We start from the raw sequence: 115343 nt of genomic DNA, 5'->3' as shown, positions 1-115343 counted from the left end.
AAGAAGGTCCAAAGCCAAGAAAAGACTTTGCAAAGTGGGATGAAGTAAGAGGGAAGGTTGATTATTTCTTTGATGAATTATTTAATAAAGAAACATCAGAAAATGTTGAACTTCCAAAGACTTTAAGCTTAGAAAATGCAAAAGAAGTAATAAAAGTATATAAAGATAAATTTAACTTTAATGCAGGAAGTCAAGAAAATTGGTTTGAAGATTTAAAGGTTATTGGAGCAGAGCTTGGATATTGTGCTAATAGAAAAGAATATAAAGCAAATCCAGATGCCTTTAAGGGAATGATTTCTGATGTGGCTGGAGCTGTAAGAGCTGCTCTATCTCATAGAAGTAATACTCCTGATCTTTATACTATTATGCAAATATTAGGTGAAGACAAAGTAAGAGCTAGATTTGAAGCATTTATAAATCTATAATACAAAAACTAGGGCAGTGTATTAAAATAAATTTTGATACCTACAATGAGAAAAGGAGAATTCTTAATGAATTCTCCTTTTTGCATATTATTGAGATGTAATTTATTTATTATATTTATATCAATTAGAATATGAATTGATGCTGCAGAAATCTATTTAATAAGCAATTCAAAAGTGATATAACCTATAGGTGTAATATTAAGTAGCAATACCATGAAACTATATAAGCAATTATTAAAATCAAGGAATTAACTAGTTTGCTTTAAGTAATATAAGAAGGAATATTACTTAATAATATAGAAAAATTAAAAATAATTATTGAAATTGATATATATTATTATGTAAAATTATAGTAACAAAATTAAAAGGAGATGAACTTATGGATAATTATAATGTAGTACTTGAATGTTTTGAAAAAAATGATGAAGCAATGAATGCGACTGCAGTTGCAGAGAAAACAGGAATAGACAAAAAAGAAGTTTCAAAAGTTATGGATAAACTTAAAAAGGAAGAAAAAATTTATTCTCCAAAAAGATGTTACTGGCAAATAAAGAGAGACTAATAAAAAGCTGAGGAAACTCAGCTTTTTTGTATACAACAATCTATTTTTGTAATACTATAATTATAGTGGTTTAACAAAATTAACCATTAATTATCTGAAAGGATGTGATGTTTTATGATGAGTTTAGTAAGAAGTAATAAAAATTATATTGTTGTTAATGGGAAGGTGACTACAGTATAGCAATAAATTAAATATCCTTCCCAATAAGTTATATTTCGGGAGGAAAAATGAATAATAAAAACTTACTAGAATTAGGATTAAATGAAGGATACATTAAGGAAGCAAGTATTTATAATGAAAACTTGTATATAGGAAGAATTTCAGTACAATACAAAGATATTTATAAAGTCTTTACAGAAGAAGGAGAAGTATTTGCAAGGGTATCTGGTAAATTATCATATTCTTCAAATAGTATCTTAGATTATCCTGTAGTAGGAGATTGGGTATTATTAGATAGATCAGATAATAAAAATGGAGATGCTATAATTCATAAAGCTTTATCTAGAAAAAGTTATTTTTCAAGAAAGATTGCTGGAAGTAGGTTTGATACTCAAGTTGTTGCAGCAAATATTGATTATATATTTATTTGCATGGCCTTAAATAATGATTTTAATATCAACAGGCTTGAAAGATATATAGCTGTAGCATGGGATAGTATGGCAATACCAGTTATAATATTGACTAAGTCAGATTTATGCGAAGATATAGATGAAAGACTTAGAGAAGTTGAGGAAGTCGCTGTAGGTATAGAAATATTAGTAACTTCAAGTTTAAATGGAAATGGATATGAAAAAGTTAAAGAATATATTAAAAAAGGAATAACAATAGCTTTTATAGGTTCATCAGGAGTAGGAAAATCTACTTTAATTAATAATCTTCTAGAGAAAGATTTATTAAAAACTAATTCAGTAGATGAAAATGATAAAGGAAGACATACAACTACTCATAGAGAATTATTTTTATTAAAGGATGGAGGAGTAATAATAGATACTCCTGGAATGAGAGAGCTTGGATTAATGTCTGCCGACGTAGATAAATCCTTTAGTAACATTGAAGAGCTAGAAAGGCAATGCAAATTCTCAGATTGCACTCATAGAAATGAACCTAAGTGTGCAGTAAGAGAAGCAATTGCAAATGGAGCTCTAGATCCAGATAGATTAGAGCGATATAGAAAGCTTAAAAGAGAAGAAGAATACAATTTATCAAAGTCTAAGCAACAAGAGAAGCAAAGAATAAAAAATATGATGAAGGGTAAGAGATAAAATGAGTATATATTTAAAAGATATTGATGAAGATAATTTATTACAATGCACACTCTTAACCACTAATAAAGATGGGAAAAATTATGTTTTTGAAGAATTTGTTGCTTCCAATGCTTTTTCTATTGCACAGTCTAAAATACAAAAAGGTTGGACTGTAAAAGCAATATATAATGAAGATTTAATGATTGGGTTCACCATGTATGGATATTGTTATGAGTATGATTTTTATGAAATATGCAGGTTTATGATAGATCATAAATATCAGGGCAAGGGATATGGAAAAATTTCATTAGGTAAAATAATTGATGAAATGAAGAAGCTTAAGGATTGCAAAGATATATATATTTCCTTTGATTCAAAGAATAATATTGCTCAAAATCTTTATGAAAGTCTTGGGTTTAAAGACACAGGAAGAATTATAGAAGATGAATTATTATTTAAATTAACAATATAAGAAAATAAATAAAAAGAGTTGCGTAAGCAACTCTTTTTTACAATAATTATTATAAAATTTAATTGAACCTTTAAAGTGACATATACGTCTAATTAAGTGAAGGGAAATTAACATAGCTATGTAAGATGGGGAAGGAGAAATGGAATGGGGATATCTAATATCATTCCTATAGGAGTATTTAATAAATTTAAAGATGAAAAGCTTAAGAAAAATAATGTTAGATTGGCTATAGAGGGAGAGAAAGAGGCGTTTAATAGTCTAATTAAAGAAAACTTAAACTCTTTATATATTGTAGCTAGAGGGATTTTAAATAGTGAATATGATATAGAAGATGCTATTCAAAGCACTATATTAAAAGCTTATGAGAAAATTTTATATTTAAAAAATGAAGAATTTTTTAAAACGTGGATAACAAGAATTTTAATAAATGAATGTAACAACATAATAAGAAAAAATAAAAAGATTACTTATATTGAAGATTCACAAATCAATAATGAAATTTATGAGGATAAATATAAAAATTTAGATTTAATTAAAGCAATAAATTCATTAAATTCTGATTTAAAGATAACTATGTGGCTATTTTATTTCAATGATATGTCCATAGAGGAAATAAGTAATACTTTAAAAATACCTAAGGGAACTGTAAAGTCGAGATTAAATAGAGGGAGAGAAAAGATTTATAATATTATGAGTGAGGGTGATAATCATGAATAAGTATGATAAAGATAAATTTAATAAAGATAAATTTAATAAAGTTATTAAAGATAAAATAAGGGGCATTAAAATAGATATGCCAGATACACTTAAAAGTAATATATTAAAAACTTTAGAAAATTTACCAGATAGAAAAGCAAAAAGAAAAAGTAAATTTAGAAAAGTATCTGGATTAGTATCTGGAGTTATAATTTGTATGTTAGCCTTTAATGTATTTATGCCTGCATATGCAGAAAGTTTACCACTTATAGGACCAACTTTTAAAAGTATAAATGATGCTATAGGTGTCGGTGATAAATATGTAAAAGGATCTAAGGATATAAATATAACAAAAAAGTACGAAGATACTACAATGACGATTAAGAATATTTACTATGATGGAGTTGAACTTGCCATAGCATATGAGCTAAAGTCAGAAAAGGGATTTGATGATAAACCTATAATATTCCCTATTATGAAAAGTGGATTTAAAGATATAAATTATAAAAATGAAGAAAATGACGGTGAGTTCATAGATGAAAATACTTATGTTGGACTAGCATCTTATGCACTTACAGAAAATGAATTATCAGATAAGGCAAAAATAGAATTTATAGTTAATGATTTATATGGAAATTGGGCTGGATATTATCCTGAAAAGTTCAAATTTAAGTTTTCTATAGATTCTAGGGATATGGGAAAAGAAACATATGAAGTAAATAAAGAAATAAAACATGATGATAGTATATTTAAGATTAAGGAGCTAATTACATCAAAACTAAATACTATTATTTATTTAGATACAGATATACAGCTTGTAAAAGATGATGAAAATAATTCGAAGAATTTTTGGGAAAAGTATACATTGAAGTTCTTGATACAGGATAATAAGGGATTTCCTTTAGGCATGATAGGGGGATCAGGTAGTGGAAGAAATGTAAATGATGAAAGAGTTAAAGGAAATTATTATTGGAGGTATGAAGGTATTCCAGAAGAAACAAAATCAATAACTATTATACCTGTTATAAATGAAAGTAATTATAATAGAGAATTAATGGTAGAGAAAATTAATAAAAATAATGAAACACTAATAAAATTAGAAACAGGGGAAGAATATATTATAAAAAATATTGATTTCAAAGATGATAAAACTGTATTAGATGTAAAAGTTAAAAAATATCTATACAGATTAGATAATATAGAGATTTCAATTTGGGATGAAGACAAAGTAGAAAAATATAAAAACTCTAATAATGGTCAAGAAGAAAATTGGTATAAGGATACAAGAGATATAGAAATTCTAGAAACTAAATTTAATGGGATAGATGATGGTTACAACTTCACCCTAACATTGCCAGCATTGGATAAGAATAAAGAGTATTTTATCACTAAGATGAGGAGTGGAGATAAAATATTAGAAAATGAAAAAATAACTATTAATTTAGATGAATAATTTCTAATAATATATAAATATCATTAAGCTAGAAATACTGTATTACTATAACTTTGTAATACAGTATTTTTATTAAATTTTTTAGTAAGACTATGTAAAGTTATATATTTCGAAATTTTAAAGGAAAATAACTAAAAAGCCTTGAAGTAAACCAATAGCAGCACCTAATACTAGTCCTAAAATTTCAATATGTTTCAATTCCTTTTTTGCAACTTTAATTATTATATCTTCAAGTTGCACTAAATCTAATTCATTAATCTTTTCTTCAACAATTTTTTGAATATCTACCTTTTCTTTTGCATTTAATAATAAGTCATCACTAATTTCATTAATTGCAATTGGAACTTCCTTATTTAAAATTTCATCAATATAAGGAGAAGCCATCATTCTAAAAGGCATAGGAATAATATTTAATTTCTCGTTTATTATATTTTTTATTTTATCTGTTATGTAGGAATTAAAATCTTCCCCATCAGAACTTTTAAGAGCTTGGTTTAATATATCATCCATTGAGAGCAATTCATTAGAAATTATTTCGCCTATATTAGCAGCAATTTCATTTTTTCTTTTAGGAATTAGTCCTAAGATTTCAATATTTAAAATTGGAATTTTAACTGGGGTAATAGGTCTAAATAAAAGCTTAATAGCCAAAATGTTAGTTATCCAACCAATTAATCCCCCAACTATAGTTAACATCGAAATAGTAAATAAAGTATTCATTTAAGTAAGCCTCCTAATTATGTAAAACTTATAATCAATAATGCTAAATTATATATAAATAACTTAGCATTAAATAAAATAATAAAACCTATAGATAATTTTATAGGCAATATATAAATTTTTCAAGGAAAATTTGACTGATTAGTATAAAAAATTGAGATTTAAATTATAAATTAAAAAAGGTTGCTTTTGAGCAACCTTTTTACAAAAATATATTAATTTAGTTTCAATTAAGTATCATCTTATTTTAAAATTCATTAATTATAGTTTAAATGAGCTTTTTAATGATACGATTCTATTGAATACTAATTTATCATCAGTAGTGTACTTAGGGTCTACATTAAAGAAACCATTTCTTACTAATTGGAATTTATCTTGTGCTTTAGCTATTGTAGCAGTAGTAGCTTCTATGAAGCCTTCTAATACTTCTAATGAATTAGGATTTATTTGTTCTAAGAAGTGCTTACCCTCATTTTCAGGAGCATCATCTAGTATTAATGGCTCATAAAGTCTAAATTCAGCAGGCTTAGCACTGTTAGCGTCTACCCAATGAATAGTTCCTTTAACCTTTCTACCAGTAAATCCTGAACCACTCTTAGTTTCTGGATCATAAGTACAATGTAATTCTATAACATTGCCATTTTCATCTTTTATAACATCATTACATTTTATAAAGTAAGCACCGATTAATCTAACTTCATTACCAGGGAATAATCTAAAATATTTTTTTACAGGTACTTCCATAAAATCATCTTGCTCTATATATATTTCTCTTGAGAATGGAACTTCCCTAGTACCAGCTTCTTCATTTTTAGCGTTGTTTGGAATTGGTAACATTTCTGTTTGACCTTCTTGGTAGTTTGTTATAACAACCTTTAAAGGTCTCATAATAGCCATAGCAGCATTAGCTTTTAGTTGAAGATCTTCTCTTATGAAGTATTCAAGCATTTGTGAATCTACAACTGAGTTTGCTTTTGAAACACCAATAGCGCTACAGAAGTTTTTTATAGCTTCAGGAGTATATCCTTTTCTTCTTAATCCTGATACTGTAGGCATTCTTGGGTCATCCCAACCATCAACAATCTTTTCATCTACTAATTGCTTAAGTTTTCTTTTACTCATAACAGTATTAGTAATGTTAAGTCTTGCAAATTCTATTTGTCTTGGGGTGCTTTCCATTTCACATTCTCTTACGAACCAATCATAAAGTGGTCTATGATCTTCAAATTCTAATGTACAAATAGAATGAGTTATTCCTTCAATTGCATCTTCAAGTGGATGAGCGAAATCATACATAGGATATATACACCATTCATCACCAGTATTGTGATGAGTAGCATGTGCTATTCTATATATAATAGGATCTCTCATATTTATATTAGGAGAAGCCATATCTATTTTAGCTCTTAATACCTTTTCTCCATCTTTAAATTCACCTTTTTTCATTCTTTCTAATAAATCAAGGCTTTCTTCAGTAGTTCTGTTTCTATAAGGGCTTGCTTTACCTGGCTGAGTTAATGTACCTCTGTGTTCTCTTATTTCTTCAGGTGTTAAATCACATACATAAGCTAATCCTTTTTTTATTAAAAGTTTTGCTTTATCGTACATAATATCAAAGTAGTTAGAAGCAAAGTAAATATTATCCCAGTTTCCACCAAGCCATTTAACATCCTCTTTAATTGAATCTACATACTCAGTATCTTCCTTAGTTGGATTAGTGTCATCAAATCTTAAGTTAAACTTTCCATTAAATTCTTTTGCAAGACCTGAGTTTAAAACTATTGATTTAGCATGACCTATATGTAAATAGCCATTTGGTTCAGGTGGAAAACGAGTGATAATCTCATCATGTTTCTTGCTTTCTAAATCTTCAATTATTATGTTTCTTATAAAATTAGATGAATTAATTTCATTTGACATATGCATACCTCTCCTGTACAAATTTATCTTTTTATTAGGTTTATATAATTAGTTATATACTATTTTTTACTTTTAAATCAGTTATTATATTTATTAGTGATTATTAATAAAATTATGTATATATCTATATAATAACACTTTAGTTTTACTTTTAATTTTAAACCAAGGAAGAAAAAAAATAAAGATATAAGTATGGTAAAATAAAGTTTTTTATGAGTATTTAACCAAAGGTTATGATATTTTTAGTTTATTTTCCTTATATTGTAATAAAAGTAAATATAGTGAAAGTGTTAATTTTAGTATATAATTATATTTATAAGAAATAAAGCTATTATTTAAGGGGGAAAAGAATGAAGGGAAAATTTAAAAGCTTTTTTGCTGCCGTAGGATATTTACTTTTGGCTTTTGTTATTCAGATAGCTGTTTTTGTAATTGGGGGAATAGTCATAGGAATATATTATGTTGTAAAAAGTCTGACACAAGATGGAGCAGAATTAGTAAGTAATTTAGATAATATGGATGTGATGATTAATCAAATAATAGGATTAACAAGTACCATGCTATTAATTTCTTCTATAGTAACTGTATTAGTATTTATGCTAATTTATAAAATAAGAAAGAAAAAGTTAAAAGAAGAAATTCTTTTAAGAAAAACAAATAGCACAAATATAATTATTGCAGCTGGATTAGGACTATCTGTATGGCTTTTTAATTCAGGAGTATTAACTTTAATTCAAAATAATGGACTTTTACCATCATATTTTGCAAAGATGGAGGAAATGCTTTCACCTTTAAGTGATGGAAGTGTATTTATAGCAATATTAACTGTAGGAATAGTTGCTCCATTTGCTGAAGAATTTTTATTTAGGGGAGTAGTATATAAAACATTAAGTAAAAATATATCTTTAAAATGGACAATAGTAATACAAGGAATATTATTTGGAATTTATCATGGAAATCTTATTCAAGGTATTTATGCAGCGTTTTTAGGTATTATATTTGGATTTGTGACCTATAAAACTAAATCATTGATACCAGCTATAATAATGCATATGGTAAATAATACAATTGCAGTAATATTGCCAGCATTTATATCTGAGTATCTTATGTCAACTGGTACTAATATAGGTTTTATTGTAGTTGGAAGTATAGGTATGATAATATCACTTTTCTTTATTACAAAGAAAAATATTATTAATGATAATAAAATAGAAAGCTTTGATAACTACGGTAATTTAAGTTAATTTTTGAAAGCTAGTATGAATTTGAGAAAATTTATACTAGCTTTTTAACTTGAAAAAAAGCAGTCAATGATATAAAATGATACTAAACAATAATAAATGATAACATATAGTTATTTGAAATTATGAGAGGGTGAGCGATTTGTTTATGGAAGAAAGACTAGAGGATATATTAGAATTGTTAAAGAAAGATGGAAAAGTTAAAGTTAAGGATTTAAGCGAAAAGTTTAATGTATCAGAAGGAATGATTCGTAAAGATTTATGTAAATTAGAGAGGTATGGTAATATTAAAAGAACATATGGTGGAGCGATTTTAGAAAGAAGAATAATTCATAATGACAATACAACTTCAAGAATTATAAGTAATATTAAAGAAAAAGAAAAAATTGCAAAGCTGGTTATAGATGAGATAGAGGAAAATGATGTAGTATTTATGGATATTTCTAGTACAAATTATACTGTTGCAACTATGATGTATTCATTTAAAAAGAATATAACATTAATAACAAATATGAATAGAATTGCTATGGCTTTTGATTCAATACCAAATGTAGAAGTGATACAATTAGGTGGTATTTATAATAAGAAAACAGGGGGAACTATAGGAACTTTTACTGTAGATGAGATCAAAAAATTTAAAATAGATAAAGCATTTATTGGAGTTGGAGGAATCAATATAGATGATAATTTTGTAAGTAACTTTAATTTAGTTGAAGTAAGTACAAAAGAAGCACTTATAAAAGCAAGTAAAAATAGATATTTAGTTACAATAAATGAGAAGTTTTATAATGATGGATCATATAAATTTTCTACACTAGATGAAATTGATTATATAATTACAGATAAGAAACCAGATGATAATATAATAGAAAGTTTAGATAAGTATAATGTAAAAATAATATTTTAAATAATAATTGGGAGTGATAAAGCATATGATAAAATTTATAGCATCAGATATGGATGGAACATTATTAAATGAAAAAAACGAAATAAACAAAGAATTTTTTGATATTTTTAATAAGCTTATTGAAAAAGATATAATATTTGCAGCCGCAAGTGGAAGACAATATTATAATTTACTAAAAAGATTTGAAAATATAAAAGATAAAATGATGTTTATAGCTGAAAATGGAACCTTTGTTGTATATAAAGGGGAAGAAATATTAGTTAATTCACTAGAGAAGAAAGTTGCAATCGATCTTATAGAAATAGGTAGAAAGATAAAAAATTCATATGTTATAGTTTGTGGTAAAAAGTCAGCTTATATAGAAAATGCTGATGAAAGGTTTGTAAAGGAAACAAAAAAATATTATGAAAGATATGAAATAGTTGATGATTTAACTAAGGTAGAGGATGATATACTTAAAGTAACTATATGTGATTTTTCAGGCTCTGAATTCAATAGTAATAATTACTATAATGAATATAGAGACAAGCTACAAGTTACAGTATCAGGTGAAATTTGGCTTGATATAACTGCTAAAGGTGTTAATAAAGGTGTAGCTATAAATAAAATACAAGATATGTTAGGGATAAGTCATAAAGAAACTATGGTATTTGGTGACTACCTAAATGATTTAGAAATGATGGGAAGTGCTTATTATAGTTATGCTATGGAAAATGCACATGATGATTTGAAAAAAGTGTCTAGATTTATTGCAAAAAGCAATAATGATAATGGAGTAGTAGAAGCTATTAAAGAAGTTGTTGGAATATAAGGGAAGGATATTTACACTGTGAGAATAAATAAATTACTTAGTAATTATGGTTATTGTTCTAGAAAAGAAGTAAATAGATTAATTGAAGATAATAGAATAAAAGTGAATGGAAATATATGCGAAAAAGGTCAATGGGTTGAAGAAAGTGATGATATATTTTTAGATGATAATAAAGTAAAGCCTAAGGAGAAGATATATATAGTTTTAAATAAGCCACCAGGAATAATATGTACAGCATCAAAGGAAATAGATAATAATATAATAAGTTATTTAAATTATAGCGAGTATGTATTCCCAGTTGGTAGGCTAGATAAGGATTCACAAGGATTAATTTTAATGACAAATGATGGTGAAACGGCAAATAAAATATTATCTTCAGATAGCTATCACGAAAAGGAATATGTTGTAACCTTAGATAAAGATTTTGATGATAATTTTATTGAAAAGATGTCATTAGGGGTAGAAATATTAGGTGGAGTGACAAGACCTTGTAAAGTAAAAAGAATAGATGGTAATGTATTTAGGATAATTTTAACTCAGGGATTAAATAGACAAATTCGAAGAATGAGTAAAGCTTTAGGATATAATGTTATTAAATTAGAAAGAATAAGAATTATTAATATAGGAATACAAGGTCTAGCGTTAGGAGAATGGAGAATTATAAATAAGGAGGAAATTAACGAATTAATTGAGCAAATTTAATTAAATGTATAATTAATTTACATAAAATAAAAAAATATTTCCGAAATAGGACTTTAGTCCTATTTTTTTATGACTATTTTTGAAGAATATAGGACTTTAAAATTGTAGAAAAAAGTATGAAAATATAAGTATAGGGTATTTTGTTATAATTTAGGTAAATTTAGGGGCTTTTAATTTAGATTAAAGGAGGCTTAGTATGAGTTGTATTGAAATAGATGAAGTTCTATCAACTACAGTGTTGTATGAAGGTTTTTTTAATTATAATGAATTCTTTAAAATTTCCAAGGAAAAAATACATAAGCTTTTATCTATAGCTAGTAAGTATAATGAAGATTATTGCAGTGATTCGGACTTAGAGAAGAATGAAGTATATTTAAAAAATGTAAAAAATTGCTTTTCCAGAGAGTTTAGATATAAATTCAATGACTATATTTCAATTAATAAAATTAAATACTCATCATTTAATAGAGAAGTTAGTTATTATGAAATTTATGAAATAGTAGATGAAGAAAATGATATTGATAAATTAATATTATTTGGGTCATATACAGGGAATAATAAAAATTTTATTGAAATATTTTTAAATGGGGCTCTAGTAAAGAACATAAAAATAAAGCTTGTAAGCAAAAAGAATATTTGGCCTAATTCTTCAGAAATAATATTTGAGAAAATAAGTAACAATTGAATTGCAAAGATATTAATGGTAAATCCGTAGATCAGTATGCTTAATCTATGGATTTTTTGCATGTATAAAAATAAGCTTTATTGACTTTTAGATAAAAATTAATATATTATAACAAAAAGAAAGAAGTAAGGGGGAAGGGGCATGAATCATAAAGAAATAGTAGATAATGTTATAAAACATATAAAAGAAATAGATTATAAAGCTAAGGAAAAAGCGAGGATTAGGGTCGATTCTTTAGCAAAGCCCTTAGGAAGTTTAGGAAAGCTTGAAGATATTTCAATTAAGCTATCTGGAATAACAGGAAAAGTAAAAAATAAAATAGAAAAAAAATGCATAGTAATATTTTCATCTGATAATGGTGTAGTTGAGGAGGGAGTTGCTTCAGCTCCACAATATGTTACATTAGCACAAACTATTAATTTTTCAAAAGGGCTAACAGGGGTAGCTGTTCTTGCAAAGGAAAATAATACTGATTTATTAGTAGTTGATATTGGGGTTAACTGTGAAGGTGAAATTCCAGGAGCTATTAATAGAAAAATTCGTAAAGGAACTAATAATATAGCAAAAGAAGCAGCAATGACTTATGATGAGTGTATTGAGTGTATTTATATAGGGATTGATATGGCTAGAGAAGCTAAAGAAAAGAGATATCATATACTTGGCGTTGGGGAAATGGGAATTGGAAACACAACAACTAGTAGTTCTGTTTTAGCTTCATTAATAGGATGCGAAATTGATGAGGTTGTAGGAAAAGGTGGTGGCTTAACAGATGAAGCCTTTGAGAAGAAAAAATTGGTTGTTAAAAGAGCTATAGAAATAAATAGTCCTAATACTGATGATCCTATTGATATAGTATCTAAAGTAGGGGGATTTGATTTAGCGGCAATGGTAGGATTATTTTTAGGAGGAGCATATTATAAAGTTCCTGTTGTAATAGATGGATTTATATCAGCAGTTGCAGCTTTGGTTGCAATTAAATTAAATATACTTGTTAAAGAGTATCTTATACCATCCCATTGCTCAAAAGAAATAGGTTATAATATTGCAATGAAACATATGGATTTAGAGCCTATGCTGAATCTAGATATGAGATTAGGGGAGGGAAGCGGGTGCCCAATAGCCTTTTCTATAGTTCAGTATGCTTGTGCTATGATGAACAACATGGCAACTTTTAGTGAGGCAGAAATAGATCCATGTTATTTAGAAAAAGTTAAAGAAGAAAGAAATTATATTGTAGATAGGAGAATTTAAATGAAATTAGGACTTATTCATATATATTGTGGAAATGGAAAAGGAAAAACTACAGCAGCTATGGGACTAGGAATAAGAGCCGCTGGTAGGGGGTATAAGGTTTTACTTACTCAATTTTTAAAGGATAATGATACAGGTGAGTTAATATCTATAGAAAAATTAGGTGAGAATTTTCATATATTATTTGGAGAACCTATGAAGAGATTTTTTAAATATTTAAGTGAAGAAGATAAGAATTTTGTAATTAAGGAACATAGAGAAAGATTTGAAAAGGTTAGTAAAAAGGCTGTAGAAGAGGGCTATGATTTATTAATTATGGATGAAATAATGGCATCATTAACTTATGGAATATTAGAACTTGATAAAGTAGTTGAATTCTTAAAAAATAAACCAGAGAATTTAGAAGTTGTTTTAACAGGAAGAAATCCAGATAAGGCTTTAATTGAACTAGCTGATTATGTTTCAGAAATTAATCCTATAAAGCATCCATTTGTAGATAAAAAAATTCCTGCAAGAGTTGGAATTGAAAAATGATTGTTTTAATAGTAGGTGGTGCTAAAAGTGGTAAATCAATGCTAGGACAACATATAGTTAAGAAAATAGAAAGTATGAATGGCAAGCTATATTATGTTGCAACTATGAAACCCTTTGATAAGGAAGATTTAAAGAGAATAGAAAATCATTTGCTTGAAAGAAAAGACTGGGGATTTGAAACTATAGAGCAAGATAAAAATATAGAAAATATATTAAAATATATAGAAAAAGAGGATACTCTATTAATAGATAGTTTAACATCACTAGTAACAAATGAAATGTTTATAGATAATAATTTTGTATTAGAAGTTCAAGAAAAAATTTTAAATGAAGTAAAATTGATTTCAAACAAGACATCTAACGTTGTTATAGTAACAGATTATTTATTTAGTGATAGCATAGTATATGATAAATATACAGAAGCCTTTAGAAGGGAACTTGGAAAGTTAAATAGAGAAATAGCAGAAATATCTGATGTTGTTATCGAGTGTTCATTTAATAATAAAATAGTACATAAGGGAAAGGATTATATAGGAAATTTATTATGAAAAAGTATATAAATGCTTTTATAATGGCAATAAGTATGTTTACCATAATACCTGTACCATATAAAAATTGGGATGATGAAGGGGTAAAGCATATGATGAAGCTTTATCCATTAGTAGGGTTTTTAGTTGGTTTAATATGGTTTAGTATCTATAAAATAAGTAGTCTTTTAGGACTATCAACTATATTAATTAGTTCATTTACAATGATAGCACCTTTTATAATAACTGGAATGTTACATTTAGATGGATATATGGATGTATGTGATGCTCTTTTATCAAGAAGGGATCAAAAAGAGAAAATAAGAATATTAAAAGACCCAAACACAGGTGCCTTTGCAGTAATTTCTTTAGGAATACTTTTTATAATTAATTTTGCATCAATATATACTTTAGTTGAAAAAGGAGTAAATGTTATTGCTTTAATTATTATACCTATAATTTCAAGAAGTCTTATGGGACTTATGCTTTTGAAAAAGGAATCTATGAAGGAAAGTTCTCTTGGATCATATTTTAAAAGGGGAACAGGAAATATAGATATAGTGATAATATACATTTTGTTAATTATATCAAGTATAGCATTAACACTTCTTATAGGTATTAATGGAGTTATAGTTTCAATAAGTATGATAATTTCTGCTATAGTTTCAGTAAATAAAAGCACAAAGGAATTAGGTGGAATGTCTGGAGATAGTGCTGGTTATGGATTAGTTATATCAGAAGCAGTAGGTATATTGATTTTAGCAATTTTAGGTATCTGAAAATAAATAACAAGTCAAAGATGGGAAGTATATTTTGAGTTAGACAAGGAAACAGGTTCCGTAGATAGTAGCACTATCTAAGGGTTCTGTTGACGCAGTATAACACAAAATCGACGAGCATTCTGACTTATTTATTTTCAGATGCCTTATAGTGGGGAGGTGTTAAGTTTGGTACTTATATTTGGTGGAGCTTATAGCGGTAAACTTCATTGGGTTAAAGATAATTTTAATATAAAAGAAGCAGAAGTATATTATTGTGGAAGCTCAAATAATAGTAAAGAAATAGATTTTTCAAAGAAAGTCATAAATAACTTTCATAAATTTACTTATGAAATGACTTTAGATGATAAAGATCCACTTGAGTATATTATAGATAATGAAAAACTTTTTGATGATAAGATAATAATATGTGATGACATATCAGAAGGTATAGTTCCACTTAAAAAGGAAGAAAGATTATGGAGAGAAAATACAGGTAAGTGCCTTCAATATCTAAGTAAAAAATCTAATAAGGTATATAGAATGTTTTGTGGAATACCAATGGTGATTAAGGATGAATAATATAGAGGTTTACTTAATAAGGCATGGAAAAACTTTTTGTAATGAAAAAAAATTATATTGTGGAAAAACTGATATACGCTTAAGTGATAATGGAATAAAGGAGATCAAAGGATTAAAGTCAGATATTTCATACCCAATTTGTGATAAATACTTTACAAGCGGAGCAAAGAGAGCAAATGAAACTTTTGAAATATTGTATCCTGGTGAAAGCTTTAATGAGTTAAGAGGTTTTTTTGAATATGATTTTGGTGACTTTGAAATGAAATCCTATGAGGATCTAAAAAATAATAAAAATTATATAAAATGGATTACAGATGAAATAGGAAATGTAAGTTGTCCAAATGGAGAAAGTAAAATTAATTATAGAAATAGAATAAAGAAAGAGTTTAAAGATTTTATAAATATGATTATAAGTAATGGATATAAATCAGTTTTAGTAGTTTCTCATGGAGGAACAATAGGAACTATTTTAGAGCTATTTTTTGATAATAGTAAGAATTTTTATAGTTGGCAACCTGATTGCGGTAAAGGTTATAAGCTTAATATAGAAGTAGAAAATAATAAATTTACTATAAATGAAGTTTTAAAATTAAAAGAGGGAATAACATGATTGAATTAACAATAGGATATATATTAGATTTAATAATAGGAGATCCTCAAAATCCAATTCATCCAGTAAGATTAATAGGAAGTCTTTGTAAGAATATTGAAAAGTTATTTAGAAAGCTATTTAAAAGTTCTCTAAAAGTTGCAGGTGGGTTAACTTGGATTTTTTCTGTAGCTATAGTATTTTTTATAAACTATATAATTGTAATTTCCAGTTTTAATATTAATAGAGTTTTTGGAATAATTATAAGTGGAATAATAATTTATTTTTCTATTTCAACTAAAGCTTTAAAAGTAGAAGGGTTAAAGGTAGTATCCTATATTTTAAAAGATGATATAGAGGGAGCTAGAAAACAATTATCATATATAGTTGGGAGAGATACAAAAAGCTTAGATGAAAAAGCAATTTTAAGAGCAGTTGTAGAAACAGTTGCAGAGAATATGTCAGATGGAGTTGTAGCACCTATATTTTACGCTGGACTTTTTGGAGCTCCAGGTGCAATGGTATATAAAGCTATTAATACTATGGATTCAATGTTTGGCTATAAAAATGATAAATATAAAGATTTCGGTTTTTTTCCTGCAAAGTTAGATGATGTATTTAATTATATACCAGCTAGATTAACAGGATTACTTATAGTTTTTGTATCATTATTACTTAACCTTAATTATAAAGAAAGCTTTAAAATTTATTTAAGAGATAGAAATAATCATAGTAGTCCAAATAGTGCTCATCCAGAAGCAGCAGTAGCAGGAGCTTTAGGACTTAGGCTTGGTGGATCAAATTATTATTTTGGTAAACTAGTAAAAAAGCCAACTATAGGGGATGAGTTAAAGGATATAGAAGTTAGGGATGTTTATAAAACTAATAATATTTTATACTTAGTATCATTTTTTAGTTATTTATTAGCACTTAGCTTAACAGTAATAGGGAGGCTTTTGTAATGAGTAAAGTAGTTCATGGTGGAAATATAGAGGAGCTATCAAGAAAGTATAAATTAGATAAAGATAAACTTATAGATTTTTCAGCTAATATAAATCCAATCGGAATAAACACTAATATTAAGCTAGAAATGATAAAAGCGTTAGAAGAAGTTGAAAGATATCCTGATATAACTTATTATGATTTAAAATTATCAATAAGCGAGTTTGAAAAAATAAATATTGAAGACTTAGTATTAGGTAATGGTGCAGCAGAGGTAATATTTAATTTAGTAAGAGCACTAAAACCTAAAAAGGTACTTATTCCAGCACCAACCTTTGGAGAATACGAAGAAGCTATTTTAAGTATTAATGGGGATATAGAATATTATATTTTAGAGGAACATAATAATTGGAATATAAGTGAAGATATATTAAATTACATAAAAGAAGATATAGATATGATATTTATATGTAATCCTAATAATCCAACAGGGGTCTTAACTAATAAAGATTTAATAAGAAATATTGCAAAAAAAGCACTAGAAACTAATACAACAGTAGTAGTAGATGAATCTTTTTTAAATTTTATTGAAGCTAGTGATAACTATACTGCTTTAGATTTAATAGAGGAATATAAAAATATATTTGTAATAAAGTCAATGACTAAAATTTTTGCAATACCAGGGATTAGAATTGGATATGGAATATCTAAAAATGAAGAGGTATTAGAAAAAATAGTTGAGGTATCAGTACCTTGGAATGTTAATGTAGTGGCAGAAAAAGCGGCTATAATAGCTTTAAAGGAAGAGGAATACATAAAGGAAAGCATAAATTATATAGAAAAAGAAAAAAACTATTTATTTAGTGAACTAATTAAAATAAATAAGATAAAAGTTTTTAAACCATCAGTTAATTTTATAATGTTTAAGACTTTAGAGAATATAGATTTAAAGAAAATTATGCTGAAGGAAAATTTAGTAATAAGAAGTTGTGGTAATTATAGAGGTTTAAGTGATAACTATTATAGAATTGCTGTTAGAACAAGAAAAGAAAATGAAAAGCTTATTTGTACCTTAAAAAGTCTATTAAAATAATATTTTTAATTGACATATTATTTTATTAATAATATAATCAATTTGAAATTTAGGCTATATTTAGATATATTAGGTGCTTTTTAAAGCTTAATAGGGAATCAGGTATTATTCCTGAGCTACCCCAGTAACCGTGAAATGGACGAAATCTATTAATGCCACTGCAAAAAGCGGGAAGGTTAGAAAGTAGGATGAAGTAAAGCCGGGAGACCTGCCTTTTATATACGAACTGTTATCTTCTGAGGGTGAGATAATAGGAATACTATTATAGTTTTAAATTATATTTAATAGATTATACAAGCTATTTTTCTATTAGTTTATAATTTAGAATTAATGAATATGTATTTTAGGCATACTCTTAGTATGTCTTTTTATTTTGTGGAAAAAATAAACTAATTAGAGCTATTTTTTCTATGAAGTGCAAGCCCTAATAACAAAAATTAGGAGGAATAATAATGAAAAGAAGAAGTAAAATTCTTTCAGTAGTTTTAGTTATGCTGTTTTCTTTAGCTTTATTTGCAGGCTGTACAAAAACTACAAAAACTATGACAGACAGAGAAGGTAATGAATTTACGTTACCAAAGGAAGTTAATAAAATAGTATCAACTGCACCATCAAATACAGAGGTATTAACAGCATTAGGATTATCAGATAAATTAGTTGCAGTAGATAAATATTCAAAAGGTATAGAAGGTGTAAAGGATGATTTAACTAAGATAGACTTTAGAAATCCAGACGCCGAAACTATAATATCATTACAACCAGATATAATTATTGCATCAGGTCATAATAAAACCGGTGACAATGATCCTTTTGCTTTAGTTAAAGAAGCAGGAATACCAGTAGTATATATTCCAAGTAGTTCCAGTATTGATGGAATATATAAAGATATAGAGTTTATAGCACAAGTAACTAAGTCTGAAAAAAAGGGAAAAGAAATTGTTGAAAACATGAAAAAGGAAGTTGATGCTATAAAAGCTATTGGAGATAAAATAACTGACAAGAAGAAGGTTTATTTTGAAATAGGTTCAGGATCAAAATTAAGTAGCTTTGGTCAAGATACTTTCTTAAATGAAATGATCCAAATAGTTGGAGCTGAAAATATATTTGGAAATGAAAAATCATGGATATCACCTACTCCAGAATCAATAGTTGCAGCAAATCCAGATGTTATATTAACAAATATGCCAGATATGAATGGAATAAAAGCAGTCGATGATATAAAGAGTCGTGATGGATGGGATAGTATAACTGCTATAAAAGAAGGTCAAGTTTATGCAATAGATCAGAATTCATCAGCAAGACCGTCTCAAAATGTAATTAAAGCTTTAAAGGAAATGGCTAAGGCTATTTATCCAAATGAATACAAATAAAAAGAATAAAACATTGATGATACTATCAATACCTGTAGTATTTTTAATAATATGTATTGGAACTTCCATTGGAAGTTCCAATATTAGCATTATGGATATTATATCAATAATATCTCATAAAATTTTCAACACTCAATTATTACAGGGTATTGAGGCAAAGGATGTATCTATAATATGGAATATCAGATTACCGAGGGTTTTACTAGCATTTTGTGTTGGAGGATCCCTTGCAGCAAGTGGAGCTGTAGTGCAATCTGTGTTGAAAAATCCATTAGCTTCACCTTATACATTAGGAGTATCATCAGGAGCTTCACTTGGAGTAGGACTTTTAGTAGTTTCAGGAATAGCTATCCCCTTCCTAGGAAACTTCTCATTACCTTTAGTTGGATTTATATGTAGTTTATCAACTATGGGAATAGTACTAACCTTTGCAAGTAAGGTAGATAAAGAGTTATCTAATAATACAATTATTTTAACAGGTATGGTATTTTCTTTATTTTTTAATGCTCTATTAACAACATTAACAGCTTTATTTACAAACAAGATTGAAGCTATAACTATGTGGCAAATGGGCTCTTTTTCAATGAGAGGATGGAGCTATGTAAAGGCTGGGCTGCCTTTTTTTATAATAGGGATAATTGGCGTTATGTTTTATGCTAAGGAAATGGATGTATTAACTTTTGGAGAAGAGCAAGCAAAGTCAATAGGAGTAGAAGCAGAAAAAGTAAAGAAATATCTTTTCATATTCGTAGCAATATTAACAGGTGCAGCAGTTGCCATAAGTGGTACAATAGGCTTTGTTGACTTAATAGCGCCTCATATAGTGAGAAAGATCTTTGGTTCAAAGCATTCTTATGTGATACCTATGTCAGTTGTATTTGGAGGAGTATTTATGGTAATAACTGATTTAATTTCAAGAATTATTATAGTTCCTTCAGAGCTCCCAGTTGGAGCAGTAACAGCTATGATAGGCGCACCATTTTTTGCTTATTTATACTTTAAAAAATCAAAGTAGGTGACTTAGTATGTTAGAAATAAAGAATGTTAGTTGTGGATACAATGGGATTGATGTAATAAAGAAAGTTAGCTTCAATATAAATAGAGGAGAAAATATATGCATAGTTGGGCCAAATGGATGTGGAAAAAGTACTTTATTAAAAGCTATTTCAAACTTAATTTTATTTAATGGGAATATATCATTAGATGGAAAAGATATAAAAACCTTAAAAAGAAAGGATTTAGCAACTAAAGTTGCTTTAATGACACAAGCTTCTAATATACAGTTTCCTTATACTGTATTTGAAACAGTAGCACTAGGAAGATATGCCCATATAAATAGTATTTTTTCTAGATTAAATAAAAGGGATGAGGATATAGTAAATAATTGTATAGAACAGGTTGGATTATTAAATATAAAGGATAAATTAATAAGTGAGTTATCAGGTGGTCAGCTTCAAAGGGTTTTTTTAGCAAGAGCTTTTGCACAAGATCCAGAAGTTATACTTTTAGATGAGCCTACTAATCATTTAGATTTAAGGTGCCAAATAGAAATATTAGATTATTTAAAAAAATGGGCTAGGGAAAATAATAAGATTGTTGTAGCTGTTTTACATGATTTAAACTTAGTTCAGAACTTTGGGGATAGAGCTATTATGCTGAAAGATGGAACTCTTAAAGGTGAAGGAAACCCAAAAGAAGTTTTAAATAGCAATGATTTAAAAGAAGTTTATGGAATAGATATAAAGCACTTCATGTTAAGAACTTTAGAAAAATGGAACTAGAAGGGGGAGATTTAAATGAAAAAGAAGTTTGTGATGTCTTATAGTTGTGGAAAGGATAGTACTTTATCTTTATATAGAATGATAAAAGAAGGGCATGAACCAGTAGCTTTATTAATAACAGTTGATAAGAAGGTTTTAAGATCATGGTTTCATGGAGTACCAAAGGACTTATTAAATCAAGTATCAAAATCTTTAAACATTCCTCTTTTATTAGTAGAGTGTCAAGGAGAAAAATATGCAGATGCTTTTAAAAATGCTTTGATTAAAGCGAAAAATGAATTAGGAGCAGAAGGTTGCGTATTTGGAGATATAGATTTAGAAGCGCATAGAACTTGGTGTACTGATAGGTGTAATGAAGTAGAAATAGATGCTATATTCCCACTTTGGCTTGAAGGTAGAGAAAAACTAACTTATGAATTTATAGATACTGGGTTTAAAACAGTTATAAAAAATGTTAGATTAGATGCTTTATCTACTGAGTTCTTAGGAAAAGAACTTACTCATAAAGTTGTTCAAGACATAATTAAAACTGGATCAGATGCTTGTGGAGAAAATGGGGAATATCATACCTTTGTATTTGATGGTCCACTATTTAAGTTTCCTATAAGATTTAAGGAAAATGGAATAATTACAAACGAAACCCATGGATTTTTAGACATAGTGGGTGTTATTAATGAGTAATAATATAATGTTACTTGGAACAGCTTCATCTGTAGGGAAAAGCACTATAGCTACAGCTTTTTGTAGGTACTTTAAAAATAAAGGTTTAAATGTAGCACCTTTTAAAGCCTTAAATATTTCATTAAATTCCTATGTAACAGAAGAAGGATTAGAAATGGGAAGGGCACAAGTTGTTCAAGCTGAAGCCTGTGAAATTAAACCAAGGGCTTGGATGAACCCTGTACTTTTAAAACCTAGTGGAAATATGAAAACTCAAGTAATTGTTAACGGAAAAGTAAAGTGTAATATTGATTCTTACAAGTATAAGGATTTAAATAAAGAGTTGAAGGAAATAGTTAAAGAGACATTTTATAAAGTTTCTAAAGAGTACGACTTAATAGTTCTTGAGGGTTCAGGAAGCTGTGCAGAAATAAATTTAAAAGATAAAGATATAGCAAATATGTCTATGGCTGAGGCAAGTGATTCACCTGTAATATTAGTATCTGATATAGATAGGGGAGGGGTATTTGCTTCAGTATTAGGAACAATAATGCTTTTAGATGAAGATGAAAGAAAAAGAGTTAAAGGTGTTATAATAAATAAGTTTAGAGGTAATACAGAATTTTTTAAGCCTGCAATGAAGCAGTTAGAAGATATAATAAAAATACCAGTACTTGGAGCTATGCCTTACTTTGATTTAGATATAGAAGATGAAGATAGTGTAACTGAAAGATTAAGTAATAATAAAGAAGGAAAGTTAGATGTAGCAGTTATAAGACTTCCTTACATGTCTAACTTTACTGATTTTAATGCTATAGGTAGATTAAAAGATGTTTCTATAAGATATGTAAAAGAAGTTAAAGATATAGGAAACCCCCACCTTTTAATAATCCCAGGAAGTAAAAATACAATAGAAGATTTAAGAGCTATAAAGAAAAATGGATTGTTTGAGAAAATTGTAAATTTAAAAGAAAAAGGAACTATAATATTTGGGGTTTGTGGAGGATATCAAATTCTTGGTAACACTATAGAAGACGGTCTAGGAGTGGAAGGAGATATTACTTCAGAAGGTGGATTTGGATTTTTAGATATAGATACTAATTTTAATAAAGAAAAAACAACCAAACAATCAAATGGGAAAATAATTTCTAATATAATTCCTGCTTTGCAAAATATAGATGTTTTTGGATATGAAATTCATAATGGAGTTAGTAATATAGAGAGAAATTCAGTTCCATTTATCGAACTAAACAATAATGAAATAGCAGGAGTTTCTAATGAAACAGGAACAGTTTTTGGAACTTATATTCATGGAATATTTGATGAAGGAGAATTCTTAAATTCATTTATTAAATACTTAATAAAACTTAAAGAATTAGAAAATATAGAAGAAGAAACTTTAAATTATAAGGAATATAAGTTGAAACAATATGATGAACTTACTAAAATACTTGAAGAAAATATAAATATGAAAAAAGTAGAAGAAATAATTATAAATAATTTAAAAAGAAAAGCTTAAGAATCTTATAAATTCCTTAAGCTTTTCTTTTTAAGAGTACAATATAATTAAAATGTTGTAAAATAAATATTAAGTTATATATCTATGATTAATAAAATGTTTTTTTATGAGATAAGATAAAATTATGGGGGAGGTATTAAGAGTGAAGGAAAGGTATAGAATGTTTATAGAGAAATATAATTTAAGTGATTTAAAAGGATTGGATTTAATGTGGTTTGCATTATTTCCACTATTAAATATAAATTATGTTATAGCTAGCTCAATTGCTGAAAATGGTAAAAATCTTAGTATAGCTTTAGATAAAAAAATACCATTTTTATCGATATTTATCTTTCCATATATATATTGGTATATATATGTTTTTGTAGGATTGACATTCATTTTATTAAAAAATCGCAGAAACTATATGAGAGCTCTTTTAGCCATATCTATAGGTATGTGTGTATGCTATTTGATTTATTACTTATTTCCAGTTGAGATAGTAAGACCAACTATTATAAGTAATAGTTTACCAAATAAACTTGTCAGTATAATTTATGAGAATGATAGGCCATTTAATTGTTTTCCTTCAATACATGTATTAAATACCTATATCATTATGAGATATACAAGCAAAAAGGATAATAAATCATGGTTTTATTATACACAAACTATAGGAATATTAATAATTCTTTCTACTTTATTTATAAAACAACATTTTATCTTAGACGGAATAGCAGGTATAGTTTTAGGTGAAGTTGTTATATTAGCCTTTAGAAAAATAGAAGACAAGCATTTAGATAATATATTATTATTGCCATATAAATTTATAGAGAAAATTAAAAAGAAAAACGACATACCTATAAATTAAAATATGTGGTAACAGTTTTATTTTAGATTAATAATATATAATTAGATTAATATGAGATGAGAATTTATAAAAGTAGATTCTCATTTTTAAATATCTAGGAAAGTATAACAGTTTAAAGTTTTGAAAATGTGATTATATAATGCTTTTAGTAATTCAATGTGGAAAAGTAGGTTTATTTTATACTTTCCTTACCTTCAGTTTGTACGTGGACATATGTAAGTTTGCGTTAACTTGGAGCGGAGCGACGGAATAAGTAAACTTACATATGTCCACTTTTTTATTATAAAGTTATAAAAATTATTTATAAAATTATAAAAAACTATTTACAACTAATAATAATTATTATATAATAAAAGCATCAAATAAAGTTTATATAAAATTAAATATATAAATAATGTGGAATTTAGGAGGAGTTTAAATTATGAAGAAATTTGTTTGTACAGTATGTGGATACGTTCATGAAGGGGATATGGCACCAGCACAATGTCCAGTATGTAAGGTTGGAGCAGATAAGTTCGTAGAACAATCAGGAGACTTAGCATGGGCAGATGAGCACAGAGTTGGAGTAGCAAAAGATGTAGATCCAAGAGTAATGGAAGGATTACAAGCTAACTTTGTAGGAGAATGTACAGAAGTAGGAATGTACTTAGCAATGTCAAGACAAGCTGATAGAGAAGGATTCCCAGAAGTAGCAGAAGCATATAAGAGAATAGCATTTGAAGAAGCAGAACATGCAGCTAAATTTGCAGAATTAATTGGAGAAGTAGTAGTAGCAGATACAAAGGCTAACTTACAAGCAAGAGTAAATGCAGAACACGGAGCTTGCCAAGGAAAGAAAGATTTAGCAACATTAGCTAAACAATTAAACTTAGATGCAGTTCATGATACAGTTCATGAAATGTGTAAAGATGAAGCTAGACATGGTCAAGCATTCAAGGGATTATTAGACAGATATTTCGGACAAAACTAATATATAAATAACAAAAAGGTTTAGTACAAGATGTACTAAACCTTTTCTATTTTATTTGCATCTTCAATATTTTTATCTAGAATCATATTATAGGATAAGCCAAATAAAATTAATAAACCACCAATTAGTTTGCCTATAGAAACTGTACTATAAGAAAAGTAATCTATTAGAATTCCTATAGAAAGTTGACCAATGAATACTAATAGAGATAAAGAAAAGGATGATACCTTGGGAGTTGTATAGTTAGATAATAAAACTACTAATATTCCAATAGCACCGCCTAAGTATGCATAGAATGGAACTGATGAAAAAGATGAAGTTCCAATATTTATATAATCTCTAGTTAGTATGAAAAATAAGAATGATGTAATTAAACCAGTTAAATAATTTATGAAAGTGCCCTGAAATGTTCCTATTTCCTCTGCTATTCTAGAGTTAAATATTCTTGATATAACTACTGAAACTCCAGCAAGAATTGCTAATAAAATATAAAAATAAAACATAAATCCTCCTTTTATAAAACAGCCATAATGACTATTCCAAGTATAATAATAGAAACTCCAAATATCTTTTTTCTTTGAAATTCTATTTTTTGCATTTTCATTAGTCCAAAATTATCTATAACAAGTGATGAAACAGTCTGCCCAAGCAAACCTAGTGAAATAGTTAAAGATGCTCCTAAAGCACTAAAGCTTATAGTATTAAATAAAACTGTAAATACTCCTATAACTCCAGCACTATATAAAATAATTGGAATGTTTTTAGATAATTCAATTTTATATTTTTTAAAAAGTAAGACTAAAGTTAATATGATAAACCCAACAATATGAATAATTAGAGTGGAGGTGTAATTACCAATATAACTTGATAAAATACCATTAAAGCTAATCATTATAGTTATTAGTACTCCAGTAAATAAAGATAGAAAATTATACATACTATTTTCCCCCTAAGCTTTTTAGATTAATTTATCATAAATGAATTAATTTTTATTAGGACATATGTCATAATTAAGATATAATATATAATTAATTTGATCATTTAAGGAGTTTATATGAATAAAGTAAAAGATTTAAGCTTATTAGATAAATATATATGTACTCATAATATAGGTAATTTGTTTAATGATTATATAAAAGAAAACTCAGAGATTCTTCTCTTTGATAAAAGAGAGTTAATATTCAAAGAGGGGGAGGAGATTACTCATCTAATGTTCTTTGTTGAAGGAAAAGCTAAAGTTTATATGACCCTTAAGAGTGGGAAATTACTTCTACTAGACTTTTATAAAGAACTAGATACATTAGGAGATTTAGAATTAATAACAAATGATATATCTAGTTGTAATGTTGAAGCTCTGGATCCTTGTGTTTGTATAGGAATACCAATAAGGTTTCTAAGAAATAATTATAATAAAGATATAAATCTGTTGAACTTTTTATGTAATTCTTTAGGGAAAAAATTAAAGAAATCATCTAAAAACTCAACTATTAATTTGCTTTATCCTTTAGAAAATAGAGTAGCAAGTTATATTATTTCTATAGGGATTAATAAAGAAAGTAAAGCTTTTAGGTTTGATGAAACACTAACTATAATTTCAGAACTTTTAGGTACAAGCTATAGGCACTTATCAAGAACATTAAATAAATTATGTGATAAAAAAATAATTTGCAAAAAAGAAGATTTTTATATTATTTTAAATTATGATAAGCTTGAAGCTCTATCAGCTGATGTTTATAGATGATTATTTACATAGATTTTACAAAAATTATATATAAGAAATTTACATATGATATAATTAAAATATTCAATTGCAAGAGGAGAGATAAGCATATGAAAATAAAGAAAATATCTGTACTTTTAGCAGCTTTAGCTTTAACAGCAGGGCTAGTAGGATGTACTGCACCTAGTACAAATCTACCTGAAGGAGATGTTAAAATAGTAAATCAACAAACTCAAGGAGTAGTACAATTACTATTAGAGTCTACTGATTATGGGAAAGATAAAAGTACTGTAGCATCAATGTTATTACCAAAAGATTCGCAATATGATATAGATTTCTATATTGAAAGATATGAAAATGGACAATTAATAGAAACAAAGGAGCTTATTAAATATACTACAGATACTATAGATAAAAATTCACTAGTTAATATAATAATGAATACAGCTAAGGCTAATGATGGCGAAGCAGATAGATCTATATACTCAATTGCAGAAGTAGATAAGGAAAAGACAACAGATGAAAAAAATCCAGAGTATAAAATGACTAAAATCTATGAGAAAAGTATAGATTTTGACTCAAAATCAGAATTAACTAAAATAGGTAAAAACTTAGGTGAGGAAGTTACATTAGTTGGGTTAGTTAAATTTAAGGAAGATGACTCGGAAAAATCAAGTATAAATTTAGATTCATATAAAGATGAAGTAGGAAAATATCATTCAGCAGACATAATTAAAGTTAAGGTTACTAAGAAATAATAAGCATTAGAATTAGGTATTAATATATATAATCTTATAAATTTAAAAATATAGTTTGATAGAATTTCTATAAATCTGTATAATAGTTATGAATTATAATAAATGGAGTGAATTACATGAGATTAAGGAAAAAAACATGGGCTAGACCAGAATTAGAAAGTTGTGATTTTTTTGTAATAAATCCAAGTGAGTATAAAGGAAAGTGGAATGGCTTATTTAGCAATGATAATCCTATATATTTAGAACTAGGATGTGGTAAAGGTACTTTTATAGCTGTACATGGATCAGAAAATGAAGATATAAACTATATGGCTATTGATATTAAAGATGAAGTACTAGTGTTAGCGAAAAGAAATATAGAAGAGGCATATAAAGATAAAAATATAGAAATAAATAATTTAAAGTTAATGGCACAAGAAATAGCTTTAATTAGTGATATGCTGATTGCAGAAGATACAATAGATAGAATATACATAAATTTTTGTAATCCATGGCCAAAGGAAAGACATAAAAAAAGACGACTTACGCATACTAGACAACTAGAAAATTACAAGAAGTTTTTAGTTGAAGATGGAGAAATTTATTTTAAAACAGACGATGATGAATTGTTTGATGAATCTATAGAATACTTTAAAGAGGCTGGATTTAATATTGAATATATTACTTACGATTTACATAAAAGTGATTTTATAGGAAATGTTCAAACAGAACATGAAAGAATGTTTAGCAATCAAGGAATAAAAATTAAATTCTTAATAGCAAGAAAAGGATAAATTAAAGAAGAAAGAGTTAAGTGAAAGAAAATATTATTGGATATTTTATAATTAACATTTGGTTATTTATTAACACTTAACTCTTTTATTTATTTTAAATTTTTAATCTAGTAATTAAATCTACTGTATTTAAAAATATATCCACTTCTTTTACTGAATTATATAATCCGAAGCTAGCTCTTACCATACCTGGCATTTTACAATTTGGATCAACTAAATGCCTAGTTGCTTCTAAATCACTTAATTTTAATAGTCTTTTTACATAAGGATGTGCACAAAAGGCACCTTGCCTTACTGCAATAGCTCTAAGGTTTGCTAAGAGTTTTGCAACTTCAGCATTATACATTCCTTCTATATTAAAGATTACTATACCTAATCTATCTGATATATATTGACTATCTCCATAAGTTACAACTCCTTTTATAGAGTTTAATCCATTTAAGGTTCTTTTTAATAACAATCTTTCATTATCTTCAATATCCTCAAATCTAATGTTTTCCAATTCTTTCATTGCTTGAACCAATGCAATGGCGCCAAAAAAATTAGGACTCCCAGCTTCATTCTTTTCTGGAGTAGATAATAAGATTTCTGAGTCATCTAATACAGAGTCAACAGTTCCACCACCTTTTAAGTCTGTATCTAGTCTTTCAAAAGTTTCCTTAAGTCCAACTATTGCACCACTTCCAAATGGTGCATACATTTTATGGGCAGAGAATACTAAAAAATCTATTGACTCATCTTTAGAATTTCCGGAGATATTAATCTTTTTATGAGCTACTATTTGTGCAGCATCAACTATCAATTTAGCATTATAACTATGAACAAGTTTTGAAATATAGGATAAGTCATTAACATATCCTGTTACATTTGAAGCAGCAGTGATTGTCACATATTTTACTAATCCATTATATTTTTCTAGTAAGTATTGTAACTCATCTAGTTTTAATCTACCATCATTATCGACTTCTATATATTTTAAATTACATTTTCCTCTCCATGGGAGGTCATTAGAGTGATGCTCCATTCTTGTAGTTATAATTACATCATTTCTATTTTCTATTAATATATTTGAGAGTCTATTAATCCCTTCGGTAGTATTGTTTACGAATATTACAGTGTACTTATCTTTTGGAGCATTTAAAAATTCTAGTATATAATCTCTACACTGACAATATTGTTTTGTTGAATACTCTGATTTCTGTCCAAGACCTCTACCTATAGAACCATATAATGTACATGCTTCAGTTATTTTATTTATAACACTTTTAAAAACAGGAGTTGTAGCAGCATTATCAAAATTTATTGGTATTATTTTATTTTTATCTAATATAGGAACTTTTTCATCAAGACCTATAAATAAATCTCTTAAAGAATTATTTGTTGAATTACACATAGCATTACCTCCCATATATTCTATTCATTTGACTGAGGTATGGTGATATTAAAGTAAAAAACTAGATGGTTATAATCTTATATTAGGTAACATATATAAATATAAAACATATACTTATAATGAAATATTTTTTGGAGGAAATATATGTATTATAATAATTTAAACAGACAGCAAGATGATGATGATTTAAAATTTATGCCTTTAAATATAAAAGAACCTTTTTTAGATAAGGATTCTAATTGGTTTCCTATAGTAAATATGACTTCACCAAATATAGGTGGCATGACAAATAATTTTATGTTAGGATTTGCAACTCCTATGGCTAATGGAAACATTGACGACAATCTTTTAAAAACTATTGAGTATACACCAAATATTAAATATAGCTACACAGATGAAGATGGACTTAATACTTATTATACAAATAATACTTCAAATAACATGAATGGAAGAAATAATAATCTCAACAATACTTTAAATAATATGTCAGAAAGTAGTTATAATCAAAATGACTTACAAGGTAGTATTGATGGATATATGTCCAACACTATGTTATCAAGAAATTCATTTAATAGTATGAGCAATGTTACACCACAAAATACTCCTGGAAATAATAATTATAATAATCAAAGTAATTTTAATTTAAATTATCCATCAGAAACAGAGTCAGGAGAATTATATTCATATAATAAGGATATTAGTTGTAATAAAAATTTAAAGAATATGCCTCCAAGTGGAATGGGAACAAGTCCAGGAAGTCCAGGAATGGCTCCAAGTGGAATGGGAACAAGCACAGGAGGCGCAGGAATGGCTCCAAGTGGAATGGGAACAAGCACAGGAGGCACAGGAATGGCTCCAAGTGGAATGGGAACAAGTCCAGGAAGCACAGGAATGCCTCCAAGTGGAATGGGAACAAGCACAGGAGGCACAGGAATGGCTCCAAGTGGAATGGGAACAAGTCCAGGAAGCACAGGAATGCCTCCAAGTGGAATGGGAACAAGTCCAGGAAGCACAGGAATGCCTCCGAGAGGAATAGGAATAAGTCTAGGAAGCATAGGAATGACTCCAGGAGGAATGGTAACAGGTAAAGGAATCTCAAGTGGTACTATTAGTGGAATAAGTATGGGTTATGGCGATATGTATAATTTATCAGGTGATATGATTAATAGTAATCAAAATATAGATTATACTTATAATTCAAGTAAATATATGAAAAGTTATACAAATGTAAATGAAGAAAATAAACAAAATACTAGTGACAGGGATAATATAATAGAGCCACCTCATATGGAAGTATTAAGGCAATTAAATTTAGGGGATGACCATGATAGTATTTCTAGAGATGTTAAGGAAAAAGAAGTAAATAAAATATTCAAGAAAATAGAAGGAGAGCATGGTTTTATACTAGGAACATTAAAAATATATAGAATTCCTTATTCAATTAGTAGTTTATTAGTTAAAAAAATAATTAAATTGACTTTAGAAAATTGTAGGAAAGATGGAGGTGAATAAATTTGTTGTTTCGTCAGAACTTACCTAATTTACAAAGTAAAGTAAGGTTCTTACATGCAATTCCTTCTGGACCAGCTGTAGACTTGTATTTAAGTGGAATCCTATTAGGGAAAAAATTATCTTTTTCAGATATATCATGTTATGAAAATATAGCACCTGGAAATTATAAAGTTCAAATATATATATCAGGCACTTATGATATGCCGCTATTTACAAGTGATATAGATATTTTACCTGATACTAGTTTAACAATTAATATAACAACTTTAGGGGGAAATATTAATATATTTGTCTTAAATGATGCAAATATGCCTGCAAGTTTAACAAATTGCTTTTTAAGGTTTATTCATTTATCACCTAATTCACCATTGTTAACATTATCTTTGCCTAATGACATAGCCCTTTTTGAAAATGTAGAATATCTAGAAACTACTGGTTATTACACTCTATCTCCAGCTATATATGATTTTAAATTAAGTTTTGCCGCTATATATGGTCTTGCTAAATATATAAGTCAAAAAACACTTAGAAATGGAAAGTTTTATACAATTTATATAATAGGATTATTAAATAACGAACCACCTATTGGATATCTTATGGTTGAAGATGGGGCAGACTAAAAAAATGACTGTATCTTATTAGATACAGTCATTTTTTAATGAACATAAATATGACTTAGTGGGATTATACATATTCCTAAAAATATTGAAAAAATATATATTTTGTTATACCCATATTGCCTTGAGGATGGGATAAGTTCTGCAAAAGAAATATAAAGCATTATACCTGAAACCATAGCAAATATTATAGCTAGTATTATCTCATTTATATATGGTCTTAAAAATAAAAAAGCTAATAAAGCACCTATTGGCTCTGCAAGCCCTGAAAAAAGAGTATATTTAAATGCTTTATATTTGCTTTTAGTAGAGTAGTATATTGGCATAGCAACAGATATTCCTTCAGGAATATTGTGAAGAGCTATAGCTAAAGCTATTGATATTCCAAGAGTAGTATTTTCATATCCAGAAACAAATGTTGCAATACCTTCTGGAAAGTTATGTATCATTAAAGCTATCATTGAAACAAAGCCCACTCTATATAATTTTCCAGAGGGTGCTGAAGGAGAAGGCCTTGGTTCATCAGGAATGAACTTATCTATTAACATTGCTATAAATGCACCAGATAATAAGAAAATTATCGAAAAAATAACTCCGTTAAGTTTGCCATTAGATTTACTAAGGGTTTCTTCAGCAGACATAAATAAATCTGTAAAAGAAACAGTGATCATTACTCCAGCAGAAAATGCTAAAGCAAATGTAATAAGTTTTTTGCTTTCACCTTTAGAGAAAAATACAATAAAAGCTCCAATAACTGTTGACATTCCAGCCATTAGTGAAAGTAATAGTGGAATAAAAGAGTGATAATCAAACATAAAGTACCTCTCATAAAAATTAATAGTTTAAAATATATTAATAAATATATTAGACTAGAAAATAGACTATGCAATATATACAAAATTTTATAATATATAATAGAAGAAATATTTTAATTTAGGAGAAAGAAGATGAGGAACTATAGAATAGAAGAAAAAATTGAAATGATTCCTGTTATGTATAAGATTTTAATTGGAAATTTAAAAAGCAGAAAAAATAATTTTAAGAATTTAAAGTATGGGGAAAATATAAAACAATATTATAGAATTTATAACGGAGATAGGGATAAGCCTATAATATTTTTTATACATGGAGGAGGATGGTGGCATGGAAGCCCTAAAACCTCTAGCTGTATAGGGAAATTTTTTAATGATTTAGGTTATACAGTAATTCTGCCAGCCTATAGACTAGTTCCATTATATAAATACCCAATACAAATAAATGATATATTTAAATCTATAAAATGTTATTTATCTAGTGAAGAAAGTTTAGAAAGTAGAAAATTTATAGTTGTAGGATTTTCAGCAGGTGGAGAGCTTGCAACAAATCTAGTTTTTAATTCTAAAAAACAATTAGAGTTTGGAATAGATAAGAGTATTTTTAAAGGTATGATTACATTAGCTGGTGTTCTTGATTTTGAAAAGTGTATTTCAAAACATTCTATAAGATTAATCGAAAATTATGCTGGAAAAGAAATTGATTTTAGTGAAAGTAATCCAATAAATTTATTAAATGAGAATATTGATATACCAGTTTTATGTTTGCATGGAGATAAAGACCCATTAATAGATATAGATAATTCCATTAGTTTTATTAATAAAATAAATAGTTTAAATGGAAATGGAAAGCTAAAAATATTAAAAGGAAAGCATCACTCTGATATTATATCATTAGTAATTAATAAGGGAGAAAAAGAATCTAAAGTAATTTTAGATTTTATAGAAGATGTATGGAGAAAATAAAAGAAAGAAATTATCTATTAGATAATTTAAAAGTTATATTAATATTTTTTGTAGTCTTTGGTCATGTGATAGAGTATTACATAAAAGACAATGATATATTGATGAGTGTATATATTTTTATATATATCTTTCATATGCCACTTTTCATTTTTATATCAGGATATTTTTCTAAGAATTTTTATAGAATGAAGAGAAAGTCAATTAGAAATTTACTAATACCTTATATAATATTTAATATGATTTGGTATTTAGCTGTGTATATAGGCACAAAAAAGGCTATGTTTTCTGTTTTATATCCAGGATGGACTCTTTGGTATTTATTAAGTCTATTTTTTTGGAGAATAACTTTAAAATATATAATTAAATTTAAACATATTTTACTAGTTAGTTTTATAATAGGAATTTTAGTAGGATTAATACCAAGTGTAGGAAGTGTTTTATCTTTTTCTAGAACAATAGTATTTTTACCATTTTTCTTAATGGGATACTATACAAAAGAAGAGCATTTAGAAAAGATTAAAACATTTAATAAGGGATTTTCTATTGTTGGAATATCAATATTTTTAGTACTTGCAGTTTATATTGTAAAGAGTAATTTAATAGATTATAAGTTTTTATATAATTCTTATTCTTATAGTGCTCTTGAAATATCTTTATTTAAGGGAACTTTATTTAGAATATTTTTTTATATGTCTGCTATAATATTTAGTATATGTGTAATAAATTTAGTACCCAAAAAAGAAAAGTTCTATTCAAATATAGGAAAAGCAACTATGAATATATATGTTTTTCATATATATTTGGTTATGATAGTGTACTTCTTTATTCCTAAGTGGAATATGGGAATTACAAAAAATATATTAATTATAATAAGTCCATTTATTATAATATACATTTTATCTCGAAAGAGAGTAAATAAAGTATATGATGGAATATTTTATCCTGTAAATATAAGTATAGATACAGGAAAAAAATCAATTAAAAAATATAAAGATATAAATAAAAAAACTCATTAAATTGTTTAATGAGTTTTTTATTTTATAAGTTTGTAAATTAATAAAATAAAAAATATTTACAAATGAAATTAAAGATACTATACTAGTGTATATACACTAGTATTAAGGGGGATTTTATATGGACAGCAGAGAAAAAATTAGGAAAATGGTCTTTGCAGCAGTTCTAACTGCAATTGCAATTATAATTCCAACACAATTTGGATTTTTAAAAATAACAATAGGTCCATTTACAGCTACAATTGCATCACATGTACCTATGTTTTTAGCAATGCTAATATCACCATCAGTAGCAATATTTGTAGGATTAGGATCGGCATTAGGTTTTTTTATAACAACTCCATTAGTGGTTGCAGCAAGGGCATCTATGCATATAATAGTAGGTTTTGTAGGTGCGTTAATAGTAAATAAGGATAAAAATTTCAAAAAGTCTATTGCTATAACAGCGCCTATTCATGGGATATTAGAAGGGCTTATAGTTATACCATTTGGTTTTTCATTCTACCAATTTATAGTTGTAGTAATAATAGGAACTATAATTCATCACTTCGTAGATGGTGCTATATCATATGCTTTAGTTAAATCTTTAGCTAAAGCAAGAAGAAAAGATTTATACGAGGTATTTTCAAGTGAAGCTGCATAATATATTTAATATAATCAGTAATAATAAAAAGTCTGTTTATAAAAGTTAAACAGACTTTTTATTATGAAAAACTATATGAAGTTTTTATATGCTATTAGTTTTATTTTAAAATAATTAAGAAACATATATTTTTATTTTAGATAAAGTGATATAATTTTTAATTAATGGGAAATAATTGGAATAGTATTATATAGTTTGGAGGAATTAGCATGGAGAGTACATCACTTATTCTAGAAGGTGGGGGAATGAGAGGCGTTTATACTGCAGGTGTTCTAGACTTACTATTAGATAAAGAGATAGATATAAAATACTGTATAGGCGTATCAGCAGGAGCATGTAATTGTGTTTCATACATATCTAAGCAGCATAAAAGAAATTATAGAGTAAATATAAATTATGTAAATGATAAGAGATATTTAAGCTTTAATAATCTAATTAAGACTGGATCAGCTTTTGGGATGGATATGCTTTTTGATATTATACCAAATCAATTAGAACCTTTTGATTATGAAAAATTTAAGAGTTCAGGAGTAAAATTTTTAGTAGGAGCAACAAATTGTGAAACTGGTAAACCTGAATTTTATAATATCAAGGATTTTAGTGATGGATATGATGCATTAAAAGCTTCTATTTCATTACCATTAGTAGCAAAGATAATTGAGTTTGATAATAAAAAATTATTAGATGGTGGAATAGCAGCACCAATACCAATACAAAAAGCCATAGATGATGGAATAGAAAAACATGTAGTTATTTTAACGCAACATAAAGGATATACCAAGAGTAAGACAAAGATGATGTCTATAATTAAGAGAAAATATAAAAAACATCCAGCTCTTATTGATGTTATGGAAAATAGATATAGAATATATAATGATACATTAGAAAAGTTAGATAAATTAGAACAGGAAGGGAAATGTTTCGTTATAAGACCAAGTAGTCCTCTAGATGTTAGTAGATTTGAAAGAAATAAAGATAAATTAGAAGCTATTTATAATAAAGGATATGAAGATGCAGAGAAATTATCAGAAGAGTTAATAAAGTTTCTTAAAAAATAACAATTAAAGAAAAGTATAAAATTATTATTTAAAAAGGAAAGTAATTATATAATTACTTTCCTTTTATATTTATTTATATATAAAATTAATGAAATTACCTTACTATGATATAATTATTCTATATTATGTAAAATATTTTGAGGTGATGTAATGAAGATTTTTCATATGGGAGATTGGCATATAGGAAAGCTTGTTAATGGATTTTATATGACAGAAGACCAAAAATTTATAATAGAACAAATTTATAAAGCAATTGAAGATAAAAAACCTGATGTTGTTGTGATTGCAGGTGATTTATATGATAGATCAGTTCCACCAGTTCATGCAGTTGAATTATTAAATAATACTATGAAAAGAATAGTTAAAGATTTAAATACTAAGGTAATAGCGTTAGCAGGAAATCATGATAGTAATGAAAGAGTTGAATTTGCAAGTTCATTATTAAGTGATAGTGGACTATACATAGTGGGAAATCTAAAAAGAAAAATAGATAAAATAGTTTTAGAAGATAAATATGGAAAAATTAATTTTTATTCAATACCATATGCAGATGTACCAGTTGTTAGAGACTTATTTGAAGATGAAAATATAAAAACACATGATATGGCAATGAAAAAAATAGTTTCTGAGATATTAAATGATTTTAATGAAGAGGAAAGAAATATTGCAATAGCTCATGGATATGTAACTCAAATGAAGGAGGATAATTTTGAGGTTTTAGAAGAAAGCGATTCAGAAAAGCCTCTTTCTATAGGGGGGACCGAGTATATTAACTCAAAGCATTTTGAGAAGTTTAATTATACAGCTCTTGGACATCTGCACGGACCTCAGAAGGTAGGAAGTGATAAGATAAGGTATTCAGGATCTCTTATGAAATATTCATTTTCAGAAGTGAATCAAAAAAAGGGAATAACTATTGTAGATATAAATGAAAATGGAGATGTAGATATAGAAATTTACGATTTAAAGCCTAGAAGAGATTTTAGGGTTAAGACTGGTACATTAGGTGAAATTATTAAAGGGTTTGATAATTCATCTGAAAATTATGAGGATTATATTAAAGTTATACTAAAAGATAAGGGTGAGCTTTTAGATCCTATGGCAAAGCTTAGAAGCATATATCCTAATGTCATGGAGCTTACTAGAGAGGAAAGAGTTTCAAGAAATAGTAGTAGAAGTGTGGCAATTAATATAAAAGAAAAATCTAAAACAACTTTATTTAAGAATTTTTATGAAGATATAATGGATGAAATTTGTAGTGAAGATGAGATAAATATCATTGAAAAGATAATAGAAGTAGCAGAAAAGGGGGAAGAATAAGGTGAAGATAAGAAAGCTTATAATAACAGGTTTTGGACCATATGCTGAAAAGCAGGAATTAGATTTTGAAGCAAATCTTGATGGAAAGAATATGTTTGTTATAACAGGAAATACTGGAGCTGGAAAAACTACAATTTTTGATGCTATAAATTTCGCTTTGTATGGAGAAGCAAGTGGTAGTGAAAGAGATGGTAAAAATTTAAGAAGTGACTTTGCTGATAAATCAACTCCAACAGAAGTAGAACTATGGTTTTCACTTAGAAATAAAGATTATTATATAAAGAGATCACCACAATATTTTAGAGCTAAGCAAAGAGGTGATGGCTTTACAGAAAGTAAGCCTTCTGCTGAAATAAAAGTTGGAGATAAGACAGTATCAGGACCAAAAGAAGTTACTAGGTTAGTTGAAGAAATATTAGGAATTACATGTGAGCAATTTAAACAATTAGTTATGATTCCACAAGGTGAATTTAAAAAGTTATTAAATTCAGATAGTGATAAAAAAGAAGAAATTTTTAGAAAGATTTTTGGAACTAAGATTTTTTCAGATATACAACAAAATATAAAAATAGAAGCTAATAATCTTAAAAAGTCTATAGAACAAATACAAAGAGATAGAGAAAATAGAATCAAGGCATTTTCATGCAAAGAAGATGATGAAGATTTAAGAAGAAATATAAATGCTAAGGATTTGAATATAGAATTAATACTTTCAAAATTTAAAGATACCATAGATAAAGATGAAGTAGAGGAAAATCTAATAAAGGAAAAGTTGAAAGATATTAATATAGAAATTAATAATATTTCAAAAGAGATAGTTTTAGCTAATGATATAAATAAAAAGATAGGTAATTTAGAAAATTACAAATATGATTTGGATAAATTAAATTTATTAAAGCATGAATATGAAGCTAAAAGTATAAAATTAGAAAGTGGTAAAAAAGCTGTAACAGCTTTAGGATTTGAAGAAAAATATAAAGAAAAGAAAATATCATTACTTAAAGTAGAAGAGAGCTTAAGAAAAAGTGTAGAGAATTTAAGTAGATATAAAAAAGATTTTGATGATGCAGAAAGAAAATTTAAAATAGAAAATGAAAAAGAAGATTTGAAAAATGATTTAAGAAAAAAGCTTGATGAGATTGAGAAATTAAAGGAAAAGGCTTCAAACTATCAAATTAATAAAGAAAAGTTTGATGAGTTAAAGAGACAATCTCAATATATTATTGAAAGAATTAAACAAATCGATTTAGAGAGAAATAAGAATAATGATTTAATAAAATTATTGTTAGAAGAGCTAGAAAATATAAATAAGTTAAAAGAAGAAAAGAATACTTTGGATATAGAAGAAATAAATTATATATCTAAACAAGAAAAGCTTAATAAGCTTTTAAGCGCTTTGGAAAAATGTAAATTAGAAAGTCAAAGACATGTAAAAGGAACAGCATTTTATGAAAGTGCAGATAAAGAATTTAATGAAAAGAAAAACAATTATGAGCAGCTAGAAGAAGCTTTTAGAAGAAATCAAGCAGGGATACTAGCTAAAGATTTAATGGAGGGTGAAAGTTGTCCTGTTTGTGGTTCTACTCATCATCCAAAGCTTGCAGTTATTGAAGTTGATAGTATAAATGAATCAGCAGTAAAAGAAGCAAAAATAATAGCAGATAAATTCTATGAAAAAAGAGAATCTTATTATAGAGAACTTACTAAGATACAAGCAGAAATAAATTCACTTAAAGAGGAAACGATAAGGCCTATATTTATAGAAATATTTAGTGAAGAAGATTTTAAAGATGATATTGAAAGGTCTATAGAAAATGTTAATACTGAACTAAAAAATAATTATAGTTATTTAGATAAAATAATTAATAGAAAAAAAGAAATTGAAAAAGTAGAGTCATTAGGATCAACTAAACTAAAGCAAAAGCAAGAAATAGAAAAATATACTGAGGAGTTAAGAGTTGAGCTAGAAAATAAAAATAAAGAGCTATTAGCAAAAGAGGGAGAATTAAAATCTCAAGAAGCTAATTTACAAAATATAGTTAATGAGTTTAAAGGAACTATAAGAAGCGTTAAAGATTTAGAAGAAGAACAATGCAAAGTAAATAATAATCTTGAAAAGCTAAAAGAGGATTATGTAAAGGCAGAGAAAGACTTTAATAATATAAAAACTATTTATGATAAAGAAAATGGTAATAAGAGCTCTTTAGAAGTAATGACTGAAAATGTAAAGGTAGAACTAGATGAAGCTTTGAAATTCTTTAAAGAAAAAGTTTTACAGTTAGGATTTAAAGATTATAATGACTATTCTTCAAGTAGAATGACAGAGATAGAAATTGATGTATTAGAAAAGGATATAAATAAGTTTAATATGACATTGTCTAATGCTGAAAAAGTTTATAGCTTGTCTTTAGAAGAATGTAAGAATTTAAAGAAAATTGATATAAGAAGCATAGAAGAAGTTTTAGAAATTAAAAATGGAGAAAAGATTAGTCTAGAAAAGGCTGAAAAAGAAATTTATTTAAGAATAAGTCAAAACAAAAAGATCATTGGAGAATGTATTAACTATAATAAACTGATAGAAGAAGATGAGGATAAATACAAGACCGTAGGTAAGTTATCTAAAATAATAAATGGAGATAATCCGAGAAAGATAAGTTTTGAAAGATATGTTTTGGCAGCATATTTTGAAGATATAATTGAAGCTGCTAATATTAGATTTTCACAAATGACATGTAATAGATTTGAACTTTTAAGAAAAGAAGAGTTAGGAGATAAGAGAAAAGGTCAAGGCTTGGACTTAGAAGTATTCGATAACTATACAGGTAAATCCAGAGATGTAAAGACTTTATCTGGAGGAGAATGTTTTAAAGCATCATTATCTATGGCATTAGGGTTAGCAGATGTAGTGCAAAGTTATTCAGGAGGAATACAACTAGATACTATGTTTATAGATGAAGGTTTTGGAACATTAGATCCGGAATCCCTTGATTCAGCTATTGAATGTTTAGTAGGTTTACAAGATGATGGAAGAATTGTTGGAGTAATCTCTCATGTTCAAGAGTTAAAAGATAGAATAGAAACTAAACTTGAAGTAAGTTCAACAAATAAAGGCAGTAAAGCTGTTTTTAGAGTTTAAGTATTAAAAGCAATAAATAGATTTGTTTTATATAAATCTATTTATTGCTTTTTTATAAATTTGTTTTTCTATATTTAGTAGGAGATATTGATAAAAACTTTTTAAAGGTTTTAATAAAATATGATACATCACCAAATCCAACTTCGTAAGCAATTTCTGTTATAGATAAATTTGTATTAAATAAAAGTAAGGTTGCCTTTTGAATTCTAAAGTAATTAATATATTGAGTGCAAGTTTTACCTGTTTGAGATTTAAAGAATCTTAAAAAATGATATTCACTATACTGTGCTATATCAGCTAATTCTTTAATAGTTATAGGATTTTTATAATTGGTTTGAATATATTTAATAACTTCTTTTAATTTTCCAACTTTAATTAAATCACTATAGTTTTCAGAGCTTACATTTAGGCTAACATAACCTTCTTTAAAGATAGTAGAAAAAATTAAAAATAATGCTCCTTTAATTTCTAGTTGAAACCCATAAGCTTTATTACCATAGCTTTCTATTAAATTATTAAAAGCATTAACTATTTTAGCATGTCCTACATTTGATATGCTTATAACATTTTTAAAAAATAGTTTATTTTGTACTATAGGTGTTACAAAATTAATTTGAGAATAGTCTAAAGTATTTCCTTCTATTAAAGAAAGGTTAAATACAAGTGCTATATAGGAAATCTTAGTATTTTCTTTACCTATCATATAATGAATAGCTCCTTTAGGAATAATGATAAAATCTCCATTAGTTACACTAAATATTTTAAAATCTATACAAATTTCTGCAGAACCATTAAGTATGTATATAAACTCCATTTCATCATGCCAGTGGGAATAAAAATCAGCTGAATTTGTAAACTCTACATGATAGACCTCCATCGGTAATTGCATGTTTCCATGATTGACTTGTTCTTTAAGTTGCAAATAACTTTTATTATCCATAATATCTCCTTCAAATAAAAAACAGCAGAATTGTTATAACTATAAGCAATTTTCAACGAGAAAAATAATTCTAATAACAGTATAATACAAAAAGAAATAAATTTCATTATGGCAGAACATCTTTATGATGGTGGAGGTGACTATGAAAGTTGAAGCGAAATTAAGAGGAGAGTTAAAGAGAATAACATGGCCTTTATTTATAGAAAGTGCACTTTTTTCTTTATTGGGTAGTGTGGATACAATAATGTTAGGAAGATATTCTGATAACTCTGTTGCAGCTGTAGGAGTAGCTAATCAGATAATATGGATGCTCAACCTTATGTTTGGAATAATAACAGCTGGGACATCTATTTTGATTGCGCAATATTTAGGCGCTAAAAGTAAGAAAAAAACTATAATTCAAGTTGCAGGAATATCTATTGGTGTAAATACAATTATAGGTGTAACTATAAGTTTTATAATGTTTTTTGGTGGAACTGGAATGATGAAATTATTAAATAGTCCACCAGAGTTAATAGATTTAGGAAATCAATATTTAAAGATAGTTGGTGGATTTATATTTATTCAAGCAATAACTATGACTTTTACAGCTATATTAAGAGCTCATAGTTTAACAAAGATATGTATGAATGCAACTATTATTATGAATCTTGTAAACGTAATACTAAATTATATACTTATATTCGGTAAGTTTGGTTTTCCTAGTATGGGAGTTTCGGGTGCAGCTTTAGCAACTACTTTAAGTAAAATTATAGGATTAATAATTTTAGGAAGGGCAACTTATGATTTAATTTTAAATAAGTTTAAGATGTCTATGTTTAAGCCTTTCCCGAAAATTCATCTTATTAATATACTTAAAATTGGAATTCCATCAGCTGCTGAACAAATTTCATATAATTTATCTCAATTAGTTATAACAAGTTTTATAAATCTTATAGGGGTAAGTAGCATGGCTGCCAAAAGTTATGTAGGGACAATAGTTTGTTTTAGCTATATATTTGCATCAGCAGTAGGTCAAGGTGGAAGTATATTAATAGGGAACTTAGTAGGAAATAAAGAAGATAATAAAGCATATGATTTATGCATTTATACATTAAAAAAAGCAGTAGTAGTATCAATAGTTATGAGTTGTATAATAGCCATTTCAGGAAAAGGTATTTTAGAGTTTTTAACAAGTAGCTCAGAAATAATATCAATAGCAGTAACAGTATTTGTAATAGAGATAATACTAGAACCGGGAAGATGTATAAATATAGTTGGAATTAATGGATTAAGAGCAACAGGAGATGTTAGATTCCCAGTATATATAGGAATATTTTCAATGTGGACATTTGGAGTTGGGCTAGCATATATCCTTGGAGTAAAATTTAATTTTGGACTTACAGGAATATGGATAGCATTTGCTATAGATGAATGGTTTAGGGGAATATTAGTATTAATAAGATGGAAAACTGGAAAATGGAAGGGAAAAGGATTTGTTAATAACTTATAAATTGTATTTCTAAATTTTTTATTATATATGTAACGATTGTTACCGAATTCCGATTAAAATCCTCATATAATGTAATCATAAAAGAAATAAATTAAGATTTAGATTATCAAGGAGGATTTTTCAATGGAAAATAAAATGTTTTGTTTCCAATGTCAAGAAACAGCAGGATGTACTGGATGTACAAAATTTGGAGTTTGTGGTAAATCACCAGATTTAGCTAGAATGCAAGATCTATTAGTATATACGACAAAAGGATTATCAGAAGTTACAACAAGATTAAGAAAAGAAGGAAAAGAAATTTCAAGTGAAATTAATCACTTTATAACATTAAATTTATTTACAACTATAACTAATGCTAACTTTGATGATGAAATATTCTATGCAAGAGCAAAAAGAACTTTAGAAATAAAAGAAGAGTTATTAAATAAATTATCAAATAAAGAAGGTTTATCAGAAGCTGCGAAATGGACAGCAACTACAAGAGAAGAATATGATGCAAAATCAGTAAATGTAGGTGTATTACAAACACAAGATGAAGATATAAGAAGCTTAAGAGAACTTATAACTTATGGATTAAAAGGATTATCAGCTTACATGAAGCACGCTAATGAATTAAGCTATGATGATGAAGAAGTAAATGCATTTATGCAAGAAACTTTATCAAAGATGTTAGATGACACTATGGGAGTAAATGACCTTGTAGCTTTAACTTTAGAAACTGGTAAGATTGGGGTAAGTGGTATGGCTATACTTGATAAAGCTAATACAGAAACTTATGGACATCCAGAGGCAACAAAGGTTAATATAGGAGTAGGAAATAATCCAGGTATATTAGTATCAGGACATGACTTAAAAGATTTAGAACAATTATTAAAGCAAACGGAAGGTACAGGAGTAGATGTATATACTCACTCAGAAATGTTACCAGCTCACTATTACCCTGCATTTAAAAAATATACTCACTTTGTAGGTAACTATGGAAATGCATGGTGGAAGCAAGCTGAAGAATTTGAAAGCTTTAATGGACCAGTATTAATGACAACTAACTGTATAGTTCCACCAAGAAATAGCTATAAAGATAGAATCTATACAACAGGAGCAGCTGGCTTTGTTGGATGTAAGCATATAGAAGGTGTAGATGGAGCAGCTAAAGATTTCTCAGAAATAATTGAACATGCTAAGAAGTGTCAAGCACCAGTAGAAATAGAAAATGGAGAAATCATAGGAGGATTTGCTCATAACCAAGTAATGCAACTTGCTGATAAAGTAGTAGATGCTGTTAAATCAGGAGCTATAAAGAAATTCTTTGTAATGGCAGGATGTGATGGAAGAGCTAAATCAAGAAACTACTATACAGACTTTGCAAAAGCATTACCAAAAGATACTGTAATATTAACAGCAGGTTGTGCAAAATATAAATATAACAAATTAGATTTAGGTGATATTGGTGGAATTCCAAGAGTATTAGATGCAGGACAATGTAATGATTCATATTCATTAGCATTAATAGCATTAAAGCTTAAAGAAGTATTCGAACTAGAAGATATTAATGATTTACCATTAGAATTTAACATTGCATGGTATGAACAAAAAGCTGTTATAGTTTTATTATCACTATTATACCTAGGAGTTAAGAATATCCACTTAGGACCAACACTACCAGCATTCTTATCACCAAATGTTGCTAAAGTACTTGTTGAAAACTTTGGTATTGGTGGAATAACTAACGTTGAAGATGACTTAGAGATGTTTTTAGCATAAAATATATATAATAGATAAATTTAAGGGAAGTAGTTATAACTATTTCTCTTAAATTACAATATATATTTTAGGAAGGGAAACTTTTATGATAGATGTTTTAAAAAATACCTGTTTTTTTAAGGGAATTTCAGAATTGGAAATAGAGGAAATATTAAAGAGTGAATCTTATATAATAAAAACATATAAAAAAGGAGAAGTAATAGCAAATCAAGGAGAAAAATGTAATAGTTTATCTGTAATTATTGAAGGTAAAGCTGTTATTCAAACTATATATGAAAATGGGAAAGTATTAACATTAGCAAATTTTAATGTAAGTGATGTTTTTGCAGAAGCTCTATTATTTTCTAAAGAAAAAGAATATCCTGCAACTGTTATGGCCGGTGAGAATTGTAAGGTATTATCCTTTCCGAAAAAAAGTGTTTTAGGAATAATACAGAAGAATACTAAATTCACAGAAAATATATTGGAGCTTTTATCACAAAAGATAGTTATATTAAATAAAAAGATTAATCTTATAGAACTAGACTCTATAAGAAGAAAAATATGCAAAATATTACTTGATAATTATAAAAAGAATAATACATTTTCTTTTAAAATATCATCTAAAAAAGATATGGCTGAAGAACTAGGAATCCCTAGACCATCTCTTTCAAGGGAACTTATAAATATGAGAGATATGGGGCTTATAGAATTTACTTTAAAAGAAATAATAATTAAAGATCTTGAAGGATTAGAAGATGAATTTTTTATAGAATAGTAAAATAATTAGGCAGACTCTATTTATAGAAGTCTGCCTAATTATTTGGTATATATAAATTTTAAAGAGATAACTTAAATTAACCTGTGTAATAAATACATTATAATAGAAATTTTTAAGTAATTAAATACGATTTTTGAAAAAATATTATAACAAATTAGTGAAGTAATAAAATTTGTATAATTTTGACGAGCTTAAATCAAAAAGATTCTGAAAATTTCATATACATAAAGAAAACTATATGATATAATTTTAGCATAATGTATTTAATGTGCTAAGGAGAACTAGAGTTAAGCACAAAAATAAGAATTGCATTCTTATTTTTGTGCTTTTTTGTTATTAAAATATATTTTAATGGGGGTATATATATGTATGATGTTGCCATAATTGGAGCAGGAATAATAGGAGCTTCTATATTTAGAGAGCTGACTAGGTATAATTTAAAAGTAGTAGCCATTGAAAGAGAAAATGATGTAGCAATGGGAACTACTAAAGCTAATTCAGCTATAATCCACTCAGGATATGATCCTGAAAATGGAACATTGATGGCTAAGTATAATGTGAAAGGAAATGAAATGTTTGAAAAAATATGCGATGAGTTATCAGTTCCTTTTATAAGAAATGGTTCATTAGTATTGGCTTTCAATGATGATGAAATGAATTTAGTACAAGAACTATATAACAATGGTTGTAAAAATAAAGTTAGAGGATTGAAAATATTAAACACTCAGGAAGCTTTAGAAAAAGAGCCTAATTTAAATTCAAGTGTATTAGGAGCATTGTATGCTCCAACGGGAGGAATAGTTGGACCATTTGAATATACTATAGCTTTAATAGAAAATGGTATTGCAAATGGAGGAGAAATTAAATTAAGAAGTGAAGTTGTAGGAATAAGTAAAGATGATTTAGAAAATGATGTATTTAAAATTAAGATAAATGATGGAGAAGTTATAGAAACAAAATATATAATAAATGCAGCTGGGGTTTATGCAGATAAAATTCACAATATGATTTGTGAAGAAGAATTTAAAATAACTCCAATTAGAGGAGAATATTATGTAATTGATAAAAATCAAGGAAAACTATTTAATAACACAGTATTTCAATGTCCATCAAAGCTTGGTAAAGGTGTTCTTGTTACACCAACTGTGCATGGTAATTTAATAGTTGGACCAAATGCAGAAACAATTATTGATAAGGAATCCGTAAAAACAACAGATGAAGGCTTAGAATATGTAAAGGAAACGTGTTTAAAAACAACTGATAAAATTAATTTTAGAAATGTAATAAGGAATTTTGCAGGTCTTAGAGCTCATCCTGATAGTGGGGATTTTATAATTGAAGAAAATAAAAAAGTTAAGGGTTTTATAGATGTAGCAGGTATGAAATCTCCAGGATTATCATCGGCACCAGCTATAGCAATAGATATAGTAGAAATGTTAAAAGTAAGTGGACTTGAAATAAGCAAAAAACAAGAATTTAATCCATATAGAAAACAAATTAGATTTATGGAATTATCAGAAGAAGAAAAGATTGAGTTGATTAAAAAAGATAGCAATTATGGAAAAATTATATGTAGGTGTGAACAAATAACTGAAGGTGAAATTATTGATGCTATTAAAAGATGTTTTGGAAGTGTTTCCTTAGATGGTATAAAGCGAAGATGCAGACCTGGAATGGGAAGATGTCAAGGTGGTTTTTGTGGTCCACGTGTTCAGGAGATAATATCTAGAGAACTTAATCTACCTTTAGAGGATATTGTTTTAGAAAAAGATGGTTCATATATTTTGACTGGGAAATCAAAATAGGGGGGGAGAAGTATGAGATATAATTTAATTGTAATAGGTGGAGGGCCAGCAGGATTGGCAGCTGCATATGAGGCTTACTTAAATGGTGTAAGAAATATTTTAATAATTGAGAGAGATAGAGAGCTTGGAGGAATATTAAATCAATGTATCCATAATGGATTTGGGCTTCATACTTTTAAGGAGGAACTTACAGGACCAGAGTATGCGGATAAGTTTATAAAAATGGTAGAGGACGTAGATATTGATATAAAACTAGATACTATGGTATTAGAAATAGAGGAAAGTAAAAGAGTTCATGCAATAAATTCTAAAGATGGATATATGATATTAGAAGCAGAAGCAATTATATTGGCTATGGGTTGTAGAGAGAGAACAAGAGGAGCTGTGAGTATACCCGGTGATAGACCATCAGGGATATTTACTGCAGGGGCAGCTCAAAGATATGTAAATATTGAAGGATATATGCCTGGTAAAGAGGTAGTTATTTTAGGATCTGGAGATATAGGATTAATAATGGCTAGAAGAATGTCTTTAGAAGGGGCTAAAGTAAAAGCAGTTGTTGAGCTTATGCCATATTCAAATGGACTTAATAGAAATATAGTTCAATGTTTAGAAGATTACAATATACCATTATATTTATCTCATACAGTTGTTGATATAGTAGGAGATAAAAGATTAGAAAAAGTAATAATATCAAAGGTAGATGATAATAGAAAACCCATTAAAGGAACTGAAATAGAGTTTGATTGTGATACATTATTATTATCAGTTGGTTTAATACCAGAAAATGATTTATCTATAAAGACAGGTATTGAATTAGATAAAAGAACTAATGGTTTGATAGTAACAGAAAATATGGAAACAAGCGTAGATGGGATTTTTGCTTGTGGTAATGTAGTTCATGTACATGATTTAGTCGATTTTGTTACTGAAGAATCTAAACATGCTGGAAAGGCTGTTTCAAAATATTTAAATAATAATTTAAAAAAGAAAAAATATTTAAATATAAAAAATGGTAACTCTATAAATTATACAGTACCACAAAAAATTTCTATAGAAGATATGGATGATAAATTAACTATTTTTATGAGAGTAAATAATGTTTATAAAAATAAAGTTTTAGTCGTTAAGTCAGGAGATATGATAATATCAAAATTTAAAAGAAAACACTTAGCACCATCAGAAATGGAGAAAGTTATTTTAACAAAGAAGCAATTAGAAAATATCGAAGAGGATTTAATAATTTCTTTAGAGGAGGGTGAATAAAGTGGAAAAGGAGCTTATTTGTATTTGTTGCCCTATAGGATGTCATTTAAAGGTGGATGTAGAAAATAAGAAAGTCACTGGAAATGGTTGTAAAAGAGGGGAAGCTTATGGAATTGATGAAATAACTAATCCTGTTAGAATTATTACAACTACTGTGAAAATATTAAATGGAGAATTACCTGTTATTTCTGTTAAAACTAAATTAGCAATACCAAAAGCTTTAACATTTAAAGCTATGGAAGCTATTAATGGTTTAACTCTTGAAGCACCTATAAAAATAGGGGATATAATTTTAGAAAATCTACTAGGAACAGGAGTAGATGTAGTAGCGACTAAAACTATAAAAAAAGCATAATTATAATATAAATTAAAAAAAGAGTAAAATATTAAAGTTACTCTTTTTTTAAAAGCAAATAAGTAATAAAATGGTAAAATATACAAAAAATGGTTGACAATCTATTTTGGCTATAGTACCATATGTATATGGATGCAAAGAAGTCTATTCTGTAATTTGGTCACTTGGAATAGATGGAGCCAGTAGTGAACCCACTCCAATTTATATATTATAGATTGGAGTTTTTTTATTTTAATTATTAGGAGATAAATATATATGATTAATATTATTTTAGAAAACAAAAATGAGAGCAGCATTATAGAAAAAAATGAATTAGAATATGAAAATATTGTAAATGATAAAGAAGCAAGTGAAACTTTTAAAAAAAGAAGTAAGAAGAATAAAGAAAAATCCTTTTTAAAGAGGGCATTATCATTGAAAATGATAAAAAATTATATAATATTTATTTTATTAACAACAATATTTGTTTTAACTTTTCAAAGTATAAAAATAAGAGTTAGCACTGATTATATACCTACTTTATTTGGAAATACCTATTTAAATGTATTAAGTGAAAGTATGGTACCAGAGTTTAAATTAAATGACTTAGTAATTGGAAAAGTAGTTAAGGATACAAAGGAAATAAAAGTAGGAGATATAGTCACTTATAGAGATGGTAGGATGCTAGTAACTCATAGAGTTGTTGAAGTAAAAAATGGAGGCGAAGCCTTTATAACAAAAGGTGATGCAAATGAAGCACTAGATGTTAATATAGTTCCTAAAGAAAACTTAGTTTCTAAATATAAATTTAATGTTCCTTATCTAGGATATATAATAGCTAAATTTCAAGATTTAAAATTTTTGGCTATTATGGGAATAGTATTTATGTACTTTATAATGAAGGAATTAATAATAGAGATTAAAAAGGTAAAGAAAAATAAAAATTTTCAATTAAATAATTAATAAGTCAATCTTAATGGGACTTTGAAGCATAATCTGTATATGGTCACTTGGATTATGTGGAGTTAATAGTGAATCCACACCATTAATATTATATAAAAAATATATTTTAATGGAGGATTGTTTTATGAATAAGAAAATTGCAGCTTTACTATTAGCTGCCGCTTTAACAACTGGTATGGGGGGATTTGGTACTTATGCATATTTTACAGATAGTGATACATTAACTGATAATGTAAACATCACTATGGGTACATTAGATGTAGATGCATATTGGGCTACAGATGCTGGAAAAGATACATGGAAAGCAACATCAAAAGATACAGAAGTAAAATCAACTACTGCAGAAACACTAACATTTGAAAATGTTAAGCCTGGAGATACATTTGAGAGAGATGTAGTTATAGCTAATTATGGATCATTAAAAGCTGATATTTCAGTACAATTAAAGAAGGAATTACCAAGTGGGTTAACTGTTGAATTAATAAATGTTGGCTCACAAACTGGAAAAGTTCAAGTAGATCCTAATCATCCGGATAGATGGTATGAAAATGCTGTTGGAGCAAATGGTGGCTTTATAAGGGCTACAGTTAAGGTTACAGTTGATCCTACTTTAGGTAATGAATGGATGAACAAGGCATTTACTTTAGATGCTAACGAATTTATAGTTGTTGGTGCTCATCAAACAATTTATTAATATAAATAAGATAAGGATGCAGGTTTTGCATCTTTATTTTACTATATAGGAAATTATATTTTTGAAATCTGTGGATAAATTATTTATAGCATATAAGTTATTAAAGTTAGCCCTTGTGATTACGCAAATATCATATCAACAAAAAACTCTAACAGAGACTATTATCTAAAATATATTTCTCAATATTTGAATAAAATCTATCTTTATTGAATAATTTAGTAAAATGAGTGAAAAATATAAATATTTAAGAGGGGTGAATATGTTATTTAAGAAGTTATTAAATAGTGTGTGCTTAGCTTTAGTTATTGTTAGTTTAAGTAAGAATATTTATGAAACAAAAGCTTATTCTTTACAAGATGGTGTAGTATTAGAAGTGGTTGGAGAAGGTTATGAAAGCATATTTAATGAAGAAAAAGATGGGCTATGGGCTCCAGGAGATACAAAGACAAATTCATTTATAGTATATAATAATTCTTCAAATGATATAAAGCTAGAGATGATTACTTTTGAAAATAACATAAATTATGAAGGAAATGATGATAAGAATATATTAGTAAAAAATTCATCAATAAAAATTACTGATGAAAATGGCAAGGTTTTATATACAGGAAGTTTAGAAAATCTATTTAATAAATATGAGATGATAAATGATGATGTAATAATACTATCAGGAGAAAATGAAAAATTAAATATGACAATTAATATAAATGAAAATCTAGGTAACGAAGCACAAGATGTATATAAAAACTTAAAGTTTTTAATAAATTATAGTAACTTAAATAGATATACAAATAAAAATGATAGAACTAATAAAAATTTACCTGAAACAGGAAGTGAAATTAATTCAAGTCTGTTACTAGGTATAGGTAGTTTATTATTAGTTGAAGGTATATTTATTTTAAAGAGGAAAAAAACACAGGTATAAGTTGTTAAATATATTGAATTATTTAAGATTAAGATACTAAATATAATTTTAGTATCTTATTTTTTACAACAAATACGAATAATGATTATGTATAATTGACAAATTTACGTACTAGGGATAAAATTATAATAACTTTTTAGGTTATATAAAAAATTATAATGAATTTTGATAGGAGTTGAAATTAATGAAAGCCATTTTAACAGTAATAGGAAGAGATAAAGTTGGAATAGTAGCAGGAGTTAGCAATGAGTTGCTAAGATTAAATATAAATATATTAGATGTAAATCAAACTATAATGGATAAGTATTTTACTATGATAATGATGTTGGATTTAAAGGAAGCTAATTCAGATTTTGATAAAATTAAAAGTTCACTTCTAGATAAAGGAGAAGAACTTGGGGTAGATGTTAAAATTCAAAGAGAAGAAATATTTAACTCAATGCACACTTTATAATTGGGGGCGAAGTAATGAAGAGTAATAATATATTAGAAACTATAAAGATGATAGAGGAAGAAAAGCTTGATATTAGAACAATAACAATGGGAATTTCTTTATTAGATTGTATAGATTCAGATGGAGATAAGGCGAGAGAAAAAATTTATAATAAAATAGTTACATCTGCTAAGGATTTAGTTAGAGTTGGAAAGGAAATCGAAAATGAATTTGGTATTCCAATAGTAAATAAAAGAGTTTCTGTAACTCCGATATCAATAATTGCAGGAGCAACTGATGAAGAAGATTATGTAAAGTTTGCACAAACTCTAGATAAAGCTGCTGAAACCTTAGGAATAGACTTTATAGGAGGATTTTCAGCACTAGTACAAAAAGGTTATACAAAAGGTGATAAAATCTTAATAAAATCAATACCAGAAGCTTTAGCTAAAACTAGTAAGGTTTGTTCTTCTGTAAATGTTGGATCAACAAGATGTGGAATAAATATGGATGCAGTTAGAGAAATGGGAGAAATTATAAAAGAAACAGCAGAATACACCAAGGATACAAAAGGTTTTGGATGTGCTAAATTAGTAGTATTTTGTAATGCTGTTGAAGATAATCCTTTTATGGCTGGAGCATTTCATGGAGTTGGAGAAGCTGATAAGGTTATAAGCGTCGGTGTAAGTGGTCCTGGAGTTGTACAAAGAGCATTAGAAAAGGTTAAAGGAGAATCCTTTGATGTAGTTTCAGAAACTATAAAGAAAACTGCATTTAAAATTACAAGAATGGGACAATTAGTTGCACAAGAGGCCTCTCAAAGATTAGGAGTGCCATTTGGTATAGTAGATTTATCTTTAGCACCAACACCTGCTGTTGGAGATTCTGTTGCACATATATTAGAAGAAATGGGACTTGAAGTAGTTGGAACTCATGGAACCACAGCAGCTCTTGCATTATTAAATGATGCAGTTAAAAAAGGTGGAGTTATGGCATGTAGTCATGTAGGTGGACTAAGTGGAGCATTTATACCAGTTTCAGAGGATGCAGGAATGATAGATGCAGTTTTAAATGGATCATTAAACTTAGAAAAATTAGAAGCTATGACTGCTATATGTTCAGTTGGATTAGATATGATTGCAGTACCTGGAGATACGCCAGCAGAAACAATAGCGGCTATGATTGCAGATGAATCAGCAATAGGAATGATTAATAATAAAACTACAGCAGTAAGAGTTATACCAGCACCAGGTTGCAAGGTAGGAGATTTAGTTGAATTTGGAGGACTACTAGGAACTGCTCCTGTAATGCCTGTAAATAAATATTCATCCTCTCTATTTATACAAAGAGGTGGAAGAATACCTGCACCAATTCACTCATTTAAAAATTAATAGATATTTATGGATAATTATAATTTTAAAATATAATTATCCATTTTTTATTATAGAAAGTTAAAATATAACTTTACTAAAAATATATTGTATAGAATTTAATAAATATGTAGATTAATAATCTATAATAGATTTATAAAAATGATTATAGCGGTTATTTGAATATGTATTATTATAAAAAACTAAATATTATAGTCTTAATTCTTTTATTTAAGTTAGATTAATACTAATTTTACTTATATCAATAAATATAGTACTATTTAATTGAATTTATAATACTCATTAAAAATTGTATAGAGGAGTATTATAAATAAAGTGTTTTAAGGTATATACGGGGGAGTATTATATGAGAAATTTAAAGGCTTTATCAAAGCAAGGGTCTAATATTAAACCCAATGAAGATAAATTAACTATAGTTGATGGGGCTGCATGGATATTAGATGGAGCAACAGGATTGACAGGTAAAAGGATTACTGAAAAGGAAACTGATGCATTATGGTATGTTGAAGCTTTAGATGATTACTTAAGAAATAATATAAATAGTTCTATGGACATTAAAGAGATAATAAAAAATGGTGTCAAAGAAGTAAAAGCAAGGTATTCAATGTATAATGGATTTAGTGATTTAGATGAGGTAGATTATCCTTGCGCAGCATTAGCTTTAGCAAGATTTGATGATAGAGAATTAGAGTATTATGTAATTGGTGATTGTACTTTAATTTATAGTGAAGATAATGGTCAGATAAAAGAGGTTGTTGATAAAAGATTAATAGAATTAGAGGAAAATATATTAATAAAAATGTGTGAAGTTAGTAAAATAAATAATATATCAGTTTTAGAGTCAAGACAATACTGTAATGATGAGGTAATTAAAGTAAGAAAATTAAAAAATAAATTAAATGGATATTGTATATTAGAGTTAAATGAAGATATCGTAGATAATGGCATATTTAGTAAAGTACCTATAAATAGAGAACTTAATATTTGTATTACTTCAGATGGATTTTCGCAGTATTATGATACATTTAACTTAACAAGGGATTATAAAGAATTTATAAGATTGGTAAAAGAAAATAATATAGAAGATTTATTTAAAGGGTTAAGTGAAGAGCAAGAAAAGGATAGTGAGTGTACGCATTATCCAAGGTTAAAGAAAAAAGATGATTCAAGTATCATTTATTTTGAACTATAAAATTTACAAATTGGATAAATATGGTGTATAATTAATAGGGAATAATTAGCAAAAGAGAAGGCGATAAATAATGCTTTCTCTTTTGTTTTAGGGGGAAATTATGAGGTGCGTTGTAATACACGGTAGTCCAAGAAGAGGTAATACTTGGACTGTATTAAACTTAGCAAGAGATGAAATGAAAAAGTATGGTGAAATTGAGTTTGTAGATATTGAATTAAGGAAAGAAAATATACCATATTGTAATGGTTGTTTTGCATGTATTTATAAAGGTGAAGATAAGTGTCCACACAATGAAAAAATAAATAACATAGTAAAGGAAATTGAAAATTCAGATGCTGTTATAATGACTTCACCTGTTTATTCAATGCAAGTTAGTGGACTTTTAAAAACATTCATAGATCATATGTCTTATAACTTTCATAGGCCCAAATTCTTTACAAAAAAGGCTTTAGTGATTACTACTACTGCAGGGGCAGGACATAAAGTTTCAGCAAAATACATTAAGGATGTTTTATATTATTGGGGATTTAATCTTGTAGAAATGATACCAGTAGCATATAGGGGAACAGAACTAAGTAATAAAAATATAGAAAAAATAAAATATATATCTAGAAATTTTAGTAAAGACTTAGTATCTAAAAAAATACACAAACCAAAAGTAAAATCTATCTTTATGTATAATTTATGGAGAAGATATAGTGAAGTACCTTTTAAAGAAGGAGATGCAGATTATAGATATTGGGAGAATTCAGAGCTTTCAAAATTTGTTTATCATCCAGATATTGAAATTGGAATTTTTAGAAGAGTAATAGGTAACTTTACTTATAATATTATTGGAAGTAGCAATAAAAAGTAGTATAATTTGGGGGCTTAGTAATGGATATAATAAACGAAATATATTTAGAATGCAGTAAACTATGGTGGCAAGCTGATAGAAATTTCAAGTTAGATATGAAGAAATATACAAAGATAGATAAGAAAAATAAAGAAAATAAATTAGATAAATATATAGATTTAATAATTCAAAAAATAAAGGACTTTCCACAGGAAGATAATAAAAAGGAAAAGTGGAAAAATGATTTTGATAAAATCATAGATGATTTCATTGAAAGTGAAGAAGATGCTTTTAAACTTGGAATAATAAATAAAAATCTAAAGAATGATTTCTTTAATAGTACTAAAAGCTTTATAAAAGAAGCAAAAAGGTTTAATAAGAGCTTAAGTTATAGTGATATAGGACAGGCTATGAGGAATGTTTGGATAATAAATATTCTTCAGGCATCATTTGGGCAGAAGGTAGAATTTTCTAAAGCTATCTTTGGATATAGTATGCTATATCCATATACAGATAATTATTTAGATAATATAGAAATAGATATAAATAAAAAAGAAAAATTTAATTATAATTTAAAAAAACGCTTAAAAGGAGAGCTTATAGAAGATAAAAATTCTTATGAAGAATCGGTTTATACATTAGTTAGTTGTATAGAGGAAATATTTAAAAGAGATGTTTATACTGAGTTATATGAATCTTTACTTTTAATTCATGAAGGGCAAATAAAAAGCCTAATACAACAAGAAGGGAATAGTATTCCTTATGAAGATGATATTTTAGGTATATCTATTGAAAAAGGAGGCTCATCAGTATTAGTAGATGGATTTTTAACAAAGGGAAAACTTGATAAAGAGGAAGTATCATTTTGTATTTTTTATGGATTTTTACTTCAGATTGCAGATGATTTACAGGATTTAAAATTAGATATAAAAAGTAACCATATAACTATAATGTCTCAGTTAGCACCTAAATATAAATTAGATAAAATATCAAATAAATTAATAAATTTTACATTAAAACTATTAAGAGATGCTAATTGCTTCAAGGGAGAGAATATAGTTGAATTAAAGGAGCTTATAAAAACAAATTGTATAATGCTTATATTATTTTTAGTAGTATTAAGTAAAGATTTTTTTACAAATGAATATATAAATATTATAGAAGAATATCTTCCGTTTTCAATTAAATATATAGAGAGTATAAAATTTAAACTTAGAAAGAAATTTAGAAAAATAGAATTTGAAGAAGCAGTTAATTATATATTAGATATTAATTAAAAAGCAGCTAAAGTAATTTACTTTAGCTGTTTTTGATTTTGTCATCAACTGATGGCAAAGCAATATAATTTTTAACTGTTTCAAGAACTGAATCTTCTCCAACATAAACAATTATATCTTGTGAATGTATTTTAAAGTAAGGACCTGGAGATAAGAACAAATCACCATCTCTTTTTACAGCAATTATTGTAGCCTTCGTATTATGCCAAAAGTTAAGTTCACCTATACTTTTATCTACTGCAAAACTATCTTTTTCTACTATACTTTCAAATGGAATAATAGAGCCTACATTTCTTAATTGAGTAGCAAACTCTATTATTGAATTAATATTTTTTTCAAGCTTCGCATCAATCTCTTTTCTTTGTTTTATTAAGTCGAAGGTTTCACTATTTAAGTAAGTAAAATCAGACTTTGTTTTGAATTTATTTAAAAATTCTTTAGCTGAATATTTATCATTTATAATAATGCCACTTTTTTCATTTATAGTAACAACATTCATATCTTTTAATAATGCTAAGGATCTTCTGATAGTTTCAGGAGACACATTATATATACTAACTAAAGTTGTTCTTCCTGTGATTTTACTGCCCTCTAAAAATTCATTATTAATTATTCTATAAGCTATATCCATGGCTATTTTTATATAGTTAGGTGTTTTTGTTTGCTTAGACAATACTAACATCTCCTTCCAGTAAAGATTCTAACATACAATATAAGAAAGTAAAATACTTATAGAGAGTTATAATTTATAAATATGTATATAAGTTCTATTAAAGTTTCTAGATTTAATATAGCATTTCAATTTTTGTAAGTTATATAGTTATAAGATGAGTTTAAAGAACCTATATATGTAAAATTAAAAACTATATTATTCTAATTCATCATTAAACTTGTATTTTGAATTTTAACTATTGATTTTAATTTAAATATAGATAATGTAGAATATTAATTAGAACATATATATAACCTATTTCTATAAGTAGAATAAATACTAAATTTATAGTAAATAATTGGAATATAATATATTTTAAAGTGTTGATCGGACTAAATATTTTAAAATATATTAATTTATAGGTTTTATATAATTGAATTTAAAATTTAATTAGCCTATAATTAAGGCATTAGTTGAATTTAGAGGTACTGCTATGAATAAAAATTTAGAGTTAGAAAAAAATATATTAAAGGGAAAAAGGGAAAAGATAACAAATGAGCTTTTAGAGAAAAGAAAAAATCATGAAATTATAGAAAAGAAATTAAGAACTTTAACAAAAGAGTCAAAAGGAAATTATAATGAAGAAAAAGAAACTACAGAAAAAATATACTCTGTATTAAAAAAAGATATAAAGAATTATGAGGAAGCTTTAAGGGTTCCTTATTTTGGCAGAGTTGATTTTAGAGAATTAAGAGGGGAAGACGAAAGTATATATATAGGTAAACAAGCTGTAAGTTCAACTTTAGATGGCGAGGAAATAGTTGTTGATTGGAGAACACCAGTAGCAGATTTATACTATAGTGGAACTGGAGGTTACGCATATTATAAATCTCCAGTTGGAATTATAGAAGGTAATTTGTCTTTAAAAAGAAAATTCCTATTTAAAGAAGATTCATTAACAGATATATTTGACGAAGGAATAAATGAAATAATAATAAAAAGTAGTGATGAAGGTAGTGACTTAGTAGATGAATTTTTAAAAATAAATCTTGAAGAAAGTAGAGGGAAAAAACTTAAGGAAGTTGTTGCTACAATACAAAAAGAACAAAATGATATTATAAGATGGCCTAAAAATCTACCGATCATAGTCCAAGGTTCAGCTGGTTCAGGGAAAACTACCATAGCTTTACATAGATTAGCATATTTAATATATAGGTATTCTGAAACTATAAAAGGAAAGGATATATTAGTTTTAGCACCTAATAAACTGTTTTTAGATTATATTTCTGATATATTACCTAACTTAGGTGTAGATGAGGTAAAACAAACAACTTTTCAGGAATTAGTATTAAAATACTTAAAGCTTAAAACAAAGGTTAAAGGAAAAGACGAGAAGTTAAAAGAACTTATAGAATCTACTGATAGTGAAAGATGTAAGTTTATAGCAAACTCATCTAAAATAAAGGGAACATTAACTTTTAAAACAATTATAGATAGATATATTGCTTTATTAGAAGGAGATTCTGTTGACATAACAGATATAGTTATATGCGATTATATATTATTTAATAAAAGGGAAATAATGAGGCTTTATCTTAAGGATTTAAAAAGTTATCCAATAAATAAAAGAAAAGATGAAATTAAAAGGTATCTAAGTTTAAAGCTTAAAGAGAAGATAGAAATACTTTGTCTGCAAATTGATTTAGAGTGGGATGCTAAAATTAAAAATATAAAGCTTAAGTTAGAGGATGGGGAAGAGAGAAGAAAGAAATTAATAGAAGTATATGCTAAAAGAGATGAAATAAAAAATAACATAAGGAATAATTCAAAAAAAGAAATTAATGAGTACTTTAAAAAATGGAGAGGAATAACTTCTAGAGAGATATATATAGATTTATTTAGAAATAAAGAGTTTTTTGAACTTGCAACTTTAAATAAAATACCTAAAGAACTATCTGAATTTATGAAAGATGAAGTTATAGGTAATTATGAAAAAGGTCTTATAGATGAAGATGATTTAGTACCACTTTTATATATCAATATGCTATTAGAGGGAGTCGAAGAAAAAGATAAATATACTCATATAGTAGTTGATGAAGCTCAAGATTATAGCCCATTTCAAATTTACTTAGTAAATCATTTTACTAAGGGAAATTCTCTTACGTTAGTTGGTGATATAGCTCAAGGAATATACTATTATAAGGGAATAAAAAATTGGAGTGATATAGTAGATAAAGTCTTTAATGGTAAGGCAACTTATATGCAGTTAACACAGAGCTATAGATCAACCGTTGAAATAATAGATTTTGCAAATGGTGCTTTAAGTTCACAAAAATTAGACTTAAAGAGTGCAAAGCCTGTATTAAGACATGGAGAAGCACCAAAAATTATTAAATGTATTAATGAAAAAGAAGCAGTACAAAATATAAATAATATAATTACAGAGATTATAAATAATGATAAAAGTAGTATAGCTATTATTACAAAGGGATTAGAAGAAGGAAAAATATTAGAAAAGCTTATAAAAAAACATTCAACATATAAAGCAACTCTTATAAAGGGGAATGAAAAAGAGAATAAAGATAATATTTTAATAATTCCATCTTATTTAACAAAAGGCTTAGAATTTGATGCAACAATTATATATAATCCAAGTGATACTAACTATAAGGATATTCTTTTAGATCAAAGACTATTATATGTTGCTTTAACAAGAGCATTGCATTATGAATATATAATAGAAATCGATAATATAACAGAAATGATAAAATAGAAAGTTTTTTGTAGAGTAGTTTAAAGTTTAGGCGAAAGTATATACTAAATCGTCAAATTTGATAATTGTTTGACAAAACTCTTTATGATAAAATATTTCTAGAATACATGCACAGAAAAGATTAAACTCGGAGGTAGGTATATGTTACAAGAAAAATTAAAAAATAATATTTATTGGATAGGTGTAAAAGATCCAGAGTTAAGAGTATTTGATATAATAATGGAAACAAAAAAAGGAACAACCTATAACTCTTATGTAATAAATGATGAGAAAGTAGCCATAGTTGATACAGTAAAGACTGGTTTCTATGATGAATTTAAAAAGAATTTAAAAGATATAATTGGAGATAAAAAAGTAGACTATGTAATAGTTCAACATACTGAGCTAGACCATAGTGGTTCATTAATAAAACTAATAGAAGATTATCCAGAAATTAAGGTAGTAGGATCTAAAGCAGCATTAAATTACTTAAAGAATATATTAAACAGAGATTTTAATACTTTAGAAGCAAAAGAAGAAATATCTCTTGGAGAAACAACACTTAAATTTATAAATGCTCCAAACTTACATTGGCCAGATACTATATTCACATATGTAAAGGAAAGGAATTTATTATTTACATGTGATTTTACAGGTTCTCATTATTGCCCAGAAGGTGGAATAACTGAAAGCTTAAATGAAGAATATTTTGTAGAAATGGAATATTACTTTAATTGTATTATGGGACCATTTAAGAGATTTGTTTTAATGGGACTAGAGAAAATAAAAGATTTAAATATTGAAGTTATAGCACCAAGCCATGGACCAGTTCATGTTGCAAATATAGATAAAATATTAAACTTATACAGAGCATGGGCAACAGAAGCACCTGTAGATAATAAAAAAGTAGAAATTTTCTATATTTCTGCTTATGGAAATACAGAGGTTATAGCTAACTTTATGAAAGAGAAGCTAGAAGAAAAGGGATTTAAAGCTGATGTTACAGAGATAACAAGTATTCCTCTAGAAGAAAGTATATCAAAAATAGAAAAAGCAAAAGGATTTATGGTTGGTTCTCCAACTATTAATCAAGATGCAGTAAAGCCTTCTTGGGACTTACTATCATTAGTTAATCCAATTATAAATAGAGGAAAAGCAGCTGTAGCTTTTGGATCTTATGGTTGGAGTGGTGAAGGAGTTAAGATGCTAACTGCAAGATTAAAGGATTTAAAGCTTAAAGTTGTAGATCCAGGATTATCATTCTGCTTTGTACCATCAGAACAAGATTTTAAAAATGCAGAGGAAATGGTAGATAAATTTATAAAATTAATGTAATAATCTTAAGGACGTATGATTTTGAAATCATACGTCCTTTATTTTTAGAATAAGATTAAAGTGCTAGTATAAATAAATTCTCATATACATCTAATAGGTTAAATGTATAGAAACTAAATTAAATTTAAAAAACTATTCCCTAAACAAACACATTAAGAATATCTATATAATAAATACTAAAAAAGGGGGGAAACTGCTTCTTAATAATTGCATTATGCAATTTGTAAGATAGGAAATATATGAGAAAAGAATTGACTTCACAAGATGTAAAATTTAATTTTAATTTTAAAGAAGGGAATTTCAAGGGGAGTGTAACAAAAATTCCTGAAATAGATAGTGAGTATGAAAAAATCGGAAGAGCTCTTAGTATAGATAAAGAAGGATACAATCTTTATTTAATAGATTCATTTTCTAAAGAAAAACTAAAGAAGCTAAAAGATTATATAGAGGAGCAGTATAAATATCTGAAACCTCCAAAGGATATTTGTTATGTTACAGTAGAGGATGATAAGAAGCCAGAAGTTTTATTTGTTAATAATGGAAGAGGTAAAAAGTTAAAAGATACTGTTGAAGAAATAAGAAAGTATTATATAGAAATAGTAGAAGAATTTTATAACTCTTCTACTGACAATGAAAAAGATGAGATTATAGAAGAAATACAAGGGAAAAGAAATGATTATATAAGTGAATTAATTGAGATGGCAAAAAAAGACGATTTTGAAGTTAAAGTTACGAATAAAGGATTTGCATTTATTCCTTTAATAAATGAAAAAGTGATTAGTGAGAGAGAATATGATAACTTAGAAAAAAATAAAAAAGAGGCCATAGTTGCAAAAGCGTCAATTTTAAAGAAAAAAGCAGAGATAGTCTTAGGAAAGCTTAAGGATATAGAGAGTAAATCCATTAAAAAACTTAAAGAAATATATAGTAATTTTTTAGCAAGTGAAATGGAAGTCTATAAGGATGAAGCTTTAATGGGATTTATAGATGATGATAATGCATACGAGTATTTAGAAAAATTATTTATATCTATTGAAAAAGATATTATAAATTGTTATACAATGGATATGGATGAAGATGAAGAACAACTTTATGAAGTTATAAACAAATATAATATACATTTGTTAGTAGATAACAGTTTAAGATATACTCCACCAGTTATATACGAAGAAGACCCAAATGTAAATAATTTAATGGGACTTATAGAATACGAAAATCGTAATGGAGTTTATACTACAGATATATCTTTAATAAATGCAGGTACCTTATTAAAAGCAAATGAAGGTTGTTTAATATTAAGAGTAAATTCTCTTGCTAACAATGCGTACGCATACTATCATCTAAAAAAGGCATTGATGTCTAATAAAATAAAATATGATATATCAAAATCATATGTTGAATTAATATCAATTAATGGATTAAAGCCACAACCTATATCTATAGATGTTAAAGTTATATTAATTGGAGACCAAGAAACTTATGACACATTGTATAGTTTAGATGAAGACTTCGGAAAATTATTTCCTTTAAGAGCAGAATTTAATCCTATAGTTGAAGTAAACGAAAATGCTAGTTCTTATATAAATAAGTCAATATTAAGAAAAATAAAAGAAAATAATCTTATGCCTATTACAGAAGATGGAGTAAATGAAGTAATAAAATATTTATCTAGAATGGCAAGTAGCAAGACAAAAGTAAATATAGATACTATGGAAATAGAAAAATTAATAATTTTATCAAACGATAATGCTAAAATTAGAAAATCATCAATGATAGAATCGAGAGATATAATAGAAATTGCTTATGCTACAGAAAGAATAGAAGATGAATATGATACGCTTTATAAAGACAATAAGATCTTAATATCCGTTGTTGGTAATCGAGTTGGAGTTATAAATGCTTTGGCTGTTCTAGACACTGGTTACCATTCTTTTGGAAAGCCAATGAGAATAACTTGTATTGCCCAAAAGGGAAGTGGAAGAATTATAGATATCCATAAAGAGAGTAGGTTAAGTGGAAAAATACATGAAAAATCAATAAATATACTAAAGGGACTTTTAAATAATATATTAAATCCATATGAAGAGCTTCCTATAGACTTTTATTTAAGCTTTGAACAAACTTATGGCTTAATAGATGGTGATAGTGCATCAGTTGCAGAAGTTATATGTATTCTGTCCGCTTTAAGTAAAAGACCAATTAAACAAAATATTGCAGTAACAGGATCTATAAATCAATTAGGAGAAGTCCAAGCAATAGGTGGAGTAAATGAAAAGATAGAAGGATTTTTCAGGGTTTGTAATTTTTTAGATAGGGTTAACAATAAAGGTGTGTTAATACCTTCATCAAATAAGAACGAACTAATATTAATTCCAGAAATTGAAGAAGCCATAGAAAAAGGGGATTTTCATATTTATATAATGGATGATTTAAATGATGCAATAGAAACTTTAATCTTGAATAAAGATGAAACCTTAGAAGAGTTTTATTTAAGTATAAAATTAGAAATTGAAAAATATAAAAAAAATAAAGACAAAAAAGAAGAATAGGATTAATGAAAGAAGAATTAACAATGATTAATATATGTTAATTCTTTTTTATATATAGAAAGAATTATAAATTTGTAAAAAATGTATTATTTCATTTGACTATGAATAAACTAATATGTTAAAATTATGGAAAAAGAAGGAAAAACAAAACAGAATACATTTGAGGAGGTGAAATACTCTAAAGTAAATAACTTTAGGGTGATTTATATGTATCTAAAATTCGACAAAAAAGAAGACAAACTAATTGTTAGCTTAATGGGAGAATTGGACCATCATAGTGCTGAAGAGGTAAGGGTTAAGATAGATGATAGAATAGATAGAGATAACATAAAAAAAGTTATATTAAATTTTAATGGGGTAACATTTATGGATAGCTCAGGTATAGGTGTTGTAATAGGAAGATATAAGAAAATGCAAAATAGAAATGGAAAGCTATGTGTAGCAGAAATTAGTAGGACTGTAAATAAAGTTTTTGAAATATCAGGTATGTATAAAATTATTGATATATATAGTAATTTAAGTGAAGCAGTAATACGTATTTAATGGAGGGTTTAAAATGGTAGATAATAAAATTAGTATAGAATTAATGAGTAAATCCCAAAATGAAGGATTTGCAAGGGTTTCAGTTGCTGCATTTGTATCCCAATTAGACCCAACCTTAGAAGAATTAACAGATGTAAAAACAGCGGTATCAGAAGCTGTAACAAATTGTATAATACATGGTTACGAAAATAAAAAAGAGGGAACAATTAAAATAGAAGCTAGTATAAGTGGAGATGAAATAACTATAAGCGTCGAGGATTTTGGTAGAGGAATAAAAGATGTAGAAAGAGCAATGGAGCCATTATACACTTCAAAACCGGAATTAGAAAGGTCTGGAATGGGATTTACAGTTATGGAAACATTTATGGATAGCTTAGAAGTTAAAAGTGAAGAAGGTAAAGGAACTAAAGTTGTAATGAAGAAGAAATTCAACATAGTAAGTTAGGTGAAGTATATGGAGAATGGAAGTGTAAGAAAAGGGGTATATAATTATGAAGAAAATTCACAATTGATACCTCTAGCCAAAGCAGGTAATCAAGATGCAATGAATAAAGTCATTGAAATGAATTTACCTCTTGTATCATCCATTAGTAAAAAATTTCTTAATAGGGGGTATGACTACGAAGATATTTTTCAAATAGGATCTATAGGACTAGTTAAAGCTATAAATAACTTTGATGATAAGTTTAATGTTAAATTTTCTACCTATGCAGTTCCTATGATAATAGGTGAAATAAAGAGGTTTATAAGGGATGACGGAATAATTAAAGTTAGCAGAAATGTAAAAACCTTAGCAAGGAAGTTACATTTTGACAAAGAACAATTAACTAAAAAATTAGATAGAGAACCAACAATTGAAGAATTATCTGAATTTTCAGGTGTTGATAAAGAAGAAATATTATTTGCGATAGAATCTTCAGCTAGTATGCAATATTTATATGATACTATTCACCAAGATGATGGAGCGCCTGTTTTACTTATAGACAAACTAAGCGAAAAGGGTGAAGACGATAGTGATATGATAAATAAAATTGCACTAAAAGAAGCTTTAAGAAGTCTTGATAGTAAGTCAAGGCAAATAATAATGCTCAGATACTTTAAAGATAAAACTCAAGTACAGGTAGCAAAAATGCTTGGAATAAGTCAAGTTCAAGTATCTAGAATAGAGAAGAAAGTGTTAGTTTTGATGAAGCAAAAGCTACAAGAATAAAAAAATAAAAATACTAATGACAATAAAGGAATAAAAAAATGAATAAAGTATATTAAAAATCTTTTGAAACAAAATCAAAAGATTTTTTGTTTTTTTCAAAGATATTCCAGTGTTATATTCGTAGTAATTGGAATAATAAAATTATACATATTTAGAAAGGAGTAATAAATATGGCTAAAAAGAAGACACCTAATGAACAACAGATAATGGATAAATTTCAAACTATAGCTAATCAGACTAATCCTAAACCTAAGCTAGTTAGAAATTGTGTAAGAGCATTTTTGGTTGGAGGTGCAATTTGCACAATTGGTCAGATTTTACAAACACTTCTAATTAAATATGGATTTCTAGAAGATGATGTAAAAATGATATTACCGATAATAATGGTATTTTTAGGAGCTTTATTAACTGGAGTTGGTATATATGATAAAATAGCCTCATTTGGAGGTGCGGGAACAGTAGTTCCAATAACAGGATTCTCAAATGCTATTGTAGCACCAGCTATAGAATTCAAAAAAGAAGGTTTCGTATTTGGTGTAGCTGCAAAAATGTTTACCATAGCAGGACCAGTATTAGTATATGGTATAGGAAGTTCAGTAATAGTAGGTATTATTTATTACTTTATTAAACTATTAACATAAGAAAGGTGAATTGCTATGAGTGATAAAAATTTAAATATAAAAAAGGTTGGAAAGCAAACTGTAAAGCTTCAAAACCCTCCTAAAATAATAGCAACGTACTCTATTGTTGGACCTAAAGAAGGCGCTGGCCCATTAAGCAGTTATTTTGATGAAATATTAAATGATGATATGTTTGGAAAAGAAAGTTATGAAAAAGCTGAAAGTGAAATGATGTACACAGCAATAATGGGAGCAATAAATCGTGCAAATTTAAAAGAAGAAGATATAGACTATTTGTTTGCTGGAGATTTATTAAACCAATTAACATCTTCATCTTTTGCTGCGAGAAAATTAAATATACCGTTTTTTGGATTGTATGGAGCATGTTCAACAATGTCAGAATCATTAAGTATAGCTTCTATGATGATGGATGGTGAATTTGCAGACTATGTTGTAGCTTCAACATCTTCACATTTTAGTTCTGCAGAAAGACAGTTTAGATTTCCTTTAGAATATGGAGCACAAAGAAGTCCGCTTGCTCAATGGACAGTAACAGGCTCAGGAGCAATGGTGTTAGGTAAAGAAGGAAATTTCCCAGAAGTAACTTATATAACTACAGGGGTTGTTAAAGATTATGGAATAAAGGATGCTAATAATATGGGAGCAGCTATGGCTCCAGCTGCTGTAGATACCATGGCAATGCATTTTAAAGATACAGGAAGAGATCCTAAGTTCTATGATATAATAGCTACAGGTGATCTGGGTAAAGTTGGAAAGGAAATTACTTGTAAGTTATTATTAGAGTATGGTTATGATATAAGAGAAAATTATGTAGATTGTGGAGATATGATATTTGATGATGACATTCAAAATACAGATTCAGGTGGAAGTGGTTGTGGATGCTCTGCCGTAGTTTCTTCAGGGTGTTTCTATAAAAAGTTAATGAGAAAAGAAATAAAAAATCTATTGTTAATTTCTACAGGGGCATTAATGAGTACAACTTCATCACTACAAGGTGAAAGTATTCCAGGAATTGCACATGCAGTAGCTATAGAGTTTAAAGAAGAATAGAAGGGAGAAACTAATATGGAATATGTAAGTGCCTTTATTGTAGGCGGAATAATATGTGTACTAGGTCAAATACTTATGGATACAACTAAGTTAACTCCAGCAAGAATATTAGTAATTTTCGTAACAGTAGGAACTATATTAGGCGCATTCGGTATATATGATAAATTAGTTGCTATAGGAGGAGCAGGGGCTACAGTACCTTTACCTGGCTTTGGGAATACTCTTGCTAAGGGAGCATTAAAAGCTGTAGATGAAAAAGGATTAATTGGTGCTTTTATTGGAGGCATAACAGGAACAGCAGCAGGTATAACGGCAGCAATTTTCTTTGGATATATAATGGCCTTAATATTTAATCCAAAAACAAAGTCTTAATATATAATTATAGAAAATATTGCAAATTAATACTTTAAAAAATTAACCTAACAACTTATACTATAAGATGTTAGGTTTTTTATTATAGAAAATTAAGTAGAAAAGATGATATAATTAAAATAAGTATAAAAATAATAGGAATAAATGGCGGATTTTTGAAATAGGGAGGGGAATAATGAAAAAGTACTACGGAAATACCTGGTTAAAAGTAGTTGAATTATTAGAGAGCAATATTTATAAAGGTCTTTACCAATATGATTGTGATATTAGAAAAAGTGAGAACGGAGATAATAAAATTTATTTACCATATTCTAGAGGAAAAGTAAAATTAATATTAGATATATTTAAACAAAAGTATCTATATGTATTCTTAGCATTTATAATTTTCTTTTTACTAAACAAATTTAATATTATGGCAATATTAACAATACTATTATTATTACTTAATTTAGGTTTGAAATTTCATCATGAATTATCTAAGGAAAAAGAGATAGAGATTTTACAAAATCTAAATACATCACAAGTATTAGTTTTAAGAGAAGGTGTTGAGAGATTAATAGAAGCTGAGGATTTAGTTACTGGAGATATAGTATATTTTAGAAAAAATTCATTAATTGCAGCAGATATTAGAATTATAGAAAGTGAAAATATTAAGGTTGATGAAAGAAGTATAACTGGAGATAAATTCTTAAAAGATAAATATTCTGTTAAGTTGGATGGTGAAGTTACATCTATAGGAGATATAAATAATATGCTTTTTAGAGGCTCTTTAGTAAAAGAAGGTTCTGGAAAAGGTATTGTTGTAGAAACAGGTAATAACACTCAACTAGGTAAATTAATTAGAATAATAGATAATTCAAAAAGTAAAAAAGATATTACTATAAATAAAATAGAAGAAATGATATTTAAAATAGGATTATGCTTAATTCTGATACAGACTATCTTAGCTGCTATATTTCCAGGGAAATTAATAGAGAAAAAACAGCTATTTGCACAGGGGATATTTGCTATAATTTGCATATTTATACCTCTAATAATAACATACTATGGAAAATATATAAAAAATAAAATGTTAGAAGATGAAATTGAGTTAACTAATTTTTCATCTTTAGATTTAGTTGATAATCTAAAAATAATATTTTTAGATAAAGTAGGAACCATAACAAAAAAGGAATTATACTTAGATAAACTTTATACAAATGAACAAATATATAATGCTAATTCAATAGAGAAAAGTGATATAAATATAAAAAGACTTTTAGATATATCTATTCTTTGTAATAATGCAAAATATAATAATGAAAATAATTGGTCTAAGGGAGATATGTTTGAAATTGCATATGTAAAATATGGAGTTGAAAACTCAATTTTTAAGGCGAATTTAGAGAATAAGAATAGAAGAAAGTTTGAAATGCCAAGAGATTCTAATAAGAATATGGTAACAACAGTAAACAAAAATAGAAATGGTTATAGAGCAAATAGTAGAGGAAATTTAGAAACTATATTAAGTTCTTGTACTCATATTCTTATTAATGGAATAGAAAAAGAACTTACTTCAGAAGATATAATAAAAATTAAGCTTGCAGATTTAAACTTTTCTAAAGAAGGGCTAATAACAGAAGGCTTTGCTTATAGAAGCTTTAGCTACGAGCCGTCAGAACATGAAAATGTAGAGAGTAACTTAGTTTTTGTTGGAATTATGGCATTAGCAAATCCTTTAGTTGATGAAGTTGCTGATGAGATTCAATATCTTATAGATAATGAAGTTTTACCAATAATATTCACTGATGATAATAAAATTTCAGCAGAAGTACTAGGAAGGAAAATAGGACTTATATCTTCTTCAGAGCAAATATCATCAGGAGTTGAATTAGATTCATTAAGTAACGAGGAGATACTTAAGGTTGTATCTAAAACAAGAATTTTCTGTAAGCTTAATCCAGAACAAAAACATAAAATAGTGTCTTTATATAATATGGATGAATATAAGTTCGCGATAGAGGGAGAAACATTAGGCGATATTTCTCTTATAAGCCTAGCTCAAATTGGTATAGTAAAAGGAAAAATATCAATGCTCTTAAAGAAAATAGGAGATATATATACTGAGAAAAGTAGTATTAAAGCATTTCTTAAGTTAAAAGAGGAACATAAAGAAGTAGAAAATGGAGTAAATAAAGGTGTAAGTATATATGTTTTAACAATATTAACAGAAATAGCATTTTTTAATGCAAAGTATTTTTTTACAAATGGAGTTGGCGTAGATGAATACTTTATAATACTAATGAATTTCTTACTTCTTTCACCTATAATACTTATAAACATGATATATGGGAATGTTAATTTAAGAGGTAAAAAATTAGTTATAAAAGGTATTTTATTTTCTATTATTCCTGTAGTAGCAAGTTATTTTATAAAGGATAATTATGATGTTATAGGATTTTTATTGATAGGTATTATGCTTATAATTGATACATTAGTTAATAGTAAAATCTTTAAAAGAGGAAGATGCAAAGGGGTAAAACTATTTTTAATATCTATTTTAATTTATATAGCATCTATATTCTTATTAACCTTCTTACAGGGATTTTCTTATTCCATTTTAGTAATTATTGTAATATTTTGGTTAACAATTATTTTCTTATTAGGAGATATAATTATAAAAAAATGGTAAAACTTATTAAATGAGGTGATGCCATTTGAATTATGAAGAAAAGATAAATATACTACCATATATATTTTTAATCTTTATTCTATCTACTTATATATTTACGCTTTCATATAAAAACAAGTGGCTAGCAATATTAATTGCTAGCTGCTTTTTTATAATACTCATATATAAAACTGAACTTAATTTTTCAATTATAATGCTGATATTTTTCTTTATACCAATAGTAAATAATATTCATTATAATGATATAGATATAATAGGAAATGAAGAAGTTAGAATAACATCAATAAACTCATACGGAGCAATAGGAGAAGTAAAGGGGAGAAAAGCATATTTATCTGGCAATATAAAAGGTATTAGTTTAGGAGATAAGCTTATATTAAACAGTGATTTTGAAAAGGAATTAAATAGAGAAAAAGGTATAATTGGGGAATATAAAGTTAAGAGTTTTAAAAAATTAGATATAGATTTAAAGGCTAAAATATATAAACTAAGAGAGAAGATATTTGATATATTAAAAGAGAAACTTGGCTATAGAAGAGCTGCTATAGTAACATCAATATCATTTGGCTATACTGAATTTCTTGATAGAGAAGACAAAGAAAATATGAAAAGTCTAGGAGTGCTTCATGCTATATCTGTATCTGGTCTTCATATGGTGCTAGTTTATTCAATATTAAAAAGAATATTTGGAGAAAAAATAGCTCCATTTATTTCAATAATATATGTGATATTTACAGGGGCAGCCTTATCGACAGTAAGAGCATATATAATGATGTTGTGTATGACCTTTGCAACACCACTAAAAAGAAATTATAACCCACTTGCAGCATTATCTATTTCTGGAATCATAATAACTTTATTTAAGCCTTATAGTATCTTTGAAGTAGGATTTCAGTTAAGCTTTTTAGCGACTCTTGGAATAATATTATTTAATAAGACTCTAAATAAAAAGTTATATAAAATACCTAAATTCTTAAGAGAAGGAATAGCTATATGTATATCATCACAAGTTTTTACATTTCCAATATTGGTAGGTTGCTTTAGGGAATTTTCATTAGGATTTTTATTAGGTAATTTAATATTATTACCACTAATTAATATAGTTGTAGTATTAGGAAATATACTAGCTTTAGTAATGAACTTTGAAATATTATTTAATTATATTGCTTTTTTAATTTATTATGTGACTATGTTTATAGATATAGCAACTGAATGGTTACTTAATATAACACCTAATTATATATATCTAAATGAAATTATAAATATAAGTTATATGATTATGTTAATTACAGTATATTTTTATAAAAAAGGATATAAAAAGGTGATATACTTTCCTACAGTTATACTAATGTATTATTACATGCTAATATATAGTCCGTTTCCTAAAATTGAATATTTTAAAGAAGGCGCTATTTCATTAAGTTACAAAGGAGAAAGAGCTGTATTTGGATTAAAAAGTGGTATAGATTTAGAGAAAATTAAATTAATCACTTTATCTAAAAATGCATATAAGGATTTTAATAATATAAATATAAGTAGTGAATTTAAAATATTAAAATATAATAAGGATATAGTGCTAAAAGGAAAATATAAGACCTATTTAATCAAGACATCAACAGGGAAAAATACTACTGATTATGATATAATAGATTTTAAATCAGGAAATTACAATAAAATAATTTTACTGAAAAATAAGGTTTTAGTATTAGATTAAGGGAAGGTAGATTATATTGATAGATTTTGATGCACTAGAAGGGGAAATAAAGAAAAACAAAATAGATAATTCATATATTTTTTGTGGATTAGATGAAGAACTTATAAAAGAAGGAATAAATTTAATTGTAAATAATGCTGTAGATAAATCACTTTTGGATCTTAATTATATAAGATTAGATGGTATAACTACAAGTTTTGATGATATTATAAATGCTTGTGAAACTATGCCCTTTATGGGAGAGAAAAAGGTAGTAGTTGTGTATAGAGCAGCTTTTCTAAAAGATAAATCAGATAGTTCGGGAACAAAAATTTATAATGAACTACTTAAATATTTAAAAGATATACCTCCATATACAGTTCTTATTATGTACTATTTGTTTAATGATAAGAGGGATAATCCAAGAAAAAATAATAGGATTAAGTCTTTAGATAAAGTATCTAAAGTTGTACATTTTGATAGACTTAAAAAAGATAGATACTATAAAAAAGTAGAAGAAGTATTTAAGTCATATGGAAAAGAAATAGGCAAAATAGAAGCAAGATATTTTGCAGAGAAAGTTCAAAATAATTTTGATATTATTAAAAGAGAAGCAGATAAAATTATTTCTTATACTGAAGGCAAAAAAATAACTAAGAATGACATAGATAAATTAATAATTAATTCCAGTGAAGATGATATATTCGATTTAGTAGATTTAATATCTCAAAGAAAAGTCGAAAGAGCCATTGATTTGTTAGATGAGTTATTATTAAAGAATGATCAACATATGCTAATTATAACTAATATAGAAAATAACTTTAAAAGATTATATGAGATTAAGATACTAAGTAAAAATGGATATGATGTTAATAGCTTGGCTAGTAAGTATAAATTGCCTACATTTGTATGTGAAAAGATTATTAGTCAATGTAATAAATTTACTGTGAATCAATTACAAAAATTAATGGAAATTTGTTTAGAAACAGAAAACAAATTAAAGTCATCAGGAGTTGACAAGACCATGGAAATGGAGTTTATGCTTTTTAATATATTTATGGTAAAGTAATTATGTAAAATAATAGCCGGTCCAAAGGACCGGCTTCTTATTTGATTACGCCATAGCGTTTAACTTTGCAGCTAATCTTGATTTCTTTCTAGCTACCATGTTCTTGTGACATACTCCTTTTTGAGCTGCCATATCTAATGCCTTAACAGCCTTAGGGAAAAGAACCTTAGCTTCTTCTGCATTGTTTGCAGTAACAGCTGTTTCAAACTTCTTTATAGCAGTTTTTAAAGCTGATTTAATCATTCTGTTTTGAGAAGTTTTAGCTTCTGTAACTTTAATTCTCTTTTTTGCTGATTTAATATTTGCCATTCCAAATTCACCCCCTTAATAATTTTATAGGGTCTCTTTGCAGTTTTGGGGAAATCTGCGTTCGAGTTCGTTTTTAACATACTAGATTATATCATTGAAAGTTTATAAGTTCAAGTATTAAATTATAACATTAAGGAAAAATAAGAAAGAGGTAAAAAAGTTTGGAGGTATTTTTATGGTAAATGTAAGAACAGATTTAGCTATAGAAGCAAAAGATATGTACACAAAGGAAAATAAAAGAGAGTTAGATGGAGTAATTGTAGAAGAAGAACAAGAGGAGGATATAAAAATAACTACAGTAACAATAGAAAGCGATGAAGCAGGAAAAGAACTTGGCAAACCAAAGGGAAATTACATAACTATAGATTTTCCTGAATTCACACATTATGATGGAGAATCTATGGATAAGGTATCAAAAGTTGTGGATAATGTATTAAAAAGATTAGTTAATATGCCAGAAGAAAAAACAGCCCTAGTTGTAGGTCTTGGAAACTGGAAAGTAACTCCAGACGCTTTAGGACCTAAAGTAACAGAGAAGATTATGGTAACGAGGCATTTAAAACAAGTGATGCCAGATGCAATAGATGATTCTGTAAGACCTGTTTGTTGCATATCACCAGGTGTTTTGGGTATTACAGGAATAGAAACAGGGGAAATAGTAAAATCCTTAGTAGATAAAATTAAACCAGACTTAGTTATATGTATAGATGCTTTAGGATCAAGAAAGTTAGAGAGAGTAAATAGAACTATACAAATAAGTGATACAGGAATTTCACCAGGAGCAGGAGTTGGAAACCATAGGATGAAAATAAATGAGGAAGTATTAGGAGTAAAAGTTATTGCAATTGGAGTTCCAACTGTAGTTCATGCTTCAACAATAGCAAATGATACTATAGATTTATTATTAGATGAGCTTATAAGTAAAGCCGAAACAGGAAAAGAGTTTTATAACATGTTGAAGTCAGTAGACAAAGCTGAAAAAAGCAATTTAGTAAAAGAAATATTAGATCCATTTGTAGGAGATTTAATGGTAACTCCAAAGGATGTAGATGCTGTAATTGAATCATTATCTAAAATAATAGCAAATGGAATAAATATGGCTGTACAACCCAATTTAGATATGGAAGATATAAATAAATTTATGAATTAATTAAATAATTTTAATAAAAGTATTAATAATTATGTAACTCCCCTAATATAAATATTATAGAGAAGGGGGAGTTGCCGTTGTATTCATTAAGACAAACTATGCCTAATAAAGAAAAAGCGAAGGGCTTTAGAGGAAAATCTTCCTCCACAAAGTTCAATTTTAATATGGGATATATAATTATCATATTAGGAGTTGTAGTGTTTTTTGCAAGATCTATTGGCGTGATAAATAAATATAATGAAAGAGGTGGATATGCATATGTCCAACTTTTGAATTATGGAATGCCTCTTGTGAAAACTCAAGCGTATGATGAAACAAATTATAGTGAAAATAAAATATCAATTAAAAAAGTTGCATTAGAAGCTTTAGGGTTAAGCAATATAAATGCAGCAGATATAATAGGAAATCAAATAGCTTTATTTAATGATAGTAGCCTAGTAGAAAATGATATGGGTAAGCATCTACCAATACTAAAACCATTTAAGCTTAATGATACTAGCATTACTAAAATGACATCAGAGGAGATAGCAGAGTTAAATAAAGTAAGCCCAGCTTATGATTCAAGTTTAAAGAGAGCCTTGGATAATAGTAAGACAAGAGTTCTTATATTCCATACACATACAACAGAAAACTATTCAGAATCATCTTTAGACACAACAGAGAGCGATTGCAATGTTGTTGGGGTTGGAGAAGTTTTAGCTAAAGAGTTAGAAGAAGGATATGGAATATCAGTAATACATGATAAAACAAATCATAGCGTTGTATATAATGATAGCTATAAGAGATCTAATGAAACTTTAAAAAAATATTTAAATGAATATGGAGACTTTGATCTAATAATTGATTTGCATAGAGATGGTGTAGATGGAGCTAAAGCAGCTACACTTAAAAATTCATATACTATTAATTTAAATGATCAAAATTTAGCGAAAATGATGTTTGTAATAGGTGAAAATAGTGCGACTTACGAATCAAATAAAGCGTTAACAGATGAGCTAAATGGAATTGCAAATAAATTATTCCCAGGACTTATGAAACCTACTTATGTTTATGAAATTGCAGCAACTTCAATTAATCAAGGATTAAGTAAAAATTCTTTATTAATAGAGTTTGGATCAAATGTAAATGCTTCTCAAGAAGCTAGATTAAGTGCAAAATATATGGCAAGAATATTAGCAGAGCATCTAAATAGATAATTGAATAAAATTTAGTAAATATGAGCATCCTTATAGATATTAAAAAACTAGGGGGTGCTCTTTTGTTTAATAAAAAAGTTTTAATTGGAACAGTAATATTTTTTTTAGTAGTATTTATTGGTTTTATACAAATTAATATAGTAAATACTAGAGCTTTATCACCAATAGGTAATGGAGAAGATAACTATGAAATAGTTAAAGAAGAATTTGGAGAAGATTTTGAAGAGTTTATAAAAGATAATGCAGAAGTTAAAATATATAAATCAAATGATGAAAATGAAAGTCCAACTATAAAAATAGGTGAAAAAGATCTTAGGATAAATACTAATAATCCTATAACTAATAAATTTTATATGTTAGGTAGTAGTATATACAATTCCTTTACTAGTATAAAGAATAAAATTAATGGGAAAATAAAAGGGAATAATGATGAAAATAAAAATAGTGAAGAAAAGAATAGTAATAATGAAAATAGTTCAATAAATACCAATAAAGATAAGCTGGATAATATAGTAGATGATTTTTTGGAAAATCAAGTTAACTATAGTAATTAACATATATTCATAACTTCACATTTATATTGACATATATCATATCCTTTATGATATAATTTACCTTGATTTAATTATAATGGGGGTGAAGTGACTATTAGCTTAAAATAAGGTAATAGTTTTATATATGAGTAGTAATAGACAAAAACATATTAGAAATTTTTCAATAGTTGCCCATATAGATCATGGGAAGTCAACCCTAGCCGATAGATTATTAGAAGCCACAGGAACTCTTACACAAAGAGAAATGGAAGAGCAAATTCTTGATAATATGGAAATAGAAAGAGAAAGAGGAATAACTATAAAGTCTCAAGCTGCAAGACTTATATATAGAAGAGAAGATGGAGAGGAATATATATTAAATTTAATAGATACTCCAGGACACGTAGATTTTACATATGAGGTTTCAAGAAGCTTAGCTGCATGTGAAGGCGCGGTTTTAGTAGTTGATGCTACTCAAGGTGTTCAAGCACAAACTTTAGCCAATTGTTATTTAGCATTAAATAATGACTTAGAAATAGCACCAGTAATAAATAAAGTTGATTTACAGTCTGCAAGACCTGATGAAGTTAAACAAGAAATAGAAGATATTATAGGAATAGAGGCAGAAGATGCTCCAATGATATCTGCAAAAACTGGTTTAAATATAGGTGATGTTTTAGAAACAGTAGTAGCAAAAGTACCAGCACCAGATGGAGATGAAGATGCACCTCTTAAAGCACTAATATTTGACTCTTATTATGATAGTTATAAAGGTGTTGTTTCTTATGTAAGAATTTTTGATGGAGTAGTTAAGCCTGGAACTAAGATTAAGTTAATGGCTACTAATAAGGTTTATGAAGTAACAGAAGTCGGAGTATTTACTCCTAAGACTTTACCAATATCTGAATTAAGAGCTGGAGATGTTGGGTATATTGCTGCATCCATTAAAAATGTAAGGGATGCAAGAGTTGGTGATACTATAACAGAAGCTGATAGACCAATAAAAGAAGCATTACCCGGATATAAACCTGCAGTTCCAATGGTTTATTCAGGTATTTATCCAGTAGATGGAGCAAAATATCAAGAATTAAAGGACGCATTAGAAAAACTTCAAATAAATGACGCTGCTTTAAGTTTTGAGCCAGAAACATCTATAGCTTTAGGATTTGGTTTTAGATGTGGATTTTTAGGTTTATTACATATGGAAATAATTCAAGAGAGAATTGAAAGAGAATTCAACTTAGATATTATTACAACAGCTCCATCAGTAATATATAAGGTAATAAGAACTAATGGAGAAGTAATAGAACTTACTAACCCAACCAATCTTCCAGAGGCTACAGAAATAGAGTATATGGAAGAACCTATAGTTAAAGCAAGTATAATAGCACCATCTGATTATGTTGGAGCTGTAATGGAATTATGTCAAGAAAGAAGAGGAACTTTCATTGATATGCAATATTTAGAAGAAACAAGAGTTTCAATTAACTATGATATACCTTTAAATGAAATAGTATATGATTTCTTTGATACATTAAAATCTAGAACAAGAGGATATGCATCATTAGACTATGAATTTAAAGGATATACACAAACTGAATTAGTTAAGCTTGATATAATGTTAAATGGGGATGTTGTAGATGCCTTATCTATGATAGTTCCAAGAGAAAAAGCATATGAAAAAGGAAGAGGAATAGCTGAAAAGTTAAAAGAAATAATTCCAAGACAAATGTTTGAAGTTCCAATTCAAGCAGCAGTTGGATCAAAGATAATAGCTAGAGAAACAGTTAAGGCAATGAGAAAAGACGTTCTTGCTAAATGCTATGGTGGAGATATATCAAGAAAGAAGAAACTATTAGAAAAGCAAAAAGAAGGAAAGAAGAGAATGAGGCAAGTGGGATCAGTTGAAATACCGCAAGAAGCATTTATGGCAGTACTTAAAGTAGATTAATAAATTTAAATATGAAAAAGGCTAAGCTCAATTAAAGAGACTTAGCCTTTTTCGTAGATAACTATAAGAGTAAGGTGGTAATATTATACTTTATTATATTAAAAATAGTATTGTTTGTTCATGAAATATAAAACTATTTTAAATATATATTTTCTATATAAGAATATAGTGTTGATAAATCATAATTACTTGCAATTGATTTTAAATAAGGAATAAATCTATAGTTATCCATTTCTATAAACTTAGAGACTCTAGGATTTATTCTAAAATAATTAGATTTTAGAAACTCCTTACAATACATATTTTCTAAATCAGACATACCATCCATAAGAAGTGATAATAAAGGTGATTTCATCTTAGTAAATGGATGAAAAGACCATTGTAATATTCCCCATTTTTCTGTTTTTCCCTTAATTCTTTCAGGACTATCACCAGTACCTATAGAAAGTAGTCTTATTTGTTTAAAATCATAGGTGTTACCAAATGCTGAAAGGGTAGCTAATAATGAAATAGCAGTAGGTGAGTTAGCAATTACTCCACCATCTATAAAGTCCTTGTAGGATGGAAAGTATGTAGGAGCAGCTGAACTTGCTAGTATTACATCCTTAACACTAAAGTCAGAAGTTGAATTTTTAGAAAGATTATTAAAAAAAACTGGCTCCCAAGATGGTTTATTAACTCCCTTTACATCAAAAGCAGGAATAAAAATATATTTATTTAAATCACTTATTTTAAGATCATCGCTAAAATAATTTGAAATAATATTTTTTAAGTTAGTATTACTAAATTTTGGCCTAATTAAATTAAAGTGAGATGGTGAAAATATTTTTTTTGCTACAGGAATGCTATACAAGTTGTTTAAATCTTTAATAGAGATATTATTAGCTAAGAGAGCAGCTATTATTGAACCTGTAGAAGTACCAGTAAACAAATCTATTTCATCTAAAAAGCCAGGATATTTATGACAAACTCTAGAGAGAATTTCAACGCTTAAAGCTCCTTTAATACCACCACCATCAAATGCAAGTATCTTAAAAGTTTTCAAAATAAATGCTCCTCATAAATTAATATATAATTAATTTATTCTAAATTATTTTTATTGCTAGTTATATTTATAAATAAAATTCTTTACTTAATAAATATATTTTGTAATTAAATTTTAGGATTATAAATATATATAAATTGTATAAAATTTTAGGTGAGGTGGATTTATGTTAGAGGCTAATTTAAGAGATATAAAAAAGAAAGGGAAAACTTTAAGGAATTTAGGAATGGTAACAGGTACTCTTAAAAGAAAGAATGGAGAAATATGTCTAATATCAATGATTGGGCATAAGCTAGAAACACATCTTTTAAGAAATGGCTTAAAATCAAAAATTCAATTGAATTTTGAAAACAATATAATAAATACAAGAATAGAGAGAGTTCAAAAAGATATAATATTTCATAATGTAATCAATATAGATTTAGTGGAATTATAGGAAATAGGAGAATAGATTAACATGTTTAATCTATTCTTCTATTTTTAGCTTTAAATTTTTGTTTAGTTATGTATAATAGCAATAAAGAGAAATTTACTTATAGAAAGAGTGATAATAAAATGAGAAATTTAAAGGAAATAGCCCTTTATATACATATACCTTTTTGCAAGCAAAAATGTTTTTACTGTGATTTTCCATCATATGCTTCAATAGATTATCTTAAGGAGGATTATGTAGAAGCATTGTGCAAAGAAATAAATGAAAAAGTAAAGGATTATAAAATAAAAAGTATATTTATAGGTGGAGGAACTCCATCATATTTAGAAACACATCAAATAGATAATTTACTAAAAACAATAAGTAACCTTAACTTAAATAAAGATATAGAGTTTACAATGGAGTGTAATCCAGGTACCTTAGATGAAGAAAAATTAAAAACTATGATAAATGGCGGAGTAAATAGAATAAGTATGGGGTTACAAGCTGTTCAAAATTCCTTATTAAAAGATATAGGAAGAATACATAGCTTTAAGCAGTTTGAAGAAAATTTCAACTTAGTTAGAAAAGTTGGGTTTAAGAATATAAATGTAGACTTGATGTTTGGATTACCAAACCAAAGTGTAGATGAATGGATAGAATCATTAGAAACTATAGCAAAATTACAACCAGAGCATATATCTGCATATAGCTTAATTGTAGAAGAAGGTACGCCATTTTATAAACTTTGGGAAAGGAATAAATTAATACTTCCATCAGAAGAAGAAGAAAGAAGTATGTATTCAATTACTAAGGAAATATTAAAAGAGTATGAATATAATCAATATGAAATATCAAATTATTCTAGAAGGGGATATGAATGTCTTCATAACAAGGTTTATTGGAAATGTGAAGAGTATTTAGGAGTTGGTTCAGCCTCAAGTTCACTTATAAGTGGAAAAAGGATAAAGAATATAGAAGATGTAAAATCTTATATAGAAAAGATTAATAAAGGAGAACCTATTGTCGAGGAAGAGTTTCAAAACTCACAAAAGGATGATATGGAAGAATATATGTTTATGGGACTAAGAATGATGGAGGGAACAAATATAATTAAATTTAAAGAAAAATTTGAAATAGATATTAACAGTATATATAAAGATGTTATAGATAAAAATATAAATAAAGGACTACTTACATTAGAAAATAATAAATTAAGGCTCACTGAAAAGGGAGTGGAGTTATCAAATGGTGTTATGAGTGATTTTATATTATAAAATGGTTTATATAGAAAAATTAAGAATGTAATAGAAAATTTAAGAAAAATAATAATAATTTAATATATTGAAATTATATTATTTAATTTATACTTTTATGAAATTGACAAAAAAGCTAATAAGGAATATATTGATATTGTAGTCATTAGCACTCAGTAATAATGAGTGCTAACAGATAGAGGTGATGTTATGGCTATTGATGAAAGAAAAATAAAAATACTTCAGGCTATCATTAATGACTATATCATGACAGGTGAACCTGTTGGTTCAAGAACAATAGCTAAGAAATATGATTTAGGAGTTGGGTCAGCTACAATAAGAAATGAAATGGCTGATCTAGAAGATATGGGGTATCTAGAACAACCACATACATCTGCAGGTAGAATACCTTCAAATAAGGGGTATAGATTATATGTAGATAAGCTAATGGAAACTGGAAGGTTAACTCGAGAAGAGGAACTGAAAATTAAGGAGTACATTATAAATTCAGCAATGTATGAGGTTGATAAGATAGTTAAGAAAGCTTGCTCATTGTTATCAGAGCTTACTAATTTAACTACAGTAGTGCAAACTCCATCTGTAAGAAGTAGTTATATAAAATCTATTCAATTACTTACTATTGACAGTCATAATTTGGTTTCAGTTATAGTAGCAGACAGTGGAGTTATTAAGAATCACAGAATAAGGGTAAATAATATGCCAAGGCCTGAAACTATTCAAATGATAAATGAAGTCTTAAATTTAAGGCTAAGAAATTTAACAATTGAAGAAATTAACTTAGAAGTAATAAACAATCTTAGAATGGAACTGAAGGGTTTTGATGAAGTTTTTAATGGGATACTGCCAGCTTTATATGAAACCTTGAAAGAGGCGAATAATACAGAAGTATTTGTTGAAGGTACGACCAATATATTTAACTATCCAGAATACAACAATATTGAGAAAGCAAAAGAAATCCTTTCTCTTATAAATGATAAGGATAGTTTAATAGATTTGATAGAGCCAGGTAATGATATTACCATTAGAATAGGAGAGGAAAATTATTTTCCAGAAGCTAAAGATTGCTCTATAATATCTGCTGAATACTCTTTAGATGGTAGACCAATAGGAAAAATAGGACTAATTGGACCAAAAAGAATAAATTATTCAAAGGTTATTGCCATTATGGGGCAAGTTATGAAAGAGTTAAATAAAAGCCTAAGAAATCAAATTATAGAATAAAAGAGATGAGGTGTTGTTGTGGAAGATAACAGAGAAGTGAGAGAAGATTTAAAAGATGAAGCATTTGAAACAGAAAAAAATGAAGATATAAATTCTACTGTTGAAGCAGAGACAGATGAATCTTCAGATGATATAGTTGAAGAAATCTTAGAAGAAAAAAATGATAAGGAAAATGAGCTAGATATTATGAGAAAATTAAAAGACGAAAATAAAAAACTAAGTAACGAGCTAGATGCTTTAAAAGAAAGATTGCTTAGAATATCAGCTGAGTATGAAAATTATAGAAAAAGAACAACTAAAGAAAAAGAAGGTATTTATACAGATGCTTGTACAGATGTATTAAAAGAAATGATACCAGTATTAGATAATTTAGAGAGAGCTATAGCAGTGGATGGAAACGTAGATGATTTAAAAAAGGGTATTGAAATGACTATAAAAGGATTTAAGAACTCTTTTGAAAAATTAGGTGTTGAAGAAATAGATTCAACTGGAGAGTTTGATCCAAATCTTCATCAAGCTGTTATGCATATAGAAGATGAAAATTTTGAAAAGAATTCTATAGCTGAAGTATTCCAAAAGGGATATAAAAGAGGCGACAAAGTAATTAGATACACAGTAGTAAAGGTAGCTAATTAATATTGATATAAACAAAATCTATAAATTGAAAGATATAGTTTTTAGGAGGAAATAAATTATGGGAAAAATAATAGGAATTGATTTAGGAACAACAAACTCATGTGTAGCTGTTATGGAAGGTGGAGAACCAGTAGTAATAAGCAACTCAGAAGGAGCAAGAACTACACCTTCAGTAGTTTCATTCCAAGCTAATGGAGAAAGATTAGTAGGTCAAGTAGCTAAAAGACAGGCAATTACAAATCCTGATAAGACAATAATATCAATTAAGAGACATATGGGAACAAACTATAAAGTAAATATAGATGGAAAAGATCATTCACCACAAGAAATATCAGCAATGGTACTTCAAAAAATTAAAGCTGATGCAGAAGCTTATTTAGGAGAGTCAGTAACTCAAGCTGTTATAACAGTTCCTGCATACTTTAATGATTCTGAAAGGCAAGCAACTAAAGATGCTGGTAAAATAGCAGGTTTAGAAGTTTTAAGAATAATAAATGAACCTACAGCTGCAGCTTTGGCATATGGTTTAGATAAAATGGATACTAACCAAAAGATATTTGTTTATGATTTAGGTGGTGGTACATTTGACGTATCTATCCTAGAATTAGGAGATGGAGTATTTGAGGTTTTATCAACAAACGGAGATACTAAGCTAGGTGGAGATGACTTCGACCAAAGAATTATGGATCACATAGCAGATACATTTAAGGCTGAAAATGGAATAGATTTAAGAAGTGATAAGATGGCACTTCAAAGATTAAAAGAAGCTGCTGAAAAGGCTAAGATTGAATTATCATCATCAATGCAAACTAACATTAACTTACCATTTATAACAGCTGATGCAACAGGTCCAAAGCATATTGATATGAATTTAACTAGAGCTAAATTTAATGAGTTAACTCATGACTTAGTTCAAAGATCAATAGAGCCAATGAAGAAAGCATTATCAGATGCAAATCTTTCATTAAGCGATATAAATAAAATAATATTAGTTGGTGGATCTACAAGAATTCCAGCTGTTGTAGAAGCAGTTAAGAACTTTACTGGAAAAGAACCATCAAAGGGAGTAAACCCAGATGAATGTGTTGCTGTTGGTGCAGCTATTCAAGCAGGTGTATTAACAGGAGAAGTTAAGGATGTATTATTATTAGATGTTACTCCATTAACATTAGGAATTGAAACTTTAGGTGGAGTTGCTACACCACTTATTGAAAGAAATACTACAATTCCAGCTAAAAAGAGCCAAACATTCTCAACAGCAGCAGATGGCCAAACATCAGTTGAAATTCACGTAGTTCAAGGTGAAAGACAAATGGCAGCTGACAATAAGACATTAGGTAGATTTACTTTATCAGGTATTGCTCCAGCTCCAAGAGGAATTCCTCAAATTGAAGTTACATTTGATATAGATGCAAATGGATTAGTTAAAGTATCAGCTCTTGATAAGGCAACTAATAAAGAAGCAAATATAACTATTACAGCTTCAACAAACTTAAGTGATTCTGAAGTAGATGCAGCAGTTAAGGAAGCAGAAAAATTTGCTGAAGAAGATAAGAAGAGGAAAGAAAAAATAGAAGTTAAAAATAATGCTGACCAAGTAGCTTATCAAACAGCTAAGACTTTAGAAGAGCTTGGAGATAAGGTATCAGCAGAAGACAAGGCTAAGATACAAGCTAAGCTTGATGAATTAAACAAGGTTAAAGATGGAGAAGATTTAGAAGCTATAAAGAAAGCTATGGATGAATTAAATCAAGAATTCTATGCTATATCATCAAAGATATATGCAGATGCAAATGCTAATGGAGCAGCAGGAGAAGGATTTGATCCAAATAATATGGGCGGAGCAGGTGCAAGTCAAACTCCACATGATGATAATGTAGTTGATGCAGACTTTGAAGTTAAAGACGATAAATAGTTGTAACTTGTTATTCTAATATATATAATATATGAGGGAAGGCTTGAGTCGTCTTCCCTTTTATAAAGTTTAAAATTAAAAATGGTGGTGAAGTAGATGGCAAATAAAGACTATTATGCATCCCTTGGAATTGAAAAGGGAGCTTCAGATGAAGAAATAAAAAGAGCCTTTAGAAAGCTAGCTATAAAATATCATCCTGACAAAAACCAAGGTGATACAGAAGCAGAGGATAAGTTTAAAGAAATAAATGAAGCTTATCAAGTGCTTTCAGATCCAGAAAAAAAAGCTAGATATGATCAATTCGGAAGTGTAGATTTTGATGGAAGTGGATTTGGTTCAGGTGGATTTGGTGGCTTTGACTTCTCAGAGATGGGAGGTTTTGGAGATATATTTGATAGCTTCTTTGGTGGCGGTGGTGGAAGAAAAAGAAATGGACCACAAAGAGGTGCTGATTTAGAATACACAGTTAATTTAACATTTGAAGAAGCTATATTTGGTGTAGAAAAAGAAATTTCTATAAATAGAAGCGAAAAATGTGAGTCATGTAAAGGAAGTGGAGCAAAAACAGGTACTTCTGCAAAGACATGTCCAACATGTCATGGTCAAGGGCAAGTTAGAGTACAAAGGCAAACTCCATTAGGAAGCTTTGTTAGCACATCAACTTGTAGTACATGTGGTGGAAGTGGTAAAGTTATAGATGAGCCATGTACAACATGTCATGGAAAGGGAAATGTTAGAAAAAATAGAAAAATAACTGTGAATATTCCAGCTGGAGTTGATACAGGAAATGTAATGCCACTTAGAGGCCAAGGAGATCATGGAACTAATGATGGCCCAGCAGGAGATTTATATGTTAGAATTAATGTTACTTCTTCTAAAAAGTTCACAAGAAAAGGAAATGATATATATATAGATGCTCATATTTCTATGGGAAAAGCAGCATTAGGTACTGAGATAACTGTTGCAACTGTAGATGGAGATGTAAAATATATAATTCCAGCAGGAACACAATCAGGAACCTTATTTAGATTAAAAGGAAAGGGCGTTCCAAGAGTAAATTCATCAGGAAGAGGAGACCAATATGTTAAGGTTATAGTTGATATTCCTAAGAATTTAAATGAAAAGCAAAAAGAGGCTTTAAAGGTATTCATGGAATCTTGTGGAGAAAATATGGGGGAAGGAACTACCCATAAAAAAGGATTTAAAGATTTATTTAAATAAAAGGATTAGCATTTGCTAATCCTTTTTTCTTTAATGGATATGAAATAAAGAGTTTAAAAATTTGAATTTATATTAAATATTTTTATAAAAATTTTTATATTATAGATAATTAATATTTACAAATAATTATTATCGTATATAATAGAGATATATAATTTTATGAGATTTTGTAAAAGATAAAATAGAAATCTTAAAGTGAGGAGAATGATAAAATGAAAACAGTTAAATTTCAAGGATCACCTATAACATTAGAAGGAAATATATTATCAGTTGGAGATAAATTTAAAGATTTTTCAGTGGCAACAAATGATTTAGGAGAATTTACTTTAAAAGATACAAAGGGAGCAAGAGTGTTTTTAACAGTACCATCAATTGATACTCCAGTTTGTGATATGGAAGTAAAAAGATTTAATAAAGAAGTAGATAATTTAAATGGAGTAACTTGTTATACAGTATCAATGGATTTACCATTTGCTCAAGCAAGATGGTGTGGCTTAGAAGATGTAGAAAAAGTAAAAACTTTATCTGATTATAAAAGCAGAAGTTTTGGAGAAGCTACAGGAACATATATTAAAGAATTAGGTTTATTAACAAGAGCATCATTTGTTGTAGATTCAAATGATAATGTAACATTTGTAGAATACTTAGATGAGATTACAAGTGAACCAAGTTATGATAAAATTTTAGAAGCAGCTAAAGCAGTAAAATAGCAAAATAATATAAAATGAAAATTAAAAGTATTTGGTTAACCCGGATACTTTTAATTTTTATAATTTTATTTAAAAGGACTTAATTACTTTAGCTTAATATATAGACAGAAAGTTAACATAAGTGTAAAATAATAAATTAGTCAAAGTATGTTTGAAAGGACTGATTTAAATGCAAGGAACTTGGATAGAGGTTAGAGTTATAACTAAAAGTGAGGCACTAGAACCTGTTTCAGGAATATTTTATGGATTAGATTGTAAAGGGGTTGCGATTGAAGATCCAAATGACATATTAGAAAGAGAGCAAGGGCCATTAACTTGGGATTTTGCAGATATAAATGTATTAGAACATAAGGGCGAGGTTGCTGTTGTTAAAGCTTATTTTTCAGAAGAAGATAATATAGATGAAATATTAAAGTATATAAATGAAAAAATGGATGAACTTAAAGAACTTGGAATTGATACAGGAGTAGCTAAAGTAGAAAGCGAAAAAATGTTCGAAGAGGATTGGGCTAATAACTGGAAAAAGTATTATAAGCCAACTAAGATTGGGGGAAAAATAGTTGTAAAACCTATATGGGAAGAATACAATCCACAGGGAGAAGAACTAGTAATAGAACTTGATCCTGGCATGGCTTTTGGAACAGGTACCCATGAAACAACAAGAATGTGTATTCAATCTTTAGAAAAGTATGTAAAAGAAGATAGTACCGTTTTTGATGTTGGATGTGGATCAGGAATACTTGCTATAGCTGCAGCAAAACTTGGTTCTAAAATGGCTGTTGGCGTTGACTTAGATCCTGTCGCTGTTGAATCTGCTAAAGAAAATGTTGGATACAATAATTTAGAAAATATACAAATACTATATGGTAATTTAGTAGAAGTAATTGATGGAAAAGCTGACATAGTTGTCGCTAACATAATAGCAGAAGTTATATGTATTTTAACAGAAGATGTTAAAAGGGTTCTAAGTAATAATGGATACTTTATTACTTCAGGAATAATACATGACAGGGTAGATATGGTTACTAAGAAGCTTGAAGAAACTGGCTTTGAAGTGGTAGAAATAAATAAGGATGGGGAATGGAACTGTATAGTTGCCAAAGTAAAGTAGTTTTAAGGAGAATGAACAATGCATAAATTTTTTACTCCTAAAGAAAATTTTATAGATAAGCAAGCAAAAATTTTAGGTGATGATGTAAAACATTTATATAAAGTACTAAGGCTAAATGAAGGGGATAAAATAGTTTTAAACAATTGTACTGGTGAAGAATTTCTAGCTACTATATCATTAATAACTAAGCAAGAAGTAATAGTTGATATAGAAGAAAAACTTCAAGTAAACAATGAAAGCAATGTAAAAATATATTTATTTCAAGGATTACCTAAGGCTCAAAAGATGGATTTGATAGTTCAAAAAGGTACAGAGCTCGGAATTACTGAGTTTATACCAACCTTAACAGAAAGAGTTGATATAAAGCTAAAAGGAGATTTTAAAAAGCTAGATAGACTAAATAGAATTGCCTTAGAAGCTGCAAAGCAAAGTAAAAGAAGCTTAGTTCCTAAAGTAGTAGATCCAATAAGCTTTGAAGAAGCATTAGATAAAATGAAGAATTTAGATATAGTTATAGTTCCATATGAAAATGCTGAAAACTTTGGAATAAAAACTTTATTTAATAAGACTAATATTGATATATCTAAAATTAATACTGTTGGAATATTAGTTGGTCCAGAAGGTGGATTTGAATTAGATGAAATAAATAAACTAAAAGAAAATGGTGCTTATATAGTAACTTTAGGAAGTAGAATTCTTAGAACTGAAACAGCAGGTTTTGTAGCTACTTCTTTAGTTCAGTATGAGCTAGGAGATTTAGGAGGAAATTAATAATGAAAGTTGCATTTTCTACATTAGGCTGTAGAGTTAACGTATATGAATCAGAAGCAATGGCTGAGAAGTTTATAAGAGAAGGCTATGAAGTTGTAGATGCTAGTGAAGCAGCTGATGTATATGTAATAAACACGTGTACTGTTACTAATATGGGTGACAAAAAATCAAGACAAATTATAAGTAGAGCAAGAAGATTAAATGAAGGCGCTATAATTGCAGTTGTTGGGTGCTACTCACAAATAGCGCCTAAAGAAGTTTCAGAGATACCAGGTGTAGATGTTGTTCTTGGAACTAGGAACAAAGGTGATGTAGTTTACTATGTTAATAAAGCTAAAGATGAAGGAAAATCACAAGTCCATGTTGAAGGCGTACTTAAAAATAAAAAGTTTGAAGAGCTTAATATAGAAGAATATCAAGATAAAACTAGAGCTTTTTTAAAGATACAAGATGGATGCAATAGATTTTGTACATATTGTATAATCCCTTATTCAAGAGGATCAGTTTGCTCAAAGGATCCTAAGAAAGTATTAGAAGAAGTTAATAAACTTGCTGAACATGGCTTTAAAGAAATAATTTTATCGGGGATACATACAGCTTCATATGGATTAGACTTAGAAGGTAAAGTTAACTTGATAGATATAATAGAAGAAATTGAAAAGGTAGATGGAATAGAAAGAATAAGAATAGGATCAATTGAACCAGCATTCTTTACTCCTGAAGTTATAGAAAAGATTAAGAAGTTTAAGAAGCTATGTCCACATTTCCATTTATCATTGCAAAGCGGGTGTGATGCAACACTTAAAAGAATGAATAGAAGATATACGGCACAAGAATATGCTGATTCAGTAAATCTTTTAAGAGAAACTATGCCTGATGTATCTATAACAACAGATGTTATTGTTGGGTTCCCAGGAGAAACAGAAGGGGAGTTTACTGAAACATATGAATTCTTAAAAAACATTAAGCTTACTAAGACTCATGTATTTAAATATAGTCCAAGAAAAGGAACTAAAGCAGCAGATATGCAAGATCAAATAGATGGTAGCATAAAAGAAAAAAGAAGTAAGCTATTAATAGAATTAAGTAATAAAAATGAAAAAGAATTTATAGAAAAGTTTATAGGAAAAGAAATGAATGTACTTATAGAAACAGAGGTTAAAGGGCAAGAGGGTGTGTATGAAGGATATACAAGAAACTATATAAAGGTTCAAGTGCCGTGTTCATGTACAGATGTTACTGGAAAAATAGTAGATATAGAAATAACAGAGTCAAAAGATGAAATAGGAATAGCAAAGCTTTTATAATTTATAAAATAGTATAGTAATTTTAATTTAGCTATATCTATACAAATTAATTATAAATAATTTTCTTAATAATTAAGAGAAGGGTGGTGAATTTATGGATTGTATTTTTTGTAAAATTGCAAATGGTGAAATTCTGAGTAAAAAGCTATATGAAGATGATAAAGTTATAGCTTTTCATGATATTAGCCCAGAAGCTCCTATTCATTTTTTAGTTATACCTAAAGAGCATATTAAAAGTGCAAATGAATTAAATGAGCAAAACTCAAATATTATTTCACATATTTTCCTTGTTATTAATAAGTTAGTAAGAGAACTAAAAATAGACGAAACAGGCTATAGAATTATAAATAACTGTGGGAAAAATGGGGGGCAAACGGTAAGTCATTTGCATTTTCATGTCTTAGGACAAAGAGAATTAAAGTGGCCACCAGGCTAAATAGTTTCAATCTAGATATTGACTTTAATATGTGCCTATTGTATAATATAGCGTGTGTTATTAAGCCCGTAGCTGAGTTAAATTAATTAATTTGAGCTAGCGGAGGGAGGGATAATAGATGTCAGAAATAAAAGTTGGAGAAAATGAAACACTTGAAAGTGCATTAAGAAGATTCAAAAGAAAATGCGCAAGAGCTGGAGTTCTTTCAGAAGTTAGAAAGAGAGAACACTATGAAAAGCCAAGCGTGAAGAAAAAGAAAAAATCAGAAGCTGCTAGAAAGAGAAAGTTCAAGTAAGAACTATTTTAGTTTAAAATTTCACTAAAACTTAATTTAATAAGCTATTATTGGAGGCTCACTTTAATCCAATAAATGTGAAGGTATTGATTTCAAATCAATATATTAAGGTTGAGGACCATAAGGTTATATATTTTAGCAAAAATAAGTGTAAGAAATTATTATACTTGAATTTTAAAGGGAAATAGACAGGATTTAATTAATCATATTATTTGAGAATGTAGATCTTGTTAAATTACCTTCCTCAGCAGTTAAATAAAAGAAAAAATAAAATTATTAAAGAAACGGCTACACCATAGGTGTTAATAACATTGAAGATATAACTAAGTTTTAATGAACTTAGTAATGACATTTTAAAGTCAATTGATAAGAAAAATATTAACTAATAAATAAAAGCAAAAGGAACTATAATTGCAGTTCCTTTTGCTTTTTTATTTTTAAAATTTATAAACAAATTATGTGTAATTTTCTATATATTCTTATCATAAAGTACTATTAGGAAAAATATAAGGAGAGAAAATTATGCAAGGAAAAATAGAAAAAAGTAGAGAAGTTATAGCTGAAAAATTTGATTTACCTAAAGATATAGTTTTAAATGTTCCTAAGATAACAATTATAGGAAATGATGAAATAACAATAGAAAATCATAAAGGAATAATATTGTTTGAAAGAAACATCATAAGAGTAAACACCAAGGTCAAAGTAATTAATATTGAGGGAGAAAACTTCGAAATATTATATATTGGAGATTCTACAATTACTATTAGTGGCAAATTCAAATCTATATCATACGAGGTGTAATATGGCTGGGGGAGTTTTTGATAGTGGAAAGGTAGTAGTCGAAATTAACATATTAAGACCAGAAAGACTTTTAAACATATTATGGAGTGAGAATGTAAATGTTATAAATGTTAAGCGAATAGATATAGCAACTATTAGAGTAACAATAAACTATAATGACTATAATACTCTGGTAGAAGCTGTTAAAAGGCTTAATGGAAAAAGTAAAATTATAGGAAGTTCAGGGACTTTATTTTTTATAGGTAGGTTAAAGAGTAAGATGTTTTTAGCTTTGGGTGGTGGAATGTTTATAATATTACTACTATATTTCTCCACTTATATATGGAGTATAGAGATAAATACTAAAAAGAATGTTGCTCCTTATGAATTAAGACAACAATTATATGACATAGGAATAAAGCCAGGAATAAGCAAAAAGAAAATAAAGGTTAAGGAATTAGAAAAACAATTAGAGAATATGAATTCAGATATACTGTGGTTAAGAGCGAGGATAGAAGGTTCTACATTAAAAATATTTATAGAAGAAAAGGTTAATCCTCCAGAAGAAAAGGAAAGAAAGCATGGGAACTTAGTTGCAAAAATGGAGGGGGAAGTAAGGAGGGTTTATGCATTTTCAGGAAGATCTGCAGTTCATATAGGTGATTTAGTTAAACCAGGAGATATAGTTATAGAAGGTATTAATGGAAAAGAAGAGGAACCTTATGAAGTTATACCAGAAGGTGTTGTTATGGCAAATACTTTTTATGAAAAAAGTATGAGAATTAAAATAGAAGGTACAGAATTAAAGAGAAATGGAAATAAAGATAGTGATATATATCTAAAAATATTCGGAAAAAAAATTTATCTTAAAAAGGCTATAAAAGAATTTAAAGAATATGATAGAATAGAAGAGAGTGGGAAAATACTAAATAAAGTTAAATATTTTCAAAAAGAAGAAGTTGCAGTTCAATTAACTGAAGAAGAAGCTGTTAATAAAGCATTAAATAATCTTGAAGAATCTCTTTACAACAATTTAACTAGAGAGGCTAAAATAGTTGATAGGATAGTAAATTCAAAAGAAGATTCAGATGGAAATATAATAGTTAATGTAGTTTTTGTAGTAGAACAAAATATAGTTAATAATGATCCTGTAGATTATTAGTATGGATTAATATTAACTATAGAGATTAGAGGGTGATAGACGTGGTTTTAGATAAAGAAAGCAAAAATGAAAACAAAAATGAAACTAAAAAAGAAGATAAAAAATACAAAAGAATATTTATTTATTTATCTGTATTTTTAGCTATATACTTACTTCTATTAACTGTAATTGCACCTAAAAAGCATAATTTATCTGTTGGAGATATAGCACCAGTAGATATAAAAGCACCTATTGATACAATAGATGAAATTGCGACTAAGCAAAAAGAAGAAGAAGCTATGGCTAAGGCAAGAGAAGATAAGCAATATATTGTTAAAAGCGAAGTTAAAACACAAGCAATTGAAAATGTTAAGAAATTATTTAATAAGCTTGCAACTGAAAATTCTTCTACTAAAGAAGAAAAGGATAAAATAGCTGAAGTAAAAAAGATAGAAGAGTTTAGTTTAACTGATGCTGAATATAAAACATTAGTTGAATTAAATTCAGCAAAAGTTTCTGAGGTGCAAGAATTAGTAGTAAATGTATTAGAAAGAGTCTATAAAGAAGAGATAGAAGAAAATAAGTATGAAGATTTATTAGAGGCAAAGGGAATAGCAGATGCTCAATTATCTAATAGCAATATGGATAGAGGCTTAGAAGAGGTTTTAAAAAATATATGCTATACACAAATTAAGCCTAATAAATTTGTTGATAATGATAAAATAGAACAGTCAATAAAAGAAGCTCAAAAAAGTGTTCAAAAAGAAATAATAAAGAAAAATCAAATTATAGTAAAAGAAGGAGAACCTGTAACTCAAAGGCAAATAGAAATATTAAAAGAATTAGGTCTTTTAAATAGTGGTACAACAAAGAATTACTTTTCATCATTTATTTCATTAGGAATATTAGTATCATTAGTATTATTCATTCAGTATGGCTACATATCTAGAGAAAGACCAGATATATTTAAAAATAATAGGATGATAATACTTATAAGCAGTATTAACCTTATAATACTTATAATTTCTATGGGACTTAATATAATTTCACCATATTTAATACCTTTGGTATGTAGTGCGATGTTAATGACTATATTAATAGATTATAGAATATCCTTAATAATTAACTTACTTAATATAATTTTTATATCTATAATAGTTGGCTTTAGCCCCGGAGTTATAGTTTTATCTATAGTAAATGTTGTGCTTGGCTCAACTGCACTAAAGAAGGTTCAACAAAGAAATGATATAATATATTCAACTCTGTATATAACTATTATATCTTCTGTAGTTACATTAACTTCAGGAATGTTAGCCTCAAATGATTTAAAAGAAATATTTATACAAACAGGATATACAGCTATAGGTGTTTTAATTTCTGGAATATTAGCAGTTGGATTATTACCATTTTTTGAATCAATATTTGATGTAGTTACTAATATAAAATTATTGGAACTATCAAATCCTAATCAGCCATTAATGAAGAAATTATTAATGGAAGCACCAGGAACATACCATCACAGCATGATGGTTGCAAATCTAGCAGAAGCCGCTACAGAAGCAGTAGGAGGAAATCCAGTAATGGCTAGAGTTGGAGCATATTATCATGATATTGGAAAAACAAAGAGACCGTATTTCTTTGGAGAAAATCAAATGGGGAAAGAAAACCCTCATGATAAGATAACTCCTAATTTAAGCACATTAATAATACTATCTCATCCAAAAGATGGACTAGAGATGGCTAGGGAGCATAACATTCCTAAGGCTATTCAGGATATAATGGAGCAGCATCATGGAACTACATTAGTTAAATATTTTTATTATAAACTTAAAAATTCTTCTGATAAGCCTGAGGAAATAAAAGAAGAGGATTTTAGATATCCTGGACCAATACCATCTACAAAAGAGTCAGGAATTATAATGCTTGCAGATAGTGTAGAAGCAGCTGTAAGATCTATCAGTGAACCAACAAAAGGCAAAATAGAAGAGATGGTAAATAACATAATAAATGACAAACTAAATTCAAGACAACTTATAAATTGCGATTTAACCTTAAAAGATATAGAGACTATAAGAAAAAATTTCTTGAAAACTTTAGATGGGATATATCATCATAGAATTGAATATCCAACAGAAAAGAAAGTTAAATAATTATTAATGTAATTTTATAAAGGATTCGAGAGGGAGGGGTTATAGTGCCTTTCCCTTTAAATTTAAACTAATTTAAAAGGAGATAAGTGATGTTATATACAGAAAATAGACAGGACAAATTAGAAGTTACAGAGGATTTTATAGAAAAAATAACAAGTGTATGTGATTTTGCATTAAAGGAAGAAGGGGTAAATTGTCAGTATCAAATTTCTTTATTATTTGTTGACAATGAAGAAATAAAAGAAATAAATAATGAAACTAGAAATATTAATAGAGAAACTGATGTACTATCATTTCCGATGTTAGATTTTAATGAGGGGAAAGTATTTAGTGACATGTATATAAATTATGATTTTGATGAAACATATAAAGATGGTGATGAATTAGTATTAGGGGATATGGTTTTATCACTAGAAAAAGCCTTAGAACAATCTAAGGAGTATAGACATTCATATGAGAGAGAAGTTAGTTACTTAGTAGTTCACTCAATATTACATCTATTGGGGTATGATCATATGGATGAAGATGATAAGAAAAAAATGAGGGAAAGAGAAGAAGAAATATTAAATAAATTAGAAATTAGAAGATAATAATATATAGTGAGGGGAATATATGAAGATAAAAAAGCTGGTAGAGAGCTTTAATTATGCAATAACAGGAATAATAGAGACTGTAAGAACTCAAAGAAATATGAAAATTCACCTGTTTGCTGCGTTATCTGTACTTTTAGCATGCTTCGTAATTGATATATCTAAGATGGAATTTCTTATTTTAGCAATTACAATTACATTAGTGCTTGTAGCTGAAATAATAAACACTGCAATAGAAGCAACTATAGATATGTCAACTAATCATTACCATCCTTTAGCTAAAATAGCAAAAAATGCAGCTGCAGGAGCAGTTTTAGTTACAGCAATAAATGCATTACTTGTGGGTTATATAATATTTTGGGATAAAATTTCATATATATCTTATGATGTAATACATAAGATGAAAGAATCAGAGCCATATATGATATTTATAGCATTAGTTTTTGTAATTATTGCAACATTAATAGTAAAATCTATTTTTGGAGAAGGAACTCCATTAAGAGGTGGAATGCCAAGTGGACATAGTGCTCTTTCTTTTTCTATAGCCACAGCAATTTCTTTAATAACAGAAGAACCTATATGTATAGTCTTAAGTTATGTAATGGCATTAATAACAGCACAAAGCAGAGTAGATTCTAACGTTCATTCAATATGGGAAGTTATTGTAGGAGCATTGTTCGGGACATTACTTACTTTATTAATATTTGTTATATTTAAAATTTAATTTACAAATACTTTTATATATTAAAAACTTAACAACAATGCTTTAATTTTAGGAAAGTAATGATATAATAAAAGATACAATAATCTTGAAATGGAGGAATTAAAATGGATTATCAAATTCTTGTGGAAAAAGCTTTAGAGGCTAGAGAACTAGCATATGTTCCATATTCCAAATTTAAAGTAGGAGCTGCAGTATTATTTGAAGATGATAAGATATATACAGGATGTAATATAGAAAATGCATCATTCGGTGCAACAAATTGTGCAGAAAGAACTGCAATATTTAAAGGCGTATCAGAAGGAAATAAAGTTATAAGAGCAATTGCATTAGTTGGAGATATAAAAACTTATACAACTCCTTGTGGAATATGCAGGCAAGTTTTAAGTGAATTTATAGAAAATGAAAAAACTCCAATAATATTAATAAAGAATAAAGATGATTATAAAGTTAAAACCTTTGAAGAAATTATGCCAGGAGCATTTACAAAAAAGGATTTAGAAAATTAGGAGGAAAGATGTTTAAATCAGGATTCGTAACAATAGTTGGAAGACCAAATGTAGGAAAGTCAACTTTATTAAATCAAATAATGGGAGAAAAACTATCTATAGTATCAAATAAACCACAAACTACTAGAAATAATATACAAACAATATTAACTGGTGAAAATCATCAACTGGTGTTCGTAGATACACCAGGAATACATAAGCCTAAACATAAATTAGGAGAATACATGGTGAATTCTGCAAAGGATTCTATAAAAGAAGTAGATCTTGTTCTATTCTTAATAAATCCAGAAGAAGAAATAGGAAGAGGGGATAAGTTTATAATAGAAACTTTAAAAAATCAAAAGGCCCCTGTTTTTTTAGTTCTAAATAAAGTTGATGAATTTACCCAAGAAAGAGTAGCTAAAACTCTCCAAATGTATTCATCAGAGATGGATTTTAAAGAAATAATTCCAATTTCAGCATTAAAGGGAAAAAATGTTGATAAATTAGTAGAATTAATGATTGGAGCAATGCCAGAAGGACCTAAATATTATCCAGATGATATGATTACAGATGTACAAGAGAGATTTGTAGTTTCTGAAATAATAAGAGAAAAAGCATTAAGAACATTAAGAGAAGAAATACCACATGGAATTGCAGTTGATATAATTCAAATGAAACAAAGTCCAAGTGGAACTTGGCATATTGAAGTTGATATGCTTTGCGAAAAAGATTCTCATAAAGGAATAATAATAGGTAAGAATGGGCAATCACTTAAGAAAATAGGTGAAAGTGCTAGATATGAAATTGAAAAGTTTTTAAGAAGTAAGGTTAACTTAAAGATTTGGGTAAAAGTCAGAAAAGAGTGGAGAGATAACCAAAACCTATTAAAGGAATTAGGATATAAGAAGGTTAAGTAAAATAAGGGGTTGGTATTTCTGTCACTACATAAAGTAAATGCAGTAGTTTTAAAAACTAAGGAATTTAAAGAGAATGATAAATTAGTATGGTTATATACAGAGAATTTGGGGAAAATAACAGCTATAGCAAAAGGATCTAGGAAAAGTAAGAGTAAATTTTTATCTCTTACTTTACCTCTATGCTATGGAGAATATGTTTTATTTAAAGGAAAAAGCTTATTTAATCTTCAAGAAGGTAAGATAATTAATTCCTTTCAAGGTCTTTTAGATAACCTAGATAAACTAACTTATTCATCTTATATTTGTGAATTAATAGATATATGTGTAGAAGAAGGAGAAGTGAATAGAGAGTTATTTAAAGATTTTCTAACTTGTATGTATTTACTTAATACAGATGCATTAGATTATGAAATTCTTATTAGGTCCTTTGAACTTAAATTGTTAAAAGCAACTGGATATGGATTAAACTTAGAAAGTTGCGTAAGTTGTAGGAAGAAGATATCGGTGTCAAATTATATATCTTTATCACATTATGGTGGTGTTTGTGAAGAGTGTTCAAGAGAGCATGGAATTTATATATCTAAGCCAGCATATAATGCAATAAGATTTTTGCTAAAGACACCTATGGATAAGATATATAAACTAAATATAAATGCAGAGGTAAAAAAAGATATAAGTAGGGTGACAACCTTTATTATATCATCAAACTATTCTAAAAAGCCTAAGAGCTTAGAAATGTTAAATTATATAAAGGAGTGAATAGATATGGGAATAACATTAGAAAAGGTAGATAAGGTGAAGGAAAGAACCGGAGTGAGCTATGCAGAAGCTAAGCATGCCCTTGAAATTAATGATGGAGATGTATTAGAAGCAATAATATATATAGAGGGGATAAAAGGAATAAAGCCAGATTACATAGAAGGTGATTTTGGTAAAGAAGGTAGTAATGGTAGAGAAAAGTATGAAACTATTGATGAACTAAAAAAATGGTTAAAGGACTTAATAAATAAAGGAAATGTTACAAGAATTAGAGTTAGCAAAGATGACAAAGAACTTGTAGATGTTCCAGTAAATGCAGGAATAGCAGCTGGAGTAATAGCTATAATTATACCTCCTATATTAGCTTTTGTTGTGATTGCTGCAGTAGTTACTAAAATAACAATAGAAATAACTACGGCAGATGGTAGTGTTGAAGTTGTAAATAAATATATAACAAAAGCAGTAGATGACATAAAAGATGCGGCATCAGATGTGGCTTACAAGGTTAAAGATAAAGTAAATGAAGTTAAAAATGAAAAATTTAAAGGTGATATAAATAAAAGTAATAAAAAGAAGTCAGAGAAAAATGAACAAGTAGATGAAAAAGTATTTACATATACTGTTAATTTTGAAGATGAGGACTAAATTAAAGCAAATTTGAGATAAATAGGAGAAATAAGAGAATAAAGTAAACAGAAAAGGAATATTCAGCTAATATGACTAATTTTTCAGAAAATTAAGTATAGTCAAACTTTTATAAAATGTTATAATTAGAATGTAAATATCAAACTAATCTAAATTATCTGAATATTCCTCGTAAAAGCAGAAAGAGGGATAAAGTTGAAATTATCACAAAGGCAAGAGGAAATCATAAGGATAGTAAAAGAGGGACAGCCTGTTACAAGTGAAACTTTAGCTGATAAGTTAGGAGTAACTAGAGCAGCATTGAGAGCTGATTTAGCTATTCTAACGATGATAGGCATATTAGATGCTAGACCTAAGGTTGGTTATGTATATTTAGGAGAAGCTCATAATACTAGAATATTAGAAAATATTTCAAAAGTTCTAGTTGGAGAAATAATGTCTAAACCAGTTACAGTAAGTGAAGAAACTACAGTGTATGATGCAATCGTATTCTTATTCTTAAATGATGTAGGAACTTTATTTATAGAAAATAATGGGATATTAGTTGGTGCTGTTTCAAGAAAAGATTTTTTAAAAACTGCTATAGGTGGAACTGATATACATAAGGTTCCTATAGGTGTAATAATGACTAGAATGCCTAACATAATATGTGGATATAGCGATGACAGTGCATATAGCTTAGCAAAAAAAATTATAGAGCATGAAATTGATAGTATTCCTATAGTAGAAAAAGTAGAAACAGCAATTAATGAAAAAAATCAATTTAAGATAGTAGGTAAAATATCTAAGACTAACATAACAAAACTTTTTGTTAAGTTAGGAGAAGGTAATTAAAAAATATGGGTTAATTATTTAGGGTAACTACAGTGCTATTAGTACTGTTAGTATATATATTCAATTTGATTGAACGGAGGAGTATTGAGATGGAGAAAAAGAAGTATGTTTACCTTTTTAGTGAAGGCAACGGGTCAATGAAGAACCTTCTAGGAGGTAAAGGGGCAAATTTATCAGAAATGATTTTACTAGGAATTCCAGTACCACAAGGATTCACAGTTACAACAGAAGCTTGTAACAAATACTATGAGGATGGGAAAGTAATCGCACAAGAAGTTATTGAAGAAATTCACGAAAAAATAACAGAATTAGAAAAGATAACAGGAAAAGAATTTGGTAGTTTAACAAAACCGTTATTAGTATCTGTAAGATCAGGGGCAAGAGTATCAATGCCAGGAATGATGGATACAGTATTAAATCTTGGTTTAAACGATAAATCAGTAGTCGCTATGGCGGATTTAACAGGAAATCCAAGATTTGCATACGACTCATATAGAAGATTTATACAAATGTTCTCAGATGTTGTTATGGATATTGAAAAGAGATTATTTGAAAATCTAATAGATGAGCTAAAAGAGGAAAAAGGTGTTGAAGTTGATACTGATTTAACAGCTGATGATTTAAAGGTATTAGTTGATAGATATAAAGAGCTTTATAAGAAAGAAATGGGAGAAGAATTCCCACAAGATCCAAAAACTCAATTAATTGAATCTATTACAGCTGTATTTAGATCATGGGATAATCCAAGAGCTATAGTTTATAGAAGATTAAATGATATTCCAGGGGAATGGGGTACAGCAGTTAACGTACAAGAAATGGTATTTGGTAATAAAGGAGAAACTTCAGGTACAGGAGTTGTATTCTCAAGAGACCCAGCTACTGGAGAAAATAAAATATATGGTGAGTACTTAATGAATGCACAAGGTGAAGACGTTGTTGCAGGTATAAGAACACCACTTCCAATAGCTAAATTAGAAGAGCAAAATCCAGTAATATACAAACAATTTACTGATATAGTTCATACATTAGAAAATCACTATAGAGATATGCAAGATATGGAAATTACCATTGAAGAAGGAAAGTTATACTTCTTACAAACAAGAAATGGTAAGAGAACAGCTCAAGCTGCATTGAAAATTGCAGTTGACTTAGTTGAAGATGGAATGTTAACTAAAGAGCAAGCAATATTAAAAGTTGATCCAGCTCAATTAGATTCTTTACTTCACCCAGCATTCCATACAGAAGACTTAAAGAATGCTACACCAATTGCAAAAGGACTTCCAGCATCTCCAGGAGCAGCTTGTGGTAAAATAGCTTTCACAGCTGAAGAAGCAAAAGAAAGAAACGAAAAAGGAGAAGCTGTTGTTTTAGTAAGACTAGAAACTTCACCAGAAGATATCGAAGGTATGATAGCTGCTAAAGGTATTTTAACAGTTAGAGGTGGTATGACATCTCACGCAGCTGTTGTTGCTAGAGGAATGGGAACCTGCTGTGTTGCTGGTTGTGGAGAACTAAAAGTTAATGAAGAAGCTAAAACTTTAGAAGTAGGCGGAAAAGTTTATACAGATAATGATTTTATTTCAATAGATGGTTCAACTGGTAATATATATGGAGAAGCTGTTAAAACAGTTACACCAGAAATTTCAGGACATTTTGCTACATTTATGGGATGGGCAGATGAAATTAGAAAATTAAAGGTTAGAACTAATGCTGATACTCCAAGAGATACTAAGCAAGCAGTAGAGTTTGGAGCAGAAGGTATAGGATTATGTAGAACAGAGCATATGTTCTTTGCAGAAGATAGAATTATGGCAGTAAGAGAAATGATAGTTGCTAAGAATGAAGAACAAAGAAGAAAGGCTCTTGAAAAGTTACTTCCAATGCAAAGAGAAGACTTTATTGGAATTTATGAAGCTTTAGAAGGAATGCCAGCAACAATAAGATTCCTAGATCCACCACTACATGAGTTCTTACCTCATAATGATGAAGATATAGCTGAATTAGCTAAAGATTTAGATATAACTTTCGAAGAGTTAAAAGCAACTGTTGAAGAATTACATGAATTTAACCCAATGATGGGGCATAGAGGATGTAGATTAGCAGTTTCATATCCAGAAATAGCTGAAATGCAAACTAGAGCTGTAATTGAAGCAGCAATAGAAGTTAGAAAAAACAAGGGCTATGATGTAGTTCCAGAAATAATGATTCCTCTTATCGGAGAAATAAAGGAATTAAAATATGTTAAAGATGTAGTTGTTAAAACTGCAAAAGAAGTTATGGAAGAAAAAGGTGTTGAAATAGAGTATATAGTAGGTACTATGATAGAAATACCAAGAGCGGCATTAACTGCTGATGCAATAGCTAAGGAAGCAGAATTCTTCTCATTTGGAACAAATGACTTAACTCAAATGACATTTGGATTCTCAAGAGATGATGCTGCTAAATTCTTAAAGGATTACTATGATAAGAAGATTTACGAACAAGATCCATTTGCTAAACTAGATCAAACAGGTGTTGGAGAGCTAGTTAAGATAGCAGTAGAAAAGGGTAAATCAGCTAGACCAAATATCAAGCTTGGAATATGTGGAGAGCATGGTGGAGATCCATCATCAGTAGAATTCTGTCACAATATTGGATTAAACTATGTATCATGTTCACCATTTAGAGTTCCAGTTGCAAGACTTGCAGCTGCACAAGCACAAGTTAGAAATAAGAGATAATATATTAAGAGGAGGTTTTTAGCCTCCTCTTTTTTTAGTTTAAAATTTTACATCATAATATTTTGTGAATGCATTCATAAGTTCATAGGTAAACTCTAATTGGTTTTCAGTCCTATCTAATCCTTTTTCAAGTAGGGCAATAAAAGAATTTTTATTACATTTCCTTATATTTTTATAGTAATCTCTAGATAGTTTCCAGAATTTTTGAGGAAAAGCGATATAAGCTAATATATATTTTAAATCTGAAGAAGAGAGAGGATTTTCTTCCATATAGCTATCAAGGATAGCTAAAGTTAAATTAATTTGCCAGTTTGTATTTTCTCTTTTTAGCAATCGTCTTAAAAAATAAGAAATATCTCTTGAGCAATAGTCCATTTTACATTTATCAAAATCAATAAGTGAAATATTGTTACCATCTATTAAGATATTTTTATTTACATAATCACCGTGACAAAGTGATATTGAAAGTTCATCAGTGATAATTGAAGAGGAAACTTCAAATGAAATCTTAGCTAGTTCTAGATTTTCATTGATATTTTTTAGGAATATTTTGGAAAATCTATCATTATACTTATGAGCATCATTTATACTAATTAATAGTTGATTAAAATGTTTTGATATAGTTTCATTATAATTGTCTAATCCTTCTCTAGAGCTACTGCCTTTAATTGGAGAAAAATTTTTAGAAGCTTTATGTAATTTTCCTAGAGTTCTTGAGGAAAGTAAAACATTGTCTAAATTATCAAAATCACATTTTTCACCTTTAAGCCAAGGGGTTAAAATAAATAGCATATCTTTATATTTAACATACCTATTTCCATCTATAGTTGGCAAAAGCTTTGGAACGTGGATTTTATTTCTATAACACCATTCCATAGCTGAATATACATATAAAAGATTACCTTCATCATAGTAAACTTTTTTTAAGCAATAACTTCTATTATTAAAATCTATTCTATATACAGCTCTTTGCTTTTCTGTATCTTTAAATTTAATACTAATTATAGATGCATTTTGAAGATTGTAATAAGATAAAATATTAGATTTTATTTCATTAAGGGGAAGCAACTCATCCTTTAAAGCTGATACTAAGTTTTCCATTATTATCTCCTTATAAAATTACTCATTATTAAGATATTAGTAAAAAAAAGAAAATATACTTGGTATTAAATATATTATTATAAAATATGTTTAAATAGAGGAAAATAGAGAAAAATATAGAATATGTAATATAGAGGTGAGATATATGAATGTGAGAGAAAAAATAGAGGGTTTCGAAAGGTTGACATTAGTTCCTCAAGCTACTTTTAGCAATTCAACTTTAGGTAGAAAAAGACCAGAAGAAAATGATACAGTAAGAACTTGTTTTATGGTTGATAGAGATAGAATTATACATAGTAAATCTTTCAGGAGGTTAAAACATAAAACACAGGTCTATATAAAAACTTTTGGTGATCATTACAGAACAAGATTAACTCATACATTAGAAGTATCTCAAATAGCTAGAACAATTGGAAGTGGAATTGGTTTAAATGAGTCTTTAATTGAAGCTATTGCATTAGGGCACGATTTAGGCCATGTAGCATTTGCACATAATGGAGAAGAAGTATTAAATGATTTTTTAGGTGAGTTTAGACATAATGAGCAAAGTGTGAGGGTTGTTGAAAAGCTAGAAAAGAATGGATTAGGATTAAATTTAACATTAGAAGTAATAGATGGAATACTACATCATAGTGGCCTTGAAAATGGAGCCAATAAAGCTAAGACATTAGAAGGAAGAGTTGTAAAAGTTAGTGATAAAATAGCTTACTTAAATCATGACATAGACGATTCTATTAGAGCTGGATTACTTAGTGAAGATATATTGCCAAAAGAAATTATAAAGGTTTTAGGTAAAACACATTCTCAAAGAATTGAAACTTTAGTAGTAGATGTTGTAAAAAATACTACAGATGCATTAAACAATAATGATGTAGATATTAAATTTAGTAGTGAAGTATGGGAGGCTATGACAGAACTTAGGAGATTTATGTTTAAAAATGTTTACTTAGGGGATATTTTAAAGGTAGAAAGAAATAAAGCAAAGTTTATATTAGAAAACTTAATAAATTACTATTATAATCATGAAAATGAATTGCCTGATTTATATAAGGAGGTAGCGGCAAAAGAGGGGCTAAAAAGAGCTGTTGCAGATTATATAGCTGGCATGAGTGATGATTATTGCTTAAATACATTTAACTCCCTATTTGTTCCTAAGTTAGTAATATACTAAGTTTTTGGAAAATAAGAAAATATTATTTTAAAAGGAATTTTAAAGCTTATAAAGAATATAAATAAAGATGATTCATAAAATTTCATAAAATTTCATAAAATTTTATAAAATTTTTATTTTAAAGAAGGAAATATAGAAAAAATGTCGAAATTAATATAAGTTGACGAAAATTATTGGTAAGGAGGTGAATCTCCTTGCAGATTTCTGAAGAGATTCTAGAAAAGATAAAAGAACAAAATGACATAGTAGATGTAATATCTGAGTCAGTTAGACTTAAAAGGTCTGGAAGAAACTTTTCAGGACTATGTCCATTTCATAATGAAAAGTCTCCGTCATTTTCCGTATCTCAAGATAAGCAAATATATAAATGTTTCGGTTGTGGGGAATCAGGAAATGTAATTACTTTTATTATGAAAAATAGAAATATGCCCTTTGTTGATGCAGTTAAATATTTAGCTGATAGAGCAAATATTCCAATAGAAAATGATAGAGGAAGAATAAGTCCTACTGCAAAAAAGAGAGAAATACTCTATAAAGTCAACGTAGAAGCAGCTAGGTTTTTTTATTCAAATTTAAGATCAACAAAAGAAGCAAAGGAATATTTTTTAAATAGGGGCATAAAAGAAGAGACTATAAAGAGATTTGGGTTAGGCTTTGCAAAGGATAGCTGGAATAGCTTACTTTTTTATTTAAGAAAGTTAGGTTATAAAGATGACTTACTACTTGAAGCTGGGTTAGTTTCAATTTCTGAGAAAACAGGGAACAGGTATGACAGATTTAGAAATAGAGTTATATTTCCAGTTTTTGACTATAGGGGGAAGGTAATAGGATTCGGAGGAAGAGTTTTGGATGATTCAAAGCCAAAGTATTTAAATTCACCTGAAACCTTAGTTTTTCAAAAAGGAGTCAATTTGTATGGATTAAACTTTGCAATAAAAAATAAGATGTCTGAAAGATATTTTATTATTGTAGAGGGCTATATGGATTTAATAACTCTACATCAATATGGAATTACAAATGTAGTAGCTTCTTTAGGAACAGCTTTAACTACAAATCAAGCAAGATTATTAAAGCGCTATGCAGATAAGGTTATAATATCATATGATGCTGATTTTGCAGGTCAGGCAGCTACTATGAGAGGGCTTGATATATTGAAAGAAGCAGGCTTTGATGTTAGGGTTTTAAGTATTCCTCAAGGAAAAGATCCTGATGAATATGTAAGAAGTAACGGAAAAGAGGCATTTATAAAATTAATAAATAGTGCTGAAAGCTTAATCGATTATAGGCTTAAAAAGGCTGAAGAAGGAATAAATCTTAAAGATAGCAATGATTTAATTGAATATGGAAAAAGGGTTACAGAAATATTAGCAAATGTTAATCCAATAGAAAAAGATGTCTACATAAAGAAGATATCAGAAAATACATCTATACGGGAGCAAACATTATATGATTTATTGTCAAAGAAAATGACAAAAAATATAAAAGAAAATAATTTTACGTATAATAAGGAAGATAATGGAACAAAATTATATTTAGAGCCAGCTTTTTTAAAAGCTGAGAGATCTTTAATGAAGTTATGTTTAGATGAAGACTATTTTGATTATATTAGTAAGTTAATAAGCCAAGAAGAGTTAATTCTTCCAGAACATAAAGAGATTTTTTCTATTATTAAAGATGCTAAAAAGGGAAACATAAATAATATAGTTACCTTTTTAGAATCAAGATGTACAAATGTGAAAACCATTGAAGAAGTTGTTAAAATAAAAGAACAACATGTGTTAATAGGTAATAATAATAAAAAGTTAATACAAGATTTTATCAAGCAATTAGATAATTATAAATTAAATCAAAAACTAGAAGAATTAAAGCGTAAGCAAAAACTTTTAGAATCAAAGGGCAAAATTGAGGAATCTATACAAATAGCAATTGAGCTTAAAAAAGTTAATGAGCAGTTAAAGAGAGGTGCAAAGTAGCAGTTGGTAATAACGGAAGGAGGTAACAAAATGGTAGATGAAAAAACAAAAGCTAAACAAGTTAAAAAAGATAATGAGGACAAAAATAGCAAAATGAATATAGTTAAAAATCTACTAGATAAAGGAAAGAAGAGTGGTACTTTAACATATAAGGAAATAATGGATGAAGTTGAACATATCGATTTGAGTCCAGAACAAATAGAGAAAATTTATGAAGTGTTAGAGTCAATGGGAATAGAGGTTATAGGTGATGCTAATGGCGCCGATGCAGTTGAAGAAGAGTTAGAATTAGATTTAACTATTCCAGAAGGTATTGCTATAGATGACCCAGTAAGAATGTACTTAAAAGAAATTGGAAAAGTTCCTTTATTATCCTCAGAAGAAGAAATAGAGTTAGCTAATAGAATAGAACAAGGGGATCAAAGAGCTAAGAAAAAATTAGCTGAAGCAAATTTAAGACTTGTTGTAAGTATTGCTAAAAGGTATGTTGGAAGAGGAATGTTATTTTTAGACCTTATACAAGAAGGAAATTTAGGACTTATAAAAGCTGTAGAAAAGTTTGATTATAGAAAAGGATTTAAGTTTTCTACTTATGCTACATGGTGGATAAGACAGGCGATAACTAGAGCAATTGCTGACCAAGCAAGAACTATTAGAATACCTGTTCATATGGTAGAAACTATAAATAAGCTAATAAGAGTTCAAAGACAATTGTTACAAGAGTTAGGAAGAGATCCTTTCCCAGAAGAAATTTCAAAAGTTATGGATTTACCTGTAGATAAGGTGAGAGAAATCCAAAAAATAGCTCAAGAACCAGTATCTCTAGAAACTCCAATAGGTGAAGAAGAAGATTCACATCTTGGAGACTTTATACCTGATGATGATGCTTTAGCACCAGCAGAAGCAGCTGCATTTACAATGCTTAAAGAACAATTAATAAATGTATTAGATACTTTAACACCTAGAGAAGAAAAAGTATTAAGATTAAGATTTGGATTAGATGATGGTAGAGCAAGAACCCTTGAAGAAGTTGGTAAAGAGTTTAATGTTACAAGAGAAAGAATAAGACAAATAGAAGCAAAGGCTCTTAGAAAATTAAGACATCCTTCAAGAAGTAAAAAATTAAAGGATTATTTAGATTAGCACCAAGAGGTGCTAATTTTAATTTAGCAAGGAGAAGAAATATGGAACTAAGCGAAAGATTAAATTTTATAGTTAAAAATATTGAAAACACATCAGTTTTAGCAGATATAGGAACAGATCATGGTTATATTCCTTTATATGCATTAAAAAATGGAGTTTGCAGCAAAGCTATTGCAGTAGATATAAATAAAGAGCCATTAGATAAGGCAAAACTAAATGCTATATTAGAAGGAATGGGAGATGAACTAGAATTTAGGTTAGGTGATGGACTTGCAGTTTTAGGTCAAGGTGAAGTTGATGTTACTGTTATTGCTGGTATGGGAGGAAATTTAATTAGAGATATACTTGAGGCACATATTGAAAAAGTAAATGATATGAGCTATTTAATACTTCAACCAGCACAAAATCCTGAAGTGTTAAGAGAATATCTTTATAATAATAATTATGAAATAATAAGCGAAGATCTTTGTTTAGATGATAATATATATTATGAACTTTTTAAAGCAAGAAGAAAGGAAGGGGAAGCTACTAAATTAGATTCAATATACTATGAAGTAAGCCCTAAATTCCTTATGAGTAAGCATCCTTTAATGAAGGAATATTTAATTTCAAAAGTAGAAAACTATAAAAAGATACTTGGATTTATAACTGAAAGTACAGTTAATGCAAGTGAAAGAAGAAAATTAGTAAATGAAAAGATAGATGTAATTTCAAATATGATTAATTTTCTATAAGGAAGATGATATATGAAGAAAGTTAAAGATATTATAAATATAATGGAAGAGTTTGCTCCTGTTACATTAAAAGAAGATTTTGATAATGTAGGCCTTATGGTAGGAGATAAAGAAAAATCAGTAAAAAAAATACTTTTAGCCTTAGATTGCACCTTAGATGTAATAGAAGAAGCAAAAGAGAAAAAAGCTGATTTAGTAATAACTCACCATCCTCTTATATTTAAAAAGCCTAGTAGTATAACTACTGATACTTTAATAGGTAAAAAGATAATAGAACTTATAAAAAATGATATAAGCTTATATTCTAGTCATACTAATTTAGACTCTGCAGAAGAAGGTCTTAATGAAACTATAGTAAATATATTAGGATATGATTCTAAAGAGCTTATAGAAACAAATAGAAAGGCTAGAAATAATAATGAGGGATTAGGAAGAATTGTTAGATTAGAAAATGAAATAGAAATAGAAGAATTAATAAAAAATATAAAAGAAAAACTAAATATAAAATCTTTAAAATTAGTTAAAGGTTGTAAAAAGATAAAAAATATAGCTATTATAAATGGAAGTGGCTCTAGCTTTTTTGAAACAGCTTATAAAAAAGGTGCAGATTGTATAATAACAGGAGATACTACATATCATTATGTATCTGATTATAAGGAAATGGGAGTATCGATAATAGATACAGGTCATTTTTCATCAGAATGGATTGTATTTTTATCAGTAATGGAAAAATTAAATAATAAATTATCAGATATAGAAATTATAATATCAAATAAAAGTGAAGATCCTTACACATTTGTGTAAGGATTTTTTACTTTGTATTAAATTATAGAAATAAATAAATTATGGATAAATTTTTAGAAAAAATTGCAGTCATATAGAACCTTGGAAATTTTTTTATATACACAAACTTAATATTACAATCATATAATAGATAATAAGAATATTATTTTGGAGATGAAGTATGGGTAAATCATATCATAGAGGAAAAAGTAAATCGTGGACCAAAGTCTTTCAAAATAGCTTTAAAGATTTATGTGATGGAATAGTAAAAAAATTTAATGGAGGAGTTGTAATTAGACCACGGTGCTGTAATCGTGGAGCTAGAATATGTATATATGTACTTATTGTAGTAACTCTCCTATTTTCAGGATTAGGGTTTTATTCTTGGGTAATACTAGGAATGTTAATATTAGTACTACAATTTGTTTAATTTGTAAAAAATATCATTTGCGTTATTAATTAAGTTATGGTAATATAGTTTTTGCGAGTAAGACATGCAATCGCTGCTAGACTAGATCTAGGAGAGGAAAGTCGGAGCTCCATAGGGCAGGGTGCTGGATAACGTCCAGTCAAGGCGACTTGAAGGAAAGTGCAACAGAGAGATACCGCCTAATTTTTAGGTAAGGGTGGAAAGGCGAGGTAAGAGCTCACCAGCATCATGGTGACATGATGGCTATGTAAACCCCACCTGGAGCAAGGTCGAATAGGGAAACATTTAGGGGTTGCCCGCTCCGTTTCCGGGTGTACCGCTTGAGCTTATTGGCAACAATAGGCCTAGATAGATGATTGCTTAATACAGAACTCCGCTTACGGCTTATCTCGTAACATGGAAAACACTAGGTTGATGCCTAGTGTTTTTCTTTTTTTTAGATAAAACTTTAAAAGTCCTCAAATTTTTCTATTATCCATAAAGGATCGAAGCTAATAATATATTTATCAATTCTGTAGTATGCTCCATATTTATCTCTATAATAGGATAGAGATTCATTTAAAAATTCTTCAGTTACATCAAAAAATTCTGCTATTTCATATTTATTAGGAATTCCTTTCTTATAGCAAGTAATTAAATCCTCTATGCTAATTAGCTTTTCATATCCCCATCTTCTTGCAATTATTTCTTGCTTCCTGTTATTTATTTTACTTTGATCAGTTATATTTCCAACTGTTTTATGGTAATGTCCTAGCTCCTCAGCTAGAATACATTTTTTTTCTTTGTTAGTAACTAGTTTTTTATTAATAGCAATTCTAATTCCCTTACAGTACCCATCTTTAGTGATTAAATTAGCTTCTTTAACTATTACACCTAAATTATCAGCTTCTTTTAGTAAATATTCATAATCCATAAAACCACCATTAATTATTCCAGAAATCATCATTATTCATTATATTTTCATCATGAATATAATCTTCCTTAGAGAAGTTACCATTTTTATCATGAGCTGCTATTGGGGAAGAATCATTAATAGAATTATTTTTTATCCTATCATCTTGCTTAAGATCTAATAATTCCTCTAATTTTCTTACTTCTAAATCTAATAATAACAATATTTTTTTTGTTAATAAGTCATAATAAGAATCAATATAATTAGACTTAATAATATTAGAATCTAAAGAAAGCTTATTTAAAGGTAAGTCATTTAATTTTTTAAATTCTAATTCTTCATATTCTGATAGTTTATTTATATTATCTCTAATTAATTTAGCGGGTAAACTATTATTTAATCTTAATAAACTATCTATCAAAGAAGCAAGATTTAAACTTTCTAAATGAGATGTATTTTTATCAGATTTTTTATCATCTTTTATATCTATAATTTTATTACTTTCTTCGGTTTTATTCATATCCTCTAGATTAGTAAGAACTGAAATATCAATTTCAAAAAAAGTTGCTATTTTCTTTAATAAGTTATTATTAGGAATAGTTCTACCACTTTCTATATCACCTAAGTAGGATCTAGATATATTAAGGGCTTTAGCTAAATCAGATTGAGTAAATTTTTTCCCATTCTCCAAACTTAGTTCACTTCTTAATTTTTTGATTTTTAATCCTAATTTACTACTCATACTACACGTACCTTTCTAATTTATAATATAATTATACGTCTTTTACGTCATTTTGTCAAATAATATATGTAAGTTTGAGGGAAATAGACATATAATAGGATATTTATGAAATAAAGGGAAAAAAGACGTGAAATAAGAATCGACATTTACGTTCTATATACGTAAGATTTAATAGTAAAGGGAATTAAAAAATTAACTTATAGGAGGATTTAGAATTGGGAGAGTTAATAAAGGGGTTACCATGGTATAAGAAAATACAAGTATTAAGAGTTATAAACGGTTGGTCTCAATCTGAGGCTGCTGAAAAATGTTTTACAGTACAAAAGGCTTTTTGGACTTGGGAATGTGGACAAGTTTATCCACGCAAAAATAGCAGAAGAGCTATTTCACAAGCATTTAAGATTTCTGAAAAGGATATTTTCGGAGAATAAAATAGTTTTAATACTAGAAAAGAAATACATTATTAAGGAGAAATTTATGAAGATGAAAGAGAATATAAAAATACTTGAAGAAATTTTATACAACTATAAGAAAATAAAAATTGAAATAAAGAATATGTATTTAGATTTAGAAATCTTAGAAAATGATTATATGGGTGCAGGTAGCATAGGATATGGTGAAAAAAGTAGTAAGACATATAAATTTAATAGTAGTGTAGAAAATGAAATAGTAAGAAGAGAAAAAGATATTAATGATATGAAAAGAAAAATAAGATTAAAGGAGATCCAAATACAAAGAATAGATGAGACTATAGGGACGTTAAATGAAAGAGAGAGTTATATTATAAAAGAATTTTATTTTAATAAAAACCAAATTAAATATATATCTATGGATTTAAGTTTAGCAGAAACATATTGCTCCACACTGAAGACAGAAGCATTAAAAAAGTTAATTAATTGTAATATCTTATTAAAATTATAGTATTTTCTAAGGAAGTTATAAGATATTAGAAAAATATAGGTGCTATAATGATATTGTAGAAAATAATAAAAAGAGGCACTTAGTACATAGTTACTTTAAGTGTCTCTTTCTATTTAAAGGAGGTGATTATATGAAAAAAGTTGATAATAAACTTCATTAGCTATTTAAAAACTAAATATTATAAAAATTAATTGAGAATAATTAAGTTATTAAATACTTATATTCTCTGGAGGTAGTGGATGATTGTAGATTCAATTAGAAGTTTCATAATGACATGTCCATACCATAGTGCTATATATAATATCATTAAAGTAAATATAAATTATTTAAGTGATGAGTCCGATGTATATAGCATTAATCAAGAGCCTGCTGAAATGCAGATGTAACGTCAAAAAAAGGGTCTCAACAATGTAATAATTACAGATCAATTAGTTAAAAACTACTTAAAAGAAAAACTTAACTTGATTGTTGCAGGACAATGCTTAAATGAGGCCAGAGATACAATTAATTATTATGAAGATGATAAGTTAACGTTATTACTAGAAGGTACTGTAGGTGAATCAGTATATGGTACAACACCTGAAGAGGCTGATAAAATATATGGTACCGGAAACTTAGATACGCAAAGAGTTAGAACAGGTATTGCTATAACAGCAATGCCAAAAGCAGATCCAGTTACAGTAGAAACAAAGGTTTCCCCAATTTGTATGTCATCATTTGAAAGAATTGATGAATGTTTCTTTGCGACAGTAAGTTAATAGTAATAAGGATACTATTGTATCCTGTATATTTCTTATTATGAAAGGTGGAATTTTAAATGGCAAAACCAAAATTATATAAAATTAAAGCATTAGTAAATATTACTTATGATAGAGTTCAATATGTAGAAGGAAAAGAAATAAAAGTTAGAAAAGAGGATGCAAAAGAGCTTGTCTTAAGAGGGTTTGCAAAAGCTATAGATAATTTAGATAGTGATACAGATAAAAATAGTGAGGGTCCAATGGATAGAGAGGGTGAGTAAACATGGTTGAATCAATTCAATTATTAAAACTCTTACTTCAAGAGAAAAAATACCCGTACTTTTCTGATGATGAACTAAATCTAATGCTTAATGATAATAATGGTGATGTATATGCAACAGCTTCTACGCTTAGTTTAATGAAGGCTGATGGAGATAAAAAAATCAAAGTAGGCCCGATAGAAATTGAAGGATCAGGAGCAGATTATTGGATTAATCTATCTAGGGAATATGATTCAAAAGCTATATCTACATCAAATTCTAATATTATTGGATATAAAACTTCTATGAGTAGGAGTGATGAAATTGATAGATAAAGAATACATTAAGAAAAAAGTAATTCAAGCTATAGAATTAATGCCTTATGACATTGAAGTTTATAGAGAAAGATTAAATTCTTATAAGGAGCTTGAAGGGTATGATAGAATAACTTTTTTAAAAGGAGTATTATACTCGTCAACTTCAAGTGAGGTTACTGTTGTAATAAAGGATAAAGGGGAAGTTAGTAGTAAAGCACAAAAAAAATTTCTCGTAGATTATAATGAAAACTCTAAACTTGTAAAGAATGGAGATTATATTATATATAAAGAAAAATGTTATAAAGTTCTAGAACAAGGAGAAGAGTTTGAAATATATTTTGACATGCAGGTAGAAGAAAATGAGCGGATTAAAATTTGATGCAAGTGGAATATTTAAAGGATTAACTGAATTAGATGAGAAGGTTTCAAAATCTTCAGAGATATATGGAGATTTAGCGGGAACAAAAATGATAAACGATGCAAAACAAAATGCTAAGTGGACAGATGAGACAGGAAATTCAAGGCAAACAATGAATTATAATGTAGAGGTAAAGGGAAACTTAATAGAAATTCAAATAAGGGGAAATACACCACATTTTAAATATTTAGAACTTGCAACGGAAAAGAAATTTGCAATATTATGGCCAACAATTCAAAAACTTAGTGCTGATATATTAAAAGGTTGGGCAAAAGTGATTTGGAAGTGATGAATTGATTTTAAAATTATATGATTTTTTAAAAGAAAAAGGAATTGACGTATATTTTATTGGACAACATAAAGGTGAATGTACAAGCAGGTATCTAGTTCTAAAAGATAATGGAACAAATAGCCTAAACGGAAAGACCGGTAAAGCTTATATTGACCTTCTTTTTTTTGTACCTCAAAATAGATTTACTCAATGCGAGTCTTTTAAAAAAGAGGTTAAGAGGTACATTAAAGAATTTAATAAACTTAGATATGTAGGAAATGAAACAGGAATAGTTACTGATGATGATAAGAAAGCATTAACATTTTCTGTTTTATATGAAATTAGTAAAAAATTGGAGGAATGATAATATGTCAACTGAAAAAATAACAGAAAAAACTCTGGTAAACATCGTAAGAGTAGAAATTGTAACAGAGGAGGAAACACCAAAAATATATAGGTTTGACACAGCAGATGAAGCAACATATGCTCCTGTAGTATCAGAAGGACTAGAAACAATATTAAGAGTTAAAAATAAGATACTTGCAACAAATAAAACAGAAAATCTTCAATATGGTTCAGATATTACCATGAAGCAAGTTACTATGGTTCCAGA

General features: G+C 27.8%; 118 protein-coding genes, 1 other RNA gene and 3 riboswitches (2 of these 122 running past the window's edge). Of the genes, 106 read left to right on the top strand and 13 right to left on the bottom strand.

The window, feature by feature from the left end:
- From gltX to ACZJV1_RS15205, 6 genes are all read left to right on the top strand, one after another.
- Positions 1 to 425 carry the end of a glutamate--tRNA ligase gene (gltX, locus tag ACZJV1_RS15230; protein WP_463650683.1) on the top strand. Its footprint begins 1237 nt before the window's first position, so the window shows 425 of its 1662 coding nt (coding positions 1238–1662); its start codon lies off the left edge, out of view; it ends in the stop codon at positions 423 to 425.
- A 379-nt stretch (positions 426 to 804) separates the two neighbouring features.
- Positions 805 to 987, top strand: a complete 183-nt coding sequence (locus ACZJV1_RS15225) for a MarR family transcriptional regulator (RefSeq protein WP_460286757.1) — start codon at positions 805 to 807, stop codon at positions 985 to 987.
- A gap of 227 nt (positions 988 to 1214) precedes the next feature.
- The gene (gene rsgA / locus ACZJV1_RS15220; protein WP_463650682.1) at positions 1215 to 2249 is read left to right on the top strand and encodes a ribosome small subunit-dependent GTPase A; all 1035 of its coding nucleotides are present in this window, start codon (positions 1215 to 1217) and stop codon (positions 2247 to 2249) included.
- A 1-nt stretch (position 2250) separates the two neighbouring features.
- Positions 2251 to 2703: a GNAT family N-acetyltransferase gene (locus ACZJV1_RS15215; RefSeq protein WP_463650681.1), complete on the top strand. Its 453-nt coding sequence runs from the start codon at positions 2251 to 2253 to the stop codon at positions 2701 to 2703.
- 144 nt (positions 2704 to 2847) lie between these two features.
- Positions 2848 to 3420: a sigma-70 family RNA polymerase sigma factor gene (locus ACZJV1_RS15210; RefSeq protein WP_463650680.1), complete on the top strand. Its 573-nt coding sequence runs from the start codon at positions 2848 to 2850 to the stop codon at positions 3418 to 3420.
- On the top strand, positions 3413 to 4852 hold the full coding sequence (locus tag ACZJV1_RS15205) for a DUF4179 domain-containing protein (protein ID WP_463650679.1): 1440 nt from the start codon (positions 3413 to 3415) through the stop codon (positions 4850 to 4852). Before ACZJV1_RS15210 ends, ACZJV1_RS15205 begins: the two co-directional genes overlap by 8 nt.
- 117 nt (positions 4853 to 4969) lie before the next feature.
- On the opposite strand, the gene ACZJV1_RS15200 is transcribed toward ACZJV1_RS15205, so the two are convergent.
- Both ACZJV1_RS15200 and ACZJV1_RS15195 read right to left on the bottom strand, forming a co-directional pair.
- Positions 4970 to 5572, bottom strand: a complete 603-nt coding sequence (locus tag ACZJV1_RS15200) for a DUF445 domain-containing protein (protein ID WP_463650678.1) — start codon at positions 5570 to 5572, stop codon at positions 4970 to 4972.
- 261 nt (positions 5573 to 5833) lie between these two features.
- Complete coding sequence (locus ACZJV1_RS15195) at positions 5834 to 7492, bottom strand: glutamine--tRNA ligase/YqeY domain fusion protein (RefSeq protein ID WP_411168718.1); 1659 nt, start codon at positions 7490 to 7492, stop codon at positions 5834 to 5836.
- 350 nt (positions 7493 to 7842) lie between these two features.
- Here ACZJV1_RS15195 and ACZJV1_RS15190 point away from each other — a divergent pair, with 350 nt between their 5' ends.
- The 20 genes from ACZJV1_RS15190 (at position 7843) to ACZJV1_RS15095 (ending at position 25264) form a co-directional block, all read left to right on the top strand.
- Positions 7843 to 8736, top strand: a complete 894-nt coding sequence (locus ACZJV1_RS15190) for a lysostaphin resistance A-like protein (RefSeq protein ID WP_463650677.1) — start codon at positions 7843 to 7845, stop codon at positions 8734 to 8736.
- A gap of 145 nt (positions 8737 to 8881) precedes the next feature.
- A complete protein-coding gene (locus ACZJV1_RS15185; protein ID WP_463650676.1) occupies positions 8882 to 9640 on the top strand; it encodes a DeoR/GlpR family DNA-binding transcription regulator in 759 nt (252 codons plus the stop codon).
- A gap of 25 nt (positions 9641 to 9665) precedes the next feature.
- Entirely contained in the window at positions 9666 to 10451 is a 786-nt protein-coding gene (locus tag ACZJV1_RS15180) for an HAD family hydrolase (protein WP_463650675.1), read from the top strand.
- An 18-nt stretch (positions 10452 to 10469) separates the two neighbouring features.
- The gene (locus ACZJV1_RS15175; protein WP_463650674.1) at positions 10470 to 11153 is read left to right on the top strand and encodes a pseudouridine synthase; all 684 of its coding nucleotides are present in this window, start codon (positions 10470 to 10472) and stop codon (positions 11151 to 11153) included.
- Positions 11154 to 11349: 196 nt separating this feature from the next.
- Positions 11350 to 11838, top strand: coding sequence for a hypothetical protein (locus ACZJV1_RS15170; protein WP_411168713.1), 489 nt, complete (start codon positions 11350 to 11352; stop codon positions 11836 to 11838).
- 141 nt (positions 11839 to 11979) lie between these two features.
- On the top strand, positions 11980 to 13089 hold the full coding sequence (cobT, locus tag ACZJV1_RS15165) for a nicotinate-nucleotide--dimethylbenzimidazole phosphoribosyltransferase (RefSeq protein ID WP_463650673.1): 1110 nt from the start codon (positions 11980 to 11982) through the stop codon (positions 13087 to 13089).
- Complete coding sequence (locus ACZJV1_RS15160; RefSeq protein WP_463650672.1) at positions 13090 to 13623, top strand: cob(I)yrinic acid a,c-diamide adenosyltransferase; 534 nt, start codon at positions 13090 to 13092, stop codon at positions 13621 to 13623.
- Positions 13620 to 14171: a bifunctional adenosylcobinamide kinase/adenosylcobinamide-phosphate guanylyltransferase gene (locus ACZJV1_RS15155; protein WP_463650671.1), complete on the top strand. Its 552-nt coding sequence runs from the start codon at positions 13620 to 13622 to the stop codon at positions 14169 to 14171. Before ACZJV1_RS15160 ends, ACZJV1_RS15155 begins: the two co-directional genes overlap by 4 nt.
- Positions 14168 to 14929, top strand: coding sequence for an adenosylcobinamide-GDP ribazoletransferase (locus tag ACZJV1_RS15150; protein ID WP_463650670.1), 762 nt, complete (start codon positions 14168 to 14170; stop codon positions 14927 to 14929). Before ACZJV1_RS15155 ends, ACZJV1_RS15150 begins: the two co-directional genes overlap by 4 nt.
- A 159-nt stretch (positions 14930 to 15088) precedes the next feature.
- Positions 15089 to 15490 (top strand): bifunctional adenosylcobinamide kinase/adenosylcobinamide-phosphate guanylyltransferase, encoded by a 402-nt coding sequence (locus tag ACZJV1_RS15145; protein ID WP_463650669.1) that lies wholly within the window; start codon positions 15089 to 15091, stop codon positions 15488 to 15490.
- Complete coding sequence (locus tag ACZJV1_RS15140; protein ID WP_463650668.1) at positions 15483 to 16100, top strand: histidine phosphatase family protein; 618 nt, start codon at positions 15483 to 15485, stop codon at positions 16098 to 16100. Before ACZJV1_RS15145 ends, ACZJV1_RS15140 begins: the two co-directional genes overlap by 8 nt.
- A complete protein-coding gene (locus tag ACZJV1_RS15135; protein WP_463650667.1) occupies positions 16097 to 17041 on the top strand; it encodes a cobalamin biosynthesis protein in 945 nt (314 codons plus the stop codon). The genes ACZJV1_RS15140 and ACZJV1_RS15135 overlap by 4 nt, the downstream gene beginning before the upstream one ends.
- Positions 17041 to 18114: a threonine-phosphate decarboxylase CobD gene (cobD, locus tag ACZJV1_RS15130; RefSeq protein ID WP_463650666.1), complete on the top strand. Its 1074-nt coding sequence runs from the start codon at positions 17041 to 17043 to the stop codon at positions 18112 to 18114. Before ACZJV1_RS15135 ends, cobD begins: the two co-directional genes overlap by 1 nt.
- A gap of 54 nt (positions 18115 to 18168) precedes the next feature.
- A riboswitch (cobalamin riboswitch) is annotated at positions 18169 to 18344 on the top strand.
- A gap of 222 nt (positions 18345 to 18566) precedes the next feature.
- Complete coding sequence (locus ACZJV1_RS15125; RefSeq protein WP_463650665.1) at positions 18567 to 19484, top strand: ABC transporter substrate-binding protein; 918 nt, start codon at positions 18567 to 18569, stop codon at positions 19482 to 19484.
- Positions 19471 to 20499, top strand: a complete 1029-nt coding sequence (locus ACZJV1_RS15120; RefSeq protein ID WP_411168704.1) for a FecCD family ABC transporter permease — start codon at positions 19471 to 19473, stop codon at positions 20497 to 20499. The genes ACZJV1_RS15125 and ACZJV1_RS15120 overlap by 14 nt, the downstream gene beginning before the upstream one ends.
- Before the next feature lie 10 nt (positions 20500 to 20509).
- Positions 20510 to 21265 carry an ABC transporter ATP-binding protein gene (locus tag ACZJV1_RS15115; protein WP_463650664.1) on the top strand — a complete coding sequence of 252 codons (756 nt, stop codon included), beginning with the start codon at positions 20510 to 20512 and terminating at the stop codon, positions 21263 to 21265.
- 15 nt (positions 21266 to 21280) lie between these two features.
- Entirely contained in the window at positions 21281 to 21946 is a 666-nt protein-coding gene (locus tag ACZJV1_RS15110; RefSeq protein WP_411168702.1) for a Dph6-related ATP pyrophosphatase, read from the top strand.
- Complete coding sequence (locus ACZJV1_RS15105) at positions 21939 to 23444, top strand: cobyric acid synthase (RefSeq protein WP_463650663.1); 1506 nt, start codon at positions 21939 to 21941, stop codon at positions 23442 to 23444. Before ACZJV1_RS15110 ends, ACZJV1_RS15105 begins: the two co-directional genes overlap by 8 nt.
- Before the next feature lie 142 nt (positions 23445 to 23586).
- Positions 23587 to 24294 carry a phosphatase PAP2 family protein gene (locus ACZJV1_RS15100; protein ID WP_463650662.1) on the top strand — a complete coding sequence of 236 codons (708 nt, stop codon included), beginning with the start codon at positions 23587 to 23589 and terminating at the stop codon, positions 24292 to 24294.
- A gap of 421 nt (positions 24295 to 24715) precedes the next feature.
- Positions 24716 to 25264: an NADH peroxidase gene (locus tag ACZJV1_RS15095; RefSeq protein WP_411168699.1), complete on the top strand. Its 549-nt coding sequence runs from the start codon at positions 24716 to 24718 to the stop codon at positions 25262 to 25264.
- 35 nt (positions 25265 to 25299) lie between these two features.
- Here ACZJV1_RS15095 and ACZJV1_RS15090 read toward each other — a convergent pair whose 3' ends face one another.
- Positions 25300 to 25767, bottom strand: coding sequence for a DMT family transporter (locus ACZJV1_RS15090; protein WP_411168698.1), 468 nt, complete (start codon positions 25765 to 25767; stop codon positions 25300 to 25302).
- Positions 25768 to 25778: 11 nt separating this feature from the next.
- Positions 25779 to 26201, bottom strand: coding sequence for a DMT family transporter (locus ACZJV1_RS15085; RefSeq protein ID WP_411168697.1), 423 nt, complete (start codon positions 26199 to 26201; stop codon positions 25779 to 25781).
- A gap of 117 nt (positions 26202 to 26318) precedes the next feature.
- Here ACZJV1_RS15085 and ACZJV1_RS15080 point away from each other — a divergent pair, with 117 nt between their 5' ends.
- The 3 genes from ACZJV1_RS15080 (at position 26319) to trmB (ending at position 28515) form a co-directional block, all read left to right on the top strand.
- A complete protein-coding gene (locus tag ACZJV1_RS15080) occupies positions 26319 to 27005 on the top strand; it encodes a cyclic nucleotide-binding domain-containing protein (RefSeq protein WP_411168696.1) in 687 nt (228 codons plus the stop codon).
- 89 nt (positions 27006 to 27094) lie between these two features.
- A complete protein-coding gene (locus ACZJV1_RS15075) occupies positions 27095 to 27742 on the top strand; it encodes a hypothetical protein (RefSeq protein ID WP_411168695.1) in 648 nt (215 codons plus the stop codon).
- 116 nt (positions 27743 to 27858) lie between these two features.
- Entirely contained in the window at positions 27859 to 28515 is a 657-nt protein-coding gene (gene trmB, locus ACZJV1_RS15070; protein WP_411168694.1) for a tRNA (guanosine(46)-N7)-methyltransferase TrmB, read from the top strand.
- Positions 28516 to 28609: 94 nt separating this feature from the next.
- Here the strand turns inward: trmB and ACZJV1_RS15065 are convergent, their stop codons facing one another.
- Positions 28610 to 29908 carry an aminotransferase class V-fold PLP-dependent enzyme gene (locus ACZJV1_RS15065; protein WP_460286785.1) on the bottom strand — a complete coding sequence of 433 codons (1299 nt, stop codon included), beginning with the start codon at positions 29906 to 29908 and terminating at the stop codon, positions 28610 to 28612.
- A 144-nt stretch (positions 29909 to 30052) separates the two neighbouring features.
- On the opposite strand from ACZJV1_RS15065, the gene ACZJV1_RS15060 reads away from it, so the two are divergent.
- Positions 30053 to 31420 carry a hypothetical protein gene (locus tag ACZJV1_RS15060; RefSeq protein ID WP_463650660.1) on the top strand — a complete coding sequence of 456 codons (1368 nt, stop codon included), beginning with the start codon at positions 30053 to 30055 and terminating at the stop codon, positions 31418 to 31420.
- Positions 31421 to 31422: 2 nt separating this feature from the next.
- Complete coding sequence (locus ACZJV1_RS15055) at positions 31423 to 32040, top strand: DUF4397 domain-containing protein (protein ID WP_411168692.1); 618 nt, start codon at positions 31423 to 31425, stop codon at positions 32038 to 32040.
- Between the two features lie 35 nt (positions 32041 to 32075).
- On the opposite strand, the gene zupT is transcribed toward ACZJV1_RS15055, so the two are convergent.
- On the bottom strand, positions 32076 to 32852 hold the full coding sequence (gene zupT, locus ACZJV1_RS15050; protein ID WP_411168691.1) for a zinc transporter ZupT: 777 nt from the start codon (positions 32850 to 32852) through the stop codon (positions 32076 to 32078).
- Between the two features lie 132 nt (positions 32853 to 32984).
- On the opposite strand from zupT, the gene ACZJV1_RS15045 reads away from it, so the two are divergent.
- The 6 genes from ACZJV1_RS15045 (at position 32985) to ACZJV1_RS15020 (ending at position 40985) form a co-directional block, all read left to right on the top strand.
- Entirely contained in the window at positions 32985 to 33815 is an 831-nt protein-coding gene (locus tag ACZJV1_RS15045) for an alpha/beta hydrolase (protein WP_463650659.1), read from the top strand.
- The gene (locus tag ACZJV1_RS15040; RefSeq protein ID WP_463650658.1) at positions 33803 to 34831 is read left to right on the top strand and encodes an acyltransferase family protein; all 1029 of its coding nucleotides are present in this window, start codon (positions 33803 to 33805) and stop codon (positions 34829 to 34831) included. The genes ACZJV1_RS15045 and ACZJV1_RS15040 overlap by 13 nt, the downstream gene beginning before the upstream one ends.
- 118 nt (positions 34832 to 34949) lie before the next feature.
- On the top strand, positions 34950 to 35471 hold the full coding sequence (locus ACZJV1_RS15035; protein WP_411168688.1) for an ECF transporter S component: 522 nt from the start codon (positions 34950 to 34952) through the stop codon (positions 35469 to 35471).
- Positions 35472 to 35680: 209 nt separating this feature from the next.
- A complete protein-coding gene (locus tag ACZJV1_RS15030) occupies positions 35681 to 36529 on the top strand; it encodes a patatin-like phospholipase family protein (protein WP_460286790.1) in 849 nt (282 codons plus the stop codon).
- 150 nt (positions 36530 to 36679) lie between these two features.
- Positions 36680 to 37849 (top strand): exonuclease SbcCD subunit D, encoded by a 1170-nt coding sequence (locus ACZJV1_RS15025; protein ID WP_463650657.1) that lies wholly within the window; start codon positions 36680 to 36682, stop codon positions 37847 to 37849.
- Between the two features lies 1 nt (position 37850).
- Positions 37851 to 40985 carry an AAA family ATPase gene (locus tag ACZJV1_RS15020; protein WP_463650656.1) on the top strand — a complete coding sequence of 1045 codons (3135 nt, stop codon included), beginning with the start codon at positions 37851 to 37853 and terminating at the stop codon, positions 40983 to 40985.
- A 52-nt stretch (positions 40986 to 41037) separates the two neighbouring features.
- Here ACZJV1_RS15020 and ACZJV1_RS15015 read toward each other — a convergent pair whose 3' ends face one another.
- Positions 41038 to 41925: an AraC family transcriptional regulator gene (locus ACZJV1_RS15015; protein WP_463650655.1), complete on the bottom strand. Its 888-nt coding sequence runs from the start codon at positions 41923 to 41925 to the stop codon at positions 41038 to 41040.
- A gap of 142 nt (positions 41926 to 42067) precedes the next feature.
- On the opposite strand from ACZJV1_RS15015, the gene ACZJV1_RS15010 reads away from it, so the two are divergent.
- The 14 genes from ACZJV1_RS15010 to ACZJV1_RS14945 all read left to right on the top strand — a co-directional run bounded on the left by ACZJV1_RS15010 (position 42068) and on the right by ACZJV1_RS14945 (position 57053).
- Positions 42068 to 43417 (top strand): MATE family efflux transporter, encoded by a 1350-nt coding sequence (locus ACZJV1_RS15010; RefSeq protein WP_463650654.1) that lies wholly within the window; start codon positions 42068 to 42070, stop codon positions 43415 to 43417.
- 123 nt (positions 43418 to 43540) lie between these two features.
- Positions 43541 to 45178, top strand: coding sequence for a hydroxylamine reductase (gene hcp, locus ACZJV1_RS15005; protein WP_463650653.1), 1638 nt, complete (start codon positions 43541 to 43543; stop codon positions 45176 to 45178).
- Positions 45179 to 45263: 85 nt separating this feature from the next.
- Positions 45264 to 45935: a Crp/Fnr family transcriptional regulator gene (locus ACZJV1_RS15000; RefSeq protein WP_463650652.1), complete on the top strand. Its 672-nt coding sequence runs from the start codon at positions 45264 to 45266 to the stop codon at positions 45933 to 45935.
- A 368-nt stretch (positions 45936 to 46303) separates the two neighbouring features.
- A complete protein-coding gene (locus tag ACZJV1_RS14995; protein ID WP_463650651.1) occupies positions 46304 to 47743 on the top strand; it encodes an FAD-dependent oxidoreductase in 1440 nt (479 codons plus the stop codon).
- A gap of 12 nt (positions 47744 to 47755) precedes the next feature.
- Complete coding sequence (locus ACZJV1_RS14990; protein WP_463650650.1) at positions 47756 to 49009, top strand: NAD(P)/FAD-dependent oxidoreductase; 1254 nt, start codon at positions 47756 to 47758, stop codon at positions 49007 to 49009.
- A gap of 1 nt (position 49010) precedes the next feature.
- Positions 49011 to 49364: a DUF1667 domain-containing protein gene (locus ACZJV1_RS14985; RefSeq protein ID WP_460286798.1), complete on the top strand. Its 354-nt coding sequence runs from the start codon at positions 49011 to 49013 to the stop codon at positions 49362 to 49364.
- 121 nt (positions 49365 to 49485) lie between these two features.
- A riboswitch (cyclic di-GMP riboswitch) is annotated at positions 49486 to 49570 on the top strand.
- Between the two features lie 49 nt (positions 49571 to 49619).
- Positions 49620 to 50306, top strand: coding sequence for a signal peptidase I (locus ACZJV1_RS14980; protein WP_463650649.1), 687 nt, complete (start codon positions 49620 to 49622; stop codon positions 50304 to 50306).
- Between the two features lie 6 nt (positions 50307 to 50312).
- Positions 50313 to 50396, top strand: a riboswitch (cyclic di-GMP riboswitch).
- 34 nt (positions 50397 to 50430) lie between these two features.
- A complete protein-coding gene (locus ACZJV1_RS14975; RefSeq protein ID WP_463650648.1) occupies positions 50431 to 51000 on the top strand; it encodes a TasA family protein in 570 nt (189 codons plus the stop codon).
- A gap of 259 nt (positions 51001 to 51259) precedes the next feature.
- Positions 51260 to 51925: an LPXTG cell wall anchor domain-containing protein gene (locus tag ACZJV1_RS14970; protein WP_463650647.1), complete on the top strand. Its 666-nt coding sequence runs from the start codon at positions 51260 to 51262 to the stop codon at positions 51923 to 51925.
- A gap of 184 nt (positions 51926 to 52109) precedes the next feature.
- The gene (locus tag ACZJV1_RS14965) at positions 52110 to 52379 is read left to right on the top strand and encodes an ACT domain-containing protein (RefSeq protein WP_411168674.1); all 270 of its coding nucleotides are present in this window, start codon (positions 52110 to 52112) and stop codon (positions 52377 to 52379) included.
- Positions 52380 to 52393: 14 nt separating this feature from the next.
- Positions 52394 to 53749, top strand: coding sequence for a DUF711 family protein (locus tag ACZJV1_RS14960; protein WP_463650646.1), 1356 nt, complete (start codon positions 52394 to 52396; stop codon positions 53747 to 53749).
- A gap of 346 nt (positions 53750 to 54095) precedes the next feature.
- Complete coding sequence (locus ACZJV1_RS14955) at positions 54096 to 54941, top strand: protein phosphatase 2C domain-containing protein (protein ID WP_463650645.1); 846 nt, start codon at positions 54096 to 54098, stop codon at positions 54939 to 54941.
- 100 nt (positions 54942 to 55041) lie between these two features.
- Positions 55042 to 55797: a flavodoxin family protein gene (locus tag ACZJV1_RS14950; RefSeq protein ID WP_463650644.1), complete on the top strand. Its 756-nt coding sequence runs from the start codon at positions 55042 to 55044 to the stop codon at positions 55795 to 55797.
- Between the two features lie 20 nt (positions 55798 to 55817).
- Positions 55818 to 57053: a hypothetical protein gene (locus ACZJV1_RS14945; RefSeq protein ID WP_463650643.1), complete on the top strand. Its 1236-nt coding sequence runs from the start codon at positions 55818 to 55820 to the stop codon at positions 57051 to 57053.
- Between the two features lie 22 nt (positions 57054 to 57075).
- Here ACZJV1_RS14945 and ACZJV1_RS14940 read toward each other — a convergent pair whose 3' ends face one another.
- Positions 57076 to 57726 carry a GntR family transcriptional regulator gene (locus ACZJV1_RS14940; RefSeq protein WP_411168670.1) on the bottom strand — a complete coding sequence of 217 codons (651 nt, stop codon included), beginning with the start codon at positions 57724 to 57726 and terminating at the stop codon, positions 57076 to 57078.
- A 472-nt stretch (positions 57727 to 58198) separates the two neighbouring features.
- On the opposite strand from ACZJV1_RS14940, the gene helD reads away from it, so the two are divergent.
- The 12 genes from helD (at position 58199) to holA (ending at position 73590) form a co-directional block, all read left to right on the top strand.
- Positions 58199 to 60478 (top strand): RNA polymerase recycling motor HelD, encoded by a 2280-nt coding sequence (helD, locus tag ACZJV1_RS14935; protein ID WP_463650642.1) that lies wholly within the window; start codon positions 58199 to 58201, stop codon positions 60476 to 60478.
- 141 nt (positions 60479 to 60619) lie between these two features.
- Positions 60620 to 61792, top strand: coding sequence for an FprA family A-type flavoprotein (locus tag ACZJV1_RS14930; RefSeq protein ID WP_463650641.1), 1173 nt, complete (start codon positions 60620 to 60622; stop codon positions 61790 to 61792).
- A 239-nt stretch (positions 61793 to 62031) separates the two neighbouring features.
- Complete coding sequence (locus tag ACZJV1_RS14925; protein ID WP_463650640.1) at positions 62032 to 64341, top strand: AAA family ATPase; 2310 nt, start codon at positions 62032 to 62034, stop codon at positions 64339 to 64341.
- A 207-nt stretch (positions 64342 to 64548) separates the two neighbouring features.
- On the top strand, positions 64549 to 64884 hold the full coding sequence (spoIIAA, locus tag ACZJV1_RS14920) for an anti-sigma F factor antagonist (protein WP_463650639.1): 336 nt from the start codon (positions 64549 to 64551) through the stop codon (positions 64882 to 64884).
- Between the two features lie 13 nt (positions 64885 to 64897).
- On the top strand, positions 64898 to 65329 hold the full coding sequence (spoIIAB, locus tag ACZJV1_RS14915) for an anti-sigma F factor (protein ID WP_411168666.1): 432 nt from the start codon (positions 64898 to 64900) through the stop codon (positions 65327 to 65329).
- A 9-nt stretch (positions 65330 to 65338) separates the two neighbouring features.
- Positions 65339 to 66094: an RNA polymerase sporulation sigma factor SigF gene (gene sigF / locus ACZJV1_RS14910; RefSeq protein ID WP_411168665.1), complete on the top strand. Its 756-nt coding sequence runs from the start codon at positions 65339 to 65341 to the stop codon at positions 66092 to 66094.
- Between the two features lie 170 nt (positions 66095 to 66264).
- Positions 66265 to 66735 (top strand): stage V sporulation protein AC, encoded by a 471-nt coding sequence (gene spoVAC, locus ACZJV1_RS14905; protein WP_322545759.1) that lies wholly within the window; start codon positions 66265 to 66267, stop codon positions 66733 to 66735.
- A gap of 15 nt (positions 66736 to 66750) precedes the next feature.
- The gene (gene spoVAD / locus ACZJV1_RS14900; protein ID WP_411168664.1) at positions 66751 to 67785 is read left to right on the top strand and encodes a stage V sporulation protein AD; all 1035 of its coding nucleotides are present in this window, start codon (positions 66751 to 66753) and stop codon (positions 67783 to 67785) included.
- 15 nt (positions 67786 to 67800) lie between these two features.
- Positions 67801 to 68157: a stage V sporulation protein AE gene (gene spoVAE, locus ACZJV1_RS14895; protein ID WP_463650638.1), complete on the top strand. Its 357-nt coding sequence runs from the start codon at positions 67801 to 67803 to the stop codon at positions 68155 to 68157.
- 175 nt (positions 68158 to 68332) lie between these two features.
- Entirely contained in the window at positions 68333 to 70828 is a 2496-nt protein-coding gene (locus ACZJV1_RS14890; protein ID WP_463650637.1) for a P-type ATPase actuator domain-containing protein, read from the top strand.
- A 25-nt stretch (positions 70829 to 70853) separates the two neighbouring features.
- Positions 70854 to 72542, top strand: coding sequence for a ComEC/Rec2 family competence protein (locus tag ACZJV1_RS14885; protein ID WP_463650636.1), 1689 nt, complete (start codon positions 70854 to 70856; stop codon positions 72540 to 72542).
- Positions 72543 to 72558: 16 nt separating this feature from the next.
- Positions 72559 to 73590 carry a DNA polymerase III subunit delta gene (gene holA, locus ACZJV1_RS14880; RefSeq protein ID WP_460286814.1) on the top strand — a complete coding sequence of 344 codons (1032 nt, stop codon included), beginning with the start codon at positions 72559 to 72561 and terminating at the stop codon, positions 73588 to 73590.
- 45 nt (positions 73591 to 73635) lie between these two features.
- Here holA and rpsT read toward each other — a convergent pair whose 3' ends face one another.
- On the bottom strand, positions 73636 to 73899 hold the full coding sequence (gene rpsT, locus ACZJV1_RS14875; protein ID WP_322458931.1) for a 30S ribosomal protein S20: 264 nt from the start codon (positions 73897 to 73899) through the stop codon (positions 73636 to 73638).
- 175 nt (positions 73900 to 74074) lie between these two features.
- Here rpsT and gpr point away from each other — a divergent pair, with 175 nt between their 5' ends.
- From gpr to lepA, 4 genes are all read left to right on the top strand, one after another.
- On the top strand, positions 74075 to 75049 hold the full coding sequence (gene gpr, locus ACZJV1_RS14870) for a GPR endopeptidase (protein ID WP_460286815.1): 975 nt from the start codon (positions 74075 to 74077) through the stop codon (positions 75047 to 75049).
- Between the two features lie 77 nt (positions 75050 to 75126).
- On the top strand, positions 75127 to 76245 hold the full coding sequence (locus ACZJV1_RS14865; protein WP_460286816.1) for a stage II sporulation protein P: 1119 nt from the start codon (positions 75127 to 75129) through the stop codon (positions 76243 to 76245).
- A gap of 62 nt (positions 76246 to 76307) precedes the next feature.
- A complete protein-coding gene (locus tag ACZJV1_RS14860; RefSeq protein ID WP_460286817.1) occupies positions 76308 to 76799 on the top strand; it encodes a hypothetical protein in 492 nt (163 codons plus the stop codon).
- A gap of 124 nt (positions 76800 to 76923) precedes the next feature.
- Entirely contained in the window at positions 76924 to 78729 is a 1806-nt protein-coding gene (gene lepA, locus ACZJV1_RS14855) for a translation elongation factor 4 (protein ID WP_460286818.1), read from the top strand.
- A 133-nt stretch (positions 78730 to 78862) separates the two neighbouring features.
- Here lepA and ACZJV1_RS14850 read toward each other — a convergent pair whose 3' ends face one another.
- Positions 78863 to 79774: a patatin-like phospholipase family protein gene (locus ACZJV1_RS14850; RefSeq protein ID WP_463650635.1), complete on the bottom strand. Its 912-nt coding sequence runs from the start codon at positions 79772 to 79774 to the stop codon at positions 78863 to 78865.
- A gap of 166 nt (positions 79775 to 79940) precedes the next feature.
- Here ACZJV1_RS14850 and ACZJV1_RS14845 point away from each other — a divergent pair, with 166 nt between their 5' ends.
- From ACZJV1_RS14845 to ppdK, 23 genes are all read left to right on the top strand, one after another.
- Positions 79941 to 80210 (top strand): hypothetical protein, encoded by a 270-nt coding sequence (locus ACZJV1_RS14845; RefSeq protein WP_411168654.1) that lies wholly within the window; start codon positions 79941 to 79943, stop codon positions 80208 to 80210.
- A gap of 119 nt (positions 80211 to 80329) precedes the next feature.
- Complete coding sequence (gene hemW / locus ACZJV1_RS14840; protein ID WP_463650634.1) at positions 80330 to 81463, top strand: radical SAM family heme chaperone HemW; 1134 nt, start codon at positions 80330 to 80332, stop codon at positions 81461 to 81463.
- Positions 81464 to 81652: 189 nt separating this feature from the next.
- Positions 81653 to 82684 (top strand): heat-inducible transcriptional repressor HrcA, encoded by a 1032-nt coding sequence (hrcA, locus tag ACZJV1_RS14835; RefSeq protein WP_411170718.1) that lies wholly within the window; start codon positions 81653 to 81655, stop codon positions 82682 to 82684.
- Positions 82685 to 82702: 18 nt separating this feature from the next.
- Positions 82703 to 83320 (top strand): nucleotide exchange factor GrpE, encoded by a 618-nt coding sequence (grpE, locus tag ACZJV1_RS14830; protein ID WP_463650633.1) that lies wholly within the window; start codon positions 82703 to 82705, stop codon positions 83318 to 83320.
- 58 nt (positions 83321 to 83378) lie between these two features.
- Positions 83379 to 85235 (top strand): molecular chaperone DnaK, encoded by a 1857-nt coding sequence (dnaK, locus tag ACZJV1_RS14825; RefSeq protein ID WP_463650632.1) that lies wholly within the window; start codon positions 83379 to 83381, stop codon positions 85233 to 85235.
- A gap of 96 nt (positions 85236 to 85331) precedes the next feature.
- Positions 85332 to 86456, top strand: coding sequence for a molecular chaperone DnaJ (gene dnaJ, locus ACZJV1_RS14820; RefSeq protein ID WP_460286824.1), 1125 nt, complete (start codon positions 85332 to 85334; stop codon positions 86454 to 86456).
- A 212-nt stretch (positions 86457 to 86668) separates the two neighbouring features.
- Complete coding sequence (gene tpx, locus ACZJV1_RS14815) at positions 86669 to 87166, top strand: thiol peroxidase (protein WP_411168649.1); 498 nt, start codon at positions 86669 to 86671, stop codon at positions 87164 to 87166.
- Positions 87167 to 87335: 169 nt separating this feature from the next.
- Positions 87336 to 88277 carry a 50S ribosomal protein L11 methyltransferase gene (prmA, locus tag ACZJV1_RS14810; RefSeq protein WP_463650631.1) on the top strand — a complete coding sequence of 314 codons (942 nt, stop codon included), beginning with the start codon at positions 87336 to 87338 and terminating at the stop codon, positions 88275 to 88277.
- A gap of 18 nt (positions 88278 to 88295) precedes the next feature.
- On the top strand, positions 88296 to 89048 hold the full coding sequence (locus tag ACZJV1_RS14805) for an RsmE family RNA methyltransferase (protein ID WP_460286826.1): 753 nt from the start codon (positions 88296 to 88298) through the stop codon (positions 89046 to 89048).
- Positions 89049 to 89050: 2 nt separating this feature from the next.
- Positions 89051 to 90355 (top strand): tRNA (N(6)-L-threonylcarbamoyladenosine(37)-C(2))-methylthiotransferase MtaB, encoded by a 1305-nt coding sequence (gene mtaB / locus ACZJV1_RS14800; RefSeq protein WP_463650630.1) that lies wholly within the window; start codon positions 89051 to 89053, stop codon positions 90353 to 90355.
- 94 nt (positions 90356 to 90449) lie between these two features.
- Positions 90450 to 90791, top strand: coding sequence for a histidine triad nucleotide-binding protein (locus ACZJV1_RS14795; RefSeq protein ID WP_463650629.1), 342 nt, complete (start codon positions 90450 to 90452; stop codon positions 90789 to 90791).
- A gap of 118 nt (positions 90792 to 90909) precedes the next feature.
- Positions 90910 to 91086 (top strand): 30S ribosomal protein S21, encoded by a 177-nt coding sequence (gene rpsU, locus ACZJV1_RS14790; protein WP_008429643.1) that lies wholly within the window; start codon positions 90910 to 90912, stop codon positions 91084 to 91086.
- A 522-nt stretch (positions 91087 to 91608) separates the two neighbouring features.
- The gene (gene yqfC / locus ACZJV1_RS14785) at positions 91609 to 91887 is read left to right on the top strand and encodes a sporulation protein YqfC (RefSeq protein WP_411168644.1); all 279 of its coding nucleotides are present in this window, start codon (positions 91609 to 91611) and stop codon (positions 91885 to 91887) included.
- A 1-nt stretch (position 91888) separates the two neighbouring features.
- Complete coding sequence (gene yqfD, locus ACZJV1_RS14780; RefSeq protein WP_463650628.1) at positions 91889 to 93028, top strand: sporulation protein YqfD; 1140 nt, start codon at positions 91889 to 91891, stop codon at positions 93026 to 93028.
- A 32-nt stretch (positions 93029 to 93060) separates the two neighbouring features.
- Complete coding sequence (locus ACZJV1_RS14775) at positions 93061 to 95157, top strand: HD family phosphohydrolase (protein WP_463650627.1); 2097 nt, start codon at positions 93061 to 93063, stop codon at positions 95155 to 95157.
- 89 nt (positions 95158 to 95246) lie between these two features.
- Positions 95247 to 95747 (top strand): rRNA maturation RNase YbeY, encoded by a 501-nt coding sequence (gene ybeY / locus ACZJV1_RS14770; RefSeq protein WP_411168641.1) that lies wholly within the window; start codon positions 95247 to 95249, stop codon positions 95745 to 95747.
- A 22-nt stretch (positions 95748 to 95769) separates the two neighbouring features.
- A complete protein-coding gene (locus ACZJV1_RS14765; protein WP_460286831.1) occupies positions 95770 to 96471 on the top strand; it encodes a diacylglycerol kinase in 702 nt (233 codons plus the stop codon).
- Between the two features lie 104 nt (positions 96472 to 96575).
- Positions 96576 to 96977, top strand: coding sequence for a cytidine deaminase (locus tag ACZJV1_RS14760; protein WP_411168639.1), 402 nt, complete (start codon positions 96576 to 96578; stop codon positions 96975 to 96977).
- A gap of 8 nt (positions 96978 to 96985) precedes the next feature.
- Positions 96986 to 97876 carry a GTPase Era gene (era, locus tag ACZJV1_RS14755; protein ID WP_411168638.1) on the top strand — a complete coding sequence of 297 codons (891 nt, stop codon included), beginning with the start codon at positions 96986 to 96988 and terminating at the stop codon, positions 97874 to 97876.
- 9 nt (positions 97877 to 97885) lie between these two features.
- Entirely contained in the window at positions 97886 to 98635 is a 750-nt protein-coding gene (gene recO / locus ACZJV1_RS14750) for a DNA repair protein RecO (RefSeq protein ID WP_411168637.1), read from the top strand.
- Positions 98636 to 98641: 6 nt separating this feature from the next.
- Positions 98642 to 99280 carry a DUF4342 domain-containing protein gene (locus tag ACZJV1_RS14745; RefSeq protein WP_463650626.1) on the top strand — a complete coding sequence of 213 codons (639 nt, stop codon included), beginning with the start codon at positions 98642 to 98644 and terminating at the stop codon, positions 99278 to 99280.
- Positions 99281 to 99475: 195 nt separating this feature from the next.
- Positions 99476 to 100114, top strand: coding sequence for a helix-turn-helix transcriptional regulator (locus ACZJV1_RS14740; protein WP_411168635.1), 639 nt, complete (start codon positions 99476 to 99478; stop codon positions 100112 to 100114).
- An 89-nt stretch (positions 100115 to 100203) separates the two neighbouring features.
- Positions 100204 to 102834 carry a pyruvate, phosphate dikinase gene (gene ppdK, locus ACZJV1_RS14735; protein WP_463650625.1) on the top strand — a complete coding sequence of 877 codons (2631 nt, stop codon included), beginning with the start codon at positions 100204 to 100206 and terminating at the stop codon, positions 102832 to 102834.
- 39 nt (positions 102835 to 102873) lie between these two features.
- Here ppdK and ACZJV1_RS14730 read toward each other — a convergent pair whose 3' ends face one another.
- Entirely contained in the window at positions 102874 to 103935 is a 1062-nt protein-coding gene (locus ACZJV1_RS14730) for a CotS family spore coat protein (RefSeq protein WP_463650624.1), read from the bottom strand.
- Positions 103936 to 104080: 145 nt separating this feature from the next.
- Between ACZJV1_RS14730 and ACZJV1_RS14725 the strand changes: the two genes are divergently transcribed.
- The 6 genes from ACZJV1_RS14725 (at position 104081) to rnpB (ending at position 110565) form a co-directional block, all read left to right on the top strand.
- A complete protein-coding gene (locus tag ACZJV1_RS14725; RefSeq protein WP_463650623.1) occupies positions 104081 to 105106 on the top strand; it encodes a deoxyguanosinetriphosphate triphosphohydrolase in 1026 nt (341 codons plus the stop codon).
- Positions 105107 to 105300: 194 nt separating this feature from the next.
- On the top strand, positions 105301 to 107079 hold the full coding sequence (gene dnaG / locus ACZJV1_RS14720; protein WP_463650622.1) for a DNA primase: 1779 nt from the start codon (positions 105301 to 105303) through the stop codon (positions 107077 to 107079).
- A 30-nt stretch (positions 107080 to 107109) separates the two neighbouring features.
- Positions 107110 to 108222, top strand: a complete 1113-nt coding sequence (gene rpoD, locus ACZJV1_RS14715) for an RNA polymerase sigma factor RpoD (RefSeq protein ID WP_460286839.1) — start codon at positions 107110 to 107112, stop codon at positions 108220 to 108222.
- 41 nt (positions 108223 to 108263) lie between these two features.
- Positions 108264 to 108956 carry a tRNA (adenine(22)-N(1))-methyltransferase gene (locus ACZJV1_RS14710; RefSeq protein ID WP_463650621.1) on the top strand — a complete coding sequence of 231 codons (693 nt, stop codon included), beginning with the start codon at positions 108264 to 108266 and terminating at the stop codon, positions 108954 to 108956.
- A gap of 12 nt (positions 108957 to 108968) precedes the next feature.
- Positions 108969 to 109760 (top strand): Nif3-like dinuclear metal center hexameric protein, encoded by a 792-nt coding sequence (locus tag ACZJV1_RS14705; RefSeq protein WP_463650620.1) that lies wholly within the window; start codon positions 108969 to 108971, stop codon positions 109758 to 109760.
- 463 nt (positions 109761 to 110223) lie between these two features.
- Positions 110224 to 110565: RNase P RNA component class A (gene rnpB / locus ACZJV1_RS14700), an RNA gene on the top strand.
- A 52-nt stretch (positions 110566 to 110617) separates the two neighbouring features.
- Here rnpB and ACZJV1_RS14695 read toward each other — a convergent pair.
- Positions 110618 to 111082 carry an ImmA/IrrE family metallo-endopeptidase gene (locus tag ACZJV1_RS14695; RefSeq protein WP_463650619.1) on the bottom strand — a complete coding sequence of 155 codons (465 nt, stop codon included), beginning with the start codon at positions 111080 to 111082 and terminating at the stop codon, positions 110618 to 110620.
- Between the two features lie 10 nt (positions 111083 to 111092).
- Entirely contained in the window at positions 111093 to 111803 is a 711-nt protein-coding gene (locus ACZJV1_RS14690) for a helix-turn-helix transcriptional regulator (RefSeq protein ID WP_463650618.1), read from the bottom strand.
- 215 nt (positions 111804 to 112018) lie between these two features.
- Between ACZJV1_RS14690 and ACZJV1_RS14685 the strand changes: the two genes are divergently transcribed.
- The 10 genes from ACZJV1_RS14685 to ACZJV1_RS14640 all read left to right on the top strand — a co-directional run.
- On the top strand, positions 112019 to 112234 hold the full coding sequence (locus ACZJV1_RS14685) for a helix-turn-helix transcriptional regulator (protein ID WP_463650617.1): 216 nt from the start codon (positions 112019 to 112021) through the stop codon (positions 112232 to 112234).
- Between the two features lie 46 nt (positions 112235 to 112280).
- On the top strand, positions 112281 to 112724 hold the full coding sequence (locus ACZJV1_RS14680; RefSeq protein ID WP_463650616.1) for an RNA polymerase subunit sigma: 444 nt from the start codon (positions 112281 to 112283) through the stop codon (positions 112722 to 112724).
- A gap of 239 nt (positions 112725 to 112963) precedes the next feature.
- Positions 112964 to 113110, top strand: a complete 147-nt coding sequence (locus tag ACZJV1_RS14675) for a hypothetical protein (protein WP_463650615.1) — start codon at positions 112964 to 112966, stop codon at positions 113108 to 113110.
- Positions 113111 to 113185: 75 nt separating this feature from the next.
- A complete protein-coding gene (locus tag ACZJV1_RS14670) occupies positions 113186 to 113482 on the top strand; it encodes a hypothetical protein (RefSeq protein ID WP_463650614.1) in 297 nt (98 codons plus the stop codon).
- Positions 113483 to 113541: 59 nt separating this feature from the next.
- The gene (locus tag ACZJV1_RS14665) at positions 113542 to 113745 is read left to right on the top strand and encodes a DUF7210 family protein (RefSeq protein WP_463650613.1); all 204 of its coding nucleotides are present in this window, start codon (positions 113542 to 113544) and stop codon (positions 113743 to 113745) included.
- Positions 113746 to 113747: 2 nt separating this feature from the next.
- Positions 113748 to 114059: a hypothetical protein gene (locus ACZJV1_RS14660; RefSeq protein WP_463650612.1), complete on the top strand. Its 312-nt coding sequence runs from the start codon at positions 113748 to 113750 to the stop codon at positions 114057 to 114059.
- Complete coding sequence (locus tag ACZJV1_RS14655) at positions 114049 to 114420, top strand: hypothetical protein (RefSeq protein ID WP_463650611.1); 372 nt, start codon at positions 114049 to 114051, stop codon at positions 114418 to 114420. The genes ACZJV1_RS14660 and ACZJV1_RS14655 overlap by 11 nt, the downstream gene beginning before the upstream one ends.
- Complete coding sequence (locus ACZJV1_RS14650) at positions 114401 to 114748, top strand: hypothetical protein (protein WP_463650610.1); 348 nt, start codon at positions 114401 to 114403, stop codon at positions 114746 to 114748. The genes ACZJV1_RS14655 and ACZJV1_RS14650 overlap by 20 nt, the downstream gene beginning before the upstream one ends.
- A 4-nt stretch (positions 114749 to 114752) precedes the next feature.
- Positions 114753 to 115094 carry a hypothetical protein gene (locus ACZJV1_RS14645; protein WP_463650609.1) on the top strand — a complete coding sequence of 114 codons (342 nt, stop codon included), beginning with the start codon at positions 114753 to 114755 and terminating at the stop codon, positions 115092 to 115094.
- Positions 115095 to 115098: 4 nt separating this feature from the next.
- On the top strand, positions 115099 to 115343 hold the 5' end (the start) of the coding sequence (locus ACZJV1_RS14640) for a hypothetical protein (protein ID WP_463650608.1). It continues 310 nt past the right edge of the window; only the first 245 of its 555 coding nucleotides appear in the window; it begins with the start codon at positions 115099 to 115101; the stop codon falls past the right edge of the window.

The organism is Clostridium sp. LS3, assembly GCF_055330225.1.
The sequence above is the reverse complement of the archived record's forward strand: the minus strand, read 5'-3'. Positions and strand labels throughout refer to the sequence as shown.

Bases quoted from the DNA above. Each gene is read 5' to 3' on its own strand.
- ACZJV1_RS15225 (WP_460286757.1), top strand. From the start codon at position 805: ATGGATAATTATAATGTAGTACTTGAATGTTTTGAAAAAAATGATGAA.
- rsgA (WP_463650682.1), top strand. From the start codon at position 1,215: ATGAATAATAAAAACTTACTAGAATTAGGATTAAATGAAGGATACATT.
- ACZJV1_RS15215 (WP_463650681.1), top strand. From the start codon at position 2,251: ATGAGTATATATTTAAAAGATATTGATGAAGATAATTTATTACAATGC.
- ACZJV1_RS15210 (WP_463650680.1), top strand. From the start codon at position 2,848: ATGGGGATATCTAATATCATTCCTATAGGAGTATTTAATAAATTTAAA.
- ACZJV1_RS15205 (WP_463650679.1), top strand. From the start codon at position 3,413: ATGAATAAGTATGATAAAGATAAATTTAATAAAGATAAATTTAATAAA.
- ACZJV1_RS15200 (WP_463650678.1), bottom strand. From the start codon at position 5,572: ATGAATACTTTATTTACTATTTCGATGTTAACTATAGTTGGGGGATTA.
- ACZJV1_RS15195 (WP_411168718.1), bottom strand. From the start codon at position 7,492: ATGTCAAATGAAATTAATTCATCTAATTTTATAAGAAACATAATAATT.
- ACZJV1_RS15190 (WP_463650677.1), top strand. From the start codon at position 7,843: ATGAAGGGAAAATTTAAAAGCTTTTTTGCTGCCGTAGGATATTTACTT.
- ACZJV1_RS15185 (WP_463650676.1), top strand. From the start codon at position 8,882: ATGGAAGAAAGACTAGAGGATATATTAGAATTGTTAAAGAAAGATGGA.
- ACZJV1_RS15180 (WP_463650675.1), top strand. From the start codon at position 9,666: ATGATAAAATTTATAGCATCAGATATGGATGGAACATTATTAAATGAA.
- ACZJV1_RS15170 (WP_411168713.1), top strand. From the start codon at position 11,350: ATGAGTTGTATTGAAATAGATGAAGTTCTATCAACTACAGTGTTGTAT.
- cobT (WP_463650673.1), top strand. From the start codon at position 11,980: ATGAATCATAAAGAAATAGTAGATAATGTTATAAAACATATAAAAGAA.
- ACZJV1_RS15160 (WP_463650672.1), top strand. From the start codon at position 13,090: ATGAAATTAGGACTTATTCATATATATTGTGGAAATGGAAAAGGAAAA.
- ACZJV1_RS15155 (WP_463650671.1), top strand. From the start codon at position 13,620: ATGATTGTTTTAATAGTAGGTGGTGCTAAAAGTGGTAAATCAATGCTA.
- ACZJV1_RS15150 (WP_463650670.1), top strand. From the start codon at position 14,168: ATGAAAAAGTATATAAATGCTTTTATAATGGCAATAAGTATGTTTACC.
- ACZJV1_RS15140 (WP_463650668.1), top strand. From the start codon at position 15,483: ATGAATAATATAGAGGTTTACTTAATAAGGCATGGAAAAACTTTTTGT.
- ACZJV1_RS15135 (WP_463650667.1), top strand. From the start codon at position 16,097: ATGATTGAATTAACAATAGGATATATATTAGATTTAATAATAGGAGAT.
- cobD (WP_463650666.1), top strand. From the start codon at position 17,041: ATGAGTAAAGTAGTTCATGGTGGAAATATAGAGGAGCTATCAAGAAAG.
- ACZJV1_RS15125 (WP_463650665.1), top strand. From the start codon at position 18,567: ATGAAAAGAAGAAGTAAAATTCTTTCAGTAGTTTTAGTTATGCTGTTT.
- ACZJV1_RS15120 (WP_411168704.1), top strand. From the start codon at position 19,471: ATGAATACAAATAAAAAGAATAAAACATTGATGATACTATCAATACCT.
- ACZJV1_RS15115 (WP_463650664.1), top strand. From the start codon at position 20,510: ATGTTAGAAATAAAGAATGTTAGTTGTGGATACAATGGGATTGATGTA.
- ACZJV1_RS15110 (WP_411168702.1), top strand. From the start codon at position 21,281: ATGAAAAAGAAGTTTGTGATGTCTTATAGTTGTGGAAAGGATAGTACT.
- ACZJV1_RS15105 (WP_463650663.1), top strand. From the start codon at position 21,939: ATGAGTAATAATATAATGTTACTTGGAACAGCTTCATCTGTAGGGAAA.
- ACZJV1_RS15095 (WP_411168699.1), top strand. From the start codon at position 24,716: ATGAAGAAATTTGTTTGTACAGTATGTGGATACGTTCATGAAGGGGAT.
- ACZJV1_RS15090 (WP_411168698.1), bottom strand. From the start codon at position 25,767: ATGTTTTATTTTTATATTTTATTAGCAATTCTTGCTGGAGTTTCAGTA.
- ACZJV1_RS15085 (WP_411168697.1), bottom strand. From the start codon at position 26,201: ATGTATAATTTTCTATCTTTATTTACTGGAGTACTAATAACTATAATG.
- ACZJV1_RS15080 (WP_411168696.1), top strand. From the start codon at position 26,319: ATGAATAAAGTAAAAGATTTAAGCTTATTAGATAAATATATATGTACT.
- ACZJV1_RS15075 (WP_411168695.1), top strand. From the start codon at position 27,095: ATGAAAATAAAGAAAATATCTGTACTTTTAGCAGCTTTAGCTTTAACA.
- trmB (WP_411168694.1), top strand. From the start codon at position 27,859: ATGAGATTAAGGAAAAAAACATGGGCTAGACCAGAATTAGAAAGTTGT.
- ACZJV1_RS15065 (WP_460286785.1), bottom strand. From the start codon at position 29,908: ATGTGTAATTCAACAAATAATTCTTTAAGAGATTTATTTATAGGTCTT.
- ACZJV1_RS15060 (WP_463650660.1), top strand. From the start codon at position 30,053: ATGTATTATAATAATTTAAACAGACAGCAAGATGATGATGATTTAAAA.
- zupT (WP_411168691.1), bottom strand. From the start codon at position 32,852: ATGTTTGATTATCACTCTTTTATTCCACTATTACTTTCACTAATGGCT.
- ACZJV1_RS15045 (WP_463650659.1), top strand. From the start codon at position 32,985: ATGAGGAACTATAGAATAGAAGAAAAAATTGAAATGATTCCTGTTATG.
- ACZJV1_RS15040 (WP_463650658.1), top strand. From the start codon at position 33,803: ATGGAGAAAATAAAAGAAAGAAATTATCTATTAGATAATTTAAAAGTT.
- ACZJV1_RS15035 (WP_411168688.1), top strand. From the start codon at position 34,950: ATGGACAGCAGAGAAAAAATTAGGAAAATGGTCTTTGCAGCAGTTCTA.
- ACZJV1_RS15030 (WP_460286790.1), top strand. From the start codon at position 35,681: ATGGAGAGTACATCACTTATTCTAGAAGGTGGGGGAATGAGAGGCGTT.
- ACZJV1_RS15025 (WP_463650657.1), top strand. From the start codon at position 36,680: ATGAAGATTTTTCATATGGGAGATTGGCATATAGGAAAGCTTGTTAAT.
- ACZJV1_RS15015 (WP_463650655.1), bottom strand. From the start codon at position 41,925: ATGGATAATAAAAGTTATTTGCAACTTAAAGAACAAGTCAATCATGGA.
- ACZJV1_RS15010 (WP_463650654.1), top strand. From the start codon at position 42,068: ATGAAAGTTGAAGCGAAATTAAGAGGAGAGTTAAAGAGAATAACATGG.
- hcp (WP_463650653.1), top strand. From the start codon at position 43,541: ATGGAAAATAAAATGTTTTGTTTCCAATGTCAAGAAACAGCAGGATGT.
- ACZJV1_RS15000 (WP_463650652.1), top strand. From the start codon at position 45,264: ATGATAGATGTTTTAAAAAATACCTGTTTTTTTAAGGGAATTTCAGAA.
- ACZJV1_RS14995 (WP_463650651.1), top strand. From the start codon at position 46,304: ATGTATGATGTTGCCATAATTGGAGCAGGAATAATAGGAGCTTCTATA.
- ACZJV1_RS14990 (WP_463650650.1), top strand. From the start codon at position 47,756: ATGAGATATAATTTAATTGTAATAGGTGGAGGGCCAGCAGGATTGGCA.
- ACZJV1_RS14980 (WP_463650649.1), top strand. From the start codon at position 49,620: ATGATTAATATTATTTTAGAAAACAAAAATGAGAGCAGCATTATAGAA.
- ACZJV1_RS14975 (WP_463650648.1), top strand. From the start codon at position 50,431: ATGAATAAGAAAATTGCAGCTTTACTATTAGCTGCCGCTTTAACAACT.
- ACZJV1_RS14970 (WP_463650647.1), top strand. From the start codon at position 51,260: ATGTTATTTAAGAAGTTATTAAATAGTGTGTGCTTAGCTTTAGTTATT.
- ACZJV1_RS14965 (WP_411168674.1), top strand. From the start codon at position 52,110: ATGAAAGCCATTTTAACAGTAATAGGAAGAGATAAAGTTGGAATAGTA.
- ACZJV1_RS14960 (WP_463650646.1), top strand. From the start codon at position 52,394: ATGAAGAGTAATAATATATTAGAAACTATAAAGATGATAGAGGAAGAA.
- ACZJV1_RS14955 (WP_463650645.1), top strand. From the start codon at position 54,096: ATGAGAAATTTAAAGGCTTTATCAAAGCAAGGGTCTAATATTAAACCC.
- ACZJV1_RS14950 (WP_463650644.1), top strand. From the start codon at position 55,042: ATGAGGTGCGTTGTAATACACGGTAGTCCAAGAAGAGGTAATACTTGG.
- ACZJV1_RS14945 (WP_463650643.1), top strand. From the start codon at position 55,818: ATGGATATAATAAACGAAATATATTTAGAATGCAGTAAACTATGGTGG.
- helD (WP_463650642.1), top strand. From the start codon at position 58,199: ATGAATAAAAATTTAGAGTTAGAAAAAAATATATTAAAGGGAAAAAGG.
- ACZJV1_RS14930 (WP_463650641.1), top strand. From the start codon at position 60,620: ATGTTACAAGAAAAATTAAAAAATAATATTTATTGGATAGGTGTAAAA.
- ACZJV1_RS14925 (WP_463650640.1), top strand. From the start codon at position 62,032: ATGAGAAAAGAATTGACTTCACAAGATGTAAAATTTAATTTTAATTTT.
- spoIIAA (WP_463650639.1), top strand. From the start codon at position 64,549: ATGTATCTAAAATTCGACAAAAAAGAAGACAAACTAATTGTTAGCTTA.
- spoIIAB (WP_411168666.1), top strand. From the start codon at position 64,898: ATGGTAGATAATAAAATTAGTATAGAATTAATGAGTAAATCCCAAAAT.
- sigF (WP_411168665.1), top strand. From the start codon at position 65,339: ATGGAGAATGGAAGTGTAAGAAAAGGGGTATATAATTATGAAGAAAAT.
- spoVAC (WP_322545759.1), top strand. From the start codon at position 66,265: ATGGCTAAAAAGAAGACACCTAATGAACAACAGATAATGGATAAATTT.
- spoVAD (WP_411168664.1), top strand. From the start codon at position 66,751: ATGAGTGATAAAAATTTAAATATAAAAAAGGTTGGAAAGCAAACTGTA.
- spoVAE (WP_463650638.1), top strand. From the start codon at position 67,801: ATGGAATATGTAAGTGCCTTTATTGTAGGCGGAATAATATGTGTACTA.
- ACZJV1_RS14890 (WP_463650637.1), top strand. From the start codon at position 68,333: ATGAAAAAGTACTACGGAAATACCTGGTTAAAAGTAGTTGAATTATTA.
- rpsT (WP_322458931.1), bottom strand. From the start codon at position 73,899: ATGGCAAATATTAAATCAGCAAAAAAGAGAATTAAAGTTACAGAAGCT.
- gpr (WP_460286815.1), top strand. From the start codon at position 74,075: ATGGTAAATGTAAGAACAGATTTAGCTATAGAAGCAAAAGATATGTAC.
- lepA (WP_460286818.1), top strand. From the start codon at position 76,924: ATGAGTAGTAATAGACAAAAACATATTAGAAATTTTTCAATAGTTGCC.
- ACZJV1_RS14845 (WP_411168654.1), top strand. From the start codon at position 79,941: ATGTTAGAGGCTAATTTAAGAGATATAAAAAAGAAAGGGAAAACTTTA.
- hemW (WP_463650634.1), top strand. From the start codon at position 80,330: ATGAGAAATTTAAAGGAAATAGCCCTTTATATACATATACCTTTTTGC.
- hrcA (WP_411170718.1), top strand. From the start codon at position 81,653: ATGGCTATTGATGAAAGAAAAATAAAAATACTTCAGGCTATCATTAAT.
- dnaK (WP_463650632.1), top strand. From the start codon at position 83,379: ATGGGAAAAATAATAGGAATTGATTTAGGAACAACAAACTCATGTGTA.
- dnaJ (WP_460286824.1), top strand. From the start codon at position 85,332: ATGGCAAATAAAGACTATTATGCATCCCTTGGAATTGAAAAGGGAGCT.
- tpx (WP_411168649.1), top strand. From the start codon at position 86,669: ATGAAAACAGTTAAATTTCAAGGATCACCTATAACATTAGAAGGAAAT.
- prmA (WP_463650631.1), top strand. From the start codon at position 87,336: ATGCAAGGAACTTGGATAGAGGTTAGAGTTATAACTAAAAGTGAGGCA.
- ACZJV1_RS14805 (WP_460286826.1), top strand. From the start codon at position 88,296: ATGCATAAATTTTTTACTCCTAAAGAAAATTTTATAGATAAGCAAGCA.
- mtaB (WP_463650630.1), top strand. From the start codon at position 89,051: ATGAAAGTTGCATTTTCTACATTAGGCTGTAGAGTTAACGTATATGAA.
- ACZJV1_RS14795 (WP_463650629.1), top strand. From the start codon at position 90,450: ATGGATTGTATTTTTTGTAAAATTGCAAATGGTGAAATTCTGAGTAAA.
- rpsU (WP_008429643.1), top strand. From the start codon at position 90,910: ATGTCAGAAATAAAAGTTGGAGAAAATGAAACACTTGAAAGTGCATTA.
- yqfC (WP_411168644.1), top strand. From the start codon at position 91,609: ATGCAAGGAAAAATAGAAAAAAGTAGAGAAGTTATAGCTGAAAAATTT.
- yqfD (WP_463650628.1), top strand. From the start codon at position 91,889: ATGGCTGGGGGAGTTTTTGATAGTGGAAAGGTAGTAGTCGAAATTAAC.
- ybeY (WP_411168641.1), top strand. From the start codon at position 95,247: ATGTTATATACAGAAAATAGACAGGACAAATTAGAAGTTACAGAGGAT.
- ACZJV1_RS14765 (WP_460286831.1), top strand. From the start codon at position 95,770: ATGAAGATAAAAAAGCTGGTAGAGAGCTTTAATTATGCAATAACAGGA.
- ACZJV1_RS14760 (WP_411168639.1), top strand. From the start codon at position 96,576: ATGGATTATCAAATTCTTGTGGAAAAAGCTTTAGAGGCTAGAGAACTA.
- era (WP_411168638.1), top strand. From the start codon at position 96,986: ATGTTTAAATCAGGATTCGTAACAATAGTTGGAAGACCAAATGTAGGA.
- ACZJV1_RS14745 (WP_463650626.1), top strand. From the start codon at position 98,642: ATGGGAATAACATTAGAAAAGGTAGATAAGGTGAAGGAAAGAACCGGA.
- ppdK (WP_463650625.1), top strand. From the start codon at position 100,204: ATGGAGAAAAAGAAGTATGTTTACCTTTTTAGTGAAGGCAACGGGTCA.
- ACZJV1_RS14730 (WP_463650624.1), bottom strand. From the start codon at position 103,935: ATGGAAAACTTAGTATCAGCTTTAAAGGATGAGTTGCTTCCCCTTAAT.
- ACZJV1_RS14725 (WP_463650623.1), top strand. From the start codon at position 104,081: ATGAATGTGAGAGAAAAAATAGAGGGTTTCGAAAGGTTGACATTAGTT.
- rpoD (WP_460286839.1), top strand. From the start codon at position 107,110: ATGGTAGATGAAAAAACAAAAGCTAAACAAGTTAAAAAAGATAATGAG.
- ACZJV1_RS14710 (WP_463650621.1), top strand. From the start codon at position 108,264: ATGGAACTAAGCGAAAGATTAAATTTTATAGTTAAAAATATTGAAAAC.
- ACZJV1_RS14705 (WP_463650620.1), top strand. From the start codon at position 108,969: ATGAAGAAAGTTAAAGATATTATAAATATAATGGAAGAGTTTGCTCCT.
- ACZJV1_RS14695 (WP_463650619.1), bottom strand. From the start codon at position 111,082: ATGGATTATGAATATTTACTAAAAGAAGCTGATAATTTAGGTGTAATA.
- ACZJV1_RS14690 (WP_463650618.1), bottom strand. From the start codon at position 111,803: ATGAGTAGTAAATTAGGATTAAAAATCAAAAAATTAAGAAGTGAACTA.
- ACZJV1_RS14680 (WP_463650616.1), top strand. From the start codon at position 112,281: ATGAAGATGAAAGAGAATATAAAAATACTTGAAGAAATTTTATACAAC.
- ACZJV1_RS14675 (WP_463650615.1), top strand. From the start codon at position 112,964: ATGATTGTAGATTCAATTAGAAGTTTCATAATGACATGTCCATACCAT.
- ACZJV1_RS14665 (WP_463650613.1), top strand. From the start codon at position 113,542: ATGGCAAAACCAAAATTATATAAAATTAAAGCATTAGTAAATATTACT.
- ACZJV1_RS14660 (WP_463650612.1), top strand. From the start codon at position 113,748: ATGGTTGAATCAATTCAATTATTAAAACTCTTACTTCAAGAGAAAAAA.
- ACZJV1_RS14650 (WP_463650610.1), top strand. From the start codon at position 114,401: ATGAGCGGATTAAAATTTGATGCAAGTGGAATATTTAAAGGATTAACT.